This is a genomic window from Lentzea kristufekii (assembly GCF_033949925.1).
GTDB lineage: Bacteria > Actinomycetota > Actinomycetes > Mycobacteriales > Pseudonocardiaceae > Lentzea > Lentzea kristufekii.
Genome location: NZ_JAXAVV010000019.1, coordinates 1 through 112,510, shown reverse-complemented (window position 1 = coordinate 112,510; position 112,510 = coordinate 1). Strand labels below are relative to the sequence as shown.

At 69.4% G+C, this 112,510-nt stretch carries 115 protein-coding genes and 1 pseudogene (1 of these 116 cut by a window edge); 57 read left to right on the top strand and 59 right to left on the bottom strand.

The genetic code is table 11. From position 1 onward, the window contains the following. Both SK571_RS32635 and SK571_RS32630 read right to left on the bottom strand, forming a co-directional pair. A protein-coding gene (locus SK571_RS32635) for an SDR family oxidoreductase (protein WP_319987942.1) crosses the window boundary here: on the bottom strand, nt 1-574 show its 5' portion. The gene continues 134 nt to the left of window position 1, outside the view; 574 of the gene's 708 nt are visible here — the first part of the coding sequence; its start codon is at nt 572-574; its stop codon lies beyond the left edge, outside the window. Beyond that, nucleotides 571-1,389: a DMT family protein gene (locus SK571_RS32630; RefSeq protein WP_319987941.1), complete on the bottom strand. Its 819-nt coding sequence runs from the start codon at nt 1,387-1,389 to the stop codon at nt 571-573. The genes SK571_RS32635 and SK571_RS32630 overlap by 4 nt, the downstream gene beginning before the upstream one ends. A gap of 64 nt (nt 1,390-1,453) precedes the next feature. Here SK571_RS32630 and SK571_RS32625 point away from each other — a divergent pair, with 64 nt between their 5' ends. The 3 genes from SK571_RS32625 to SK571_RS32615 are packed head-to-tail and all read left to right on the top strand — an operon-like array spanning nt 1,454 to nt 3,353. Beyond that, nucleotides 1,454-1,822 carry a GntR family transcriptional regulator gene (locus SK571_RS32625; protein WP_319987940.1) on the top strand — a complete coding sequence of 123 codons (369 nt, stop codon included), beginning with the start codon at nt 1,454-1,456 and terminating at the stop codon, nt 1,820-1,822. Between the two features lie 41 nt (nt 1,823-1,863). After that, on the top strand, nt 1,864-2,697 hold the full coding sequence (locus SK571_RS32620; protein ID WP_319987939.1) for an ABC transporter ATP-binding protein: 834 nt from the start codon (nt 1,864-1,866) through the stop codon (nt 2,695-2,697). Then, entirely contained in the window at nt 2,694-3,353 is a 660-nt protein-coding gene (locus tag SK571_RS32615) for a hypothetical protein (protein ID WP_319987938.1), read from the top strand. Before SK571_RS32620 ends, SK571_RS32615 begins: the two co-directional genes overlap by 4 nt. Here SK571_RS32615 and SK571_RS32610 read toward each other — a convergent pair whose 3' ends face one another. Genes SK571_RS32610 through SK571_RS32600 form a run of 3 tightly spaced genes read right to left on the bottom strand, consistent with a single transcriptional unit; the run spans nt 3,354 to nt 5,622 of the window. After that, a complete protein-coding gene (locus SK571_RS32610) occupies nt 3,354-4,325 on the bottom strand; it encodes a LacI family DNA-binding transcriptional regulator (protein ID WP_319987937.1) in 972 nt (323 codons plus the stop codon). It abuts the gene before it with no gap. A 5-nt stretch (nt 4,326-4,330) separates the two neighbouring features. Further along, nucleotides 4,331-4,789 carry a hypothetical protein gene (locus SK571_RS32605; protein ID WP_319987936.1) on the bottom strand — a complete coding sequence of 153 codons (459 nt, stop codon included), beginning with the start codon at nt 4,787-4,789 and terminating at the stop codon, nt 4,331-4,333. Then, a complete protein-coding gene (locus SK571_RS32600) occupies nt 4,786-5,622 on the bottom strand; it encodes a DUF1996 domain-containing protein (protein WP_319987935.1) in 837 nt (278 codons plus the stop codon). Before SK571_RS32600 ends, SK571_RS32605 begins: the two co-directional genes overlap by 4 nt. 214 nt (nt 5,623-5,836) lie before the next feature. Between SK571_RS32600 and SK571_RS32595 the strand changes: the two genes are divergently transcribed. Further along, nucleotides 5,837-7,546 (top strand): discoidin domain-containing protein, encoded by a 1,710-nt coding sequence (locus SK571_RS32595; protein WP_319987934.1) that lies wholly within the window; start codon nt 5,837-5,839, stop codon nt 7,544-7,546. Here the strand turns inward: SK571_RS32595 and SK571_RS32590 are convergent. After that, nucleotides 7,530-9,455: an endo-beta-N-acetylglucosaminidase gene (locus SK571_RS32590; protein ID WP_319987933.1), complete on the bottom strand. Its 1,926-nt coding sequence runs from the start codon at nt 9,453-9,455 to the stop codon at nt 7,530-7,532. The genes SK571_RS32595 and SK571_RS32590 overlap by 17 nt on opposite strands. 241 nt (nt 9,456-9,696) lie before the next feature. Here SK571_RS32590 and SK571_RS32585 point away from each other — a divergent pair, with 241 nt between their 5' ends. Further along, on the top strand, nt 9,697-10,536 hold the full coding sequence (locus SK571_RS32585; RefSeq protein ID WP_319987932.1) for a dienelactone hydrolase family protein: 840 nt from the start codon (nt 9,697-9,699) through the stop codon (nt 10,534-10,536). Nucleotides 10,537-10,591: 55 nt separating this feature from the next. On the opposite strand, the gene SK571_RS32580 is transcribed toward SK571_RS32585, so the two are convergent. The 4 genes from SK571_RS32580 to SK571_RS32565 form a co-directional block, all read right to left on the bottom strand. Beyond that, complete coding sequence (locus tag SK571_RS32580; RefSeq protein WP_319987931.1) at nt 10,592-13,111, bottom strand: ABC transporter permease; 2,520 nt, start codon at nt 13,109-13,111, stop codon at nt 10,592-10,594. Beyond that, nucleotides 13,104-13,913, bottom strand: a complete 810-nt coding sequence (locus tag SK571_RS32575; RefSeq protein WP_319988007.1) for an ABC transporter ATP-binding protein — start codon at nt 13,911-13,913, stop codon at nt 13,104-13,106. Before SK571_RS32575 ends, SK571_RS32580 begins: the two co-directional genes overlap by 8 nt. A gap of 182 nt (nt 13,914-14,095) precedes the next feature. Further along, nucleotides 14,096-14,581 carry a hypothetical protein gene (locus tag SK571_RS32570; RefSeq protein ID WP_319987930.1) on the bottom strand — a complete coding sequence of 162 codons (486 nt, stop codon included), beginning with the start codon at nt 14,579-14,581 and terminating at the stop codon, nt 14,096-14,098. A gap of 46 nt (nt 14,582-14,627) precedes the next feature. Continuing rightward, nucleotides 14,628-15,614, bottom strand: a complete 987-nt coding sequence (locus SK571_RS32565; RefSeq protein ID WP_319987929.1) for an LLM class flavin-dependent oxidoreductase — start codon at nt 15,612-15,614, stop codon at nt 14,628-14,630. A gap of 29 nt (nt 15,615-15,643) precedes the next feature. Between SK571_RS32565 and SK571_RS32560 the strand changes: the two genes are divergently transcribed. The 5 genes from SK571_RS32560 to SK571_RS32540 are packed head-to-tail and all read left to right on the top strand — an operon-like array spanning nt 15,644 to nt 18,308. After that, nucleotides 15,644-15,913: a GNAT family N-acetyltransferase gene (locus SK571_RS32560; RefSeq protein ID WP_319987928.1), complete on the top strand. Its 270-nt coding sequence runs from the start codon at nt 15,644-15,646 to the stop codon at nt 15,911-15,913. Nucleotides 15,914-15,949: 36 nt separating this feature from the next. Next, on the top strand, nt 15,950-16,939 hold the full coding sequence (locus SK571_RS32555) for an MBL fold metallo-hydrolase (protein WP_319987927.1): 990 nt from the start codon (nt 15,950-15,952) through the stop codon (nt 16,937-16,939). Further along, a complete protein-coding gene (locus tag SK571_RS32550) occupies nt 16,936-17,661 on the top strand; it encodes a lysophospholipid acyltransferase family protein (RefSeq protein WP_319987926.1) in 726 nt (241 codons plus the stop codon). Before SK571_RS32555 ends, SK571_RS32550 begins: the two co-directional genes overlap by 4 nt. Then, nucleotides 17,658-17,807 carry a hypothetical protein gene (locus SK571_RS32545; protein WP_319987925.1) on the top strand — a complete coding sequence of 50 codons (150 nt, stop codon included), beginning with the start codon at nt 17,658-17,660 and terminating at the stop codon, nt 17,805-17,807. Before SK571_RS32550 ends, SK571_RS32545 begins: the two co-directional genes overlap by 4 nt. A gap of 60 nt (nt 17,808-17,867) precedes the next feature. Beyond that, the gene (locus SK571_RS32540; RefSeq protein ID WP_319987924.1) at nt 17,868-18,308 is read left to right on the top strand and encodes a ClpX C4-type zinc finger protein; all 441 of its coding nucleotides are present in this window, start codon (nt 17,868-17,870) and stop codon (nt 18,306-18,308) included. On the opposite strand, the gene SK571_RS32535 is transcribed toward SK571_RS32540, so the two are convergent. From SK571_RS32535 to SK571_RS32525, 3 genes are read right to left on the bottom strand one after another with little or no spacing between them, the layout of a single operon-like run. Then, a complete protein-coding gene (locus SK571_RS32535; protein ID WP_319987923.1) occupies nt 18,283-18,723 on the bottom strand; it encodes a response regulator in 441 nt (146 codons plus the stop codon). The genes SK571_RS32540 and SK571_RS32535 overlap by 26 nt on opposite strands. Continuing rightward, the gene (locus SK571_RS32530; protein WP_319987922.1) at nt 18,720-20,225 is read right to left on the bottom strand and encodes a sensor histidine kinase; all 1,506 of its coding nucleotides are present in this window, start codon (nt 20,223-20,225) and stop codon (nt 18,720-18,722) included. Before SK571_RS32530 ends, SK571_RS32535 begins: the two co-directional genes overlap by 4 nt. After that, on the bottom strand, nt 20,222-21,367 hold the full coding sequence (locus tag SK571_RS32525; RefSeq protein WP_319987921.1) for a PP2C family protein-serine/threonine phosphatase: 1,146 nt from the start codon (nt 21,365-21,367) through the stop codon (nt 20,222-20,224). The genes SK571_RS32530 and SK571_RS32525 overlap by 4 nt, the downstream gene beginning before the upstream one ends. A 66-nt stretch (nt 21,368-21,433) precedes the next feature. On the opposite strand from SK571_RS32525, the gene SK571_RS32520 reads away from it, so the two are divergent. Then, entirely contained in the window at nt 21,434-21,919 is a 486-nt protein-coding gene (locus SK571_RS32520; RefSeq protein WP_319988006.1) for a GNAT family N-acetyltransferase, read from the top strand. Here SK571_RS32520 and SK571_RS32515 read toward each other — a convergent pair. The 4 genes from SK571_RS32515 to SK571_RS32500 all read right to left on the bottom strand — a co-directional run bounded on the left by SK571_RS32515 (nt 21,854) and on the right by SK571_RS32500 (nt 24,157). Beyond that, on the bottom strand, nt 21,854-22,324 hold the full coding sequence (locus SK571_RS32515) for a YkvA family protein (RefSeq protein ID WP_319987920.1): 471 nt from the start codon (nt 22,322-22,324) through the stop codon (nt 21,854-21,856). The two genes, SK571_RS32520 and SK571_RS32515, sit on opposite strands and share 66 nt — an antisense overlap. Nucleotides 22,325-22,332: 8 nt before the next feature. Then, nucleotides 22,333-22,743 (bottom strand): hypothetical protein, encoded by a 411-nt coding sequence (locus SK571_RS32510; protein WP_319987919.1) that lies wholly within the window; start codon nt 22,741-22,743, stop codon nt 22,333-22,335. A gap of 104 nt (nt 22,744-22,847) precedes the next feature. Beyond that, a complete protein-coding gene (locus SK571_RS32505) occupies nt 22,848-23,591 on the bottom strand; it encodes an anti-sigma factor family protein (RefSeq protein ID WP_319987918.1) in 744 nt (247 codons plus the stop codon). Further along, nucleotides 23,588-24,157, bottom strand: coding sequence for a sigma-70 family RNA polymerase sigma factor (locus tag SK571_RS32500; RefSeq protein WP_030468711.1), 570 nt, complete (start codon nt 24,155-24,157; stop codon nt 23,588-23,590). Before SK571_RS32500 ends, SK571_RS32505 begins: the two co-directional genes overlap by 4 nt. Nucleotides 24,158-24,271: 114 nt before the next feature. On the opposite strand from SK571_RS32500, the gene SK571_RS32495 reads away from it, so the two are divergent. The 4 genes from SK571_RS32495 to SK571_RS32480 all read left to right on the top strand — a co-directional run bounded on the left by SK571_RS32495 (nt 24,272) and on the right by SK571_RS32480 (nt 28,006). Further along, nucleotides 24,272-24,868: a hypothetical protein gene (locus SK571_RS32495; RefSeq protein WP_319987917.1), complete on the top strand. Its 597-nt coding sequence runs from the start codon at nt 24,272-24,274 to the stop codon at nt 24,866-24,868. Between the two features lie 43 nt (nt 24,869-24,911). Next, on the top strand, nt 24,912-25,646 hold the full coding sequence (locus SK571_RS32490; protein WP_319987916.1) for a DUF4142 domain-containing protein: 735 nt from the start codon (nt 24,912-24,914) through the stop codon (nt 25,644-25,646). A 159-nt stretch (nt 25,647-25,805) separates the two neighbouring features. Next, a complete protein-coding gene (locus SK571_RS32485) occupies nt 25,806-26,633 on the top strand; it encodes a 4Fe-4S domain-containing protein (RefSeq protein WP_319987915.1) in 828 nt (275 codons plus the stop codon). After that, a complete protein-coding gene (locus tag SK571_RS32480; RefSeq protein ID WP_319987914.1) occupies nt 26,630-28,006 on the top strand; it encodes an NAD(P)/FAD-dependent oxidoreductase in 1,377 nt (458 codons plus the stop codon). The genes SK571_RS32485 and SK571_RS32480 overlap by 4 nt, the downstream gene beginning before the upstream one ends. Nucleotides 28,007-28,396: 390 nt before the next feature. Here SK571_RS32480 and SK571_RS32475 read toward each other — a convergent pair whose 3' ends face one another. Then, entirely contained in the window at nt 28,397-29,341 is a 945-nt protein-coding gene (locus SK571_RS32475) for a beta-ketoacyl-ACP synthase III (RefSeq protein WP_319987913.1), read from the bottom strand. An 81-nt stretch (nt 29,342-29,422) separates the two neighbouring features. Here SK571_RS32475 and SK571_RS32470 point away from each other — a divergent pair, with 81 nt between their 5' ends. After that, nucleotides 29,423-30,022, top strand: coding sequence for a TetR/AcrR family transcriptional regulator (locus SK571_RS32470; protein WP_319987912.1), 600 nt, complete (start codon nt 29,423-29,425; stop codon nt 30,020-30,022). On the opposite strand, the gene SK571_RS32465 is transcribed toward SK571_RS32470, so the two are convergent. Genes SK571_RS32465 through SK571_RS32455 form a run of 3 tightly spaced genes read right to left on the bottom strand, consistent with a single transcriptional unit; the run spans nt 29,992 to nt 31,800 of the window. Further along, nucleotides 29,992-30,717: an alpha/beta fold hydrolase gene (locus SK571_RS32465; protein WP_319987911.1), complete on the bottom strand. Its 726-nt coding sequence runs from the start codon at nt 30,715-30,717 to the stop codon at nt 29,992-29,994. The two genes, SK571_RS32470 and SK571_RS32465, sit on opposite strands and share 31 nt — an antisense overlap. Then, nucleotides 30,714-31,178 carry a hypothetical protein gene (locus tag SK571_RS32460; protein ID WP_319987910.1) on the bottom strand — a complete coding sequence of 155 codons (465 nt, stop codon included), beginning with the start codon at nt 31,176-31,178 and terminating at the stop codon, nt 30,714-30,716. Before SK571_RS32460 ends, SK571_RS32465 begins: the two co-directional genes overlap by 4 nt. A gap of 34 nt (nt 31,179-31,212) precedes the next feature. Further along, nucleotides 31,213-31,800: a TetR/AcrR family transcriptional regulator gene (locus SK571_RS32455; RefSeq protein ID WP_319987909.1), complete on the bottom strand. Its 588-nt coding sequence runs from the start codon at nt 31,798-31,800 to the stop codon at nt 31,213-31,215. Between the two features lie 61 nt (nt 31,801-31,861). On the opposite strand from SK571_RS32455, the gene SK571_RS32450 reads away from it, so the two are divergent. Continuing rightward, nucleotides 31,862-32,086, top strand: coding sequence for a hypothetical protein (locus SK571_RS32450; protein ID WP_319987908.1), 225 nt, complete (start codon nt 31,862-31,864; stop codon nt 32,084-32,086). Between the two features lie 22 nt (nt 32,087-32,108). Here SK571_RS32450 and SK571_RS32445 read toward each other — a convergent pair whose 3' ends face one another. Continuing rightward, nucleotides 32,109-33,731 carry a C39 family peptidase gene (locus tag SK571_RS32445; protein WP_319987907.1) on the bottom strand — a complete coding sequence of 541 codons (1,623 nt, stop codon included), beginning with the start codon at nt 33,729-33,731 and terminating at the stop codon, nt 32,109-32,111. Nucleotides 33,732-33,794: 63 nt separating this feature from the next. Here SK571_RS32445 and SK571_RS32440 point away from each other — a divergent pair, with 63 nt between their 5' ends. Next, the gene (locus SK571_RS32440; RefSeq protein ID WP_319987906.1) at nt 33,795-36,341 is read left to right on the top strand and encodes an AfsR/SARP family transcriptional regulator; all 2,547 of its coding nucleotides are present in this window, start codon (nt 33,795-33,797) and stop codon (nt 36,339-36,341) included. On the opposite strand, the gene SK571_RS32435 is transcribed toward SK571_RS32440, so the two are convergent. Then, nucleotides 36,330-37,604: an FAD-binding oxidoreductase gene (locus SK571_RS32435; RefSeq protein ID WP_319987905.1), complete on the bottom strand. Its 1,275-nt coding sequence runs from the start codon at nt 37,602-37,604 to the stop codon at nt 36,330-36,332. The genes SK571_RS32440 and SK571_RS32435 overlap by 12 nt on opposite strands. Before the next feature lie 124 nt (nt 37,605-37,728). Here SK571_RS32435 and SK571_RS32430 point away from each other — a divergent pair, with 124 nt between their 5' ends. From SK571_RS32430 to SK571_RS32400, 7 genes are all read left to right on the top strand, one after another. Beyond that, nucleotides 37,729-38,025, top strand: a complete 297-nt coding sequence (locus SK571_RS32430; protein ID WP_319987904.1) for a hypothetical protein — start codon at nt 37,729-37,731, stop codon at nt 38,023-38,025. Then, complete coding sequence (locus tag SK571_RS32425; protein ID WP_319987903.1) at nt 37,977-38,885, top strand: LysR family transcriptional regulator; 909 nt, start codon at nt 37,977-37,979, stop codon at nt 38,883-38,885. The genes SK571_RS32430 and SK571_RS32425 overlap by 49 nt, the downstream gene beginning before the upstream one ends. A 114-nt stretch (nt 38,886-38,999) precedes the next feature. Continuing rightward, nucleotides 39,000-40,163, top strand: coding sequence for a CaiB/BaiF CoA transferase family protein (locus SK571_RS32420; protein ID WP_319987902.1), 1,164 nt, complete (start codon nt 39,000-39,002; stop codon nt 40,161-40,163). Further along, the gene (locus tag SK571_RS32415; protein WP_319987901.1) at nt 40,160-40,903 is read left to right on the top strand and encodes a crotonase/enoyl-CoA hydratase family protein; all 744 of its coding nucleotides are present in this window, start codon (nt 40,160-40,162) and stop codon (nt 40,901-40,903) included. Before SK571_RS32420 ends, SK571_RS32415 begins: the two co-directional genes overlap by 4 nt. 2 nt (nt 40,904-40,905) lie before the next feature. After that, complete coding sequence (locus SK571_RS32410; protein ID WP_319987900.1) at nt 40,906-41,625, top strand: acetoacetate decarboxylase; 720 nt, start codon at nt 40,906-40,908, stop codon at nt 41,623-41,625. Then, on the top strand, nt 41,622-42,452 hold the full coding sequence (locus SK571_RS32405) for a 3-hydroxyacyl-CoA dehydrogenase NAD-binding domain-containing protein (protein ID WP_319987899.1): 831 nt from the start codon (nt 41,622-41,624) through the stop codon (nt 42,450-42,452). Before SK571_RS32410 ends, SK571_RS32405 begins: the two co-directional genes overlap by 4 nt. Continuing rightward, the gene (locus SK571_RS32400) at nt 42,452-43,642 is read left to right on the top strand and encodes an acyl-CoA dehydrogenase family protein (RefSeq protein WP_319987898.1); all 1,191 of its coding nucleotides are present in this window, start codon (nt 42,452-42,454) and stop codon (nt 43,640-43,642) included. The genes SK571_RS32405 and SK571_RS32400 overlap by 1 nt, the downstream gene beginning before the upstream one ends. Nucleotides 43,643-43,648: 6 nt before the next feature. Here the strand turns inward: SK571_RS32400 and SK571_RS32395 are convergent, their stop codons facing one another. Together SK571_RS32395 and SK571_RS32390 are read right to left on the bottom strand one after the other, a co-directional pair. Next, the gene (locus SK571_RS32395) at nt 43,649-44,047 is read right to left on the bottom strand and encodes a TOBE domain-containing protein (RefSeq protein WP_090010749.1); all 399 of its coding nucleotides are present in this window, start codon (nt 44,045-44,047) and stop codon (nt 43,649-43,651) included. A 30-nt stretch (nt 44,048-44,077) separates the two neighbouring features. After that, the gene (locus SK571_RS32390; protein WP_319987897.1) at nt 44,078-45,043 is read right to left on the bottom strand and encodes an aldo/keto reductase; all 966 of its coding nucleotides are present in this window, start codon (nt 45,041-45,043) and stop codon (nt 44,078-44,080) included. A gap of 179 nt (nt 45,044-45,222) precedes the next feature. Between SK571_RS32390 and SK571_RS32385 the strand changes: the two genes are divergently transcribed. Then, nucleotides 45,223-46,113, top strand: a complete 891-nt coding sequence (locus SK571_RS32385) for a polyprenyl synthetase family protein (protein WP_319987896.1) — start codon at nt 45,223-45,225, stop codon at nt 46,111-46,113. On the opposite strand, the pseudogene SK571_RS32380 reads toward SK571_RS32385, so the two are convergent. Further along, nucleotides 46,074-46,982, bottom strand: a pseudogene (locus SK571_RS32380) (NADP-dependent oxidoreductase). The gene SK571_RS32385 and the pseudogene SK571_RS32380 sit on opposite strands and share 40 nt — an antisense overlap. 140 nt (nt 46,983-47,122) lie before the next feature. On the opposite strand from SK571_RS32380, the gene SK571_RS32375 reads away from it, so the two are divergent. Further along, the gene (locus SK571_RS32375) at nt 47,123-48,370 is read left to right on the top strand and encodes a LuxR C-terminal-related transcriptional regulator (RefSeq protein ID WP_319987895.1); all 1,248 of its coding nucleotides are present in this window, start codon (nt 47,123-47,125) and stop codon (nt 48,368-48,370) included. A gap of 339 nt (nt 48,371-48,709) precedes the next feature. On the opposite strand, the gene SK571_RS32370 is transcribed toward SK571_RS32375, so the two are convergent. Continuing rightward, entirely contained in the window at nt 48,710-49,051 is a 342-nt protein-coding gene (locus SK571_RS32370) for an iron chaperone (RefSeq protein ID WP_319987894.1), read from the bottom strand. A gap of 136 nt (nt 49,052-49,187) precedes the next feature. Between SK571_RS32370 and icmF the strand changes: the two genes are divergently transcribed. Beyond that, nucleotides 49,188-52,394: a fused isobutyryl-CoA mutase/GTPase IcmF gene (gene icmF / locus SK571_RS32365; RefSeq protein WP_319987893.1), complete on the top strand. Its 3,207-nt coding sequence runs from the start codon at nt 49,188-49,190 to the stop codon at nt 52,392-52,394. Nucleotides 52,395-52,554: 160 nt separating this feature from the next. On the opposite strand, the gene SK571_RS32360 is transcribed toward icmF, so the two are convergent. Both SK571_RS32360 and SK571_RS32355 read right to left on the bottom strand, forming a co-directional pair. After that, the gene (locus SK571_RS32360; RefSeq protein ID WP_319988005.1) at nt 52,555-53,235 is read right to left on the bottom strand and encodes an MOSC domain-containing protein; all 681 of its coding nucleotides are present in this window, start codon (nt 53,233-53,235) and stop codon (nt 52,555-52,557) included. 5 nt (nt 53,236-53,240) lie between these two features. Next, nucleotides 53,241-53,675: a nuclear transport factor 2 family protein gene (locus tag SK571_RS32355; protein ID WP_319987892.1), complete on the bottom strand. Its 435-nt coding sequence runs from the start codon at nt 53,673-53,675 to the stop codon at nt 53,241-53,243. Between the two features lie 117 nt (nt 53,676-53,792). Here SK571_RS32355 and SK571_RS32350 point away from each other — a divergent pair, with 117 nt between their 5' ends. Together SK571_RS32350 and SK571_RS32345 are read left to right on the top strand one after the other, a co-directional pair. After that, complete coding sequence (locus SK571_RS32350) at nt 53,793-54,320, top strand: CGNR zinc finger domain-containing protein (RefSeq protein WP_319987891.1); 528 nt, start codon at nt 53,793-53,795, stop codon at nt 54,318-54,320. Between the two features lie 81 nt (nt 54,321-54,401). Further along, nucleotides 54,402-55,559, top strand: coding sequence for a hypothetical protein (locus SK571_RS32345; RefSeq protein ID WP_319987890.1), 1,158 nt, complete (start codon nt 54,402-54,404; stop codon nt 55,557-55,559). Here the strand turns inward: SK571_RS32345 and SK571_RS32340 are convergent. Then, entirely contained in the window at nt 55,556-56,206 is a 651-nt protein-coding gene (locus tag SK571_RS32340; RefSeq protein WP_319987889.1) for a hypothetical protein, read from the bottom strand. The genes SK571_RS32345 and SK571_RS32340 overlap by 4 nt on opposite strands. Nucleotides 56,207-56,363: 157 nt before the next feature. Here SK571_RS32340 and SK571_RS32335 point away from each other — a divergent pair, with 157 nt between their 5' ends. Continuing rightward, nucleotides 56,364-57,929, top strand: coding sequence for a sensor histidine kinase (locus tag SK571_RS32335; protein ID WP_319988004.1), 1,566 nt, complete (start codon nt 56,364-56,366; stop codon nt 57,927-57,929). Here the strand turns inward: SK571_RS32335 and SK571_RS32330 are convergent. The 4 genes from SK571_RS32330 to SK571_RS32315 form a co-directional block, all read right to left on the bottom strand. Then, nucleotides 57,922-58,767: a hypothetical protein gene (locus tag SK571_RS32330; RefSeq protein ID WP_319987888.1), complete on the bottom strand. Its 846-nt coding sequence runs from the start codon at nt 58,765-58,767 to the stop codon at nt 57,922-57,924. The two genes, SK571_RS32335 and SK571_RS32330, sit on opposite strands and share 8 nt — an antisense overlap. Beyond that, nucleotides 58,764-59,270 (bottom strand): RNA polymerase sigma factor, encoded by a 507-nt coding sequence (locus SK571_RS32325; RefSeq protein ID WP_319987887.1) that lies wholly within the window; start codon nt 59,268-59,270, stop codon nt 58,764-58,766. Before SK571_RS32325 ends, SK571_RS32330 begins: the two co-directional genes overlap by 4 nt. Next, nucleotides 59,263-59,412, bottom strand: coding sequence for a hypothetical protein (locus SK571_RS32320; protein WP_319987886.1), 150 nt, complete (start codon nt 59,410-59,412; stop codon nt 59,263-59,265). Before SK571_RS32320 ends, SK571_RS32325 begins: the two co-directional genes overlap by 8 nt. Before the next feature lie 63 nt (nt 59,413-59,475). Next, complete coding sequence (locus tag SK571_RS32315) at nt 59,476-60,129, bottom strand: response regulator transcription factor (protein WP_319987885.1); 654 nt, start codon at nt 60,127-60,129, stop codon at nt 59,476-59,478. Between the two features lie 85 nt (nt 60,130-60,214). Between SK571_RS32315 and SK571_RS32310 the strand changes: the two genes are divergently transcribed. Next, nucleotides 60,215-61,015 (top strand): universal stress protein, encoded by an 801-nt coding sequence (locus SK571_RS32310; RefSeq protein ID WP_319987884.1) that lies wholly within the window; start codon nt 60,215-60,217, stop codon nt 61,013-61,015. On the opposite strand, the gene SK571_RS32305 is transcribed toward SK571_RS32310, so the two are convergent. Continuing rightward, nucleotides 61,002-61,559 (bottom strand): YceI family protein, encoded by a 558-nt coding sequence (locus tag SK571_RS32305; protein WP_319987883.1) that lies wholly within the window; start codon nt 61,557-61,559, stop codon nt 61,002-61,004. The two genes, SK571_RS32310 and SK571_RS32305, sit on opposite strands and share 14 nt — an antisense overlap. A gap of 94 nt (nt 61,560-61,653) precedes the next feature. On the opposite strand from SK571_RS32305, the gene SK571_RS32300 reads away from it, so the two are divergent. After that, entirely contained in the window at nt 61,654-62,187 is a 534-nt protein-coding gene (locus SK571_RS32300; protein WP_319987882.1) for a MarR family winged helix-turn-helix transcriptional regulator, read from the top strand. Here SK571_RS32300 and SK571_RS32295 read toward each other — a convergent pair. After that, entirely contained in the window at nt 62,092-63,036 is a 945-nt protein-coding gene (locus tag SK571_RS32295) for a helix-turn-helix domain-containing protein (protein WP_319987881.1), read from the bottom strand. The two genes, SK571_RS32300 and SK571_RS32295, sit on opposite strands and share 96 nt — an antisense overlap. 71 nt (nt 63,037-63,107) lie before the next feature. Between SK571_RS32295 and SK571_RS32290 the strand changes: the two genes are divergently transcribed. Continuing rightward, complete coding sequence (locus tag SK571_RS32290) at nt 63,108-63,257, top strand: hypothetical protein (RefSeq protein ID WP_319987880.1); 150 nt, start codon at nt 63,108-63,110, stop codon at nt 63,255-63,257. On the opposite strand, the gene SK571_RS32285 is transcribed toward SK571_RS32290, so the two are convergent. Further along, on the bottom strand, nt 63,250-64,374 hold the full coding sequence (locus tag SK571_RS32285; protein WP_319987879.1) for a citrate/2-methylcitrate synthase: 1,125 nt from the start codon (nt 64,372-64,374) through the stop codon (nt 63,250-63,252). The two genes, SK571_RS32290 and SK571_RS32285, sit on opposite strands and share 8 nt — an antisense overlap. A gap of 42 nt (nt 64,375-64,416) precedes the next feature. Here SK571_RS32285 and SK571_RS32280 point away from each other — a divergent pair, with 42 nt between their 5' ends. Both SK571_RS32280 and SK571_RS32275 read left to right on the top strand, forming a co-directional pair. Then, nucleotides 64,417-65,538, top strand: coding sequence for a citrate synthase (locus SK571_RS32280; RefSeq protein ID WP_319987878.1), 1,122 nt, complete (start codon nt 64,417-64,419; stop codon nt 65,536-65,538). A gap of 123 nt (nt 65,539-65,661) precedes the next feature. Beyond that, nucleotides 65,662-66,759, top strand: a complete 1,098-nt coding sequence (locus SK571_RS32275) for an acyltransferase family protein (protein WP_319987877.1) — start codon at nt 65,662-65,664, stop codon at nt 66,757-66,759. Here the strand turns inward: SK571_RS32275 and SK571_RS32270 are convergent. From SK571_RS32270 to SK571_RS32230, 9 genes are all read right to left on the bottom strand, one after another. Next, nucleotides 66,722-68,428, bottom strand: a complete 1,707-nt coding sequence (locus tag SK571_RS32270) for a 1-deoxy-D-xylulose-5-phosphate synthase (protein WP_319987876.1) — start codon at nt 68,426-68,428, stop codon at nt 66,722-66,724. The genes SK571_RS32275 and SK571_RS32270 overlap by 38 nt on opposite strands. Then, on the bottom strand, nt 68,418-69,359 hold the full coding sequence (gene ispH / locus SK571_RS32265) for a 4-hydroxy-3-methylbut-2-enyl diphosphate reductase (protein WP_319987875.1): 942 nt from the start codon (nt 69,357-69,359) through the stop codon (nt 68,418-68,420). Before ispH ends, SK571_RS32270 begins: the two co-directional genes overlap by 11 nt. Before the next feature lie 22 nt (nt 69,360-69,381). Next, nucleotides 69,382-70,416: a family 2 encapsulin nanocompartment cargo protein polyprenyl transferase gene (locus tag SK571_RS32260; RefSeq protein ID WP_319987874.1), complete on the bottom strand. Its 1,035-nt coding sequence runs from the start codon at nt 70,414-70,416 to the stop codon at nt 69,382-69,384. A 14-nt stretch (nt 70,417-70,430) separates the two neighbouring features. Further along, entirely contained in the window at nt 70,431-71,831 is a 1,401-nt protein-coding gene (locus SK571_RS32255; protein WP_319987873.1) for a family 2B encapsulin nanocompartment shell protein, read from the bottom strand. Beyond that, nucleotides 71,828-72,868, bottom strand: coding sequence for a terpene synthase family protein (locus SK571_RS32250; protein ID WP_319987872.1), 1,041 nt, complete (start codon nt 72,866-72,868; stop codon nt 71,828-71,830). Before SK571_RS32250 ends, SK571_RS32255 begins: the two co-directional genes overlap by 4 nt. 16 nt (nt 72,869-72,884) lie before the next feature. Next, nucleotides 72,885-73,964, bottom strand: a complete 1,080-nt coding sequence (locus tag SK571_RS32245) for a terpene synthase family protein (RefSeq protein ID WP_319987871.1) — start codon at nt 73,962-73,964, stop codon at nt 72,885-72,887. A 3-nt stretch (nt 73,965-73,967) separates the two neighbouring features. Continuing rightward, the gene (locus SK571_RS32240) at nt 73,968-75,374 is read right to left on the bottom strand and encodes a family 2B encapsulin nanocompartment shell protein (protein WP_319987870.1); all 1,407 of its coding nucleotides are present in this window, start codon (nt 75,372-75,374) and stop codon (nt 73,968-73,970) included. A gap of 357 nt (nt 75,375-75,731) precedes the next feature. Further along, a complete protein-coding gene (locus SK571_RS32235) occupies nt 75,732-76,199 on the bottom strand; it encodes a heme-degrading domain-containing protein (protein WP_319987869.1) in 468 nt (155 codons plus the stop codon). Next, nucleotides 76,196-77,203, bottom strand: a complete 1,008-nt coding sequence (locus tag SK571_RS32230; protein WP_319987868.1) for a Gfo/Idh/MocA family oxidoreductase — start codon at nt 77,201-77,203, stop codon at nt 76,196-76,198. Before SK571_RS32230 ends, SK571_RS32235 begins: the two co-directional genes overlap by 4 nt. A gap of 38 nt (nt 77,204-77,241) precedes the next feature. On the opposite strand from SK571_RS32230, the gene SK571_RS32225 reads away from it, so the two are divergent. From SK571_RS32225 to SK571_RS32205, 5 genes are all read left to right on the top strand, one after another. Next, nucleotides 77,242-78,216: an ROK family transcriptional regulator gene (locus SK571_RS32225; RefSeq protein WP_319987867.1), complete on the top strand. Its 975-nt coding sequence runs from the start codon at nt 77,242-77,244 to the stop codon at nt 78,214-78,216. A gap of 9 nt (nt 78,217-78,225) precedes the next feature. After that, nucleotides 78,226-79,026, top strand: coding sequence for a helix-turn-helix domain-containing protein (locus SK571_RS32220; RefSeq protein ID WP_319987866.1), 801 nt, complete (start codon nt 78,226-78,228; stop codon nt 79,024-79,026). Then, the gene (locus SK571_RS32215) at nt 79,023-79,421 is read left to right on the top strand and encodes a VOC family protein (protein WP_319987865.1); all 399 of its coding nucleotides are present in this window, start codon (nt 79,023-79,025) and stop codon (nt 79,419-79,421) included. Before SK571_RS32220 ends, SK571_RS32215 begins: the two co-directional genes overlap by 4 nt. Nucleotides 79,422-79,485: 64 nt before the next feature. After that, nucleotides 79,486-82,884, top strand: coding sequence for a S8 family serine peptidase (locus tag SK571_RS32210; protein WP_319987864.1), 3,399 nt, complete (start codon nt 79,486-79,488; stop codon nt 82,882-82,884). A gap of 219 nt (nt 82,885-83,103) precedes the next feature. Beyond that, a complete protein-coding gene (locus SK571_RS32205) occupies nt 83,104-83,841 on the top strand; it encodes an SAM-dependent methyltransferase (RefSeq protein WP_319987863.1) in 738 nt (245 codons plus the stop codon). A 1-nt stretch (nt 83,842) separates the two neighbouring features. Here SK571_RS32205 and SK571_RS32200 read toward each other — a convergent pair whose 3' ends face one another. From SK571_RS32200 to SK571_RS32190, 3 genes are read right to left on the bottom strand one after another with little or no spacing between them, the layout of a single operon-like run. Then, nucleotides 83,843-84,220, bottom strand: coding sequence for a hypothetical protein (locus SK571_RS32200; protein ID WP_319987862.1), 378 nt, complete (start codon nt 84,218-84,220; stop codon nt 83,843-83,845). Nucleotides 84,221-84,263: 43 nt separating this feature from the next. Beyond that, a complete protein-coding gene (locus SK571_RS32195; RefSeq protein WP_319987861.1) occupies nt 84,264-85,940 on the bottom strand; it encodes a DEAD/DEAH box helicase in 1,677 nt (558 codons plus the stop codon). Between the two features lie 60 nt (nt 85,941-86,000). Next, nucleotides 86,001-88,988, bottom strand: coding sequence for a phosphodiester glycosidase family protein (locus SK571_RS32190; RefSeq protein ID WP_319987860.1), 2,988 nt, complete (start codon nt 88,986-88,988; stop codon nt 86,001-86,003). 134 nt (nt 88,989-89,122) lie between these two features. Here SK571_RS32190 and SK571_RS32185 point away from each other — a divergent pair, with 134 nt between their 5' ends. Then, nucleotides 89,123-89,965, top strand: a complete 843-nt coding sequence (locus SK571_RS32185) for a DODA-type extradiol aromatic ring-opening family dioxygenase (RefSeq protein WP_319987859.1) — start codon at nt 89,123-89,125, stop codon at nt 89,963-89,965. Here the strand turns inward: SK571_RS32185 and SK571_RS32180 are convergent. Both SK571_RS32180 and SK571_RS32175 read right to left on the bottom strand, forming a co-directional pair. Continuing rightward, a complete protein-coding gene (locus tag SK571_RS32180; protein ID WP_319987858.1) occupies nt 89,958-90,206 on the bottom strand; it encodes a hypothetical protein in 249 nt (82 codons plus the stop codon). The two genes, SK571_RS32185 and SK571_RS32180, sit on opposite strands and share 8 nt — an antisense overlap. Beyond that, a complete protein-coding gene (locus SK571_RS32175; protein WP_319987857.1) occupies nt 90,188-90,400 on the bottom strand; it encodes a zinc finger protein in 213 nt (70 codons plus the stop codon). The genes SK571_RS32180 and SK571_RS32175 overlap by 19 nt, the downstream gene beginning before the upstream one ends. 103 nt (nt 90,401-90,503) lie before the next feature. On the opposite strand from SK571_RS32175, the gene SK571_RS32170 reads away from it, so the two are divergent. From SK571_RS32170 to SK571_RS32160, 3 genes are read left to right on the top strand one after another with little or no spacing between them, the layout of a single operon-like run. Further along, nucleotides 90,504-91,334 carry a DUF5753 domain-containing protein gene (locus SK571_RS32170; RefSeq protein WP_319987856.1) on the top strand — a complete coding sequence of 277 codons (831 nt, stop codon included), beginning with the start codon at nt 90,504-90,506 and terminating at the stop codon, nt 91,332-91,334. 9 nt (nt 91,335-91,343) lie between these two features. Beyond that, complete coding sequence (locus SK571_RS32165; protein ID WP_319987855.1) at nt 91,344-91,505, top strand: DUF397 domain-containing protein; 162 nt, start codon at nt 91,344-91,346, stop codon at nt 91,503-91,505. A gap of 25 nt (nt 91,506-91,530) precedes the next feature. Beyond that, nucleotides 91,531-92,388: an ornithine cyclodeaminase family protein gene (locus tag SK571_RS32160; RefSeq protein WP_319987854.1), complete on the top strand. Its 858-nt coding sequence runs from the start codon at nt 91,531-91,533 to the stop codon at nt 92,386-92,388. A 334-nt stretch (nt 92,389-92,722) separates the two neighbouring features. On the opposite strand, the gene SK571_RS32155 is transcribed toward SK571_RS32160, so the two are convergent. Both SK571_RS32155 and SK571_RS32150 read right to left on the bottom strand, forming a co-directional pair. Beyond that, complete coding sequence (locus SK571_RS32155) at nt 92,723-93,940, bottom strand: family 16 glycosylhydrolase (RefSeq protein ID WP_406602067.1); 1,218 nt, start codon at nt 93,938-93,940, stop codon at nt 92,723-92,725. A gap of 190 nt (nt 93,941-94,130) precedes the next feature. Continuing rightward, on the bottom strand, nt 94,131-95,573 hold the full coding sequence (locus SK571_RS32150) for a trypsin-like serine protease (RefSeq protein WP_319987853.1): 1,443 nt from the start codon (nt 95,571-95,573) through the stop codon (nt 94,131-94,133). A 131-nt stretch (nt 95,574-95,704) separates the two neighbouring features. On the opposite strand from SK571_RS32150, the gene SK571_RS32145 reads away from it, so the two are divergent. After that, complete coding sequence (locus SK571_RS32145; protein WP_319987852.1) at nt 95,705-96,268, top strand: TetR/AcrR family transcriptional regulator; 564 nt, start codon at nt 95,705-95,707, stop codon at nt 96,266-96,268. Next, nucleotides 96,265-96,828 carry a hypothetical protein gene (locus SK571_RS32140; protein WP_319987851.1) on the top strand — a complete coding sequence of 188 codons (564 nt, stop codon included), beginning with the start codon at nt 96,265-96,267 and terminating at the stop codon, nt 96,826-96,828. The genes SK571_RS32145 and SK571_RS32140 overlap by 4 nt, the downstream gene beginning before the upstream one ends. Here SK571_RS32140 and SK571_RS32135 read toward each other — a convergent pair. Together SK571_RS32135 and SK571_RS32130 are read right to left on the bottom strand one after the other, a co-directional pair. Beyond that, nucleotides 96,784-97,206, bottom strand: coding sequence for a nitroreductase family deazaflavin-dependent oxidoreductase (locus SK571_RS32135; RefSeq protein ID WP_319987850.1), 423 nt, complete (start codon nt 97,204-97,206; stop codon nt 96,784-96,786). The two genes, SK571_RS32140 and SK571_RS32135, sit on opposite strands and share 45 nt — an antisense overlap. Continuing rightward, the gene (locus SK571_RS32130) at nt 97,207-97,968 is read right to left on the bottom strand and encodes a helix-turn-helix transcriptional regulator (RefSeq protein ID WP_319987849.1); all 762 of its coding nucleotides are present in this window, start codon (nt 97,966-97,968) and stop codon (nt 97,207-97,209) included. It lies immediately after the preceding gene. 94 nt (nt 97,969-98,062) lie between these two features. On the opposite strand from SK571_RS32130, the gene SK571_RS32125 reads away from it, so the two are divergent. From SK571_RS32125 to SK571_RS32115, 3 genes are all read left to right on the top strand, one after another. Then, nucleotides 98,063-99,718, top strand: coding sequence for an AMP-binding protein (locus tag SK571_RS32125; protein ID WP_319987848.1), 1,656 nt, complete (start codon nt 98,063-98,065; stop codon nt 99,716-99,718). Between the two features lie 200 nt (nt 99,719-99,918). Beyond that, nucleotides 99,919-100,734: an SDR family NAD(P)-dependent oxidoreductase gene (locus SK571_RS32120; RefSeq protein WP_319987847.1), complete on the top strand. Its 816-nt coding sequence runs from the start codon at nt 99,919-99,921 to the stop codon at nt 100,732-100,734. 15 nt (nt 100,735-100,749) lie between these two features. Next, on the top strand, nt 100,750-101,916 hold the full coding sequence (locus SK571_RS32115) for a hypothetical protein (RefSeq protein WP_319987846.1): 1,167 nt from the start codon (nt 100,750-100,752) through the stop codon (nt 101,914-101,916). Here SK571_RS32115 and SK571_RS32110 read toward each other — a convergent pair. Together SK571_RS32110 and SK571_RS32105 are read right to left on the bottom strand one after the other, a co-directional pair. Continuing rightward, nucleotides 101,894-102,757 (bottom strand): AraC family transcriptional regulator, encoded by an 864-nt coding sequence (locus SK571_RS32110; RefSeq protein ID WP_319987845.1) that lies wholly within the window; start codon nt 102,755-102,757, stop codon nt 101,894-101,896. The genes SK571_RS32115 and SK571_RS32110 overlap by 23 nt on opposite strands. Nucleotides 102,758-102,786: 29 nt before the next feature. Next, nucleotides 102,787-103,455, bottom strand: coding sequence for a nitroreductase family protein (locus SK571_RS32105; protein WP_319987844.1), 669 nt, complete (start codon nt 103,453-103,455; stop codon nt 102,787-102,789). A 58-nt stretch (nt 103,456-103,513) separates the two neighbouring features. Between SK571_RS32105 and SK571_RS32100 the strand changes: the two genes are divergently transcribed. Further along, nucleotides 103,514-104,437 (top strand): LysR family transcriptional regulator, encoded by a 924-nt coding sequence (locus SK571_RS32100; RefSeq protein WP_319988002.1) that lies wholly within the window; start codon nt 103,514-103,516, stop codon nt 104,435-104,437. A gap of 3 nt (nt 104,438-104,440) precedes the next feature. On the opposite strand, the gene SK571_RS32095 is transcribed toward SK571_RS32100, so the two are convergent. Beyond that, entirely contained in the window at nt 104,441-105,430 is a 990-nt protein-coding gene (locus SK571_RS32095) for a hypothetical protein (protein WP_319987843.1), read from the bottom strand. Between the two features lie 437 nt (nt 105,431-105,867). On the opposite strand from SK571_RS32095, the gene SK571_RS32090 reads away from it, so the two are divergent. The 5 genes from SK571_RS32090 (at nt 105,868) to SK571_RS32070 (ending at nt 109,871) form a co-directional block, all read left to right on the top strand. After that, nucleotides 105,868-106,959, top strand: a complete 1,092-nt coding sequence (locus SK571_RS32090) for a helix-turn-helix transcriptional regulator (protein ID WP_319987842.1) — start codon at nt 105,868-105,870, stop codon at nt 106,957-106,959. Beyond that, the gene (locus tag SK571_RS32085; protein WP_319987841.1) at nt 106,956-108,155 is read left to right on the top strand and encodes a response regulator transcription factor; all 1,200 of its coding nucleotides are present in this window, start codon (nt 106,956-106,958) and stop codon (nt 108,153-108,155) included. The genes SK571_RS32090 and SK571_RS32085 overlap by 4 nt, the downstream gene beginning before the upstream one ends. Before the next feature lie 30 nt (nt 108,156-108,185). Continuing rightward, nucleotides 108,186-108,926, top strand: a complete 741-nt coding sequence (locus SK571_RS32080; RefSeq protein WP_319987840.1) for a thaumatin family protein — start codon at nt 108,186-108,188, stop codon at nt 108,924-108,926. Between the two features lie 28 nt (nt 108,927-108,954). Beyond that, complete coding sequence (locus SK571_RS32075; protein ID WP_319987839.1) at nt 108,955-109,338, top strand: cysteine/serine endopeptidase inhibitor; 384 nt, start codon at nt 108,955-108,957, stop codon at nt 109,336-109,338. A gap of 62 nt (nt 109,339-109,400) precedes the next feature. Continuing rightward, nucleotides 109,401-109,871, top strand: coding sequence for a CAP domain-containing protein (locus SK571_RS32070; RefSeq protein WP_319987838.1), 471 nt, complete (start codon nt 109,401-109,403; stop codon nt 109,869-109,871). A gap of 9 nt (nt 109,872-109,880) precedes the next feature. Here the strand turns inward: SK571_RS32070 and SK571_RS32065 are convergent, their stop codons facing one another. Beyond that, nucleotides 109,881-110,405 (bottom strand): SMI1/KNR4 family protein, encoded by a 525-nt coding sequence (locus SK571_RS32065; RefSeq protein ID WP_319987837.1) that lies wholly within the window; start codon nt 110,403-110,405, stop codon nt 109,881-109,883. A gap of 87 nt (nt 110,406-110,492) precedes the next feature. Between SK571_RS32065 and paaZ the strand changes: the two genes are divergently transcribed. Continuing rightward, a partial coding sequence (gene paaZ / locus SK571_RS32060) for a phenylacetic acid degradation bifunctional protein PaaZ (RefSeq protein ID WP_319987836.1) occupies nt 110,493-112,510 on the top strand: 2,018 nt, incomplete at its 3' end.

Genomic DNA, 112,510 nt, shown 5'->3' with positions numbered 1-112,510 from the left:
TTCCAGTTGCGGCCAGGTACGTCCGGGCGAAGTCGACGGCTTCGCGGATCTCCGGCCCGCCCATCTCGGGTGCCTTGCCCGCCGGCGGCGCCTGGGCCAGCGCCGCCAGCTCCAGGCCCACCTCGGCCTCGTCGACCGGCTGGAACCGGAACCCCGGCACGGGCATCCACGGCAGCTTCGACGCGCTGTCGAACATCCTGCGCAGCAACGAGTGGAACTGCGTGGCCCGCAGGATCGTGTGCGGCACACCCGAATCGATGATCAGCCGCTCGGCGGCGAGCTTCTGCCGGTAGTAGGGGAGCGGCACCTCGTGGCAGCCGACGATCGAGATGTACACCAGGTGCGCGGGCTTCGAGGCCAGCACGGTCCGAGCCATCCGCACCTCGTGCCGGAACGACGTCGCGCAGTGCACGACCACGTCCGCTCGGAGAGCCCCCAGGCCGGTGCCGCGCAACAGATCCGTGCCGCTCGAACGCGAGACCGACCGCGCGCCCGGCAAGGCGGCGACGACGTGCCTGCCCAGCGAGCCACTGCCACCCGTGACGACGGTGTCGCATTCCTTCTCGGGGTTCATGCCGTGACTGTGACACGGTGGTAGTAGGCCAGCACGACGGTGCCCGACACCGCGGCGACCGCACTGATCACCAGGCCCGCCTGCGACAGCCCGCTCATGCCCGTGCCCTCGCCGAGCAGCTTGATGCCGATCCACGCCGCGACGATCGGGTTCACGACGGTCTGCCCGGCCACGACCAGATCCGGCGGCCCGGCGGCGTACCCGAGCTGGATGAACCACGCCCCGGTCAGGAAGGCGACGACCAACCCGCCGAGTGAGATCCACTCGATCACGGGTAGCCCGGTCGTGACGTCCCTGACCAGCACGGCGACCAGTCCGTAGGCGATCCCGGCGCCCACGGAGAGCGCCAGGGCCCGCACGGCGCCCAGTGTGAAGGTGGCGGCCACGACGCACACCAGCACGCCGGCGACGACGAGTTGCCCGGCCTGGAGCGCGACCTTCGGCGAGACCTGGGTCGGCACCGCCTCGCCCGCCGTGATGGACACGAACACGACGATGCCCGCCGTCGCGACGAGCACGGCGACGGCGAGCAGGCCGGACAGCCGTCGCGCGCGGCACACCGCGATGATCGGGATGGCCAGCGCGTTCAGCGGGGCGACCACCGAGACCGGGGCCAGCGAGAGCGCGACGACCTGCAGGACCGCGCACGCGAAGAGCACCAGGAACCCGTAGACCCAGCGGCGGGACCGCACGAGCTGGAGTGCGGAAGTCAGCTTCAGATCGCCTGTTTCGCGGACACCGGCGTGCTGCCACATCGCGCCGAGTGCGCTGCACCCGGCCGCGAGCACCGCGCACAGAATCGCGACCCCGACCACGTGGCCCATGCTACGCCGCCGCTGCTATGGTTCATTACATGAGTAACGAACCAAGGAACTAGCGATGTTCGACGACCGGAGCCCGATCTACCGGCAGATCGCCGACCGGATCAAGGCGGACGTGCTCAGCGGGGCGTTGAAGGCGGACGAGCAGGTCATGTCGACCAACCAGTACGCCGCCTACTACCGGATCAACCCGGCCACCGCGGCGAAGGCCTTTCAGCAGCTCGTCGACGAACAGGTGCTCTACAAGAAGAGGGGGATCGGGATGTTCGTGAGCGCTCAGGCTCGCGACATGCTGCGGGCACAGGGACGGGAGTCCTTCTTCGGCGAGGTCGTGGACCCGATGGTCGCGGAGGCGCTGGCCATCGGCATTCCGCTCGCCGACGTCATCCGCCGGATCGAACAGCACGAGAAGAACGGGGGCGTGTGATGCGGGTTGACGTGCAGGGCTTAACGGTTCGATACGGCGACGTGACGGCCATCGACGACATGAGCTTCTCGTTGTCCGGCAACAAGATCTACGGTCTGCTCGGCCGCAACGGCTCCGGCAAGACCAGCCTGATGTCGGCGTTGGCGGGCTACCGCAAGCCTTCAGGGTCCGTTCAGCTCGACGGCCTGCCGGTGTTCGAGAACGCCGCCGCGATGCGTCAGGTGTGCCTGGTCCGCCACACCGCCGACGCCGCGGACAAGGGCGACAAGGTCTCCTACGTGCTGGAGTACGGCGCCGCGTGGCGCGACACCTGGGACAACGACTACGCGCTGGAGCTCACCGACCTGTTCAGGATCGGCCTGAAGACCAAGGTCGGCGAACTGTCGCTGGGGCAGCGCTCGGCACTCGGCGTGGTGATCGGGCTCGCCAGCCGTTCGCCGCTGACGATGCTCGACGAGTCGCACCTCGGCATGGACACGCCGACCCGGTACGCGTTCTACGACGCGCTGCTCAACGACTTCATGGAGCACCCGCGCACGATCATCATCTCGACGCATCTGATCGAGGAGCTGGCCTCGTTGCTGGAGGAGGTGCTGATCATCGACAGCGGCCGGCTGGTGTTGCAGGAGGAGGCCGACGTGCTGCGCTCACGCGGCACCGAGGTCACCGGCAACGCCTCCGACGTCGACGAGTTCACCGCCGGACTGACCGTCCTGAGTGAGAAGTCGCTGGGGCGCACCAAGGCCGCGATGGTCTACGGCGCGCTCGACGACGAGCACCTGGTGCGCGCCCGTCAGCTCGGGCTGGAGCTCGGCCCGATCGCGTTGCAGGACCTGTTCGTCCACCTCACCGATCCGGTCGGAGGGAAGCGGTGAAGATCTTCCGTCACCTGACCATCTCGCTGCTCGTCTTCTGCGCGATGGTCGCGGCAGGTGCCTTCGCGTTCGTCCTCGTGGTCACGTTCGTGGTCTCGGCCTTCCGCGACGTCGAGATCAGCGCGTGGAACGTCGTCACGTCGCAGATCGCGCGCTGGTTCCTGTTCTGGATCGGCATCTACGTGATCCACAACCTGCTGCCGATCGCCGTCGCGCACGGTCGCACGCGCCGGGAGTTCCTCGCGGCGGGATCCGCCTTCTCCGTCGTGCTCGCGCTGCTGATGACGTTGTTCGCCTGGCTGGGATTCCTCGTCGAGGGCGGGATCTACTCGTTGATGGACTGGCGTGCGGACGAGCACGGCTTGCCGCAGGCGTACTTCCTGATGTTCCTGGTGTGGTGTGCGGTCGGCATGTTCTGCGCGGCGGCGTTCGGCAGGTTCGGCGCGGGTGGCATCTTCTCGGTGCCGATCGGCGTGGTGCTGGTCGCGGTCACGACCGCGCGGATCCCCGGCTCGGGCAACCTGCCGTTCATCCGCAACGTCCCGTCGTACCTGGGCGCAGGCTGGCACCTGATGTCGCTGGCGGCGTTCCTGGTCGCACTGGCAGCGACATGGGTGATCGCCCGGGACATGCCGGTGCGCCTGCGCACCACGTGATCAGCCGCTGTCGCGCACCACGAGTGAGGGTTCGAAGATCACCGACATGGTGGGGGAGCGCGGCTCGGTGATCTGGCGCAGCAGCTGACGCGCCATCTCCGCGGCCATGTCGGTGATCGGCTGGCGGACGGTCGTGAGCTCGGGTTCGGACGTCAGCGCGGCACTGCTGTCGTCGAACCCGACGACCGCCACGTCGTCGGGAACCTTGCGGCCACTGCGGTGCAGCACGGGGATCGCGCCGTTCGCCATCAGGTCCGACGCGATGAACACGCCGTCGACGTCCGGGCAGCAGCGGAGCAGCTTCTCCATCGCGGCCACGCCGGACTGCCGGGTGAAATCCCCGTGCACCACCACGGCGTCGGGCACCTCGGCGAGGAACCCTGCGAGCCGGTCCTGGCCCGCCGGGGTGTCCTGCGGGCCCGTGATCGTCGCGATCCTGTTGCACTGCAACGACTTGAGTCGGCGTGCGGCCAGGGCGGCACCGGCCGTCTGGTCCACGTCGACGTAGGTGATCGGCATCGGTTCGAGCGGACGGCCGGCGAGCACGACAGGAAGTCCGGCCTCGATCAGCTGACCGGGCACCGGATCCGCCGGGTCGGTGTGCACGAGGATCACGCCGTCCAGCCGGCCACACCGCAGGTCGCTCAACGCCCGCTCGCGCGTGCCCGGACCGGTCATCATCAGCACCAGGTGCACGCCCAGCGGCCGCACGACGCGGGTCACGCCGCTGACGACGCTCGCGAGGTGCGGGTCGCCGTCCATGCGGCGTTCGTCGGGCAGCAGCAACCCGATCGCGTCGGCCCGGCGCGTGACGAGCGAGCGCGCGGCGATGTTCGGCAGGTAGCCGGTGCTGGAGATGGCCCTCTGGACGGCGTGCCGGAGCGACTCGTCGACGCTGGACGCGCCGTTGACCACTCTCGACGCGGTCGCGCGCGACACTCCGGCCACGCGAGCCACCTCCTCCAGCGTCACGCGCTTCACCCGGCCGCCAGTTCCGCCGTGCGGTGGCGTTCCATCAGCTTGACCACCTCGGCGGTCGGCGGGTGGGTGATGGCCGGGCCTGCCGACTTCAGCACCTCCAGCGACTCGGTGAGGTGCGTGCGCACGAACTGCTTCAGCGCGTCCGGGCTCGTGGCCGCCAGCTGGATCTCGGCGTCCGTCGGCATGCCCGGCATGTCGTGCCCGGCGTGGTTGTTCACGTACGGCGCGTCGAGCAGCTTCCTCAGTTCGGTGAGCTCGATGTTCCGGTTCTCCTTGAGCTCGGCGGAGTCCGTGAGCTCGAGCAGCTTGAGCGCCTGCTCGTCGGTCGCGATGGCGAGCTCGACGAACGCTCGTTCCGTTGCGCCGTAACCGTTCTGGGGAGCCGGTGGGGGAGAGGGCGGGGGTGGAGCCTGCTGGCAGGCCACGAGAAGGCCTGCCAGCAGGAGCATTGTCATCCGTGGTTGCCGTTGTGGTCGCACTTGATCACCACGTTGAGACAGTTGCGGACGCGGCGCTCCATCTCCGCGCGCGGCCACACGTTGAAGAAGTCACCGTGCATCGTCTGCCCTGTGCCGGAAGCGAGTCGCAGCCCGGCCGTGCTGCCGTTGACCGGATACCGCAGCACCATGCGCAGCTTCGGCACCGAGACGGGGTGGCTCGACGGGCAGCCGCCGGCGACCGGGTACGACATGTGGGACTTGTGGTCGGCCGAGTCGAGGTTGCGGCCGTCCCAGCACTGCGGGAAGTCCAGGTAGGTCTCGAGCATCGTGCCCGCCGGGCAGGTCACGAAGTTCTTGGACGGGTTGACGTGCCCGGCGTGCAGGCAGGACCAGCGCGCGATGCTGTCGGCATCACCGGTGGCCTTCGCGTTGCCCGCCACGATCTTCAGCCCGTACGGCGTGGGCTGGATCGCCGCCGGGTTGTTCACGCCCTCACCGAGGTAGTAGAAGGTGACGCCGGTGGGGGCGATCGCGGTGTTGTCCCGGTACAACGTCGGCACCCAGTACGACGAGATGTCCGAGGCCGGGTTGCAGTTGCCCGTCTGGCCCTCCATCGACTGCAGGGTGGAACGGGCGTTCGTCGAGTGGTTGCCGAAGAAGTCGTGGAAGTGCGAGGCACCGGCCAGGTTCGGCAGGACGATCGGGTCGTCCGCCAGCCGGTGGCTGATCGGACACTCCGCGAGGAACTCGGCCACGCGGACTGGTTCTCCTTGTGCCGCAACGGGAATGCTGAGTGCGGTGGCTATCAGCCCGATGACGGCGGCGATGTGGAACAAGGGCTTCCTCATTGAAGCTTTCCTCTCCGCAGCAGGATTGGGAGAGCGCTCTCACGCCTTTCGAGCATGGCGCAGCCCGTAATCGGCCGTCAATCCGCAAGAAACGTTCAGAAGTCCCGGTTTTCTTGACAGGGCGGGCACGATGCCCTGACGCTCGGCACTGAACTCCTGTCGCAGAGAGCGCTCTCTCGCCGTCCTCGCCAGTTCTCCGGCCTCAGGAGCACCCATGTCAGGAAGGCTTCAACGCGGAAGACTCCCTCTGTTCGCCGCGGCCGTGGTCGCGACCGCTCTGCTCGTTCCGGTGCAGGCGTCCGCCGCCGGTCCGCTGATCTCGCAGAACCGCCCGGTCACCGCCTCCAGCAGCGAGAACGTCGCGTTCGGCGCCGCCGCGGCGGTGGACGGGGACCTCGGCACGCGCTGGTCCAGCTCGTTCGGTGACCCGCAGTGGATCCAGATCGACCTCGGCTCGTCCGCTCGCGTCGACCAGGTGGTGCTGGCCTGGGAGACCGCGAGCGCGCGGGCCTACACGCTCAGCATCTCCGCCGACGGCACGACCTGGCAGGAACTTCGTCGAACGACGACAGGGCCTGGCGGCACCGAGACGCTTCCGGTCACCGGCACCGGCAGGTACGTGCGCCTCGACCTCACCCAGCGGGCCACGCAGTGGGGTTACTCGCTGTGGGAGTTCCAGGTGTTCGGCACCCCGGGCACCGGAACCGCGGAAACCCTGCTCTCGTACGGCAGGTCCGGTGCCGCGTCGACGTTCCAGGACGACGCGAACTGCGGCCAGTGCACCCCGGCCAAGGCGTTCGACCGCGATCCGGCCACCCGCTGGGCGACCAGTGCCACGAACGGCTGGGTCGACCCCGGCTGGATCTCCGTCGACCTCGGCGCCACCGCCACGATCTCGAAGGTCGTGCTGCAGTGGGATCCCGCGTTCGCCACGGCGTACCGGATCGAGGTCTCCGACAACAACTCCAGCTGGCGCGAGATCTACTCGACCACGACCGGCCGCGGGTTCAAGGAGACGCTGACGGTCAGCGGCACCGGCCGTTACGTGCGCATGTACGGCACGGCCAGGTCGAACGGCTACGGCTACTCGCTGTGGGAGTTCCAGGTCCACGGCACGGGCGGCGCTCCCATCACACCGCCGCCGCTGCCGCCGAACCCGTCGTTCCCAGGCCGCCTGGTGTGGGGCGACGAGTTCAACGCTCCCGCGGGCACCGGTCCGGACGCCTCGAAGTGGCAGCCGGAGATCGGTCCCGGTGTGAACAACGAGCTGCAGTACTACACGAACAACAACAACGCCCGGCACGACGGCAACGGCAACCTGGTGTTGCAGGCCCGGCGTGAGGTCACGCCCGGCAGCGCGTGCCCGGTGGACCCGGTCAGCGGCAGCACGACCTGCCAGTACACGTCGGCGCGGCTGAACACCTATGGCAAGTTCACCTTCACCTACGGCCGGGTCGAGGCGCGCATCAAGGTGTCGTCGACCCAGGGGTTGTGGCCCGCGTTCTGGATGCTCGGCGCGGACTTCTTCGACCAGCGCAGGCCGTGGCCCGCGTGCGGCGAGATCGACATCATGGAGCACGTCGGCAAGGAACCGAACCGGGTGTACTCGACGCTGCACGCGCCCCAGTACTTCGGGGCGGGCGGGTACGGGTCACCGCTCGAACTCGGCCAGCCCGCGTCCAGCGCCTTCCGGACGTTCGCGGTCGAGTGGGACTCCAGCCACATGACGTTCAGCGTGGACGGCAACAGGTTCTTCACCGTCGACCGGGAACAGCTGGAGACCACCCGCGGGCCGTGGGTCTACGACCACCCGTTCTTCCTCATCATCAACAACGCCGTCGGCGGCGACTGGCCCGGCCCGCCGGGGGCCGGGACGCAGCTGCCGCAGGACATGGTGCTGGACTACGTCAGGGTGTACCAGTGACGGAGATCCTGGCGGGCGGCGAGACGTCGAACGCCTCGCTGACCGCCTCGACCTCGATCTGCGCGGTCTCGCCCGCGTTCAGCGGGATCGCCGGCACGAAGTACGCGTCGTTCGGCGTGCCGCCGAGGAAGATCCGCTCGGCACCGGCCGCCTTGTAGACCCGGTACTGCCGGATCGCGCCGGGTGAGCGCGTCCAGGTGAGCCGTGCCGACGCCGTGGTGGCGTTGGTGCGGCTCACCTGCTCGACCTGAACACCGGACGGCGCCGCCGGGGGAGTCATGACCGGGTTGGTGACACCGATCCGGCCGATGAACGCGGTGACCGCCGCTCCCGGCAGGACCCGCAGGGAGATCTCCGTGAGCGTCGCGCCGGAGTGCTCGCCCAGCGGGAACACGCTGCGCCGCCACGCCCCGCTGACGCCGCCGAGGTCGAGGACGCGTTCGGTCGTGCCGAACCGCAGGACCGCCTGCAGCCGCGACGGACCGGTGCCGGTGCGGTGCACGATCTCGAACTGGCTGCCGCCGGTCAGCTTCAGCGACGTCGCGAACAGCCGGACGTCGTTGGCGGACTGCGGTGTGCCGGTGATCTTCAGCGCGGTGCCGCCGTCGTACGGGTCGTCCCAGTCGAGCGACGGGGTGACCAACGTGGCGCTGCCCGTGACACTCCACCGCCAGGTCGGCAGGACGTCCTGCAGCGACAGGTTGTTCCAGGCCTGCGTCGACCGAACGGTGCCGTTGACGGCGAACTTCCTGCCGTGACCGGTGTTGAAGTTCGTGACGAACGGGAGCGTCGTGACAGGGGTCAGCTCGGTGACGTAGTGGGCGACGCCCTTCCAGTTCGCCGTCGTCGTGGTGTTCGCCGGATCACCGTTGGGGCCGACCCAGAACCTGTTGTCGCGGGCGTAGAAGTCGGCGGGGCCCGTGGCCGACTTGAACGTCCACTCCGGACGGTAGAAGCCGAGTGACGTCACGTGCGGCCTGCCCTCGGGGAAGATCGAGGCCCAGCCGACGCTCGTGTTGTAGCCGCCGGCCTCGACGTCCACCCCGGACGCCAGGTCGTACGGGCTGCGGCCCATCTGCCGGGCGAGCGAGGCGGAGTTCGCGAGTCCCTGCGTGCTCCACCAGAAGTTCAGGAACATCTCGTCGGACTGCTCGAAGAACATCCGGTTGCGCGCGGTCAGGGCGTTCTGCCAGCTGACGCTGCCGCTGTCGGTCATCGCGTCGTACCAGACGACCCGCAGCCCGGACTTCTTCATGTAGACGATGAAGTCGCGCATGTCGTTCGCGAGCTGGGTGTTGCCTCCGGCGGTCTCCTGGTTGAGGAACCAGCCGTCGAAGCCGTAGTGCCGTGCGACCTGGACCATCTTGTCCGCAACGGGGAACCTGTCGCCCTCGCGCCGGACGAAGTCGCGGACCCACTGGATCTGGCCGCCGTAGGCCGTCGGCGGGAGGAACACGTTGCCGATCACGCGCACGCCGTTGCGGTGCGCGGCGTCGGTGACGGTCGGGTTCGGCGCGAGGATCAGGCCCTCGGACGCCGACCCGCCCCAGAACACCAGTTCGTCGATGTACTGCCAGTAGTTCGTGGCGTAGTAGTTGATGTCGAGCGAGCCCTGTGCGGGGTTGCCGCTCGTCGGCGCGTAGGCCACCAGCGCCTGCACGCGGGCCTCGTTCGGGCGGGCGTGCGCGTTGGCCGGTCCGGCCGGGACGACACGTCTCGCGAGCGGCACCGTGCTGCGGTTGTACTTCGCGTCCCGGTCGGTCGACGGATCCCAGTCGAGGATCGTCGCCGGGTGCCAGTAGGACGCGTACGGCTGCGCGGTGTCGGCAGCGGACGCGGGAGTCTCGGACAGCAGACCGGTGAGTGCTGCTGTGGAGCTCAGAACGAGGAACTGTCTCCGGGTGGGCACGAGATCACCTTCGTGGGCCGTCCGAATCGCCGCATACCGCCGCTGCGGTGACCGGACAGGACGACAACGTCCCGGTCCGCTGCGGTGGGTGACGAGCCGGTACTGGGAAACATTCCGTCGAACATCGTCGAAACGTCCCCGTAACCATCCATGTGGCCGAATCCCACGGAGGCTACTGGGCGGTAGCGTGTGGCTCGCCGTCGCTTTTGGTTCCCCTGCAACCATTCGAGGTGTCTTCGTCGTGCGCATCAAAACCATGCTTGCGGCGCTGGTCCTGGCGCTCATCCCAGCCACCGCCCCCGCCGTCGCCACAGCGGCGGCCAACCCCCACGAACGCGGCCCCGCACCCACGGCCGCGTCGGTCGAGGCCTCCCGAGGCACGTTCGCCGTGACGTCCGCGGCCGTCGCCCGCCAGTCGAACTTCGGCGGCGGCACGGTCTACACCCCGACCAGTGATCTCACGTTCGGCGCTGTCGCCGTCTCACCCGGCTTCACGGCCACCCAGTCCTCGGTCGCGCACTTCGGGCCGCGACTGGCGTCCTACGGGTTCGTCGTGATCACCATCAACACGCTGTCCGGCTTCGACGACCCGGACAGCCGCGGCCGTCAGCTGCTCGCGGCACTGGACTACGTGGTCCGCACCAACCCCCGCGTCGACGCCTCGCGCCTCGCCGTGATGGGCCACTCCATGGGCGGCGGGGGAGCGTTGCGCGCCTCCGCGACCCGTCCCGCCCTGCAGGCATCGATCCCGATGGCCGGCTGGCACACCACCAAGAGCTGGTCGACGGTCCAGGTGCCGACCCTGGTGCTCGGCGGCCAGAACGACCCCACCGCGCCCAACTCCCAGCACTCCACGCCGTTCTACAACTCGATCACGGCCGCACCGGACAAGGCGTTCCTCGAACTGCGCGGCGGCGACCACTCGGCGCCTCGCAGCGACAACGTGACGGTGCGCAAGTACACGCTGTCGTGGCTCAAGCGCTTCGTGGACGACGACGTGCGCTACGACCAGTTCCTGTGCCCGGCCCCCGCGCCGAACACGCTCATCAGTGCCTACCGGGACACCTGCCCGCACGCATGAGAAAAGGGTGCTGTGCCGGCAATGCGACGGCCTGGCACAGCACCCTTCGTCCTGCTTATTCGTACGCGATCGCGTCCAGCACGTTCAGACGCGCGGCCCTGATCGCGGGCAGGATCGCCGCGATCACGCCGACGAACGCCGCCACCACCAGGTACTGGACCATGGTCATCCAGGGCAGGCCGATCTCGGAGATGCCCTGGTCCTTCAACGCCTGCACGGTCGCGATGCCCAGCGCGAGACCGACCGCGAGGCCGAGCACCGCGCCGAACACCGAGATCACCACCGACTCGACGGTGATCATCCGCATCACCTGCGCCCGCCGCATGCCGATGGCCCGCAGCAGTCCCAGTTCGCGGGTCCGCTCGATCACCGACAGCGCCAGGGTGTTGATGACGCCGAGGACGGCGATCAGGATCGCGAGCGCCAGCAGGATCTGGATCATCAGCAGGACCGTGTCGAACTGCGAGGTCGTCTGCTTCACGAACGCGCTGCGGTCCTGGACGGTGATCTCCGGGTTGTCCGCGAACAGCGGTTCGACGCGCTTCTGCACGTCCGCCGCGGACACGCCCGGCGCGACCTGCACGAACGCCTGGGCGATCTGGTCGGACCGGAAGTCCTTGCTCGCCGACTCCGGCAGCACCAGCGCGCCCTGCAACACCTGCGACTTCACCCAGATGAAGCCGACCGAGTAGGTCTTCGGCTCACCCTTGGCCAGCTGCAGCGTGACCTTGCTGCCCACCGACCAGCCCTTCTCGGCCGCCATCTCCTCCGGCAGCGCGAGCTGGTCGTCCTTCAGCGGCGCGATGACGCCGGACTTCGGCTTCAGGCCGAACATCGACGCCATCGCGGGCATGTCCGTGACGCCGACGGCGAACAGCTGGTTCTCACCCTCGAGCACGCCGTCCTGCGACCAGCCGACCGCGGACTTGACGCCGTCGGTCTTCTCGATCTTCGTCAGGACTTCCCGCCTGAACGTCGCGGGCTCGCCCTCCATCTGGCCCTCGCCGGAGACGATCAGGTCGGTCTGCAGCTGACCGGAGGCCAGCTTCTCGATCGACTTGGTCGCCGACGTCAGCACCACGCTCACGCCGGTGATCAGCGAGATGCCGACCATCAGCGCGGCCGCGGTGATCGCGGTGCGGCGCGGGTTGCGCGCGGAGTTGCGGCGGCCCAGCAGGCCGGGCATCGACCACGACAGCAACCGGCCGATCAGCGACACCATCGGCTTGGACAGGATCGGCGTCAGCAGCGCGACACCGACGAACGCCACCAGGATGCCGCCGAAGATCAACGGCAGCGAGGCCTGGTTGAAGCCGAACGCCAGCGACGTGCCACCCGCGGCGGCCACCAGGGCACCGGTGATCGTGATCTTCGTGAGCGGCCGGTCCGGCGTGGCCGCCTCGCGCATCGCCGCGACCGGCGCGATCCGCGACGCCCGCAGCGCCGGCATGACGGCCGCGACGACGGTGACGATCATGCCCACCGCGAACGACGAGATGACCGCCGACATCGGCACGCCGATGCCCGCGAGCTGCAGGCTCGAGCCGCCGAGCGAGCTGAAGATCTTCGCCAGCAGCGCGCCGATGCCGATGCCCGCCCCGAGGCCGACGATCGACGCGATCAGGCCGATCACCAGCGCCTCCAGCACCACGGACCCGATGACCTGGCCACGTGACGCGCCCATCGACCGCAGCAGCGCCAGTTCCCTGGTGCGCTGGGCGACGATGATGGAGAACGTGTTGAGGATGATGAAGATGCCGACGAACAACGCGATGCCGGCGAACCCGAGCAGCACGTAGTTGAAGAACTTCAGGCCCTCGTTGATCTGGTCGGCCTGCTCCTTCGCCAGCACCGCACCGGTCTTGACGTCGTAGCCGGAGCCCAGCTTCGCCGCGACGGCGTCGCGCAGCGCGTCGTCCGTGGTGCCCTGGGCCGCGGTGACGGTGATCCCGGAGAACACGTCCTTCTTGCCCAGCAACAACTGTTGAGCGACCGGCTCGGTGAACGCCACCGACAGCTCGCCGCCCAGCGAGTCACGGCCGCCCGCGTACTCGTAGACACCGGTGATCTTGAAGGTCTTCTTGGGCTCCAGCGTCAGCAACGCGATGTCGTCGCCCACCTTGAAACCACCGGTCGTCGCGAGGAAACCACCGACGGCGACCTCGTTCTCGCCGGCGGGGGCCTTGCCGTCGCGGATCTTCTCCTGGCCCGTGCCGGTCCAGTTGAAACCGAACCGCGGCGAGCCCGACGTGGTGATGACCTTGCCGTCCTTGCCGATCGGCCGCGCGGACCCCTGCACGTCACCGACGGCCGACGCCACCCCCGCCACCGACTTCACGTCCGAGATCGCCTGCGGCGTCAGCGGTTCGGGCTGCTTGCCCTTCTCCGCCTTCGGCGTCACCGAGACGTCCACATTGGCGAAGGCCGACGAGAACAGGTCGGTGAACGACCGCTGGAGCGTGTCGGTCAGCACGAACGAACCGGACACGAACATCACGCCCAGCACCACCGCGAGCGCGGACAGCACCAGCCGGAGCTTGCGCGACAGCAGGCTCTTCAAAGTCGCCTTAAACATGGCGCACCGTGCTGCTCTCGATCATTTCGGGAGAGTCGAGGTGCTTCATCGTGTCGAGGACCTCCTCGGCCGACGGCGACAGCAGCTCGCGGACGATGTGGCCGTCCTTGAGGAAGATGACGCGGTCGGCGTACGAAGCGGCGTTCGGGTCGTGCGTGACCATCACGATCGTCTGCCCGAACTCGCGGGCGGACCGCTGCAGGAACCCGAGCACCTCGGCACCGGACTGCGAGTCCAGGTTGCCGGTCGGCTCGTCCGCGAACACGACGTCAGGGCGCGACACCAGCGCACGCGCACAGGCGACGCGCTGCTGCTGGCCGCCCGACAGCTGCGTCGGCCGGTGGGTCAGCCTGTCCCTCAGACCCACCGTGTCGACCACGACGTCGAACCAGGCCTTGTCGACCTTCTTGCCGCCGATCGCGAGCGGCAGCGTGATGTTCTCCTCGGCGGTCAGCGTCGGCAACAGGTTGAACTGCTGGAAGATGAAGCCGACCTTGTCCCGCCGCAGCTCCGTGAGCCCGCGGTCCTTCAACCCGGTGACCTTGGTGCCACCGACCCACACCTCGCCGCTGGTGACGTCGTCGAGCCCTGCCAGGCAGTGCATCAGGGTCGACTTGCCCGACCCCGACGGGCCCATGATCGCGGTGAACCTGGACTTCTCCAGGTCGACGCTCACCCCTGCGAGCGCGGTCACGGCAGCGTCGCCGGACCCGTAAGACTTCCAAACGTCGACGGCTCTCGCCGCGACTCCATCGGACGCGCTCACTTCTCTGTCCCCTCCTATGGGCTTCGTGCGCACCATCTTCGGCGACACGGGCACACCGAAGGGTCAGGTCTTCCACTGAGATCGACCCTGAGATTAACCCCGGTGCCCCCGCCCCGAGTCGCCACGCTGAGAGAACTCTCAGCTGCACCGCGTGTGCGGATGGTCGCAGGAGGAGACGATATTTCACTGCTGCGGCAATGTCTTCAGACTTCGGAGGACTACGCCGTCAACTTCCGTCGCATGGGGACGGTCGGTTCCATCAGCCATGAAACCAATTCCACTCGGAGGCCTTCGCGCAACGCGTTCTCGGCCAGCCAGTGATCGACGTCGCCGCGGTAGGCGCTCGCGGGCCTCGGCCAGCGGGCCAGCCACTCGCCGAACGCCGCGTTGAACGCGATCGGGCCGCCCGGCGGCCGCACGCCCAGGACGAGCACGGGGTCCTCTCCGGTGGCGAGAGAGGCGGCGATGTCGTACGTGCCACCGAAGAGGATCCGATCCGCTCCCAGCTCACGGGCTTTGTCCGCCACCCCGAAGAACGCCGACCCGCGCCCGTGAGCGCGCACCACCAGCTGGTGCGCACGGAAGTCGGTGTCGAGGAACTCATCGGCGTACGTGCCGTCGTCGGCCAGCACCAGCACGTTCGTGCCGTCGGGGAGCGCCCCGACCTGCCCAGGATGCGTGATGCCGATGACGGTGATGCCCACGCCGTCCATTCTGCTCGCCGAGTGTTAACCCGTTGCGGCGCTTGCGTTAAACAAGTTTCGGAAGCACCTCGGCGCCGAACAGGCGAATCGTCTCGACGACCGATTCGTGCGGCATGCCGCCGATGTCCACCATCACCAGGTGCGTGTCGATCGACAGGTGCTCCGCCAGCTCGTTGAGCCGTGCCACCACCTCGTCCGGCGTCCCGCACACCGCCGCGCCGTCCATGATCGCGTCGACGTCGATGTCGCCGTCCCCGCGCCACGGGTCCGCGAACCGCGCGTACTCGGCGAGGTGCGGCCGCCAGCGCTCCCGCGCGTCCTCCCGCGCCACGAAGACGTGACTGGGCACGCCGACGCGTCCGGCGGGGAAGCGCTCGCGGTACCGCTGAACCACCTCGAGGTAGATCGACGGATCCCGCAACGTCGACGGCAGCATCAGCGGCATCTCCAGCTCGGCGCCCAGATCCGCCGACACCGCCGACCCCGACCCGATCCACACCGTCGGCCGCGGCGTCTGCACCGGCCGCGGCGTCGTCGTCACGTCGCTCAGCTGGCCGCGGAACCGCCCGTCCCAGCTCACCGACGGCTCCTCCAGCAGCTTGAGCAGCAACCGCAGGTGCTCCTCGAACCGCGCCCGCAGCTCGCCCGGCTGCACGCCGAACGCCGCGTCGGTCTGCTGGTCGACCCCGCGCGCCACGATGAGCTCGGCCCGCCCGTTCGACAGCACGTCCAGCGTCGCCAGCGCCTCGGCCACCAGCACCGGGTCGCGGTGGGCCAGCAGCGTCACGCCGGTCGAGAGCCGCAGTGTGCTCGTCCGCGCCGCCACCGCCGCCAGCAGCAGCTCGGGCGCGGACACGATGTAGCGGGTGAAGTGGTGCTCACCGATCGCGACGCCCGCGAAGCCCGCCTCCTCGGCCACGACCGCCTGCTCGACCATCGCCCGCAGCCGGTCGGCCTGAGGGACCTCCTGCCCGGTGCACGGGTTGGGCAGGTGGTCACCCAGGATCAGGAGGTAGACGTCCATGCGGGTCATTTTCCCTCCTCCGAGGCAAGATGGTTGACATGGTCACCAACAATGAGGCCCTGAGCCGCTACGAGATCCACGTCGACGGCGAACTCGCCGGCTTCCTGGAGTACCGCGACGTCGCCGGCGTCCTCGCGCTCGTGCACACCGAGGTCGACGAGGCGTACGCCGGTCAGGGCCTCGGCGCCCAGCTCGCGAAGTACGCCCTGGACGACGTCATGGCGCGGGATGTCAAGATCTCCCCGTTGTGCCCGTTCGTGGCGAAGTACATCGACAAGCACCCCGAATACCGGGTTACTATCCGGTAGGAATTAGTTGCTGTCGCTAACGACGAGGTGGCGAGCGTGTGGAGTGAACCGGGCGCGTTCGAGGTCGCACCAGGAGTGCACCGGATTCCGCTGCCGCTGCCGAACGACGGCCTGCGCGCGGTCAACGTCTACGCGATCGAGGACGGCGACGGCCTGGTCATGGTCGACTCGGGCTGGGCGCTGGACGAGGCGCGCGACCAGCTCGAAGCGGCGCTGGGCACCCTGAACAAGGGCTTCGAGGACATCAAGAGGTTCCTCATCACGCACGTCCACCGCGACCACTTCACGATGGCGGTGTCGCTGCGCAGGACGTTCGGCAGCAGGATCGGGCTCGGTCTCGGCGAACAGCCGTCGTTGCGGCACATGCTGCACGGCCAGGACGACCAGCACGTCGACGACCTGCGCAAGTGGGGTGCGAGCGAGCTGGCCGAGACGTGGATCAAGATCATGCACCACGTCGACCGGGGTGAGGCGCTGCGCGACTACGAGGAGCCCGACGAGTGGCTCGTCCGCAGCACCGTCGGCCTCGAGCACCGCGAGCTGGAGATCGTCCCGACGCCCGGCCACACCCGCGGTCACGTCGTGTTCGTCGACCACACCGCGAAGGTGCTGTTCTCCGGCGACCACGTGCTCCCGCACATCACGCCGTCGATCGGCTTCGAGCCGCTGCGGCCCGAGCTGCCGCTGGGCGACTACATGACGTCGCTGCGGCTCACCCGCGAGCTGCCGGACCTCAAGCTGCTGCCCGCGCACGGCCCGGTGACCGACAGCTCGCACGCCCGCGTCGACGAGCTGCTGCGGTTCCACGAGCAGCGCCTGGAGGAGATCCTCAAGGCGGTCGCGGGCAGCGCGTTCGAGACCGCCCGCAAGATCGGCTGGACCCGCCGCCAGCGCCGGTTCGACGATCTCGACATGTTCAACCAGGTGCTGGCCATCGGCGAGACGGCAGCGCACCTCGACGTTCTGGTCGAACGTGGCGAATTGACCAGAACTCTGAACGCCGGCGTGCTCGAATACCACGTGTGACACCGCTTGAGCTGGCCGCCTGGACCTGGAAGATGCCCCGCAGGGGCAGAGGCTTCTGGTTCTCGCTGGCGATCGACGTCCTGTGGCCCGTGGTCGTGCTGTTCGTGCGGCTCAGGGTGCGCGGCAAGCAGCACGTGCCGGGCAACGGCGGAGTGATCCTCGCGTTCAACCACCTGTCCAACGCGGACACGGTGGCGGCCGTGGTGTTCGCGCTGATGTCGAACCGGGTGCCGCGCGTGCTCGCGAAGGCCTCCCTGTGGCGCCTGCCGGTCATCGGCTGGGTCATGCGCTCCGGAGGTCACATCCCGGTCGAACGGGGCACGGTGAAGGCCTCAGAGGCGCTCAGGCCCGCTGTGGAGGCGTTGCGCGACGGCGAGTGCGTGATGGTGTTCCCCGAGGGCACCTTCACCGACGATCCGGAGAACTGGCCGATGAAGGGCAAGTCCGGCGTCGCGCGGATGGCGCTGGAGTCCCGCGTGCCGGTCGTCCCCGTCGCCGAGTGGGGCACGCAGGACCTGCTGCCCAGGGGCACGTTCCTGCCGAGGCTGTTGCCGCGCAAGAGGATCGAGGTGGTCGCGGGCGCTCCGGTCGACCTGTCCGACCTGTACGACCTCGAACTCACCGCCGAGGTGCTGGCCGAGGCCACCCGGCGGGTCATGGCGGCCATCACGACCATGCTGTCAGGCATACGTTCGGCTGAGGCGGGTAGCCAGAGTGCATGAGCACGCGAGAGGAATTCGAGTTACGCAGGCAGCGTCGTCCGGGTGGCACGGGGATGTGGGCGCCGGTCATCCCTGAGCCGCGCGAGCCCCAGGAATGGGTCGTGCAGGCCGATGAGGAACCCGTGATCGTGCGCAGCGTCGACTGAGCGTCTAGTTCACCTAGACGCGTCTAGGTCCGCTAGACGCGTCTAGCTAGGGTAGACGGCATGACTCTGGACGAGGAACTGCTGGTGGCGGCACGCAAGGCGGGCACCGCGTCCGTCGCTGCCCAGAACCAGGCCGACGTCGCCAAGGCCGTCTACCACCACACCGTGCTGCGGCTGCACCGCGCCGGCGGCTCGATGCGCGAGATCGCGGAGGCGCTGCAGATCAGCCACCAGCGCGTGCATCAGATCGTGGAGCAGTCCAAACGGACCGAGCGGTGCTGGTTCTGCGGGCGCGGCGCCGGTGACGTCGACAAGCTGATGGCCGGACCGGCCGCGCTGATCTGCGACCTGTGCGTCGCCGAGGCCCGGACCGGCGAGGTGGGCGACTGCTCGTTCTGCAGTGAGACCAAGCCCGTCCACGAGGGGGCCGAGGCCAAGATCTGCCGGTCCTGCCTGGACTTCAGCGCCGCCGTGATCAGCGGGGCAGCTTCACCACGGTGACGAAGAAGTCGTCGATCTGGCGGACGACCTCGATGAACCTGTCGAAGTCCACCGGCTTGGTCACGTACGCGTTGGCGTAGAGGCTGTAGCTGCGCAGGATGTCCTCCTCGGCCTCCGAGGTCGTCAGCACGACGACGGGGATCGAGCGCAGCTCGGGGTCGTTCTTCACCTCGCCCAGCACCTCGCGGCCGTCCTTGCGGGGCAGGTTGAGGTCGAGCAGGATCAGGCCCGGCCGCGGCGCGTTCTCGTACTGGCCCTCGCGGCGCAGGAACTCCAGCGCCTCCACACCGTCCTTCACCACGTGCAGGACGTTGCGGATCTTGTGGTGCTCGAACGCCTCCTGGGTCATGAGCGCGTCGCCCGGGTCGTCCTCCACGAGCAGGACGTCGATCACGTTCAGGTGTGCTTCAGTCATGCGGTTACCTCAACCAGGTCTTCTGCGGCAACGGGCAGGGTGAACTCGAACTGGGTGCCGGAGTCCACATCGGTCTTCAGCCAGATGGTGCCGCCGTGGTACTCGACGATCTTGCGGCACATCGCCAGGCCGATCCCGGTGCCCGGATAGGCGTCCTTGGGGTGCAGGCGCTGGAAGATGACGAAGATTCGATCACTGTACTCGGGCTCGATCCCGATGCCGTTGTCGCGAACGGAGAACTTCCACACCTCGCCGTCGCGCTCAGCACCGATCGTGATCTCCGGAGCCGACGATCCCCTGAACTTCAACGCATTGCTTATCAGGTTCTGGAACACCGCGCTGAGCAGAGTCGCCTCACCTCGCACGGAGGGGAGGTCACCCACCACGATGGTGGCGCCGGTCTCCTCGACGCGGTCGGAGAAGTTCTCCACCACCTGGCTGACCAGCTCGTCCAGGTCGATCATGGTGCGCTCGCGGGTGATCCGGCCCACGCGGGAGAACGCCAGCAGGTCGTTGATCAGGCCCTGCATGCGTTTCGCGCCGTCCACGGCGAAATCGATGTACTGGTCGGCGCGCTCGTCGAGCTGGCCGCCGTACCGCCGCTGCAGCAGCTGGCAGAACGACGCGACCTTGCGCAGTGGTTCCTGCAGGTCGTGCGAGGCCACGTAGGCGAACTGCTCCAGCTCGGCGTTCGAGCGCTGCAGCTCGGCCGACCTCTGGTCCAGCGCCTCGAGCTCCTGCACGATCCGGCGGCGCATGGCGTTCACGTCCTCGCCGAGCATCACGGTCTCCAGTGGACCGTCCGCGTCGATCTCGTGCTCGAAGTCGCCGGACGCAACCTGCCGGGTGTGCGCGGCGAGGTTCGCCAGCGGCGCGACCAGCAGGCGGTGCAGCAGCACCGACAGCCCGCAGATCGCCACGACCAGCAGCACGCCCATGCCGATCACCAGCCACAGCACGATCTTCGCCACTTCGTCCAGGTCCTCGCGGGCCTGCCGGGCGAACCCGCCGATGTCGGTGCGCAGCGCCGACACCTCGGCGCGGAGCTGGTCGAACAGCACCTTGCCGCGCTCGATGTCCCCCGCGGCGCCACCGCCGGACTGCTTGACCCCGGCGACCGTGGGTTCCGCGTACTCCGAGCGCCACTGCCGCGCGAGGACCTCGATGCGGCTGACCCGGCCGTTGACGTCGCCGACGAGCTCGCGCAGGCTCGCGGCCGTCTCGGTCTCGGCCTTCTGGCCGTCCAGGTACGGCGTGAGGAAGTCGTCCTGGCTGGTGAGGACGAAACCGCGCACCCCGGTCTCCTGGTCCAGCAGCGCGCGGTTCAGTTCGTTCACGCGGCGCCCGGCGGGCTCGATCTGGTCGACCGACCGCGACCGCGCGTTGCTCAGCGAGTCGAGGGCGACGACCGTGGACGAGATCGCCACCGCGGTCATGGCCAGCAGGATCGCCACGATGACGCCCAGCAGGCGGCTCGCCGGCAGCCTTTGCGGCAGGTTCACTTTCCGTCCTTCAGCAGCAGGATGGCCACGTCGTCGTCGAGCGTCCCGCCGTTGAGCTCCGTCACCTCCGCGATGACCGAGTCCATCCAGTCGGGACCGTTCCGCAGATGCCTCGCCAGGATCTCGCAGAGTCGCTCGACACCGAGCCGGTCGACGTCGTCAGGTACCCGGCCCTCGATCAGTCCATCCGTGTAGCAGGCAAGGGACCAGCCGGACGGCAGCGGCACGTCCACCCCGGTCCACGCGTAGTCGGGCAGCACGCCGAGCGGCACACCGATCTTCGACTGCGGCAGGTCCACGATCTGCCTGCCGACCATCATCAGCGGCTCGGGGTGCCCGGCGAGGAAGTAGCGCGCCGAACGGCGGTCCGGCGCCACGGTGACCATGCACGCCGTGGTGAAGATGCCCTCTCCGTGCCGTTCCGCGACCAGCACCTGGTCGAGCGTGTGCAGCACCTTCTCCGCGGGTTCGCCGGCGAGGACCAGGGCGCGCCACGCGATCCGCAGGCAGACGCCCAGCGCGGCCTCGTCCGGGCCGTGACCGCAGACGTCGCCGATGATCGCGTGCACGGTGCCGTCCGGCAGGCCGACGGCGTCGTAGAAGTCGCCGCCGAGCAGCAGCCGCTGGCCGCCGGGCTGGTAGCGGACCTCCAGGTTCACGTCCGAGTTCTGCAGCAGCGGGGGAGGGAGCAGGCCGCGTTCGAGCCTGCTCCGTTCGGCTGCCAGGAGCTTGGCCTCGCGCAGCTGGAACTGGGCGTCGTCGGCGCGGCGGCGTTCGACCGCGTACCGGACGCCGCGCAGCAGCAGTTCGCCGTCGACCTTGCCCTTGATCAGGAAGTCCTCGGCGCCGGCGGCGACCGCGGAGATGCCCTCGCGTTCGTCGTCGAGCCCGGTCAGCACCAGGATCGCCGGCGCGTTCGGCTGGGCCAGCAGCCGGTGCAGGCCGTCGAGCCCCTGCGAGTCGGGTAGTCCCAGGTCGAGCAGCACGCACTCGGCGTCGGGAAGCAGCCGTTGCGCCTCCGCGAGTGTGTGGGCGCGCGCCAGGATGAACGGGGCGCTCGCTTCCTCGAGCAGCGCCTCGACCAGGAGGGCGTCGCCATCGTCGTCCTCGACCAGGAGGACCCGCACTGTCTTCGTTCGCATCAGGAAGGAACTTTAACGTTATTCGGGTGCGCCGCTCGCGTCCGACCTACCAGGATTGCGGGCGTGTTGATCCGTCTCGCCCAACCAGCCGAACTGCCGTACCTCCAGGAGATCGAAAACGCCTCCGGAGAGCCGTTTCGCGACATCGGAATGCCCGAGATCGCCGACGACGACCCGATGTCCCTGGCAGACCTCGCGGAGCACGAGGTCTGGGTCGCCATCGGCGCCGAAGGCGTGCCCGTCGCGTTCATCGCGGTCGGTGACGTCGACGGCGCGACGCACGTCCACCAGGTCAGCGTGCACCCCTCGCACGCGCGCCAGGGCATCGGCGCCGCGCTGATCGAGCACGTCACCCGCTCCGAGCGCGCTGTGACGCTGACGACGTTCCGCGACGTGCCGTGGAACGCTCCGTACTACGAACGCCTCGGGTTCCGCGCCGTGGCGGACATCTCGCCCGGCCTGGCCGAGATCATGCGCGAGGAGGCCTCACGGGGCCTCGATCCCGCGACCCGTGTCGCGATGGCCCTTCTCCCAGCGCAGGTACGAGCCTGAGGCCACCGAAAGACTGCTGAGCAGCCACACGAGCACACCCGCGTCGTCGGTCACGCCGATCACCGGCAGGAACTCCGGCAGGACGTCGATCGGCGACACGAGGTAGACCAGCGCCACCGCCCACATCACGACCTGGCTGCGCGGCAGTTCCGGGTACTTGCCGCCGCGCCAGGTCTTCCACAGCCGCGGCAACGCCTTGAGGCGCGCGATCGGGTTCCCGACCGGGCCGGGACCGTTCTGCGCGCGCTTGCGGCGGTTGCGCAGCACGCCGAGCCCAGCGAACACCAGGCCGAGCGGGATCAGCACCCAGCCGACGACCGCCGGGCTGAGCCCGCCCATCGGGGCGTTGCGGAACAGCAGGATCAGCAGACCTGACAGCGAGATGAACGATCCGAAGACGACCATCTGGCTCCCTAGCTCGGCTCCTGGAAGAGCATCGACGGAATGGCTTTGTGCGGCTGCCTCTGCTGAGCGGGCTCGGGTTCCCTGAGCTCGATCGCACGTTCGGGTTCCTCGGCGGGAACCTCTTCAACCACGGGCTTTTTCACCGCCTTCACCGGAGGCGGGACGACCTGGTCCAGAGCGGCGCGCGCGTTGGAGATCCAGACCCTCTGCATGGCCTCGTCCTTGCTGCCGGTCGCGGTGGCCGCGAGTCCGGAGAGGACACCGCGGATGCGCGGAACCAGAGACGGATGACGCCGGATCGCCTGCCACACCGCGTGATCACCCGGTAGCCGGGCGGACACGAGCCGCGTGACCTGAGCGCGCAGCTCCTCTGTGGACAGATCGAGCCAGCGCTCGACCGCTGACGGGCCTATCGCCACGTAGCCAGCCTTCCCCGAACTTCTGCGAAATTCCTGCGAAACGACAACTGCCCCCACAGGATCTCACGGATCCCGCGGGGGCAGTGGGCTGGTGTCGCGAAACGTCAGGAAGCCACGACTTCGAGCAGCGTCTTCCCGTTCTCGTCGACGATGCGGAACGTCGCGATCTCGTGCCACCGCATGGCCACGTTCGCGGCCAGCTTGATGGTCTTCTTGTCGCCCGCCACCGGTTCCGGGGCGTACCAGGACGTGACCTGCGCGACACGGCCCGCGCGGCCCACGGCGACGAGCGAACCCCTGCTGGGGCCGGACATGCCGGTGACCTCGATGTCCATCGCGGTCCCCGACGGGGTGTCGGACGCGGTGATCTTCGTGCCGACGCCGCTGTTCGGGTCCTGGTGCTTCACCTCCATCGACGTGTCGTTGGAGTTGTTCGCCACCCTCGTCTGCGACGTCGAGGTGCCGGGGTTCTGGGGCGCTGCCTGGTTCGAACCGTCGTTGCCGCCGCGCACGACCAGGGTCGTGACCACGGCCGTCACCGCCACGACGCCGGCGGCGGCGGCCGCGACGCCCTGGGCGACGAACCACCGTCGGCGCTTCCTGCGCGCCGCGACGGCGTCGAGCATGACCCGCACCGACTTGCCGTCGGGGCGTTCCGGAGCCGTCCCGCGCAGCATCCCGCCGGCGTCGGCCTCGTCGATGAGGTCCGGCACCACCGCGAAGTCGCGCAGGTCAAGAGCACACCGCCGACACTCGGTCAGGTGGTTCTCGAACGCCTCCACCTCATCGGCATCGAGGATGCCGAGCACGTAGGCGGCTACGTCGAGGTGATCTGGTGCCGTTGTCACCGCGTCTCTCCCCGATCGTGCAACGCACGCCGCAACGCACGGAGCGCGTAGTACACCCTCGACTTGACCGTTCCCGGCGGCACACCCAGTGCAGCCGCGGCCTCACCGACAGTGCGGTCCCGCAGATATGTTTCGAGAATAGCCTCCCTGTGTTCCTCGGAGAGACCGTTCATCGCCTCCGCCACGACGATCGCCGCGAGGGTGCGATCCTCTTCGCCGCCGGAGGGCGACTCGTCCGAAGGGGTCAGTTCGAACTCCTGCGGACGGACGCTTCTCTTGCGTCTGTCGTCAATGACCAACCGCCTTGCCACCGTGAACAACCACGACCGCAAGAGCACGGGGTCACGCTCGAGTTTCTCGGCGTTGCGCCATGCCCTGACCAGGGTCTCCTGCACGATGTCCTCGGCCCACTGACGATCATGGCCCGTCAACCTCATGCAGTGTCCCAGCAGGGCACTCCCGAATTCCTCGTACAGCCGACGGATCAACTCTTCTTCGAGAGACCCCGGTCTTGGTGATTGTTCGTCTAACTCGCGTTGACGTCTATGCCGCGCCACGGGGGACATCCTTGCCTCATCAAGCGGCGGAAGTCGAGAGGCAAATATTCCTCACGAAGTTCGTGAACCGTTGCCGGATCGTGTCCGTACTCCTCGGTACCCCCGCTGAGAAAGGACCTGCCGATGCGACGTGGACCAGCCATCACCGCCCTGGCGGCACTGGCTATCTCCCTCACCGCGTGCGGCAGCACCCAGACCCCTCCCGGAGGGGAGGCCACCGGCGGCTTGCAGGCGAAACCCGCTGATCTGAGCGGTATGAACAACTACTTCATCGCGAACAACGACCAGATGGGCTGGTTCGTCACCGATGCCGATGGGCTACCGCTCTACCGGTACGACAAGGACGTCCCCAAGCCGTCCAAGTCGAACTGCGAGGGCGAGTGCGCGAAGGCCTGGAAGCCGGTCCTCGCGGACAAGACGCCGATGGCGACCGGTGTGGACCCGATCTCCATGGGTGTCCTGACCAGGCCGGACGGCACCAAGCAGCTGACCATCGCGGGCTATCCGCAGTACACGTACGCCGAGGACAAGGTCGCCGGTGACATGAAGGGCCAGGGAAAGGGCGGAGTGTGGTTCGTCACCGCCCCCAACGGCGCCAAGATCACCGGCGGAAAAGCCCAGAACAACAGCAACAAGAGCAGCAGCAAGCCGAGCACGTCCCCCACGGGCACCGGTCAGACGCCGTCGTCTGCGCCTCCGCCCGCCGCGCCCGGCTACTGAGCCCACTGCTCGGCTGTACTCATCGACCCCCTATCGACTTCCTTTGAACGACGAGGACAACAAGACGATGACCAGAGCCCTCGCCACCGTCTTTGCGATGTTGTTCCTCTTCTCCGGCCTGACCGCCACGGCTGCCGCGCAGCCCGCGGACACCGGGGGAGTGATGGACACCCCGAGCGGACCGTTGACTGCGAACGACCGCGAGCTGCTCAACAGGGTGCGCCTCGCAGGCCTGTGGGAGATGCCCATGGGCGAGCTCACGGCCACCAAGGCGTCCAACGCCAGGGTCAAGCAGATCGGTAAGATGATCATGCTCGACCACATGATGCTGGACGCGCTGACGAAGAAGACGGCAGCCGGGTTCGGGCTGACCACGCCCGACGTGCCGAACCCGACGCAGCAGTCGTGGATGGAAGAGATCAACGCGCTCGAAGGCGACGCGTTCGACCAGGCGTTCGTCGCCCGGTTGCGCGCCGCGCACGGCCAAATCTTCCCCTTCATCGCGAAGGTCCGCTCAGGAACGCGCAACGACGTGATCCGCGGCTTCGCCCAGGCCGGTATCGACGTCGTGATGAAGCACATGACGTTGCTGGAGAGCACCGGCCTCGCGGGCGACTCGTCCTTCGCGGAGCCCCAGCCCGCCGGCGGCATCATCAACGCCTCGCTGGCCTCCGGTGAGGGGCCGAACATGTGGGTGATCCTCACGGTCACCGCCGCGGGAGCCGTTCTCACCGTGCTCCTGCTCCGAGTACTCCGCCCGCGACGACCGGTGCGGTAGTTCAGCAAGACCCCGTTGCAGTACGGGAAACGGAGGTGGTGTCCCAAGGTCAGAGGCACTCCAACGCGGACCTGTTCCCACCCGCCCGGCCCTGATGTGTCCACTCCTGCACCCAGGACCGGGCGGGTTCCCGCGAGAGTTCTATCGGAGGAAGTGTTGTTGTCCAGCCAGATTCCGCTCCTGGTGGCCCAGTCGTCCGAGTTCGACTCGGGCGTCAAGAAGATGGCTCAGCTGTCTGCCAGGCTGGCTTACGTCATGATGTGCGCCACCTTGTCCTGGGGTGTGCTCATCGCGACCGGGTGGGCCGAGAAGCTCACCGGACGTGAAGGACTGAAGAACGGGCACATGGTGCTCGCCTCGTTGGCGATCGCGTTCGGCTGCATCCACGCGTTCGCCTTCACGCTGATCCAGACCGGTACGTTCAGCTTCATCAAGCTCGTCCTGCCGTTCGTCGACGGCGGTCTGTTCCGGCACGCGCTGGGCATCCTCGGCCTGGAGGTCATGCTCGCGATCGCCGTGCTCGCCTCGATGAGGCACAAAGTCTTCTACCGCAAGTGGTTGAGGTTCCATCAAACGGCGTACATCGCGGTGACGATCACCGTGGTGCACTCGTGGTTCGGCGCCATCGCCAACGGCAACCTGTCCGTTCTCTGGCTGGCCGGCCTCACCGTTCTCGTCCCCACCGCGACCCTGGCCCTGGCCCGGTTCCTCCCGCCCGAGGTGCTGATGCGCATCGGCATGCTCGACGCCGAACGCGGCAAGGAACCCGGTGTCGGCGAAGGCGACGCGATGGACGTGAGCGTCAACAACGAGAAATGCCACCGCTACGGCACCTGCCAGGCGGAGGCCCCCGATGTCTTCCAGCTGATCGAGGACAACCGCCTGACCTACAACCGCCGTCCGCCGGAGGAGCACTTCGCTCAGGCCCGGTCGGCAGCCCGCGCGTGCCCGATGCGTGCGATCGAGATCAGGGAGCGAGTGAAGTGAGCGAACGGATCGTGGTCGTCGGCGGCGGGCTCGGTGGAGTCCGTTCCGCGGAACGGCTGCGGGAGATGGGTTTCGACGGGCAGATCACCATCCTGTCCGCCGAGCGGCACCTCCCGTACCACCGCCCATGTCTGTCGAAGCAGATCATCACCGGTGAGTGGACCCCGGACGACTCGTTGCTGTCGTTCTCGGGTGACCTCGACGCCGAGTGGCGGCTGAACTCCCCGGCCCTGCACCTGGACCCCAAGAAGCAGTCCGTCTGGGTGCCCGGCGGCGAGGAGATCAAGTACGACGGCATGATCATCGCCACCGGCGTCGACGCCAGGGCGATGGGCGGCGCTCCGCGCCACGACCCGCGGGTGCACGTGCTGCGGACGCTGGACGACGCGGTCGCGATCCGCAGGAACATCCGTCAGTCGCAGGGCCTCGTCGCCGTCATCGGCGGCGGGTTCATCGGCTGCGAGCTCGCCTGTTCGGTCCGTCACATGGGCCGCGACGTCGCCCTGATCGTGCGCTCGCCCGCGTTGCTGGGCGGTGTCGTCGGCGACGACATCGGCAAGAAGATCACCGAGGCGCACGTCGAGCACGGCGTGCGCCTGGCCACCGGCGTCGGCATCAAGCACTGGGTGCGCCAGCCCGGCGGCATCGGCATCCACCTTTCGGACGGCCAGGTCTTCTTCGCCTCCTGCGTCGTGCTGGCCGTCGGCGCCTCCCCGGCCGTCGACTGGCTGCGCGGCTCCGGCCTCGACATCTCCGACGGCGTGCTGTGCGACTCCACGAACCACGTGGTCGGCGCCGAGAACCTGGTCGCCTGCGGTGACGTGGCCCGCTGGCCCAACATGCGCTTCAACGGCGTCGTGCGCCGAGTCGAGCACTGGCTCAACGCCGTCGAGGGAGGCCGCGCCGCGGCCGAGAACCTCCTGGTGGGCCGCAACCACGCCAAGACCTACACCCCGGTCCCGCGCTTCTGGACCGAGCAGTACGGCATGCGCGTGCAGGGCGCCGGCCTGCCCGTCCTGGGCACCGACACCACCGACGTGAACGGACTCACCGGCTTCATCGCCAACGGCAAGCTCGTCGGCATCGTGGGTCTGGAATCACCGGGCAAGATCATCACCGAGACCCCGGAACTCTTCCGGCAGAACACGGTCGAGACGAACGTTCCGGTGTGGACGCAGCCCGAACCCGCTGCGGCCGAGGCACCGGAAGTCCTCCCGACCGCCATGATCCCGGTTCCCGAACCGGTCGCCGCCCACGCATCATCCGTTCCCCCGTCCGTCTCGTCGTCGATGTCGCCGCCATTGCAGCGGCGGAGGCATTCGCGTTCGAGGCCGGAGATGGTGCGAGTGGGCGGAGGACGCGCGAGGCCCTAACCAGGTGGTGGAGGACAACAGGTCGTCGGTACAGGGCAAGCGGGAACGGCGAACTCCGACGTCGCCCGCGTGGCCAGGTGGCGGACCGATGACGTCACGCGGCGATGCGCTCGTTCCCGCGCCGGCGGCCTGAACCTTCCTCTCGCGCGTTACCAGCGGTGTGGCGGCTCGGAGGGCTCCCGAGTCGCCACACCGACCTATTTCTGGGGTGGTGTGGTTTTCGGCTGGGTGGTTGCTTGCCTTGCGGGTGGTCGCCTTGCGAGTGCTGGCGGGTTGGCGCCGCGCGGATCGAGTTGCGTTGGCTGGTGCCGGTTCCAGCGGGGCGTGCCGTTAGCCGCAGGGTGGCTCGCCTTCGCTTTCGCCCCTGCCGCGCCACGGCAGAAGACAGCCCTACGGGGCGGTGATCACCTGACCCGCCCACGACAGCCCGCCACCGAAGGCGAACAGCAGGACGGGCTGGCCGGACGGGAGTTCCCCGCGCTCGGCCATCTTCGACAGCGCCAGAGGTACCGAGGCGGCGGAGGTGTTGCCGGACTCCACGACGTCGCGTGCGATCACCACGTCGTCGCGCAGGCCGAGTCGCTTCGTCATCGCCTCGATGATCCGCAGGTTGGCCTGGTGCGTGACGACGGCGGCGAGGTCGGTGACCTCGATGCCCGCCTTCGCGCAGGCCTGTGCGGCGATGGCGGGGAGTTCGCTGGTGGCCCAGCGGAAGACGGCCTGGCCCTCCTGGGCGAAGCGCGGCTGCCAGTCGTCGACCAGGCGGACGGCGTTGGCCCGCGTCGGGTCCGAGCCCCAGGTCGCCGGGCCGATCTGCGCGTCCGGGGAGGCGCTGACCACGGCTGCTCCCGCGCCGTCGCCCAGCAGGATGCAGGAGGAGCGGTCGGTCCAGTCGACGAGGTCGGACATCTTTTCGGCGCCGATCACCAGGGCGTGCTGGGCGGCACCGGCCCTGATGGTGTGGTCGGCGGTGGCGAGGGCGGTGCAGAAGCCCGCGCAGGCGTTGTTCAGGTCGAAGACGACCGCGGACGGGATCGACAGGCGCGCTGCCACCTGGGCCGCGGTCGACGGGCTGCGGTCGATGGCCGAGCAGGTCGCGACGATGACCTGGCCGATGTCGGACGGGGCCAGGCCGGACGCGGCCAGGGCCTTCGCGCCCGCTACGGAGGCCATGTCGGCCACGGTTTCCGTCGGGGCCGCGATGCGGCGGGTGGAGATGCCGGTGCGCTGGCGGATCCACTCGTCGTTGGTGTCCACCATCTTTTCCAGGTCGGCGTTGGTCAGCACTCGTTCGGGCTGGTGGTGGCCGAGCGCGACGACACGGGAACCGGACAAGGTGAACTCTCCTTCGGGCAGGGCGACGCGGCGAATATAGCAACCGATCGGTCGGTAGCTAAAGAGACGTAAACTACAAAGATGAGCCCGCGCAGATCTGTCGCCGACACCCTGGAGACACGGCAGCGCATCCTCGACCGGAGCCTCGCCATCGCCTCCGCGGAGGGGCTCGAAGGGCTGACGATCGGCCGGTTGGCGACCGAACTGGGGATGAGCAAGGCCGGGCTGTTGGGGCACTTCGGCACCAAGGAGGCCCTGCAGCTCGCGGTGGTCGACCAGGCCGCGGAGGTGTTCCTGCGGGAGGTGCCGCGCAAGGTGAAGCAGATGCCGTCGGGGCTGCCGCGCCTGATCGACGTCTGCGAGGCCTGGGTGTCCTACCTCGAACGCGAGGTGCTGCCCGGCGGGTGCTTCTTCACCGCGGCCACGGCCGAGTTCGACGGGCGCAGCGGACGGGTGCGGGACGCGCTGGCCGGCATGAACGCGTTGTGGCGCAGGGATCTGCGGATCCACATCCGGCGCGCGGTGAGCGACGGCGACCTGAAGCCGGACACGGACGTCGAGCAGCTGATCTACGAGATCCTCGGGGTCATGCTGGCGCTCAACCACTTCCTGCAGCTGGAGCACGACAGCGCGGCGCCGCGCCGGGCCCGTCAGGCGCTGAAGCGACTGCTCACGAAGTGATTCACGATCTCGGCGACCTCCGCCGGTTGCTCGGACACCATGCCGTGCGTCGCGTCGATCTCGTGCACCCGCACGTTCGGAGGTAGATCGCGGCGCAGTCCCGCGCGATGAGCGTCCATCAACGGCAGGAGATCGGGCGGCACCGGCAGGTTGCGCGTGGCGAGCACCAGCAGGAAAGCGCAGGAGACCTCGGCGAAAACCGGCAGGGCGTCCAGGAACTCGGGTGACGTGCGCAGAGCGGACGTGATCGAGCGGTCCGGACGGGTGACCATCTCCAGCTGGGCGGTGAACAGGGCGTTCAGCTTCGCCAGGCCGGACGCGACCTCGTCGGCGGGCAGTCCCGCGTAGTTCTCCGGATGCGTTGTGGCGGAACGATGTCCGTCCAGGCTGACCGCCGCCGGGCACGCCGGGTGCCGCAACGCCCACAGGCCGGCGAGGATGCCGCCCAGCGAATGTCCGACGACGACGGGGTTGTCGAGTCCGAAGTGGACGGCGGTGGTGCCGAGGTCGTCGAGCACCGCCTCCCAGTCCCACGGGCCGTCACCGGACTCGCCGTGCCCGCGCAGGTCGACCGCCACCGCGCGCCCGTTCAGCCGCGGTGCGAGCGCGTCCCAGGCGGACCGGTCGCCACCCAGGCCGTGCAGGAGCAGGAACGGCTGTCCGTCGCCGCCGAAGTCAGTCGCCGCGAGCTTCACTGTTCTCTCCTCAGGCCGAGACGGGCGCGGATCGAGTCGACGGTCACGCCACCGTCCGGATGGCGCAGCAGCTTGTTGCGGTTCACGAGGTCGTGCACGCCCTGGCGGGTGATCCCGAGCATCGCCCCGGCCACCCCCAACGAGACGTGATCCCTGCTCGGATGGCCGGCGCGGCGTGCGGCGATGCGGCCCAGCGGGGTCGCCCACCAGCTCTCGGGCGGGTCGAACGGGGTGTCGCCGGGGTACAGCACCGCCATCAGGCGGATGGCCACCTGCCGGGCGAGATCGTCGTCGGGCCCGAGCAGCTGTGCCGCCCACATCTCCGCGTCGGCCTCCGCGTCGGACCGCAGGCCGGTCAGATCGGCCTGCGGCAGAAGGATCTCCAGCGGGTCGAGCAGCCGGCTCGTGACGAGCCGGATCAGGTCGTCGCGCAGGTCCACGTGTTCCGAGGTGGTCGCCACTTGACAGACGATAGCAAGTACTTGACGCTTGCTGTCAAGGAGTCGGAAGCATCTTCTCCAGCACCTGGACGAGAACGGCGTGCGCGTCGGCGCCCTTGACGACCACCCGGCGCAGGGCCAGGCCGATTCCCAGCGCTCCGAGCAGGACGACCAGTTGCGGCAACGGCATCGTGGGTTCGAGTCCCAGGCGCCGCAGGTGTTCGGCGAGCAGGGCGACGACCTGGTCGTCGTGACGCTGCTGGAGGGCGGCGACCTGGGCCGCGATCTCGGGCTGCTGCGCCGTCGCGGCGAGCACCTCGGCGGCGACCGAGGTCCACTTCGCCGCCTCCTCGTCCGTCACGCCGCTGAGGATCGCGATCACGTCGTCACGGCAGGTCGCCTGCTCGAGTGCGCTGCGCAAGCCCTGCAGATGGGTTCCCGCGTCGGCTTCGACGATCGCCAGCCACAGTCCTTCCTTGCCGCCGAAGTGCTTGTAGACAGCGCCACGGGTGTAGCCGGCCTCGGCTGCGATCTCCTCGACAGACGCCCCGAGAAAGCCCCGGCGCAGGAACACCCGGTGGCCGGCGCGCAACAGGTGCTCATGAGTGCGTACCTGCTGTTCGGCCCGTGTCAGCCTGACCATCACTCGCCCATTCAGTAACACAGCGTTTCTGGAAACGTCGTGTCACTGTACAGTCGGCCGCATGGACCTCCTGTTGGGCGTGGCCGCGGTGGCGAGCGTGCCGCTCACCTTGGCCGGGTTCACCTGGTACGCCGTGCGGGCCCGCCGCACCGGCAGTGGACAGTCGCTCATGGCGCCGTTCGAGGAGATCTGGGATCCGGTCGCGCACAGGACGAACGTCGAGGTGCACGCGCAGGCCCGGCGCACCCCGCAGGCGCCGTCGCCAGGCGACCCTCCTGCCGTGTGAGCAGGAGGGTCGCTTCAGAAGGTCAGGCGGCCCACATCTGCACGGGAGCGATGTAGTTCCAGCTGTAGAGCTGGTTCGCCCCGTCGTAGCTGCCGTCCGTGCCCGCGCCGTAGGTGTCGTGGACGTAGAACTGGCCGTTGTCGTGGTAACCGATCACGACGGACAGGTGCCCGGCGGTCGAGCCCCACGTGCCGCTCATGATCACGAACTTGCCCTGGTCGAGGAACGCGCGGACCTGCGCCGGGGTGAAGTTGCCCTGCTGGACCGCGGCGCCGTTGCGGGCCAGGAAGTCGCGCTCGGACTCCCAGGAGGCGCAGGGGCGGGCCGGGTTGCCGCCGCAGTAGTAGCCGGTGATCCAGCCGTGCGCGCCCTTCCAGCTGCCCGTGCGCGACCAGTCGTTCATCGTGCGGTTGAAGGTCGTGCCGCGGTTGCTGAACTCGTCGGTGATGTAGCGGCCCCACTTCGAGTAGTGCGAGAACGGCTGCGAGACCTGCACGCCGAACTCGGCGGGCAGCTGGTAGGTCACGAGGTCGATGACCGCGCTGGTCGGGCCGCAGGACGAGTTGCCGTTGAACTCGTTGCGCGTGTCCCACAGCTGGTGGATGTACTCGGCGCGGTTCAGCCGGCCCATCGTGGTGACCTCGCCGTCGAGCGTCGCCGCCTTCAGGCCCGTGGCCTTCACGTACCCCTTGGCGGGGCTGCCGATCACGGCCTCGGTGCCGTCGATGCCGGTCAGCGCGTAGTTGAACGACAGGCCCTCGACGACTCGCGAAGCCTTGCGCGAAGCCAGGTCCTGCACGTAGACGCCGTTGAACGCGTCGAACTGGCCGGGGCCGAGCTTCTTGTCCGCCACGCACCCCATGACCTCGTACGCCACCCGAGCACCGTCGGTGCTCCACACCGCGCTGCGGTAGTGGTGCCGGGTCTCGCCGACCAGGGACCGGATCTCGCCGTGCTCCGACGCGAGTCCCAGCCACTGCGGGTCGGCACCGCCGCAGCGGTAGATCTCGTTGTGCTTGATGAAGCTGACGTGCCGCTCGCCCTTGACGTCGACGAGCTTGAAGTCGCGGTACAGCGACGTCGAGTCGGAGGTGATCAACGGCTTGGCGGCACCGGACTTCAGGTCGAACCGCACGAGCGAGCCCACGAACGTGCTGTCGTCGGCGACGTCCGGGTGCTGCACGGCCAGCAGGCCGGTGCCGTCGGAGGTGAACCCGAGCAGCTCGGGCGCGCGGCCCTTGAGCTTGCCGGCCGGAACGCCGTCCACCACGACGTTCTCGCCGTCCACGTAGGCCAGCACCGAGCCGTGGAAGACGGCGGAGGTGATCGCCCCGCGTGCCACGGCACGGGACTTGCCGTAGCGGTCGACCGTGTGCAGGAGGCTGCCGCTCGTGCCGTCGAAGTCGGAGATCACGGCGGCCAGCGCACCGTCCGCGGACGAGGAGGACCGGATCGTGAAGGCGGGGTCGCTGACGGTGAAGGTGGCTCTCTTGGCGCCACCGACGATCACGTCGTAGCCGTTGCCCGAACGGACGGCGTGCGACCGCGACGGGCTTTCGGAGTAGGGCTCGGCGGCCTGAGCGGGGGACACGGTGGCGGCCAGGGTGCCGAGTGCCACCACCAGCGCCAGTGAGGTTTTCGTCATGGGTCGAACGTCCTGGCGCGTGGCATGTGTCCGGTATGCGGTTGGTGGTTACGATCGGGAGCTGTGGAGTTCCGGGTGCTCGGGCCGGTCGAGTGTTACGCCGACGACGGCGTGCGGCTGAGCCTCGGGCCGCCCAAACAGCGAGCGGTGCTCGCGTTGCTCCTCGCGCAGCCCGGCCGGGTGCTGTCGGTCGACCGGCTGATCAGCGTGCTGTGGGACGACTCGCCACCCAAGACGGCGTTGAAGAACCTCCAGGTCTACGTCTACCAGCTGCGCAAGATCGTCGGCTCGCGGCTGCTCTCGCGGGCGCCCGGCTACCTGATGTCGATCGACCCGGCCGAGCTCGACCTCACCCGGTTCACCGAGCTGCTCGACGCCGCCCGCAGGGAACGCACACCGCGCGGCTACCGCGAGGCGCTCGCGTTGTGGCGCGGACCCGCCCTCGCCGATCTCGCCGCGTCCGGCCTGCTGCGCGGGGTCGTCGCCCAGCTGGAGGAGCTGCGGCTGGCCGCGCGGGTCGAGTGCGCCGAGGCGGAACTCGACCTGGGCCGGCACGTCGAGGTCGTCGCGGACCTGAACGAGTGGGTGCGCGAGCACCCGTTGAACGAACGGCTGCGCGAGCAGCAGATGGTCGCGCTGCACCGCGCGGGGCGTCCGGCCGAGGCGCTGGCCGCCTACCAGGAGTGCCGCCGGGTGCTCACCGACGAGCTCGGCGTCGAGCCGGGGGAGTCGCTGAGGCGGCTGCAGGCCGAGATCCTGCGCGCGAAACCCGTTGGGGCGGCGGCGATCCGGCAGCTGCCGCCGGACGTGGTCACCTTCGCGGGCCGCGGCCGCGAGCTGAACCTGATCAAGGCGCAACCGCGGCAGGACCGGGTCGCGGTGTGCGTGATCACCGGGCAGGCGGGCATCGGCAAGTCGGCGCTCGCGGTCCGGGCGGCGCACGAGATCGCGGCGAGGTTCCCGGACGGCCAGCTCTACGCCGACCTCTCCGACGGTGCCTCGGACCGGATCCTGAGCCAGTTCCTGCGCGCGCTCGGCGAACGGCCCGGCGACGAGGAGGCTCTGCGCTACCGCTCGCTCACCGCGTCGCGCCGGCTGCTCGTGGTGCTGGACAACGTCGCCACCGCCGGCCAGGTCACCCGCCTGCTGCCGACCGGTCCCGGCTCGGCCGTGCTGATCACGTCCCGCCGCCCGCTCACCTCGCTGCACGGTGCCTCGTACGTGAAGCTCGGCGCGCTGCAGCTGGAGGACGCGTACCGGCTGCTGGAGGGTGTCGCCGGGAAGGTCGCGGACGCGGCGGAGCTCGTGCGCTGGTGCGGGGGACTGCCACTGGCCCTGCGCATCGCGGGCGCCCGCCTCGCCGCCCGTCCACAGTGGACCGCGCCGCTGCTGGCGGCGCGGCTGGCGGACGAGGCGCGCCGCCTCGACGAGCTGAGGCTCGGCGACGTCGCGGTCCGCTCGGCGTTCGAGGTCAGCTACGCAGAGCTGGGATCTCCCGACGTGGCAAGGGTCTTCCGGCTGATCGGACTCCTCGACGGCCCCGACTTCTCGGTCGCCGCGGCACGGGCGCTGACCGACGTGCCGGACGTCGAGGACCTGCTCGCCGAACTGGCCGACGCGCACCTCGTCGAGGAACCGGTGCCGGGCCGGTTCGCGTTGCACGACCTGCTGCGCCTGTTCGCGCGCGAACGCTGCCGCGCCTCGGAGTCGGCCGAGGAACGCTCACTCGCGCTGGAACGCCTGCACAAGCACTACCTGGAAGCGCTGGCGGACAACCCGACCGACCTCTGGCTGGCCGAAGAACGCGACAACCTGATCGCCGCCGCACACCAGGCCTCGCCGGCCGACGCGATCGCGTTCGCCGCAGGCCTGTCCTGGTACTTCCGCCGCCGGTCCGAGGTGGCGGACTGGGCCGCGCTGAACACGCTCGCCCTGGAGGCCGCCCGTTCCCTGGGCGACCTCCGCGCGGAAGCGCTGGCGCTGAAGGAACTCGGCGCCGCCTGCGAGCGCGGCTTCAAGTTCGGCGAGGCCCAGCGGCACTGGACGGCGGCACTGGCCCTCGCCCGCGCACTGCACGACCGCCAGCTCGAAGCCGTGACGCTCAACAACCTCGGCATCACCCACTGGCGCCGCCGAGACCTGTCCGCCGCGCTGACCTCGCTGGAGGCCTCGCTGACGTTGCGCGAGGAACTGGACGACTCGCAGGGCGCGGCCTACGTGCGCACCAACCTGGGCCTGGTGCACGCCGCGCTGGGCGACCTCCCGGCCGCGCTGGTCTGCTACGAGGAGACGCTGACGACGTTGCGCGCGTGCGGCGACAGGTCCGGCGAGCTGCACGCGCTGGCGAACATGGCCGACGCCCACCGCCAGCTCGGTTCCCTGGACCGGGCGCTGGAACTGGCGGAGGAGGCGCTGCGGCTCGCGCGATCGGTGGGGGACAGGCAGATCGAGGCGGGCGTGCTGCTGGACCGCGGCATCGTGCACGAGCTGGCCGGCCGGGGTGAGGAGGCGCGTGCCTCCTACGCCGAGGCGGTGGAGTTGTCGCGCCGCATCGGGTTCCGGTGGGGTGAGGCCGAGGCGACGCGGAAGCTGGCGGGACTACCCGGCTGAGTACCGTCCGGGCGCGAACACCCCGTCCGGATCGAGGGCCTGACCGATCCTGGCCTGCAACGCCGTCGCCGTTGCCGGCCTGTCGACATCCCGCCGGTAGGGCAGAAAACCCTGTGCCGCGAACGCTTGGTGCAACCGGTCCAGCGTCTCCCGTGCCTCCACGGCGGCCGCGGGATCGTCCGCCGGGAAGCCGATGCCGATGACGTGGTCGACGGCTTCGTTGTCGTGGACGTTCACGGTGACGACGGGAGTCGACGCGCAGCAGTCGCGGATCAGCTTCTCGGTGAGCGCGATCGCCTTCCCCGAGAACGGGACGAGCGGCAGGAACATCAGCAACCCGAGTTCGGCGTCGACCCGCTCGGCCGGACGTCCCATGGTCCTGCGCAGGAACCACGTGTCGGCCGGATCGGGATCACCCGCGTACGTCGCGCGGACCACCTCGTCCGCGGTGGAGGCCGGTGCCGCGACGAGCGGTGACTTCCTCGCGGCGCCGAGAAGAACCGAGCCGAGCGCCTCCACGACCTCTCCCGCCCCGCTGAGGCAGACGTGCGCGAGGTAGCCGTCCAGCTGAGCCGCGACCGGGTTGTAGATCTTGGTGGTCGGCGGGATCAGCCGTTGGTCCGTCCACGACCGCAGCGCGTCCACCGCGTCGGCGAGGTCGTCGGACGCGAAGGTGAACGGCAGCATCCGCACCTCCTCCGGCCTGGGCAGCAGCCGGACCACGGCGGCGGTGACGACCGCGAACGACGACTGCGTGAACAGGTGGGTGAGCGTCGGCCCGGGGCCGTGCGGGCGCGGGACGGCCGACACTCCCGGCCACCAGCCGACCTGCTCGCGCCGGCCGTCGGCGAGCACCACCTCCAGCCCGACCAGGTCCTCGGCGCGGGCGCGGTGCACGCCGACGCCGCGCTCCAGCGCGTTGCCGATGATGCTGGTGCGCAACGAGGAGGTGGTGAGGTTGAAGATCCTCGGCGTGCCGCGCAACAACTCCGCGAGCGCGCCCTGGCTCACGCCCGGTTCCACCACGGCGTAGCCGCGTTCGACGTCGAGCGCGCGAACGCGGTCCAGGCCCGACAGGTCGAGGACCGCGGCGCCGTCACCGACCGGCAGTCCCGAGCCCAGGCCCCAGTTGTAGCCCTTGCTGATCGGGTGCAGTGGTCGCCGGCCCGAGCGGACGATGTCGACGACCTCGTCCGCTGTCTTCGGACGGAGGACCTCGGTGATCGTTCGCGGGTGGAAGGCGGCTGGTTGGTCGAATGGCACGTCGCGCACGATAGGCGGACCGGGCGCCGCGAGGACCCCGTGCGCGGGAGGACTACTCGAACCGGTGACAGGTGGCGACGGAAGTCGGTAGCCGCGCCGGGGTGGCGTGGCGAGGATCGGCAGGATGACGTGGGGCGGTACCACGATGCACCCGTCTGACCGCGAACTCGCCGTCATCCCCCTCGGCGACCCGCGGAACGTCGCCACGATCACCGCCCCGATCGGTGCACCCGACGGCCTGCTCGCCTTGGGCCGCAACCGAGTGATGCTCGTCGACAACACCGCGGCCAACCGCGTCGTCGAGGCCCGCACGCGGGACCACTGGCGGCCGCAGCGACGAGTTCGTGCTCCGAAAGGCCTAATGTGGAGCGTGTGGAACTGCTGCACCTGCGCTACTTCGTCGCGGTGGCCGAGGAACTGAACTTCTCGGCGGCCGCGCGGAAGCTGCACATGGCCGCCTCCCCGCTGAGCCAGCGCATCAAGGACCTCGAACACGAACTGGGCCGTCCGCTGTTCGACCGCAGTACCCACCACGTGGCGCTGACCGATGCCGGCACCGCCCTGCTGCCGATCGCGCGGGACGTGCTCGACCGGGTCGGGTCCATCCGCTGGCGCCTCGACCAGGCCACGAAACCCGCCCGGTCGACGGTGTTCGTCGGCATGCCCGCGGGCATCCACCCGGCGCTGCGGGAACGGCTGACCCTGCTGGCGGACAGGGTCGCGGGGCGGTTCGAGGTCAAGCGCTGGCCGGGCACGACCACGGACCTCGTCGCGGCGGTCAAGGACGGCAGGCTCGCGCTCACGCTGGCGCGGCTGCCCGTGCAGGAGGCCTCCCTCGACACGCTGCACGTCATGTCGGAACGCCTCGGTGCCGTGGTGCCCGCCGACAGGTTCGAAGGCCGGAAATCGGTCAAACTGGCCGATCTCACCGATCTCGCGTACGCGAAATCGCCAGAGGAAATCACGCCTGCGTATTTCGAGCAGCTCGACCGTCAATTGCACGAGTTGGGCATCAAAAAGCGCATCCAGCTGAGCAACACCGGCTACCAGGGCACCTCGGAGATCGTCTCGGGCGGCCTCGGGTTCTCCGTCTCGATGCTCGACGAGGACAGCTCCATGCGCGGCTACCAGCTGGACAACATGGCGGTCCTGCCGTTCGAGGACTTCCGCGCCCAGCTCGACACCGGACTGCTGTGGCGTCACGACCGGGCGAGCGGTGGAGACATCGAGGAAATCGTCGTGGTCGCGAAAGAGGTGTTCGCGGAGCCGATCGTCAAATGAACAATGGTGTGACCGCTGTGGTCATACCATTGTCCGCGACATGATCGTTCCCTTTCTCCTGGTTCTTCACTAACTTCGGTGGTGCAGGAACGAACAGGTGCGAAAGGACGAACGATGAAGGACATCACCGCCGGTCCGCTGGACGGCGTGCGCGTGATCGACCTCTCGACCGTGGTGATGGGCCCGTACGCGGCCCAGATCCTCGGAGACCTCGGCGCCGACGTGATCAAGATCGAGTCGCCTGTGGACACCGTCCGCAACGGCCGCTACCGCACCACGCCGGGCATGACGCCGTTGAGCCTCAACGTCAACCGGAACAAGCGCAGCATCGCGCTGAACCTGAAGGACGAGGACGACCGCGAGACCGCCCTCAAGCTGATCGACACGGCCGACGTGCTGATCACCAACATGCGACCGGGGGCGCTGAGCAGGCTCGGCCTGAACTACGCCGACGTCGCCGAACGCAACCTGGGCCTGGTCTACGCCCACGCCCAGGGCTTCCGCGGCGACTCCGACCGCGCCGGCGTCGCCGCCTACGACGAGACCGTCCAGGGCGCGTCCGGCCTGGTCGACATCGCGAACCGCGCCCTCGGCCGGCCCGTCTACCTGCCGACGATCATCGGTGACAAGGTGTCGTCGCTGACCATCGCCTACAGCGTGCTCGCCGCGCTGGTGCACCGGAACAACACCGGGCAGGGCCAGCGCGTCGAGATCCCCATGGCCGACACGATGATCGCGTTCAACCTGGTCGAGCACCTCGCGGGCCACGCGTTCGTGCCGGAGGAGGGGCCGACGGGCTTCGGCCTGTCGATGGCCAAGGGGCACCACGCCGTGCACACCAGGGACGGCCTCGCCTGCGTCGTGCCCTACACCCCGCAGAACTTCCGCGACTTCTTCGCCGCCGCGGGCCGTCCCGACCTGGTCGAGGACCCGCGCGTCGCCGGTGAGCGGCTCGACCCCGGCGACACCGACGACCTGATGGGACTGGTCGACGAGTGCGCGCCCGCACTGTCCACTGAGGAGTGGGCGGAGGTGTGCGCCAAGCACAGCATCCCGTTCGGGCCGGTGCTGGAGCTCGACAAGGCGCACGATGACCCGTACGTCCGCGACGGCCACCTGCTCGACGTCGTGCAGCACCCGAGCGAGGGCGCGATCCGCTCGATCGGCATTCCGGTCCGGTTCTCCGCCACGCCCGCCACCGTCCGCCGTCTCGCCCCGCTGCCGGGGCAGGACACCGCTGAAGTGTTCGCCGAACTGGAAAAGGGAGTGCTGGCATGAGTGAGGTTCGCACCGAACGCGTCGGTTCGGCACTGCTGATCACGATCGACCGGCCGGAGGCCCGCAACGCGGTGAACGCGGCCGTCGCGACGAAGCTCGCCGCCGCGCTCGACGAACTGGAGGCCACGCCGGAACTGCGCGTGGGCGTGCTCACCGGAGCAGGCGGCTCGTTCAGCGCGGGCATGGACCTCAAGGCCGCGCTGAAGGGCGAGTCGCCGGTGGTCGGCGACCGCGGCCTCGGAGGCCTCACCGAAGCCGAGCTGACCAAGCCGTTGATCGCCGCGGTCGAGGGCTTCGCGCTCGGCGGCGGGTTCGAGATGGCACTGGGCTGCGACCTGATCGTCGCCGCCGAGGACGCCAGGTTCGGCCTGCCCGAGGTGAAGCGCGGCCTGATCGCCGCGGCCGGGGGAGTCGTCCGCCTGCCGCAACGGATCCCGCACCACCTCGCCATGGAGATCCTGCTGACCGGCGAACCGATCGACGGCCGCCGCGCGGGCACGCTCGGCATCGCCAACCGGGTCGTGCCGAACGGCGAGGCCGCCGCGATCGCACTCCAGCTGGCGGAACAGATCGCCCTGAACGCCCCGCTGGCGCTCGCCGCCGTCAAGAAGGTCGTGCGGTCCGCCGATCCCTGGGCCGCGCAACGCACCGAGAGCGCGAAGCTGATGACCACGGCCGACGTCCGCGAGGGCATGACCGCGTTCGCCGAGCGCCGCGCTCCGCGGTGGACAGGACGCTGATCATGCTGGGCATCACACCTCTGACCGCTCCGGCGTTTCCCGCCGTGCAGCCCCGTTTCTTCGACCGCGAGTACCTGAACATCGTGTACCGGACCGACCCGGAGGCGTTGCGGGCCGTCGTTCCGGCGCCACTGGAGATCGACGAGCCGCTCGTCCGGTTCGAGGTGATGAAGATGAACGACGTCACCGGCTACGGCCCGTACACCGAGGCCGGCCAGGCGATCCAGATCGTCTTCGACGGCGAACGCGGCGAGTACCTGCACGCGATGTACCTCGACAGCTTCGCCGCCACGGCGTCCGGCCGCGAGGTCAGCGCCTACCCGAAGGTCATGGCCGCGCCGAACCTCTACGCCGACAACGGCGCGCTGGTCGGCACGCTCGACTACGGCACGCTGCGGGTGGCCACCGCGACCATGGGCTACAAGCACCACGAACTGGACCGCCGCACGGCTGAGGCGGAGATCACGGTTCCGACCTTCATGCTGAAGACCATCCCTGACTATGACGGAACGCCGCGGGTGCAGGAGCTCGTGCGCACGGAGATCACCGACGTCGTGGTCAAGGCCGCGTACACCGGCCCGGCGCGCCTGCAGCTGTTCCAGCACGTCCTCGCGCCGCTCGCCGACCTGCCCGTGCTGGAGGTCGTCTCCGCCAGCCACGTCATCACCGACCTGACGCTCGCTCCCGCCAAGCCGGTTCACAACTACTTGGAGGAAGCATGAAAACCGTCGCAGTGATCGGGGCAGGTGTCATCGGCCTCTCGTGGGCGCGCTTGTTCGCGGACCACGGCCTGACCGTTCGCGTCGTGGATCCCCGTCCCGACCTGGTCGTTCCCGACGGCGTGCAGATCGCGCGGAACGTCGCGGAAGCCGTGCGGGACGCGGACTTCGTGCAGGAGAACGGCCCGGAGGACCTGGAGTTCAAGAAGACCCTGTTCGCCGAGCTGGTCAGGGAGGCGCCGGAGCACGCGCTGCTGCTCAGCTCGTCGTCCGCGATCCCCTCGACCGCGTTCACCGAGGGCATCGACGGTTCGCGCGTCCTCATCGGACACCCGTTCAACCCGCCGCACGTGATCCCGCTGGTCGAGGTCGTGCCGGGGGAGCAGACGAGCGAGGAGTCCGTGACCAGGGCGGTGGAGTTCTACCGCTCGCTCGGCCGCACGCCGGTCGTGGAACGCAAGGAGATCCCCGGCTTCGTCGGCAACCGGCTGCAGGCCGCGCTCTCCCGCGAAGCCGCCTACCTGGTCGAACAGGGCGTCGTGACGCCCGCAGACCTCGACACCGTCGTCACGAACTCGCTCGGCCTGCGCTGGGCGACCGTCGGCCCGTTTCTCGGCGCCCACCTCGGTGGTGGTCCCGGCGGCTACCGGCACCTCGCCGAGCACATCGGCAAGTCCATGCAGGGGCTGTCCCTGGGCACCCCGTCGCAAGATCCCGAACGGCTGATCCAAGCCGTCGAAGACGCTTACGGCTCCTCCACGTACTCGGCGCTCGCCGAGACGCGCGACCGCAAGCAGCTCGCCGTTCTGACGGCATTGGAGGAGAACTGATGAACCGCCTGGAAGACCAGCTGACCGCCGACTTCTACAACTACGAGGCGCTGCTGAGCGACGAGGAGCGCAAGATCCTGCTGAGCGCCCGCGAGTTCATGACCACCGAGATCAAGCCCCTCGTGAACGAGTACTGGGCCAAGGGCGAGTTCCCGCGGGAGCTGATCGGCAAGTTCCGCGGCGCCGGTCTCACCGCGCTGTCGTACGAGGGCTACGGCGAGCACCCCGCCGCCGTCAGCAACCTGCTCACCGGCATGCTGGCGATGGAGATGACCCGCACCGACGCGTCGGTCGCCACGTTCTTCGGCGTCCACAACGGACTCGCGATGTACTCGATCTACGCGGGCGGTTCGCAGGAACAGCGCGACCGCTGGCTGCCCGCCATGGCCGCGATGGACAAGATCGGCGCGTTCGCGATGACCGAACCGCTCGGCGGCTCCGACGTGGCGGGCGGCATGCGCACCACCGCCGAGCGCGACGGCGACACGTGGGTGCTGAACGGCGCCAAGAAGTGGATCGGCAACGCGACCTTCGCCGACCACGTGATCGTGTGGGCCCGCGACCTCGCCGACAACCAGGTCAAGGGTTTCGTCGTGGAGAAGGGCACGCCCGGCTTCGTCGCCGAGAAGATCGAGGGCAAGATCGCGTTCCGGATCGTCGAGAACGCCGAGATCACCCTCACCGGCGTCCGCGTGCCGGAGGCGAACCGGTTGCAGCGCATCGACTCGTTCCGCGACGTCGCGGAGATCCTGCGCGCCACCCGCGGCGGCGTCGCCTGGCAGGCGCTCGGCGTCATGATCGGCGCCTACGAGGCCGCCCTCGCCTACTCGAAGGAGCGCGAGCAGTTCGGCCGCCCGATCGCCCGTTTCCAGATGGTGCAGGACAAGCTGGTGCAGTCGCTCGGCAACATCACCGCGTCGTGGGGCATGCTCGTGCAGCTCGCGAAGCTGCAGGACGCGGGCATCTTCCAGGACGAGCACTCGTCGCTCGCGAAGGCGTTCGTCACCTCCCGGATGCGCGAGGTCGTCGCCTGGTCGCGGGAGATCTTCGGCGGCAACGGCATCGTGCTCGGCTACGACGTGGCGCGCTTCTTCGCCGACGCCGAGGCGATCTACTCGTTCGAGGGCACGCGCGAGATGAACACGCTGATCGTCGGCAAGGCGATCACCGGGCAGAGCGCCTTCGTGTGAGAGCGCTCAGGCCTCGGGAATCTCGACGACCACGTGCGTCGACTTGATCGAGGCCACGGCGACGCTGCCGACCTCCAGGCCGAGCTCGTCCGCGGACTCACGGCTCATCAGAGACGTGATGCGGAAGGGCCCGGCCTGCATGTCGACCTGGGCCATCACGCCGTCCTTGACGACGCGCGTGACGATGCCCTTCATGCGGTTGCGCGCCGAGGCCGCCACGGTCGCACCGGGCTCGGCCACGTCGGTCATCTTCTGCGCGAACGCGGCGAGCTCGGTCCCGCTGACGCCCTTGCGCCCGTTGTCCAGGACGACGGACGCGAGGCGGCCCTGGTCGATCCACCGGCGCAGGGTGTCGTCACTGACACCGAGCAGCGCGGCGGCCTCGCTGATCCGCAAGTTCGGCACGGGCGGAAGTGTATATCCGCGTTCGCGGAGTCAGGAGTGCCCGGCGATGCGGTGCGGCTGGTAACCCGACTCCAGTTGCGCGGCCTCGTCGTCGGTCAGCTCGAAGTCCAGCGCCGCCACCGCGTCGTCGAGCTGCGCGGGCTTGGTGATGCCGACGATCGGTGCCGTGACAACGGGATTGCGCCGCAACCAGGCCAGCGCGACCTGCGCCCGCGACACCCCGCGGGCGGCGGCGGTGGCGGCGACCTGGTCGACGATCGCGCGGTCCGACTCCAGGTACAGGGTGGACCCGAACTCGTCGGTCTCGGTGCGCGCGGTCGTCGCGTCCCAGTCGCGGACCAGGCGTCCGCGGGCCAGCGGGCTCCACGGGATCACGGCGATGCCCTGGTCCGCGCACAACGGCAGCATCTCGCGCTCCTCCTCGCGGTAGAGGAGGTTGTAGTGGTTCTGCATCGACACGAACTTCGTCCAGCCGTTCTCGCGTTGCGTGAACAACGCCTTGGCGAACTGCCACGCGTACATGGACGACGCACCGATGTAACGGGCCTTGCCGGACTTCACGACGTCGTGCAGCGCTTCCAGTGTCTCTTCGAGAGGGACGGTGCTGTCGAAGCGGTGGATCTGGTACAGGTCCACGTAGTCCGTGCCGAGCCTGCGCAACGAGTTGTCGATCTCGGCGAAGATCGACTTCCGCGACAGCCCGAAACCGTTGGGGCCTTCGTGCATCCGGTGGTGCACCTTGGTGGCCAGCACGATCTCCTCGCGCCGGGCGAAGTCGCGCAGCGCGGCGCCGGTGATCTCCTCCGAGGAACCGGCCGAGTACATGTTCGCGGTGTCGAAGAAGTTGATGCCGGCGTCGAGCGCGGCCTTGATGAACGGCCGGGACTCCTCCTCCGGCAACGACCACGGGTGGCCGCCCCGCTTCGGATCTCCGTAGCTCATCATGCCGAGACAGATCTCGGACACGTCCATGCCGGCGAGCTTGGTGTAGCGCATGGTCAGCCCCTCAGTAAAACGATGATCACGGTCGGGTGATGGTGACGACAACCCGTTCAACATCAACGTAGTCCGGATCGCTGGATCGTGCCTCTGTTCGACACGTCAGTGGCTACTGGGCCTGATTCTCTGACCAGCGGGTTTAGCGTCGTTTTCCCGGGGTCTGAGAGGAAAGCGCCATGACGAGCATCGACCTGGTCGCGCCACCGCGGCACGTGCTGGAGCGCACCCGTTGCGCGGTCGGGACGTTGCTGCCGGCGGCGTTGGCGGAACTTCCGGACGAAACGCGCGAGGTGGTCGAGTTCGGTCTTGCACGGCAGGACTTCTCGACGGCCGCGCTCGTGCTGCTGTCCGCCGAGGCGTTCGGTGACGCGGACGCGACCGGGGTGGCCCTCGCGCTGGAGTTCGCGCACCTGCACGAACAACTGCACGCGGACCTCATGATCCGCAGGGGCGCGTGGGAGGTGTTCGGTGCGGACAGGGTCGTCTCGGCGGCCGACGCTCTTCTCTCACTCGCCGTCGCGCGGCTCGGCAAGCCCGGGGTGATGATCCTCAACGTCGCGTTGATGTCCGTTGTGGACGGTTACGTCCAGGAGATCGGCATGGACGAGGAGGACGGCACCGACATGGCCCAGCACCTCGGTGTGGCGGCGGCGAAGCACAGCTCGTTGCCGGCGGCGGCGTGCGAGCTCGGCGCGCTGGCCGCCGGTGCGAGCGCGAGCCAGGCAGGCCACCTCAGGCAGTTCGGTGACGACATGGGCCTGGCGTGCAAGCACGTCGACGACGTCCTGACTCTGCAGGACGACCTCGCACACGGCCGCCGCACGCTCCCGGTCGTGGCGGCGGCCATAGCCGGCATGACGGTCGACGGCGGGCGGAAGTGGTGCGAACAGCAGGCGGAACTGCTGCTCGCCCGCGCCCTGAACCACCTGCGGCGGTGTGGTCCGAGGGCGCGGGCGGCGGAGGAGCTGTCCTCGCTCGCCAGGGAGGTCACGACCGCCCGGTGCGCCCCGGCGCCGGCCGTGCCCGCTCAGCCGGCGGGCCGCAGCACGACCTTGCCCGGTGCGTGACCGGTCGCGACCAGTTCCTGCGCCTGGGCCGCGTCGGCCAGCGGCAGGCTCTGCGCGACTCGCACGGTGAGCTTGCCGTCCACCGCGAGCCGGGCGTACTCGCCGAGCCGCGCGCCGAACGGGCCGCCACCACCGGAGAACGTGACACCGAGCTCGGCGGCCTGGGGGTCGGCGATGGTGACGATCCGGTCGGTGCCGCCGCGCAGCTCGATCGACAGCGGCAGGTCGCCGTGCCCCGCGGCGTCGTACACGGCGTCGACGCCCTGCGGCGCGGCGGCGCGGATCCGGTCGGCGAGCCCCTCGCCGTGAGCGACCGGGGTGGCGCCGAGCGACCGCACGTAGTCGTGGTTGCCGGGGGAGGCCGTGCCGATGACCGTGGCACCGCGGGCCACCGCGAGCTGGACGCCGACGGCGCCGACCACGCCCGAGGCTCCGTGGATCAGCAGCGTCTCGCCCTCGCCGACCTTCAGCTCGTCGAGCACGCGGACCGACGTCTCCACGGCCACGGGCAGCGCGGCTGCCGTGTCCCAGTCGAGGTCGGCGGGCTTGAGGGCGAACTCGGAGGCCAGCGCGTACTCGGCGTAGGCGCCGGTGACGGTCCAGCCCAGGACCGCGTCGCCCACCTCGACGCCAGTGACGCCCTCGCCGACCTCGTCGACGATGCCGGCCGCCTCCAGGCCGGGCGTCACCGGGAACGGGGGCGTCATCTATGGTGGCATCCACCCGTTGCGGATCTTGTGGTCCAGCGGGTTGACTGCCGCCGCGACGACTTTCAACCGGACCTGTCCCGGTCCGGCGTGCGGCTGCTCGACCTCGGTCAGGCTCAGCACTTCCGGGCCGCCGAACGTGGTGTAGGTGATCGCCTTCATCTCTGTCTCCTGGTGCCGGTCGTTTGGTTGACATGTCAACACTAGCGACGGCGGCGCTCTTCCTGCCCCATCACTTCGGCTAGTCCCACCTAGTCGAAAGACCAGCCGAGTGCTCGTCTGGGCGGACTACGCTGAAAACCATGGACCTGCAGGCTGCCTCCGACGTGATCCGGGCACCGCTGAGCGAAACGCTGTCGCGGCTGTCGGCGGCGATCGCCGGCGCCATTCCGCACCAGGCCGTGGCCGAGCTGTCCAACTGCTCGTTCGCACCGTTCAAGCTCCGCGGCGAGGCGCCGGTGACGATCACCGACATCGCCGCGCTGCGTCCACTGCTGCCGGACAGCGGAGCCTGGCAGGGGCGGGCGGTCATGGCCGGTGCCGACGTGCCGGTCGTCGTGCTCGTGAGCGACGTGTCCGAACCGAGCGCGCTGCTCGTGCTCCTGCGCACCGACGACACCCCGGTGGCCGAGGAGGTGCTGGCGCCCGCCGTCGCGCTGTGGAACGTGGTGACGGCGTACATGGAGGGCATGCGCAACGAGGCGGTGCCCGCGACGCTCGCGGTGTCCCGGGCGGCCGCCGCGGCGCGTGCCGTCGCCATCTCCGACCTCGGTGACGCGTACGGCGCCTCGCTGGCCGCGCTGCTCGGCGTGCTGCGCGACCACGGCGTGGACGACGCGACCGCCCGCTCGCGGTCCGTCGACCTCGCCGTCACCGCACTGGTCGAACTGAGGTCGAGGGCCGAGCTGGACCGGGCGCAGACCGAGGAACGGGTGGGGGAGGCCTTCGAACGGCTCGCCGAGTCGTTGCGCCGGGTGATGCGCGGCCGCGACGTGCGCCTGGACCTCGGCACGCCCGGCGCGGAGGAGGGCGCGGACCGGATCGTGCCGACCGGGATCTCCGCCACGGCCGCCGCGGTGGTCAGGTCGGCCGTGCACGCGATGCTGGACGACCAGGGCGGGGTCGGCCGCGTCCACATCGGCTGGAGGATCGTCGGGGCGGTGCTGCGCGCGACCGTGCGGGACGACGGTCCCGGCACCCTGTCCTGCGCCGGCCTCGACCGGCGCCGGGTGCCGGAACGCCTCGGGCCGCTCGGCGGGAAGGTCGAGGTCGACGCGGTGCCGGGCTGGGGCGCGACCGTGACGATCGAGGTGCCGCTCGGGCCGCCGGAGAGCCCGCGCGAGGACCCGCTGACCGTGCTGGGCGCGCGGGAGCTCGAGGTGCTGGGCCGCCTCGCCCGCGGGCGGCGCAACCGCGACATCGCCGGTGAGCTGCACATCAGCGAGTCCACGGTGAAGTTCCACGTGGCGAAGATCCTGGAGAAGCTGGGCGTCGGCTCACGCGGTGAGGCCGCTGCCCTGGCGCACGAGTGGGGCGCCACCACGCGCTAGCCCGTGTCCTGTGAGCCTCGACCGTGACTCTCATCGAACAGACTCACAGGACACGGCCTAGTAGAGCGTCGCGGTTAAGTTGTGCTCCGTTGAGCAGGGCAGAGGGCTGGGCGGTGTGGTCGCTCGTTACCCGAAAGCCCCGGATGGTCGCGCTCTCACGCACATTTGTCGCCGAGTTGGCGGTAGAAAACTACCGGCGCAATCGTTTGCTGATCACCTCAAGTACCGCCAACTGTGCAGGTGACAGCCATGAGAGCGCGATCTTCATGATCGAAGCCCGGCCACCTGCCGACGTCCCTCCCACTCGTCACTAATCCAAGAGATAGCTGCGACATACCGCTAGCCGATCTCACCCATCCGCTGCCGCACGAGGTCGCGCACCACGTCGTCGGGCAGCGGCATGTCGGTCGTGAACCGGACAGTCCCCTTGGACAGCGAGAAACCGGCCAGCCGGTCGCGCACCACGTCGACGGCCGCGGGGCTGAACGGGAACACGGCCAGGTGGTCCTTCGCCGCCTTGAACCCGAGCAGCGGCTTGCCCTTGAGCCTCAGCGCGGCCAGGCCGTAGCTCAGGCCCTGCTCGGCCGCCGGGGCGAGTTCCTCGGCCAGTGCGCGGATGCGCGCGAACGCGTCGCGTGCCGGAGCGTCGAGGCTCGCGAAGTAGTCGTCAACGTCGGCCATGGCGGCACGCTACTCGCGCGAAGTGCTCCGCGAGCGAACCTGTGGCAGGCGGCGGGACGATGTGCCTTCCTTCTCGATACAGAGACCTGGACCACCCTCGGTTGCACGTCCGATAGTAGGAAGTCAAACTATTCTCATGGCGACCACTCTGCACAAGCCGGTGAACCCGGTGCGCTTTGTGACCGCGTCCAGCCTGTTCGACGGCCACGACGCGGCTATCAACATCATGCGGAGGATCCTGCAGTCGCAGGGTGCGGAGGTCATCCACCTCGGCCACAACAGGTCGGTGGCGGAGGTCGTCGACGCGGCGATCCAGGAGGACGCGCAGGGCATCGCCATCAGCGCGTACCAGGGCGGGCACGTCGAGTACTTCTCGTACCTGGTCGAGCTGCTCAACGAGCGCGGCGCCGGGCACATCCGGGTCTACGGCGGTGGTGGCGGCGTCATCGTCCCCGAGGAGATCGAGCTGCTGCACTCGCGCGGGGTCGCGCGGATCTTCTCGCCGCAGGACGGGCAGACGCTCGGCCTCGCCCGGATGATCAACCTGATGATCGAGGAGTGCGACCACGCGCTGACGGAGCCGTTCAGCCACGACGCGCTGCTGACGGGGGCGGACGAGGCCCTGGCGCGCGCGATCACGCACATCGAGGCCGGGACCGCGGAGCCCCTGACGACCACGCGCAAGGTGCCGGTCCTCGGCATCACCGGCACCGGTGGCTCGGGCAAGTCGTCGCTCACCGACGAGCTGGTGCGCCGCTTCCGGCTCGACCAGCAGGACAAGCTGCGCATCGCCGTGCTCGCCGTCGACCCGACGCGCCGGCGTGGTGGTGGCGCGCTGCTCGGCGACCGCATCCGGATGAACTGCCTCGACGGCGACCGCGTGTTCTTCCGTTCGCTGGCCACGCGCCGTGCGGGCAGCGAGATCCCGGACGGCCTGGAGCAGGCCATCGTGGCGTGCAAGGCGTCCGGTGCGGATCTCGTCATCGTCGAGACGCCCGGTATCGGTCAGGGTGACGCGGCCATCGTGCCGTTCGTCGACTTCTCGCTGTACGTGATGACGCCGGAGTTCGGTGCCGCGTCGCAGCTCGAGAAGATCGACATGCTCGACTACGCGGACGCCGTGGCGATCAACAAGTTCGAGCGCCGAGGTGCCGAGGACGCTCGCAGGGACGTCGCACGGCAGATGGTGCGCAACCGCGAGGCGTTCGGCGTCAAGTGGGAGGACATGCCGGTCTACGGCACGTCCGCCGCGACGTTCAACGACGACGGCGTGACGGCGCTCTACCAGTTCCTGCGCGACGGCCTGGTGGAGCACGGTCTCGCGGTCGAGGAGGGCGCTCTTCCCGTCGTCTCCGGCAAGACGTCGACCTCCGCGTCCACGGTCGTGCCCGCCGCCCGCGCGCGCTACCTCTCCGACATCTCCGACACGGTGCGCGGCTACCACCGCAGGACCGAGGAGCAGGTCGAGGCGATCCGCAGGCACACCCAGCTCTCCGGTGCGCAGAAGGCGCTGGAGGCAGCGGGCAAGGGCGTCTCGGACATCGCCGAACTGGCGGCGGAGGCCGGGCGCAAGGTCGACCGCGAGACGGCGGACCTGCTGCAGGCGTGGCCGGCGACCGTCGAGCAGTACTCCGGCGACGAGCTCGTGTTCAAGGTGCGGGACAAGGAGATCCGCACCAGGCTCACGCGCGAGACGTTGTCCGGCAACCAGGTCCGCCGGGTCAGCCTGCCCCGCTACGACGACGAGGGCTCGCTGCTGCGGTTCCTGCGCAAGGAGAACCTGCCGGGCTTCTTCCCCTACACCGCAGGGGTCTTCCCGTTCAAGCGCGAGGGTGAGGACCCGGCGCGCATGTTCGCGGGCGAGGGCGACGCGTTCCGCACCAACCGCCGCTTCAAGTACCTGTCGCAGGGCAACCCGGCCACGCGCCTGTCCACGGCGTTCGACTCGGTGACGCTCTACGGCCGCGACCCCGACACCCCGCCGGACGTCTACGGCAAGATCGGCACCTCCGGCGTCTCGATCGCGTCGCTGGACGACATGAAGGCCCTGTACGACGGCTTCGACCTGGTCGCGCCGACGACGTCGGTGTCGATGACGATCAACGGCCCGGCGCCGACGATCCTCGCGTACTTCCTCAACACGGTGATCGACCAGCAGGTCGAGAAGTTCAAGGCGGACAACGACCGCGAGCCCGACGCCGACGAGTACGCGAGGCTCAGGGCGTTCGCGCTGGCGAACGTCCGCGGCACCGTTCAGGCCGACATCCTCAAGGAGGACCAGGGCCAGAACACCTGCATCTTCTCCACGGAGTTCTCGCTGCGCATGATGGCGGACATCCAGGAGTGGTTCATCCAGCAGCAGGTCCGCAACTTCTACTCGGTGTCGATCTCGGGCTACCACATCGCCGAGGCCGGGGCGAACCCCATCAGCCAGCTCGCCTTCACGCTCGCCAACGGCTTCACCTACGTCGAGTCGTACCTGGCGCGCGGCATGAACATCGACGACTTCGCACCGAACCTGTCGTTCTTCTTCTCCAACGGCATGGACGCCGAGTACAGCGTCATCGGCCGCGTGGCGCGCCGCATCTGGGCCGTGGCCATGCGCGACCGCTACGGCGCCGCGGAGCGTTCGCAGAAGTTCAAGTACCACGTGCAGACGTCGGGCCGTTCGCTGCACGCGCAGGAGATGGACTTCAACGACATCCGCACGACGCTGCAGGCTCTCTGCGCGCTGTACGACAACTGCAACTCCTTGCACACCAACGCCTACGACGAGGCGATCACCACTCCCACGGAGTCGTCCGTCCGCCGCGCGATGGCCATCCAGATGATCATCAACAAGGAGTGGGGCCTCTCCGCGAACGAGAACCCGCTGCAGGGCTCGTTCGTCATCGACGAGCTGACGGACCTCGTCGAAGAGGCCGTGCTGATGGAGTTCGACCGCATCTCCGAACGCGGCGGCGTGCTCGGCGCGATGGAGACCGGCTACCAGCGCGGCCGCATCCAGGACGAGTCGATGCTCTACGAACAGCGCAAGCACGACGGCTCGCTGCCGTTGATCGGCGTCAACACCTTCCTGCCCGAGGGCGGCGAGCGCGAGGTCGTGAAGATCGAGCTCGCGCGCGCCACCGAGGAGGAGAAAAAGTCGCAGGTAGAGCGCACCCGCGCCTACCAGGCCGCGCACCGCGACGAGGCGCAGAAGGCGCTGGCGCGGCTGCGTGAGGTGGCGCAGACGAACGAGAACGTGTTCGCGGTGCTGATGGACGCGGCCCGCGTGTGCACGCTCGGCCAGATCACCGAGGCGTTCTTCGAGGTGGGCGGCCAGTACCGCCGCAACATATAGGGCCTGTATCGGAGTCTGATCCGCGACAGCCGGGCCCGAGGCGGCCCCTGGCGGCACGGCCGGACGACCCACGTACAACACCGGTATGCGGGCCGTTCGGCCGCACCACCAGGAACCACCTCAAGCGCGACTCTCATCGCACCAGACTCCGATACAGACCCTAGACCGCATAGGGCCGGCCGACGATCCACCCGCCGATGTGGCCGGGGAGCTCGTCGGTCGGCACCAGCTCCACCGGGTCACCGACGTTCACCACCCCCGGCTGGACCACCCAGCTGTCCAGGCACAGCACGCCGCCGAACTCGTGCCGGATGCGCCGGTGCACGTCGAGGTCCTGCGCGCCGGTGTCGGGGTCGATCGTCGTGACCACGCACCGGGCGCGCTTCTTGTACATCCCGATCACGACGTCACCGACGACCAGCGCGTGCCCCGGCCACGAGTCCTCCTCGCCGGCCTCGACGCCGCCGATGAGGATGTTGGGCCGCAGCCGCCGCACGTCGACGCCCGCGGCCTCGACCTGGCCGTCCGTCGCCACCAGGACGTTCAGCACGTCGAAGCGCTCCGGACCGGTGTAGCGGGTCAGCCTGCCGCCGAACGGGAGCACCCGCTCGTGGGCCTGCCAGCTGTCCCAGGGATGTCCGTCCACCAGCGGGCCGTCCGGGCCGGTGGTCGCGGGGATGGTGAGCAGGCCGTACCGGGTGCGTCCGGTCAGCACGCCGTGCGGGCCCCGCACGTGCACCAGCCGGTCGCCCTCGACGCCGTCCGGGGTGAACGTGGCCTGCTGCAGTTCCTCGCCGCCCAGTGACTTCACCGGGTAGCGCCACAACGCCTTGACGTGCATGGTCCTCACTCCGCAGGGATCTCGTAGGTGGAGTCCGGGTCGATGCGGCGCTCGGACTCGGCGATCTTCACGTCGTTGATGCTCGCCTCGCGCCTGCGCATCAGGCCGGACGCGGCGAACTCCCAGTTCTCGTTGCCGTAGCTGCGCCACCACTGGCCCTCGTCGTCGTGCCACTCGTACTGGAAGCGCACGGCGATGCGGTCGTCGCCGAAGGCCCACAACGACTTGCGCAGCACGTACTCGTGCTCGCGCTCCCACTTCCTCGTCAGGAACGCGACGATCTCGCCGGTGCCGTGGACGAACTCGGACCTGTTGCGCCACACCGAATCCGGCGTGTACGCGCCGGCGACGCGCACCGGGTCCTTGGTGTTCCAGGCGTCCTGGGCCGCCTGGACCTTGAGGCGGGCGGTCTCGGCGTCGAACGGAGGCACGAGTCTCACGACGATCCTTCCAACGGTTGGGCGACGCTGCAAACGTTAGAACGGTTTTCTAACGGATGCAAGCCTGTGTTACCGTTAGGCGTGCTGACGCCCGACGAGCCCCGTCCGGTCCTGCTGATGAACACCATCTGGGCCAATCGGTCGCAGGTCCACGACGACCTGACGACTGTCGGTGGGCTCCGCGACTTCCTCGGCGTTCCGGTGGACGAAGCCGATCTCGACGCGTTCCGCTCGTTGCGGCAGGCACTGCGAGACCTCGCGGGCGTGCTGACCGAGGACACGCGTGCGGTCGCGCGGGATCGTGACCTGGAGCGGGCCGTGGCCGAGGTCAACCGTGCGGCGCGCAGTGCGCAGAGGTGGCCGCAGCTGACCGTGCGGGACGGCGAACTGCTGCGGCACAACGAAAGCGACGGATCGCTGGCGGATCGTGAGCGCGCCTCGATCGCGGCGGAGGCCGTGGACCTGTTCACCGGCGAGGACGGGGTTCTGTTGCGCGCCTGTTATGCGCCGGGCTGCGTGCTCTACTTCGTGAAGGACCACCCGCGTCGTGAATGGTGCTCGCCGTCGTGCGGCAACAGGGTCCGCGCGGCTCGCCACTACCGGCGCAATCGGGGTGAATCCCCTGGTCCGAACGGGTTTTCCTGATCAGCGGGGGTAAACATGGGCCGCTCCGATTCCGATTAAACGGACAACAGTGGGGCGCGTTCTGTGTGGTGGTGATCCGCGATGTCCCGAGAATCCGTGCCAGGTCACGACATCAGCTATCACCTCGTCTGCTTCGACGAGACCGGCAACGAGCGGGGGCGGGACAGCGCGGACGTGCTGTACGACGCCCGCCAAGGCGTCACGGACGTCTTCTTCTTCATCCACGGGTGGAACGGCGACGTGCCGGCCGCCCGCGAGCAGTACGGGCGGTGGGTCGCGACGATGGCCGGCTGCCGTGCCGAACGTGAAGCGGCACACCGGCTTCCGGGCGGTTTCAAGTCCCTGCTCGTCGGCCTGCACTGGCCGTCGAAGGCGTGGGGCGACGAGGACGTGCGGTCGGACGAGTTCATCAAGGCACAGGCCAACCGTCTCGGCGGTGGCGCCGGACGCACGGCCGCCGTGCGCACGATCGTCCAGGCCGCCCGGCAGCACCCCTGCCGGATGTCGGCAGGAGTCAAACAGGCTTACGACTACCTGGAGAGCTCGGTCCCGGACCTGCCGGGAGAGGACGGGATGGCGTTCGACGCCGAGCAGCTCTACCGGGCGTGCCTGGAGGATCCGGCGCTGGGCGGCATCCTGTCGCCGTTGCGGATCCTGACGTTCTGGAAGATGAAGCGGCGCGCCAAGGTGTTCGGCGAGAGCGGCGCGGCCAGGATCGCCCGCGAGGTCGCCCAGGCCGCCCCGGCCGCGCGCATCCACCTGATGGGCCACAGCTTCGGCTGCATCACCGCCACCGCGATGGCGAACGTGGTGCCCGCCGCGACGCTGACCCTCGTGCAGGCCGCGATGTCGCTGTGGTCGTTCGCGGAACGGCTGCCCGGCGAACCCGGCTCCGGCTACTTCCGCGGCGTGCTCGGCCGCGTGCCCGGCCCGATCATCGTCACCACGTCGTCGAACGACTACGCCATCGGCCGGTTCTACCCGCTGGCCGCGCGATCGGGCCGGCAGGTCGACCTCGACGAGTACCCGAAGTACGGCGGCCTCGGCTCGCACGGTGTGCAGGGCACTTACGCGCACGGCCACAACATCGGCTCTCCCGGCGAGCTCCTGCGGGGGCAGGTGCACAACGTCGACTGCACGTCCGTGATCCGCCGGATCGACGGGATCGCGGGCGCTCACAACGACATCTGCCACCCGGAGCTGGCACGTCTGCTGTGGAAGGCGGTGATGGCGCGCTAAACACTGCCCAGGCGCAGCACGATCTGGGGCACCAGAGTGCTGCCCAGACAGGGGCGCAGGTCCGCGCGCAACGCGGACAGGCTCATCGGGTCGTGGGCGGGGGAGACGGTGAACCCGGCCGTTCCCGCGGTCAGCACGACGCGCTGCATCGCCTGCCCCGCGCGGATTTCCGCCGCGGCACCCTGGGTGAACGTGCACAGCACCAGCTCGGTGCCGCTGCGCACGTGCAGCCAGGCACGCTCCACTTCGGCCGCCCGCGACAGCAGGCCGCGCCAGGCGGCGAGTTCGGGGAACGTCGTCCACGTGCGACGGTTCGCGCCCAGCGACCGCAGCAGCGCCAGCACGTCCGAGTTCGGCTCCTGGTAGCCGCCGAGCCTGATGGCCGCCGCTGCGTCGTGTGCGCTCGGTCCGGGCAGCAGCGTCACCAGTGGACGGATGCCGTGTCCCTGCAGTGCCAGCCGGGCAATGAGCAGCGCCGCCCCGCAGGCCAGCCGCGTCTCCCGGCTGTGCGGCCCGGTGGTGTGCAGCTCGATCTGTTCGGGACGCACCGCGAACCGCACGTCGGGAGCGGAGGCCCTGGCCAGGGAGAGGACGCCGCGCACTTCCTCACTCGCTAGTCCGAGTGAGCCTGGCACGGTGACGGTCATGGTCATACTGTCGGGCCGGAACGACGGCCGAGCCACGGTCGAAGGTCCTCATTTCCTAGGGCCGTGAGTTGGTCGAAAGTGTGCGAATCTAGGCGGCGTGCCTGACGTGCCTGGTCGCCGCGATCTCGACGAGCTGCTCGACGAGGTCCGGGACCGCATGGACGAGATCGTGACCACCCGCGACCACATGCAGGAACTGCTGGGGGCGGTGCTCGCCGTCGCGTCCGGTCTGGAACTCGAGCCGACACTGCTGCGCATCGTCCAGGCGGCCGTGGACCTGGTCGGTGCCCGCTACGGCGCGCTGGGCGTGCTCGGCACCCGCGACGACCTCTCGCAGTTCCTCCACGTCGGCGTGGACGAGGTCACCCGCCGGTCCATGGGTCACCTGCCCGAGGGCAAGGGCCTGCTCGGGCTGCTCATCAAGGACCCGACGCCGCTGCGCCTGCGCGACCTCGCGCGCCACGAGATGTCGGTCGGTTTCCCGCCCAACCACCCGCCGATGCACAGCTTCCTGGGCGTGCCCGTGCGCGTGCGCGACGAGGTGTTCGGCAACCTCTACATGACCGAGAAGATCGACGCCGCCGAGTTCACCGCCGACGACGAGGCCGTGCTGCTGGCCCTGGCCGCCGCCGCGGGCATCGCGATCGAGAACGCCCGCCTGTTCGAACGCTCCCGGATGCGCGAGCGGTGGCTGGAGGCGATCGGCGAGGTCAACTCCGAACTGCTGGGCGGCGCCTCCGGCGAGTACGCGCTGCGCCTCATCACCCAGCGCACCGTCGAACTCGCCGGCGCCGACTCGGCCCTCGTCGTCCTGGGCGACGGCCGGCAGACACCGCTCTCCGTCGCCGCGAGCGCGGGAGTGAAGATCGACGACTTCGACGCCGCCGACCACGCCGTCGACGAGGTGATCCGCTCCGGCGTGCCGCTCCTGGTGGACGACCTCGGCTCGGCCTCCGGCCCGGCCCTGGCCGTCCCGCTGCGTTCGGAGATGGGCGTGACAGGCGCTCTCGTCGTGCTGCGCCAGGGCGGCGGGACCCGCTTCCTGCCCGACCAGGTCCCGATGCTCGCGTCGTTCGCCGACCAGGCGGCCGTCGCCCTGGAGTTCGCCGAGCAGCAACGCTCGCAACGCCTGCTCGACGTGCTGGAGGACCGCGACCGCATCGCCCGCGACCTGCACGACCACGTCATCCAGCGCCTGTTCGTCACCGGCCTCACCCTGCAGGCCACCCTGCGCCGCATCACCGACCCCGAGGTGGCCGCCCGCCTGCGCACCGCCGTCGAGCAGCTCGACGAGACGGTCCGCGAGATCCGCACGTCCATCTTCGACCTGCACTCGAACGACAACACCTCGCTGCGCCGCCGCCTGCTCGACCTCGTCGCGGGCCTGACCGAGGCGACGCACCTCAAGCCGTCCATCCGCATGTCCGGCACCGTGGACAACTCGGTGCCCCCCGAACTCGCCGAGCACGTCGAGGCCGTCGTGCGCGAGGCCGTCACGAACTGCGTGCGGCACGCGGAGGCCACCGAGCTGACGGTGCTGATCGACGCCGGTGAGGACGTCGTGATCACCGTGCAGGACAACGGCGTCGGCCTCCCTGCCGAGGCTGCGCGCAGCGGCCTGCGCAACCTGGCGCACCGCGCGTCGAAGTTCGGGGGGTCGCTGGCGGTGACGACGCCGGAGGGCGGCGGCGCGTGTGTCGTCTGGCGGGTCCCGCTCATGTAGTCACGCGGCTGCCGGTGCCGCCCTCGCGGACCTCGTAGAGGCCGGGGGAGACCTGGACCGAGTTCTCCGCGATCCAGGCCTGCCAGTCCCACGGCCAGCGCGTCTCCGGCGACCAGCGCACGCCGGCAAGAGGGATGCAGGTGAGGTCGGCCGAGGTGAGGTCGGCGCCGGCCATGCCGGTCAGGGCGGCCATCACCCTGCTCAGCGGCACGACGACCGCGGCAGCGAGGGCGACCTCGAAGTGGCCCTCCGCGAGGTCCGGGGCGTTGCTGATCCGGGTGAGCACCGAGAAGAGCCTGTCGCGGCAGAGCTGGGCGAGATGGCGTGCGTGGTAACGCGCCCAGTGAAGCTTCTCTTCGGTCAACCACCGCAGCGAGTCCACGAGCCGCTCCGCCACGACGCGGATGTCGGCGTTGGCGCGGGGGATCTCGCGGAGGAGGACCTGAACCTCCAGGCGAGCGGCCGCACCGATCTCGGCGCGGGTGAGGCGGCCGGCCTTCCCGAGCTCGTCCGAGACGGGGTGGATGCGCGGCAGGAAGCCGGCGAGCACCAGCGCCTCGGCGATCAGGCCGACCGGCAGCCAGGTCCGCGCGGCGAGCCGTTCGGCCGGTGGCATGCGGGCGAGAGTGTCCGCGAGGTCGACCAGACTCGTGAACGGGCCCGGAGCGGACTCGCGCAGCACCTCCGCGAGTCCCGCGTCGAGATCCAACGCGTCGCCGAGCCGGTTCGTCAGCGTGTCGTGGTCGCGGGACAGCATCGCGTCCGCGAGCCCGCGCTCCAGGTCGATCACGCCGTCGAGCGCGGTGTGCAGCGAGTCGATCCACCGGTCGGCGGTCATCGCGCACCTCGCGCGCTCAACGCCCGGCGTGCCTTCACCAGGCTGGACCGCACCGCCTCCGGCGTGATGCCCAGTTCCCCGGCGATCTCCGCCGGCCGGAACTCCGACAGGGCCCAGGCCATGACCTGACGCTGCCGCAAGGGCAGCTCACCCAGCACGACGAGCAGGTCGTGCCGCTGCTCCCAGTTCTCGATGTCGGTGCCGCACAGCGGTGGCGCCGGTTCCGGCGGCTCGGCGACCAGGTCCTCCGCGAACCTCCTGCGGCCGAAGGACCTCGACGTCACCCGGTACGCCCACGCCCTGGGGTGGTCGATGCGGTCCCACGTCCGATAGGCCTCGATCATCGCGTCCTGGACGATGTCGGCGGCCTCGGCCAGCGTCGCGCCGTGCATCAGCACGAACGCCGTCAGGGGTTTGAAGTGCGCCCGGTAGAAGTCGGCGAACTCCGCGTCAGCGGCACTGGTCCTCGCGGGGCCGGTCCGCGCCGGCAGCTCTTCAGACATCGCCGTCCCGCGTGATGCGCAGCCGGATCTCCTGCCTGCGCCGCATTCGCCTCGTCTGGTGCGACAACCGCAACGCCAACGCCACCACCGCGAGCACCTGCGTGCCCAGCCCGCCCATCAACACGATCACCGTGGGGTCCATGGGAAGTAGGGGCGCCGCAACGACGCGGCGTGAACTTCCCCGGCCTGGGTTCACTCGATCGCACTAGTGCAGGGGCTTGTCGCCGTCCTTGCGGAACTGCGACGCGAACACGGCGGCCTGCGTGCGGCGTTGCATGCCGAGCTTCGCCAGCAGGTGCGAGACGTAGTTCTTGACGGTCTTCTCGGCGAGGAACATGCGCTCGGCGATCTGCCGGTTGGTCAGGCCCTCGCCGATCAGGTCGAGCACCGTGCGCTCCTGCTCGCTGAGCACGCGCAGCGGGTCGCCCTCCTCGCGCTCGCGGCGGATCCGGTTGAGCAGCGCGGAGGTCGTACGGGCGTCCAGAAGGGACTGTCCTGCCGCGACGGTGCGGACGGCGTTGACCAGGTCCGCGCCGAGGATCTGCTTCAGCACGAAGCCGGAGGCGCCTGCCATGATCGCGTCGAACAGGGCCTCGTCGTCCGCGAAGCTCGTCAGCATCAGGCACTGCAGGCCGGGGATGCGGCTGCGCAGGTCACGGCACAGCTCGATGCCGTTGCCGTCGGGGAGCCTGATGTCGAGCACCGCCACGTCGGCCTGCGCGCCCGGCACCTTGGCCAGGGCCTCCGCCACCGATGCGGCGTCACCGACCACCTCGAGATCGGACTCCTCGCCGAGCAGGTCCGCTATGCCGCGGCGGACGATCTCGTGGTCGTCGACGAGGAAAACACGCGTCGCCATGAAGGCCACGGTAGCCCAAAGACTCTGACACGAAGGGCCTAAAGGCACGCGGCGCACTACGACGATCGGGCCTACTTTTGGGATCATGAGCGGACTTCCCGTTGTCGTCGGAGTCGACGGTTCCTCTTCCGCGCTCGCCGCGGTGGCGTGGGCTGCGAGGGCGTGCGCGCTGCACGGTGCGCCGTTGCGGCTGGTGCACGCCTACACGTTGCCGACGCGCGGGTATCCGGAGGTCATCTCATCAGCGAGTGACCTGCGGTCGGCCATGTACGACCAAGGGCGGATGTGGCTCTCTCAGGCCGTTGCCGTCGCACGGGCCGAGGCGCCTGATGTGCCCGTGGAGCACGACCTGCGGATGGAACATCCCACGCCCGTGTTGCTCGCGGAGTCTGCACGCGCACGAGAGGTGGTGGTGGGGTCGCACGGGCTGGGCGGGTTCACCGGAGCGTTGGTCGGCTCAACGGCTGTGGCGCTGTCGATTCACGGTGAGTGTCCCGTGGTGGTGGTCCGCGGAAACCAACGGCAAGGGCCCGTGGTGGTGGGCGTCGACCTCTCGCCCGAATCGGACCCGGCCATCGGCTTCGGGTTCGAGGAGGCGGCGGCGTCCGGCACGCCGTTGGTCGCGGCGATGGCGCACGACGACGAGCAGTCGCCGGCCCTGAACACGCGAATGTCCGGGTGGCTGGAGAAGTACCCGGACGTCGCGGTGGAACTGGTGGTGGGGGAGCGGCCGATCCCGTTGCTGCTGGAGCTCGGGCAACGGGCCGGGCTGCTCGTGGTCGGGTCGCGGGGGCGTGGCGGATTCGCCGGGATGCTGCTCGGGTCTACCTCGCAGGCCCTGATCTACCACGCCCCGTGCCCGGTGGCCGTCGTCAGGCCTGCTTGATCGCGGAGATCTCGAACTCGAGCACGATCTTCTCGCCGACCAGGACGCCGCCGGTCTCGAGAGGGGCGTTCCAGGTCACGCCGTAGTCCTTGCGGTTGATCGTGTGCGAGCCCTCGAAGCCGACGCGGGTCTGGTTGTACGGGTCGACGGCCACGCCCTCGAAGGCGAACGGGATGGTGATGTTCTTCGTGACACCCTTGATGGTGAGGTCACCCGAGATCTCGAAGTTGTCCTCGTCGACCTGCTTCGCGGAGGTCGAGACGAACGTGATCTCCGGGTGGTTCTCGGCGTCGAGGAAGTCGTTGGTGGCCAGGTGGCCGTCGCGCTGCGCGTTGCGGGTGTCGATGCTCGCGACCTTGAGACTCACCGAGGCGGTGGTGTTCTCCGGCTTGTCACCGTCGATGGAGATCTTGCCGTCGAACTCGTTGAACGCACCACGAACCTTGGTGACCATCGCGTGGCGCGCGACGAAGCCGATGCGGGAGTGCGAGGCGTCGATGACGTAGTCGCCGGTCAGTTCGGAGAGGTTGGTGGCGGTGGTCATGGTGTCAAGTCCTTCGGTTGCTCGATTTGGTTGAAGCGTCACTCACCCTGCCGGAACGTGGGTGATGTGTCAACTATTCCCGTATGCTGAAGCGGTGACACGATGGTTGGATCCTGAGCAGCAGCGGGCGTGGCGTGCCTACGTCCGCATGCAGGGGGAGCTCAATGCGCATCTGAGCAGGCGAATGTCGGTTGATTCGGACATCTCGATGGCTGACTTCGCCGTGCTGGTGCAGCTCACCGACACGCCTGATGAACGCGTGCGCGTGTTGGAGCTTGCACGGTCCTTGCACTGGGAGAAGAGCCGCATCTCACATCACGTCGCACGGATGGAGAAGCGCGGCCTGGTGCGCAGGGAGAACTGCAGCAGCGACGGGCGCGGGTCGTTCGTCGTGCTGACGGACCAGGGCCGGTCCGCGATCGAGGAGGCGGCGCCGGCGCACGCCGAGACGGTGCACGAGCTGGTGTTCGACCTGCTCACCGACGCCGAGGTCGAGGCGCTGGGGTCGATCTCCGAGAAGATCTTCACCCGCCTAACGACAGGAGAATGTGCGGCGGTAGTCGCTCGGTGCGATGCCGACGACGCGATGGAAGTGGTGCCGGAGGAGGGCGGCTGTCCCGAAGCCTGATCTGGTCGCGACCGTGTCGACGTCCAGGTCGGTCTCTTCGAGCAACCTGCGCGCGTGCAGTACCCGCTGGAGTGACAGCCACTTGTTCGGGGTGGTGCCGGTCTCCGCGGCGAACCTGCGCGCGAAAGTCCGTTCGGACATGACGGCGAGCTTCGCCATCGTCGCCACCGTGTGGTTGTCCGCGATCGTGTCGAGCACCTGCTCCAGCACCGGTTCGAGGCTGTCCGAGCTGCACTCCGGGATCGGGAGCTCCACGAACTGCCGCTGACCGCCGTCGCGCTGCGGGGCCACGACCATCCGGCGCGCGATCGTGTTGGCGATCTTGGTGCCGAGTTCGCGCCGGACCAGGTGCAGGCAGGCGTCGATGCCCGCCGCCGTGCCGGCGCTGGTGATGATGTTCCCGTCGTCCACGAACAGCACGCTGGCGTCGAGCCGCGCCTTCGGGAACCGCGCCTGGAACTGCCCGGCCTCACGCCAGTGCGTCGTGCAGTTCCGGTCGTCGAGCAGACCGGCCGCGCCGAGGATGAACGCCCCGCTGCACACGCTGAGCAGCGTCGCGTCGGTCTCGCGGAGCGCCTTGACCAGCTTCTCCGGGTACTCGTCGCGGACGCGCGCGGCGGGCAGTGCGACGAGGTCGACGCTCTGCAGCGCGTCGAACCCGTGCTCCGGCGTGATGCTCACGCCGCGGATGCTCGTCGGCACCGGCTGGTTCGGGATCTCCCCGCACACCCGGAAGTCGACCAGCGGCACGCCCTCCTCGGTCCGGTCGATGCCGAACACCTCGCAGAGCAGGCCGAACTCGAACGGCGCGACGCCGTCGATGAGAGGAACCGCCACCGATCGAAGCATGGCAGGATATTAGCGCGCAGCGTCAGATCTGCCACTGTTGGCGGGATATTGCTGACCGCAAACTTACTGACATGACTCTTGCAGCGATCGTCCTCGCAGTAGCCGCCCTCTCCGTCTGGCTCGACCGGCACCGCGACCGCACCGCCGGTCTGGCAGGCTCGACCGACGTCAACGACCGCGACCGCGTCCGCGTGCACGACGAACTCCGGTATCTCACCTGATCCCGGGGTGCGCGATCGTCGGCCGGGGTCCCGTGTAGCGGGCGACCGGACGGATGATCTTCGTGTCCTCGGACTGCTCGAGCGCGTTGGCACACCATCCGACCACCCGGCTGCACGCGAACGTCGGCGTGAACATCTCGCGCGGGATGCCGCACTGCTCCATCAGCACGCCGGCGTAGAACTCCACGTTCGCGTACAGCTGCCGGCCGGGCTTGAGCTCGGCCAGCAGCTCCGTGACCCTGCGCTCGACGGTGACCGCGAACTCGGTGAGACGGGTCGGCTGTTCCTGGGCGATCCCCTTGAGCAGGCGCGCCCGCGGGTCCTCCGTCTTGTAGACGGCGTGCCCGAAACCCATGATCCGGTCGCCCTGTTCGATGCGCTCCCGCACCCAGGCGTCGATGTTGTCCGGCGTCCCGATGAGGTCGAGCGCCTCCAGCGCCCGGTCCGGCGCGCCACCGTGCAGCGGACCCGAGAACGTGCCGATAGCCGCGGTCACCGCGGACACGACGTCCGCTCCCGCGCTCGCGACCACGCGTGCGGTGAACGTCGAGGCGTTGAAACCGTGGTCGATCGTGGCGATCAGGTACTGCTCGACGGCACGGCTCGCCCACGTTGACGGCTCCTGTCCAGTCAACATGTACAACCAGTTCGCCGACGTGGACAGATCAACCCTGGGGTTGACGGGATCAAGTCCGAGCTTGAGCCGGTGCAGCGCCGCCAGGATCGTCGGCGTCATCGCGCTGACCTTGAGCGCGTCCGCCTTCCGCTGGCTCATCGGCGCGTCCCACATCGGCTGCGACGGCAGCATCGAGAGCGCGGTCCGCAGCCCGGCCAGCGCCGTGCAGCCCGACCGCGCGATCGCGGGCAGCACCTCGCTGACGGTCGCCGGCAGCGCTCGCAACGCGGCGGTCTGCGCGGCGAAGAGAGCGGCTTCGTCCCGGTCCGGCAGCCGGCCCTCGGCGAAGAGGAACCACACGTCCTCGAACGACCGGGTCCTGGCCAGTTCGATCGCGTCGTGCTCGCGGTAGTGGTAGTAGCCCGCGGCACCGTTCACGTCCCCGATCAGGGTCGTGGTGACGACGACGTCTTTAAGCCCTTTGGGTGCATCAATCAACATGGATGAAAGGCTCCGTCAACATGTCTTGTACAGTCAACGTTGATGGAATCAATGTTGACGACGAATCAAGCAGCCCGCCGACTCGGCGTGAAACCGGCGACGGTCTACTCGTACGTCAGCCGCAAACTCCTGACCAGCAATAAGGTCAACCGCCAGAGCATGTTCGACGTCGCCGAGGTCGAAGCCCTGGCGCAACGCACCGGTGCCCGCGGCGCAGTGGCCGCTGTGACGGATCGCATCCGCACCCGCATCTCCTTGCTGGAGAAGGACAGCCTCCACTACCGGGGCCGCTCCGTCCCCGAACTTGCGAGCACCAAGCGCTTCGAGGACGTCGCGCACTGGCTGTGGACGGGAGTCGACTCGGAGGGCGTGCAGTTCCCCGAGGGCCAGGAGATCTGGATGGCCCTCCCGGAGAGCGCCACCCTGACCGACCGGATCCGGGTGGCCGTGGTCCTCGCGAGCGCGGGCGACCCGCTGAGGTTCGACCTCGACCGGGCCATCACCACGGCCATGGCCCTGATCGCCGACGTCGTCGAGTCCCTGCCGCTGCTGGGCAGGCCCGCGGGCACCGACATCGCCGACCGGCTCTGGGCCCGCCTCTCCCCGGAACCCCCGCGGACCGACCTGCTCAACGCCGCCCTGATCCTCCTGGCGGACCACGACCTGGCCATCTCGACCATGGCCGCCCGAGTCGCCGCGTCAGCTCACGCCCACCCGTACGCCGTCGTCTCCGCGGGCCTGGGCGCGATGGAGGGCCAGCGGCACGGCGCCGCCGCGACGATCGCGCACCGCTTCCTCACCCGGGCCGCGGCCGACCCGATGGGCACCGTCGCGGAGCACCTGCGGGCGGGCCAGCCGATCCCCGGCTTCGGGCACCGCATCTACCAGTCCCGCGACCCGCGCGCCGACCACTTCCTCGCGATGCTGCGCGGCCACGGCGACCTGGTGGCGGACAAGGTGATCGCCACCCAGCCCAAGACGTTCCCGAACATGGACCTGGCGCTGGCGCAGTTCGGGCTGACGTTCTCGATGCCGCCGACGGCGGGGGAGGCCATCTTCTCGATCGCGCGGATCGCGGGATGGATCGCGCACGCGATGGAGGAGTACAAGGAGCCGGGCCTGCGGTTCCGGACGATGGGTGTCTACACGGGCGACAGGCCGTAGCCGGTCGCGTGATCGGTGCTGCCGGCGACCGCGTCGGCCACCGGCACATCCCTGCCGTGCGTTGCCCGGGTCCGCCCTCCTGACTGCTGGCGTGATCGCGCCCGGAAGCGGACCATCGAAACCATGAGATTGTCCGCAGTGGACAACCTGAAGGTGATCCTGGTGGCGTGGGTCATCGGCGGCCACGCGCTGCTGGGCTACGCCGCGATCGGCGGCTGGCCGTACGACGAGGTCAACGAGGTCACGTTCCACCCCGGTGTCGAGACGGTGCTGGCGGCGTTGGTCGGGCCGTCCGGCCTGTTCTTCATGGGCACCTTCTACTTCATGGCCGGGATCTTCACGCCGGACTCGATCGAGCGCAAAGGCCGGCGGCGGTTCATCGCCGACCGGCTCGTCCGGCTCGGCACGCCCTGGGTGGTCAGCGCCGTCGTCGTCTGGCCGACGTTCGTGTGGATCGCCTACAACGGGGCCGGCCGGGACGTCTCGTGGTGGCAGGCGTTCACGGACCGGCGGCCGTTCCTGGACAGCGGGTCGCTGTGGTTCGTCGGCGTTCTGCTGATCTTCAGCATCGCGATCGCGCTGGCGCCACCCGTCAAGGAACGCGCCATCACACCGCGGACCGTGGTGGGCATGGCGATGATGGTCGCCGGCACGACGTTCCTGACGCGGCTGGTGTTCCCGGCGCGCAGCGGGCAGGTCGGGGACCTGCACCTGTGGTGGTGGCCGCAGTGTCTCGGGATGTTGCTGCTCGGGGCGATCGGCGGGCGCAAGCTCGCGGAACGGGTGCCGGACGAGATCTACCGCATGACCCGCAACGTCGTCATCGGCACGATCGCCGTGCTGCCCGTGGCGGCGGCGCTCATGGGAGTGCTGGACCTGGCCGAGAATGCGGAACCGTTCCTCGGCGGCTGGCGGTGGCAGGCCGCCGCCCTCGCGGTCGTCGAGGGAGTCCTCGTGGTGGCGGGGAGTCTGTGGCTCGTCGGGCTGGCGCAGCGGAGGCTGACGCGCCAGGGGCCCTTCGCGGAGGGGCTGGCGCGGTCCGCCTACGTCGCGTTCGTCGTGCAGGGGCCGATCCTGCTCGCGCTCGCGACCGGCCTGCGCCCACTGGACCTTCCCGCGGAGGTGAAGGCACCGCTGGTGGGTGCGGGGGCGATCGCGTTGTCCTTCTGGATCGGCTGGTACGTCACTTCACGCCGAGGCGCTTCAGCACGCTCGTCGTGATGCCTGCGGCGTCCAGACCGTGCGCGCGCAGGATGCGTGCTCGGGAGTCGTGCGGCAGGAAGCGCGGCGGCAGGGCGAAGGTCGCCACGCAGGTCGGGGAACCGGTCAGGGCCTGGCCCAGACGTGCGCCGAGGGCTCCGGTGGACGTCGTGTCCTCCACGGCGAGGACCAGGCGGTGCCGGCCGCTGTACTTGACGAGGTGCGGGTCCAGGGGAGCCGTCCAGCGCGGGTCCACGACGTTGACGCGGACGTCGTGCGAGGCGAGTTCCTCCGCCGCCGCCAGGCAGGGGCCGGCCAGCGGGCCCACCGAGACCAGGAGCACCTCGGCGTCCGGGACCTCGCGCAGGACGTCGAAGTGGCTCACGCGGCGCATCGCGGGCACGTCCGGGCCGATGGCGGCCTTCGGGTAGCGCACCACCGTGGGACCGTCCGAGACCTCGACGGCCTCGCGCAGCAGGGCCGCCAGCGAAGCCGGATCGCGTGGGGCGGCCAACCTCAGGCCGGGGACCACGGGCAGCACCGAGGCGTCCCACATGCCGTGGTGCGACGCGCCGTCCGGGCCGGTCACGCCGGCTCGGTCCAGCACGAACGTCACCGGGAGCCGGTGCAGGGCCACGTCCATCAGCAGCTGGTCGAAGGCGCGGGACAGGAACGTCGCGTAGACGGCGACGACCGGGTGCAGGCCGCCCATCGCCATGCCCGCGGCGGACGTCACGGCGTGCTGCTCGGCGATGCCGACGTCGAAGACGCGCGCCGGGAAGCGCTCGGAGAAGGGCCGCAGCCCCACCGGTTCCAGCATCGCGGCGGTCAGGCAGACGACGTCCGGGCGGTCCGCGCCGATGGACACGATCTCGTCGGAGAACGCGTCGGTCCACGTCCGCCCGCCGGCGGCACCGGACGCGCCGACGGCGTGCAAGCGGTCGGCCTCGTCGGTCTCGGCGGCGGTGTACCCCTTGCCCTTCACGGTCTTGCAGTGCACGACGACCGGACGGCCGAGCGCTTTGGCCTCCCACAGGGCGTTCTCGACCGCGTGCACGTCGTGGCCGTCGACCTCGCCGATGTACGCGAGACCCAGCGCCTCGAACAGCCCGCGAGCGGAGCCGTTCAGCAACGACGCGGCGAAGCCGCCCGCCGTCGGGTCGTAGGAGCGGCCGTTGTCGTTGAGCAGCACCACGACCGGGCGCGACGAGCCGCCGATGTTGTTCAGCGCCTCCCAGCACATCCCGCCGGTCAGCGCGCCGTCACCGACGATGGCGACGACCCGGCGGTCGGCGCCGCCGAGTTCGAACGCCTTGGCCAGACCGTCCGCATAGGACAGTGCGGTGGAGGCGTGTGAGTTCTCGATGACGTCGTGCGCCGACTCGGCCGCGGACGGGTAGCCGGACATGCCGCCGGCCTGCCGCAACGAGTCGAAGTCCGAGCAACGGCCGGTCAGCATCTTGTGCACGTACGACTGGTGACCGGTGTCGAACAGCACCACGTCGACCGGGGAGTCGAAGACCCGGTGCACCCCGATCGTCAGCTCGACGGCACCCAGGTTCGGGCCGAGGTGGCCGCCGGTCCGGTGCACCTTGGAGATCAGGAACGACCGGATCTCCGCGGCCAGCGAGTCGAGTTCGGAGGACGAGAGCGCCCGGACGTCCGCGGGCGAGGTGATGTCAGCCAGCACGGCGCACCGCCAGCGGGAGGGTGAAGGCGATCGTCTCCGTCGCGGTCGTGTGCGTCGACACCGAGACGGTGCCCAGCGCCTCCAGGGCCGCCACGACCTCGTCCACCAGCTCGGGAGGCGCCGACGCGCCCGCGGACAGGCCCACCGAGGTCACTCCGTCCAACCACGCCGGATCGATCTCCGAGGCGTCGTCGATCAGGTGGGCGGGCGTGCCGCCGCGTGCCGCGAGCTCGACCATCCGCACCGAGTTGGACGAGTTCTTCGACCCCACCACCAGCACCAGGTCCGACCGCGCGGCGACCTCGCGGATGGCGATCTGCCGATTCGTGGTGGCGTAGCAGATGTCGTCGGAACCGGGCCCGCGCACCTGCGGGAACTTCCGCTCCAGCGCCTCGATGACCTCGGCCGTCTCGTCGACGGCCAGCGTCGTCTGCGTCAGGTAGGACACCGGGCCGGTGATCTCCAGCGCCTCGACGTCCGCCGCGGTCTCCACCAGCACCATCTGGCCGGGCGCCTCGCCCAGCGTGCCCTCGACCTCCTCGTGCCCGGCGTGCCCGATCAGCACGATGGTGTCGCCGCGTTCGGCGAAGCGCCGTGCCTCGGCGTGCACCTTCGTCACCAGGGGGCACGTCGCGTCGAGCACGTCCAACGACCGTGCCTGGGCCTCCGCGCGCACGGCGGGGGAGACGCCGTGCGCGGAGAAGACCGCCGTGGCACCGAAAGGCACCTCGGACAGCTCCTCCACGAACACGGCGCCCCGGGCTTCCAGCGCGCGCACGACGTGGACGTTGTGCACGATCTGCTTGCGCACGTAGATGGGGCCGCCGCGTTGGTCGAGCAGTCGTTCCACGATCTCGATGGCACGCTCCACCCCGGCGCAGAACGACCGGGGTGAGGCGAGCAGCACCGAGCGCGGCGGATGTTCCGTCATCGAGCGCCTTCCCAAAGGTGATTCAGTGATCTCGGTGGGTGACGAGCTGGGCGAGCGTGCCGAGTTCCACTGCTGCACGCGCGGTCGGTGAGGCCTCGCCGAGATGAACCAGCGCCTGGGTGTGGAGTTCGTCGGCCTGCGTCTGGCTCCAGGCACGTCCACCCGCCTCGTCGACCAGATGTGCGGCCCGCGCAAGCGTTTCCGCGTTCATCTCCTGCGATCCGAAGTACAACGACGCCAGCTCGGCGGAGGCGGGGACCCCGGCGGTCAGGGCACGCACGACGGGCAGCGACTTCTTGCGGTTCACCAGGTCCGAGTGCCCGGCCTTGCCCGTCACCGCCGGGTCGCCCCAGATGCCGAGCAGGTCGTCCACGTGCTGGAACGCGAGGCCCAGTTCGGTTCCGTACCCGCGCATCGCCTCGACCTGTGCGTCGGACCCGCCGCCGTACAGCGCGCCCAAGGCCGTGGAAGCGCCCAGCAGCGCACCCGTCTTGCCGCGTGCCATCCGCTCGACCTCGAACACCTCGACGTCGGACCGGGTCTCGAAGTCCAGGTCGTAGGCCTGCCCTTCGAGCAACGCCACGGTGGCGTCACCCAGCGTCCGGATCGCCTCCATCGCACGTGGATGTCCTGATCCCGCGAGGACGTCCACGGCGAGGGCCTGCAGCGCGTCACCGGCCAGGATCGCCGAGTTGACGCCGAACACGGTCCACGCCGTCGCCCGGTGGCGCCGGGTCGTGTCGCGGTCCATCACGTCGTCGTGCAGCAGCGAGAAGTTGTGGATCAGCTCCACCGCGACCGCCGCCGGTACCGCGTCGGCGGCGGTGCCGCCGACGGCCTCGGCCGCCAGCAGCACCAGCGCGGGACGGATCGCCTTGCCGCCGTTCTCCAGCACCGGGTTGCCGTACTCGTCGCGCCACCCGTGGTGGTACTCCGCGATCGTGCGCATCGACGGCGGCAGCTGGTCGACTGCCTTGCGCAGAGCCGGGAGCACGAAGCTCCGGCTCCACGCGAGCACCTCGCCGGACGGTCGCCCGGCGGCGAGAGGTTCGGTCATCTCGGCTGTCATCTCTAGAGACCGATCTCCACGTTCTCCAGCACGCCCAGCGCGTCCGGCACCAGCACCGCGGCCGAGTAGTACGTCGACACGAGGTACTTGAGCATCGCGTGCTCGTCGATGCCCATGAACCGCACGTTCAGGCCGGGCTCGTACTCGTCCGGGAGGCCGGTCTGGCGCAGGCCGACGACGCCCTGCTTCTCCTCGCCGAGCCGCATCGCGATGATCGACGTGGTGCCGTTCTTGTTGACCGGGATCTTGTCGCAAGGCGCGATCGGGACGCCGCGCCACGACTGCAGCTGCTTGCCCTCGACCTCGACGGTCGGCACGTACAGGCCGCGGTTGTTGAGCTGCCGGCCGAACGCCGCGATCGCCTTGGGGTGGGCCAGGATCAGCCTGGTGTTGCGGCGCCGCGAGATCAGCTCGTCCATGTCGTCCGGCGTCACCGGGCCGGAGGAGGTGCTGACCCGCTGCTTGAGGTCGGCGTTGGCGAGCAGGCCGAACTCCTTGTTGTTGATGAGCTCGGACTCCTGCCGCTCGCGCAGGGCCTCGATGGTCAGCCGCAACTGGTGCTCGACCTGGTCCATCGGCTGGCTGTAGAGGTCAGCCACACGCGTGTGGACGCGCACGATCGTCTGCGCCACCGAGAGCTCGTACTCGCGGGGCCGCAGCTCGTAGTCGACGAACGTGCCGGGCAGCGTCGGCTCGCCGTCGTGGCCGGACGAGATGTCGATCTCGGCCTCGCCGTGCTTGTTCGACGCGCTCGTCGGGTTCGCCAGCTGCTGCGCGATGTGCTCGCGCAACGGTTCGATCTGACCGTTGAGCTGCGCGAAGGCGGCCCGCGTCAGCACCACGGCCGTCGTCGGCGTCAGCGCACGCGCGGTGAAGCTCCAGTTCTTGTCGGAACCGGACAGCACCGGCTCGTCGCCGAGGTACTCGCCGTCCGCGATCGTGCCCAGCGCCACGTCGTCGCCGTACTCGCCGAGCCCGGTCTTGGTGACCTTGCCGTGCGCGATGACGATGATCTCGTCGACGGACTCGCCGCGGTGCGCGATCACCTCACCCGGCAGGTACTCGCGCTGCTCGAAGCGGTTCGCGACGGCGGTCAGCGCCGCCTCGTCGTCGAACCCGCGCAGCAGCACGAACTCCGCCAGCTCCTGCGGCACGATCCGCACCTCGGAACCCACGGAGGTGAAGGTGACCCGGCCGTCGCCGATCGCGAAGGTGAGCCGGCGGTTGACGCGGAACGCACCACCCTTGGCCTCGACCCAGGGCAGCATGCGCAGCAGCCACCGGGGTGAGATCCCCTGCATCTGCGGTGCGGACTTGGTGGTCGACGAGAGGTTGCGGGCGGCCTTCGTCGAAAGGCTCAGCTGCCCGCCCTCGACCCCAAGGCCCGGATCGGTAACAGTCACTGGAAGTCCTGCCAATCTGTTGGTGCTGAGATGGAACTAGCGAACGAGCACTGCGGTTTGACGAAGAGCGACTGCGTGCCGAGGCCTGATGGGGCGTGGAACGACTTCCGGGTGGGAACCGGGGAGAAGCCATATCTGCCGGTGCGCTGCGTCCACAGCAGCTCCCCGGCCAGCCAGGACTTCAGGGCCTCGACGTACCGGTGCAGCCCGGCCTTGGCCTCCGCGTCGAGGCCGTACTCGTCGGCGATGGACGGCAGCTCGCCGATGATCGCGCCGATCTGCCGCAGCCGGGCGGCGATCAGGTCGGCCACGACCGAGACGGCCTGCTGGAGGTCGCAGTCGAAGAACTGCCGCACGGCGAGCACCGCGCTGGTCGTGCTGCCGCCGGTGGCGTAGGAGTGGTCGAAGCCGACGATCTCCTGGCGCAGCGCGGGAACGTCGCCGAACGAGTCGACGAGCGCCCGCATCGTGCTGTTGCGCAACAACTCCGCCGGCAGCTCGGCACCGACGGACTTGCGCGCGAGCTTCGCGGACAGTTCCGCGGCGATCGACCGGCGCCGCATCTCCACGAGGTCGATCGGGTCGGGCACCCGGCCCTGTGCCGTGTTGTGGAGCTCCCACAGCAACGCGTCGAAGAACTCGGCCAGGTGCTCCCGGTCCTCGTCGTCCAGGGTGGACCGCGAGACCAGGTCGGCCAGGCCCCTCTCCGCCGGGTTCGGCGAGGGCGCCGAGCCGTTCAGCACCGACTTCAACGCCGCCACGAACGCCCTGCCGCCCGCGACGTTGCGCGGCCGGAGGAAGCCGTCCCGGAACGCGTCGCTCACGTAGAAGCCCCACGTGTGCCAGTCGTTGATGTGCTTGAGGTCGTCCAGGGAGGCTGTCGGGTGGGTCAGCGAGCCGAAGCCGCCGTAGTCCGCGGCGTCGTAGAACGCCTCGGTCCACGGCACGCCGCCGAGCATGCCCATGTCCCGCACCCACGTCCTGGTGTGCCGGCGGACGCGGTCGACGTGCGGTGAAAGCCTTGCGGAGAAGGGCATGTCGAACGAGGGGACCTCAACCACGGGACGCCCCCAGCCACGCCGCGGAGGTGCCCAGGCCGGTCGGCCCCCGCAGGACCGTGCGGAAGAACGCCGAGTTGCCGGCTCCTCCGTCGACCTTGGTGTAGCGGCCCGCGTGCAGGTGCCACTCGTGGCCGCCGGACTGCCAGTCCTGCAGGCCCTTCACGTACTTGAGCACGCGGGCCTGGTCCTCCGGGCTCAGGGCGTTCTCGGCGAACAGCTGCGGCAGCTCGGTGAAGACCGTGTTCTCGAACTGGTGCAGCCGTGAGGTCAGCAGGGTGTTCACCGCCTCGACGGCGGTCTGCGTGTCGTGGCCGAAGAACTTCTCGAACACGAGCACCCCGTTGGAGTTCTCGCCCTCCCGCAGCACTTCCCGCTCGTACGAGAAGATGTCGTTGCGCAGGTGGATCGCGTCGGAGAACGTGTCGGACAGGACCCGCAGCGGCCGGGTGCCCGCGACGGACGCGGGCACCTCGGCTGCCTCGGAGACCTCCACCAGGTTCGCCGACCACGGTGCGCCGCCGACCTTGCGGCGCATCTCGATGTACTCGATCGGGTTGGCGACCGTGCCGCTCTCGATGTTCTTGATCTCCCACATGCACTCGAGCAGCAGGTTGTGGGTGCTCGTGGTGAAGCGGCGCCGCCAGTCCTGCGACATCAGCGGAATGGTCCGCTGCCACAGGTCGACGAGACCGCGTTCGGTCGGGTTCTGAGGCTCCGGCCACGGGTCCGTGCCGTTGAGGGGCATGAACGCCGGCAACCGGTCGAGATACGCCTTCGCCCCCGACACGTCCTTGCTCTGCTTGAACTCCGCGAAGAACTCGTCGTCGAAGTAGAAAACCCAGACGTACCAGTCCGTGATGAGGTCGAGGATCTCCGCGGGCGCGTCCGGATGGGTCCACGCGCACATGTGCCCGTAGTCGTCGCCCGCGAGGATCTCGTCGGTCCACACCCCGGTGCCGAGCATCCCCATGTCCCGCGCCCACTGCGTCGAGTGGGCGCGGGCGCGTTCGAGGTGCGGGTTCATCCGCGCCGGGTGAGGCACGTAGAACTCCGGCATGGTGAAGGAGGCCAAGACCTATCCCTCGCGGCCGAGCTCGACGTGCTCCAGCACACCGATCGCGTCCGGCACCATGATGGCGGCCGAGTAGTAGGCGCTGACCAGGTAGTTGATGATCGCCTGGTCGTTGATGCCCATGAACCGCACCGACAGGCCCGGCTGGTACTCGTCCGGGATGCCGGTCTGGTGCAGGCCGATGACGCCCTGGTTCTGCTCGCCGGTGCGGATCAGCATCACCGACGACGTGCGGGTGTCGGAGACCGGGATCTTGTTGCACGGCAGCACGGGGATGCCGCGCCAGGCCGGCACCTGCTGGCCGTTGAAGTCTATGTGCTGCGGGTAGAGGCCGCGCTTGTTGAGCTCACGGCCGAACGCGGCGATCGTGCGCGGGTGGGCCAGGAAGTATCCGGGGTCCTTCCACACGATCGACAGCAACTCGTCGAAGTCGTCCGGGGTGGGCGGGCCGGTGCGGGTGTGGATGCGCTGCTTGAGGTCCGCGTTGTGCAGCAGGCCGAACGACCTGTTGTTGACGATCTCGTGCTCCTGGCGTTCGCGCAGGGCCTCGATCGTGAGCCGCAACTGCTGCTCGACCTGGTCCATCGGGTTGTTGTAGAGGTCCGCGACCCGGCTGTGGACCTGCAGCACGGTCTGGGCGACGCTCAGCTCGTACTCGCGCGGCGTGAGCTCGTAGTCGACGAACGTGCCGGGCAGGACGGGCTCGCCCTCGTGACCGGACGCCATGCCGATCTCGGCCTCGCCGTACTCGTCCTGCGGCTTGTTGCGGCTGTTGAACGTCTGCTGGATGTGTGCGCGCAGGCCGCCCGCTTCCCCGTTGAGCGCCTGGAAGTCGTTCCACGACAGCGTGAGCACGGTGACCGGCGTGACCGCCTTGGCGGTGTACTCCCACTCGCCCTGCGGCCCCGCCAGCACGGTCTCGCCGAAGTACTGGCCGTCGGCCAGGTTGCCGAGCACGGTCTCGCCGCCGTACTCACCGGTGCCGACCTTGTCCACCTTGCCGTGCGCGATCAGCACGAGGGTGTCCTTCGGGCGGCCCTTCTCGACGATGACGTCGCCGATGCCGAACTCCTGCTGCGTGAAGCGGCCGGCGAGCGCGGCGAGGACCTCCTCGTCGTCGAAGCCCTTGAGCAGCGCCAGTTCGGTGAGCTCCATCGGCACGACGCGGATCTCCGCGCCGATGTTCGTGAACGAGACGCGGCCGTCGCCCAGCGTGTAGGTGAGGCGCCGGTTGACGCGGTACGCACCACCGGAGGCCTGCACCCAGGGGAGCACCTTGAGCAGCCAGCGGGAAGTGATTCCCTGCATCTGCGGGACGGACTTGGTGGTAGTGGCCAGATTTCGTGCGGCGGCCGTGCCCAAACTCAGCTGCTGACGGCCCTCATTGAGGTCAGAATCCGTCACAGTCACAACCGGTACCCACCTATCTCAATGCGCTAATGGACCAAACCGTTAAGCCGGAATGGACGTTAGTTCGCACCGTTGATGGCTGTGAAGGGGCCAAAAAGGCGACATTCGGGTGGGTGGTTTGCTTCTGTTGATGCTACGGAGCGTACTACTTCTGTTCTACGAAACCGAGTTGTATCGGCAGGTGGGTGATCAGGACGCTATTCGAAAGAATGTGGAATAAGACACTCGTTTGGCCCAGTAGGATCACTCTTTTGTGTGCGCTGACCGGTGTTGTATGGATGTTATACGACACCACTTCGAGTGGGGAGAAATCCACTCGAAGTGGTGTGTATCAATTTGTACCAACGACTATTCGTGTCATTGCGTGTCGTGTGAGTCCAGGAACGATTCCAGCTGGGTCACGACGAATGTGTGGTCCTCCGCCTGGGGCAGGCCGGAGACGCCGACGGTGCCGACCGGACCGGTTCCGCGCAGGATGACGGGGAAGACGCCTCCGTGCGCCGCGTAGAGATCCGGGGCGAGGTGGGACTCCGCCTCGAACGACGACTCCTTCTCGCGGAACGTCGTGCCGACGTAGAACGAGCTGTGGCCGAACCGTTCGACGACCCGCGCCTTGCGCTCCAGCCACGTGTCGTTGTCCGGCGCGGTGCCGGGCAGCGAGGCGTGGAAGAGCCGGTGTCCGTTGCGCTGCACCGAGATCGCGATCGGCAGGCCCTGTTCGCGGGCGGCGTCGAGCAGGTGCAGGCCCAGTTCGATCGCGACGTCGTTGCCGAACCGGGTGAACTGCAGGCGCCGCTCCTGGGCGAGAAGCTCTTCGGAGTTCACAGCTCTACCACCTTGTTCTCGTGTGCGGAAAGGAAAGCGGCTTCGATGACCCGCAGCGCGTGCACGGCGCTCGCGGGGTCGACGGGGATCCGGCCGGCGCTCAGCTCGGCGTAGAAGTGCTGGTACGCGCCGGGCTCGACGGCGATCTCGGTGGTCTCACCGAGGATGCCGAGTCGTCCGGTGCGGTCCTCGTGTCCCCAGCCCGGATCGGTCGGGCGGCGGCCCGCGCCGAGCGCGTCCTCCTGCTCGTCCAGGCCGCTGATCTCGAACGCGCCCTCGCTGCCGAGCAGGCGGAAGCGTGGTCCGGTGTTCGCCGCGTGCGCGTTGGCCCACAGGTGGGAGCGCACACCGTTCTCGTGCGTCAGCGCCACGAACACGTCGTCGTCCACCTGTGCGCCGGGCCGCCGCCGGTCGAGTTCCGCGTAGACGCTCCTGACCGGGCCGAACAGCTGCAGCGCCTGGTCGACGAGGTGTGCGCCGAGGTCGTAGAGCAGGCCGCCCGCCTCCTCGGGGGCGCCGAGCTCGCGCCAGTTGTCCCAGATCTCCGGCACCCAGCGCTCGAAGCGGGACTCGAACCGCCGCACCTCGCCCAGTCGGCCGGCGATCTCGCGGACGGTGAGGAAGTCGCTGTCCCAGCGGCGGTTCTGGAAGACGGTGAGCGGCACTCGCGCGGTCTGCGCGGCGGCCACGAGCTCCTCGGCTTCGGCGGAGGTCGGCGCGAACGGCTTGTCGACGACGACCGCGACGCCCTTGGCGATGGCTCGCTTCGCGTACTCGACGTGCGTCCTGTTCGGCGTGGCCACGACGATCAGGTCGAGGTCCAGCTCGAACAGCTCGTCGGCGCTGACGATCTTCGCGTCCGGGTGCGCGGCACGGGCCTGTGCCTGCCGCTCCGGGTTCGCCGTGACGATCGCGACGAGGTCCATGCCCTCGGTGGAGGAGATCAGCGGGGCGTGGAAGACCCGCCCCGCGATGCCGTAGCCCAGAAGTCCGACTCGAGTCATGCTTCCGATTAAAGCAACGCTGTTGAATAATTGCGACCGTGGACCTCACCTCGCTGCGTTCGCACAACGACAGGGCAGTGCTCAGGCTCGTCCGTTCCGGGGCGCTGAGCAGGGCTTCCCTCGCCGCGGAAACCGGACTGACCCCGCAGGCGATCTCGAAGATCGTGGCGCGGCTCATGGCGGCCGGTCTGCTGGAGGAGACCGGTGCCGTCCGTGACGGCGGTCGCGGCAAGCCCCGCATGTCGTTGCGGCTCGTGCCCGGCGGGGCGTACGCGTACGGCGCCTACGTCGACCGCGACGAACTGCGGGTGGTGAGGCTGGACCTGACCGGCGAGGTGGTGTCGTCGCCGGTCGTGCCGCTGCCCCCGATGTTCACGCCCGGCGACGTGCTGGACGCCCTCGCGCCGTTGGCCGAGGCCGGGGAGGAGGTGCTGGGGCTCGGCATCGGCATCGCCGGTCCGCTGGAGCACCGCGACGGGGTGGTGTCGCCGAACGGGCTTCCGGGCTGGTCCTCGGTGCCGTTGAAGGCGCTGGCCGAGGAACGGCTCGGGCTGCCGGTCGTCGTGGACAAGGACACCAACGCCGCCGTGCTCGCCGAGGCGTGGCGAAGACCGCTGCGGGACGCGGCGCTCGTGTTCGTAGGCACCGGTCTGGGCGTGGGGCTGCTCCTCGGAGGAGAGGTGCATCGCGGCGCACGGTCGGGCGCGGGCGAGTTCGGGCACACGACGATCCAGCTCGACGGACCGCTGTGCGTCTGCGGACGGCGCGGGTGCGTCGAGGCGGTGCACGCGGCCAGCACGGGCGTGGAGGCGGCGCGGGTGCTCGCCGCCGCGGTGACGAACCTCGTGCAGCTGCTGGACCTCGACCAGATCGTCCTGAGTGGACGGAAGGTGCTGGAGTCGCCCGAGCTCTACCTGCGGGCGATGCCGGACGTGGACGTCAGCGTCACGTCGTACGGTCCCGACCTGGTGCCCGTGGGTGCTGGGCTGCTGGTTCTGGGCGAGTTGTTTTAGCATCAGGGTGTGGACGTCGAGCACGTCGTCGGCCTGCCGCACCCGCGGCTGCGGCCGTTCGTGACGCGGTACTCCGGGTATCGGATGCGCACCGAGCCCGGCGTCCACCGCGGCCTGCCGTCGCGCTCGCTGACCCTCGTGGTCACGATGGACGGCACGGTCGACCTGTCCGAGGGCCGCTTCGCCACGCTGTGCGGCGGGTTGCACGACGAGGCCGTGCTCATCACGCACGACGGGTTCCAGCACGGCGTCCAGTGCGACCTCACGCCGCTGGGGATGCGGGCGTTCTTCGGCATGCCGGCGGGTGAGCTGGCGGCGACCACGGTGGAGCTCGACTCGCTCGACGCTCCTGCCGCCGAGCTGCGTGAACGGCTGCGGGACGCGCCGACGTGGACGGATCGGTTCGCGCGCCTGGACGAGGTGCTCGGCAGGCTGGTCAGGCCGGTGCGGCAGCAGGTCGAGCTGGCGTGGGCGTGGCAGCGGCTCGCGGCGGGGGTGCCGGTGGCCGAGATCGCCGCCGAGGTCGGGTGGAGCCGGCAGCACCTGAGCGCGCGGTTCGCGGCCGAGTACGGGCTCACGCCCAAAGTCATGGGCCGGGTGATGCGGTTCGAGCGGGCGAACCGGATGCTGCGCGGCGAGCGGCGGCCCACGCTGACCGAGGTGGCCGCGGCCTGCGGCTACACCGACCAGGCGCACTTCAACCGCGACTGGCGCGCGTTGTGCGGGGCGACCCCGACCGAGTGGATCGCGGCCGAGCTTCCATTCGTACAAGGCAGCGAGCACGGTCAGGGCGCAGAGTTGCCGTCATGAGCACACCCACACCTACCTGCTGGCCCTGTCTGTCCTATCAGGATGCTCCCGCCGCCATCCGCTTTCTGGTGGAGGCGTTCGGGTTCTCCGAACATCTCGTCGTGCCTGGAGAGGCCGACGGCGAGGTCGTGCACTGCGAGATGGTCTGGCCCGAGGGCGGCGGGGTCATGCTGGGGTCCGCCGTGCGGTCGGTCGGCGAGGTCGAGGCGACCAAGGCCGGCGCCGGATCGATCTACGTGGTGACCGACCGGCCCGACGAGATCTACAAGCAGTCACTGGCCTGCGGGGCCACCGAGATCCGCGGCCTGCGCGACGAGGACTACGGTTCGCGCGGCTTCACGGTCGCCGACCCCGAGGGCAATCGCTGGAGCTTCGGCACGTATCGCGGAGCGTGAGGCAACCCGCACGCACCGTTTGGAGTCTTCCTGGGTGGAGAGGTTCACACCTAGGGGAGGACACGTGCGCTTGGCACGATGTTTGGTGATCACCGCTCTCGCCGCCGGGCTGCTCAGCCCGGCGACGACGGCACAGGCGGAACCGTCGAGAGCGCAGAGGACCTCGACCATCACGCTGATCAGCGGTGACAAGGTCGTCGTCACCGAGCGCGGGGAACTCGTCCGGGTCGAGGGGCGGCCCGGCGTGCAGTTCGCCCAGTACGTGCAGAACGACCATCAGTACGTGGTGCCGGCGGACGCCATCGACGCGGTGGGGCAGGATCGCGTCGACAAGCGCTTCTTCGACATCACCTCGTTGCACGCCTACGGGTACACCGACGACAAGATCGACCGGATTCCGTTGCTGAACAACGGTTTCCGCGCGGCGGGTGCGGTGCCCAAGAAGGACGCGGCCCAGCAGTGGACGGCGCGGCGCACGAGCGCGTTGCGCGCCGAGAAGCTGTGGCTCGACGGCAAGTCGCAGATCTCGCTGACCGAGAGCGTTCCGATGGTGGGCGCGCCGGCCGCGTGGCAGGCCGGGTTCGACGGCACCGGCGTCACGGTCGCCGTGCTCGACACCGGGTACGACCGGAACCACCCGGAACTCGCGGGCGTCGTCTCCGTGTCGAAGGACTTCACGCCGTCCGGCATCCAGGACGACATCGGCCACGGCACGCACGTCGCGGCCACGATCGCCGGTCGCGGCAGCCGGTACGTCGGCGTCGCCAAAGGTGCTTCCCTTGCCGTGGGCCGGGTCTGCGAGGCCTCGTACTGCTTCGACAGCGCGGTGATCGCCGGCATGGAGTGGGCGGCGCGTGAGGTCAGGGCCGAGGTCGTCAACATGTCGCTGGGCGGTGACCAGTCCGACGGCTCTGATCCGTTGTCCCGCAAGGTCGAGGAGCTCACCGCCGAGACCGGCGCGCTCTTCGTGGTCGCGGCGGGCAACTCGGGAACGTTCCGCAAGGTGTCCTCGCCGGCCGTGGCGGACTCGGCGCTGGCCGTGGCCAACCTGACCAAGCAGGGCGCGGTGGAGGAGATGTCGTCGCGCGGCCCGCGGCTCGGCGACCACGCGGTCAAGCCGGACATCGCGGCGCCGGGCACGGACATCGTGGCCGCCCGTGCCGAGAACACGCTGTGGGAACACGTCGTCGACGACCTGCACGCGCGGCTGACCGGCACGTCGATGGCCGCGCCGCACGTCGCGGGCGCGGCGGCGGTGCTGGCGCAACGCAACCCGTCCTGGACCGCGGCCGAGCTCAAGGCACACCTGATGGCGACGGTGAAACCGGTCGCGGACTCTCCGACGAGCGTCGGCACCGGCCTGCTCGACGTCGGCCGCGCGGTGACCCAGCAGGTGCGTGCCTCCACCGGAAGCCTGTCGTTCGGGCTGCTGGAATGGCCGCACACGAGGACGTTCACGAAGACGATCACCTACTCCAACGCGGCTGCTGATCCGGTTTCGCTGACGTTGCGGCACGACCTCGGCGCGGACTTCTCCGTGCCGTCGTCGGTGACCGTGCCGGCGCGGGGCAGCGTCGCGGTCGACGTCGTCCTGGACCCGCGCAAGGGCAACGGCACGTTCTTCGGGCACGTCAAGGCATCCGGGGCCGGCGTCGAACTGACGACCTCCGTCGGCGCGTACGTGCAGGAGGAACGGCACGCGCTGACGTTGTCGATGATCGGCCGCGACGGCAAGCCCGTCCCGGACGAGTTCGCCGTCGTGGTCAACATGACGACGAAGGAGGCGTCGGTGCTCAGCATCGGGCTGGACGGCACCGGCTCGGCGCGGCTGCCCGTCGCGGACTACGCGGTGCTGAGCCGCATCGACGAGCGGACGCCGAACTACGACTGGTTCGCGCCGATCGCCGCGACCGAGGTGGCCGGCCGCGTCTCGCTGGCGGCGGACGTGTCCGTGACGCTGGACGCCAGGCAGGGCAAGCAGATCGGCGTCGAACTGCCCGAGCGAGACTCGGTGGTCTGGTACCGCGACGCCCAGCTGCGCGTGCCGTTCGCGCCCGGCAAGATCAGCGGTGTCGCGAGCATCATCGACGGCAGGGTTCCGTTGTACGGCCTGTCGTTCGGCGCGCCGCTGCCCGAGCTGACCTACGACTCCGGGCTCAAGGGCGGGCAGCCGCTGGTCTCGGTCCCCGGCGGATTCCCGGTGCGGTACTACGAGAGCAGCAAGTACCTGCCGCCCGGCGAGCACCGGCTCGACGTGGCCGAACGCGGTTCCGACGTGCGCGGCAAGCTCGCTCTCGTCAGGACCGCCGGCGAGGACGTCTACCCGGTCGCGCAGGCGATGAAGGACGCCGGTGCCGTCGCGGTGCTGTGGGCGGGGCCGGTGCCGTTCGGGTACGAGGAGCAGACGGCGATCCCGGTGATCGCCGCGGCGGAGCACCACGTGGCCGTCACACCGGCGACGCTCACGTTGCGGGCCATCGCGGGTTCGCCGGTCTCGTACACGCTGTTCCTGCAGCACAAGGGCTCACTTCCGTTCGGTGTCAAGAAGTTCCGGCACTCGGAGCTCGCGCAGGTCAAGGCGCGCTACCACACGTCCGGCGGGGACGGCTCGGTCAACCAGCGGAACAACCCGGTCGTCAACGGCGCCATCGGCGTGACGCTGGACGAACGGCTCGCCGCTCCGGTGGAGCGCACCGAGTACTTCACCCCGGGCACCTGGTTCCAGGAGGGCTTCGACGGGCGCGCGTCCGGAGCCGGCGACGACCCGATGACGACCTCGTGGGCGCACGTGGACCCGGTGACCTTCCAGCCGGGCGGCAGGTACGAGCGCACGAACCTGCGTGCCGTCACCTCGCCCCGGCTCGGCGGCGCGTCGCTCGTGCCGTGGGCCGACGGCGGTGGCGTCGAACGGGCGGGTGATCTCATCACCACGCGGATCTCGCCGTTCGGCGGGTCCGGCTGGGTGGAGAACTGGCGGCAGACCGGAGGCGGCTACGTGGAGCTGTTCCGCGATGGGACGTCGCTGGGCTTCTCCGACGTGAGGCGGGGCTCGTTCCACGCTCCCGCCCGCGACGGCCGGTACGAGCTGGTGCTGGACGCGTCCCGCGACTCGCTCGCGTTGTCCACCAACGTGAAAACGTCGTGGGAGTTCTCAGCTTCCGCCGACGGCAAGCTGCCGTTGCTGGAGGTCGGCTACTCGGTGCCGCTCGACCTGCGCAACAGCTGGAAGGCAGGGGTGCCGATGCCGGTGAAGTTCACCGCGACGCGTCAGGCGGGGAAGGCGACCGTGCGTTCACTGCAGGCCTACGCGTCGTTCGACGACGGCGTGACCTGGGCTCCGGTGAAGTCGATCGTTCCTCCCGGCGGGAAGGCGGGCGGGTTCGTGTCGCTGCGCGTGGTGGCGGCCGACGCGGACGGCAACACGGTCGACCAGACGGTGCTGAGGGCCTACCGGCTGCGCTGACCGTTCCCTCCACTGAGTGATGTTGTTGTACTGGGCCGAACGGTCGTGCTTCTGTTACGTCTTAGGGCGTAACCGCGCGGCCGTTCGGTCGTTGTAACCCCCTGCGGCACCTGCCCCGCCGTGCGCGAGACGAACCAGGGACGCGGCGTCTCTGCGCCCAGGGCAGGTGCCGCCATTCTCGCTGGCCGGATCGGCGCGTCTGTGGTGGCATTCCCGGTCATGGGGACGTTCGAAGAGCTGGTGGCCGAGGGCGCGGCCGTGCCGCTGGAGGGCTGGGACTTCTCGTGGTTCGAGGGCCGGGCCACCGAGGAACGCCCACCGTGGGGCTACGCGTCCCAGATCGCCGCACGGCTGGGAGCGGTCTCATCGGCGCTCGACCTGCAGACCGGCGGGGGAGAGGTGACGGCGTCGGCTCCGGTGTTGCCGCCGCTGATGGCCGCCACCGAGTCGTGGCCACCCAACGCCCTGGTCGCCGCGAAGAACCTGCCGTTCGTGGTGCGGGCTCCGGACGACGGGCCGCTGCCGTTCCGCTCGTCGACGTTCGACCTGGTGATCTCGCGGCATCCCGTGGTGACGCCGTGGGGCGAGATCGCGCGGGTGCTGCGGTCTGGTGGGACCTACTTCTCGCAGCAGATCGGGGCCGGGACGAACCGGGAGCTGACCGACTTCATGATGGGGCCGCAGCCGGTGAGTCCGGCTCGGAGTACCGCGGCCGCTCGTGCTTCGGCCGAGGCTGCCGGGCTGGAAGTGGTGCGGCTGGAGTCTGTCGCGCTGCGGGTGGCGTTCTTCGACGTCGGTGCGGTGGTGCACTTCCTGCGCAAGGTGCTGTGGACCGTGCCGGGGTTCACCGTCGAGGGGTATCGGGACCGGCTTCTGGCCATGCACGAGCACATTCAGGAGCACGGGGAGTTCGTCTGCACGTCGAGGCGGTTCCTGGTCGAGGCCCGAAAGCCCTGACTCACCCGATGAGCCGCAGGGCGGTTTCCTCGGTGATCGGCACCAGTTCGCCGCGTTCGCGGCCGTCGAGCATGTCGCTCTGGATGTGGCTCAACTTCGAGGCATAGCTGGGGCCACCTGCGTACTGCTGCTCGTTGTGGTGGCCGCTCGGGGCGATCCACGTGCGGACCACCGACGTCGGTCCACCGGCGCACGACCCCGCCGGGGCGTCGAGTTCAGGGTGGAGGTCGGTCAGCAGGGCGTAGTAGTCGTAGCGCGGGCTCAAGCCGGTCCTCGTTCCGCTGGGGCCGACGCCCGGCTCGGCCGCGGCCAGTTCGGTCGTGGGAGCCCAGCCGGGTTCGGTGATGCGGACCTCGTCGTGCGTCTCCGAACATGACACAGCCCCCGCCGGGTCGTGGCGGGAGCTGTGTCATGTTCGAGGCCTAGCGGGGCTGGCGCTCGCGGCGGATCGTCACGCGCTTGCCCTTGATCGTCGCGTCGCGCAGCTGCTCGATCACGTCGTTCGCGGACGTGCCGGGCACCTCCACCAGCGAGAACCTGTCGGCGATCTCGATCGCGCCGATGTCGCGGCCCTTCAGGCCCGTCTCGCCGGTGATCGCGCCGACGATGTCCTGCGGGCGGATGCCGGACGAGCGACCGGCACCCAGGAACAGCCTGGTCATGCCCTCGGACGGGCCACGGCGCTCGCGGCGCGGGCCGGCCGGGACACCGTCGCGGCGCGGGCGGTCCTCGCGCGGGCGCACCTCGGGGATCTCCTCCTCGTCGGCGGCGGCACCCGAGGCCTCGTGCGCGAGCTTGACCGCGGCGAGCGCGATCTCCATGACGTCAAACTCGTCGGCCAGGGTCTCGACCACGACGCGGAACCGCGACAGGTCGTCCTCCAGCAGCGACTCGTGCAGCGACGAGCGGGTCAGCTCCAGCTGACGGGCGCGCAGGTCGGCGACCGTCGGCACCTTCTCGACCGGGATCTTGGTCTTGGTGACGCGCTCGATCGTCTTGAGCATCGAGTTCTCGCGCGGCTCGACCAGGGTGATCGCGACGCCCTCGCGGCCGGCGCGGCCCACGCGGCCGATGCGGTGCGTGTACGCCTCGGGCGCGGACGGCACGTTGTAGTTCACGACGTGCGTGAGCTGCTCGATGTCGAGGCCGCGGGCGGCGACGTCGGTGGCCACCAGCAGGTCGGCCGTGCCCGAACGCAGGCGCGACATGACGCGGTCGCGCTGCTCCTGGCTGATGCCGCCGTGCAGCGACTCGGCGCGGTAGCCTCGGCCGTTCAGCGTCTCGGTGAGCTGGTCGACCTCGTCGCGGGTGCGGCAGAAGACGACGGCGGCGGTCGGCGACTCGACGTCCAGCACGCGGCCGAGGGCGGCGGGCTTGTGCTCGCGGCGCACCAGGTACGCGGTCTGCCGGACGCGCGGGGCCTCGCCCGGCTCGGTCTTCTCGCGCTCGATCTGGATCAGCACCGGCTCGCGCAGGTGGCTCTTGGCCATGCGGTCGATGCGCGGCGGCATCGTGGCCGAGAACAGCACGGTCTGCCGTTCGGCGGGCGTCTCGCTGAGGATCGCGTCGATGTCCTCCGCGAAGCCCATGTCGAGCATCTCGTCGGCCTCGTCGAGCACGACGACCTGCAGGTCGCCCAGCTGCAACGTGCCGCGCTGGAGGTGGTCGATCGCGCGGCCCGGGGTGGCGACCACCACGTCGACGCCGCGGGACAGCTCACGGAGCTGGCGGCCGATCGGCTGGCCGCCGTAGATGGGGAGCACGCGGGCGCCCATGTGGCGGCCGTAGCGGTGGACCGCCTCCGACACCTGCACGGCCAGCTCACGGGTGGGCGCGAGGACGAGTGCCAGCGGCTTCTCGCCCTTGCCGATCCTGTCGGCGATGCGCTCGAGCAGCGGCAGCGCGAACGCCGCCGTCTTGCCCGTGCCCGTGGCCGCCTGGCCCAGCAGGTCGTTGCCCGCGAGCAACGGCGGGATCGCTTCACTCTGGATCGGCGTCGGCTCCTCGTAGCCCAGAGCGTTGAGGGCGTTGAGGAGGTCGGGCCGCAGCCCCAGGTCGGCGAAACCGTTGTCGGCGGAACCGTTGTCGGCGGTGGTCATGGGGAGTATCTTCCCCCACCGCCTCACACCGCACTCACTCAGACCAGGTCAAGACGCCTCTTACGGGCTCACCCGCACGTCCGCGCTGCTCATCACGCCGTTCACCGTGACCGTGATCTTGACCTGACCAGGCCTTATGCCCGTGAGGACGCCGGTGTCCGGTTCGAGCCAGGCGACGTGCCACGGCCTGATCCCGGCCTTGGCGCCCACGTGCAGCCCACGTGACCCTTCCCACACCACGCCCATCGGATAACGCACCTGCACGGACCGGGGTCCCTGTTTCACCGTCGCCGCAACTGTTTCCACGGCCCCGGTGGGCAGGGTGGACGGAGCGTGCAGCTGAAGTGCGTCCACGTGCGGCCGGATCTCGGCTTTGACGCCGTGCTCGCCGACCCCGACCAGCGTCCGGCCGGTGAACCCGCCCGGTTCCGCGGGTGCCTTGCCGGAGTTGCCGTTGATCACATGTGGGACCCCGTCCACAGTGGACGCGAAGAACCCGCCGACGTGCCCGCCGACGAACGCCGTGGGTTTGTCGCGTTCGGACAGCAGTCGCTCGAAGTAGGACGCTTCCAGCCGGTCGGCGAGCTGGCTCGTGCGCGCGGGCGTCGGGTCGCGCGGCGGGTGGTGCATCAGCACGACGGCTTGGCCTTCGGCGGTGTGCAACGCGTTCCGGAGCATCTCCATCTGCTCGAAGCCGCCGCCCCTGATCGTGCCGGTCGAGGAGTCGAGCAGCACGAACCTGGTGCCCCTGTGGTCGAACGTGCGGCTGGTGACGCCGAACTCGCGGCGGAAGTTCTCGATCGTGCCCGGGCCCATGATCTCGTGGTTGCCGGGCACGTAGTACCAGGGGAAGTCGCCGAGCTCCTCGGTCAGCACCCGGCGGGCGAGCGCCAGGTCCTCCGGTGACGCCTCGTCCACGAGGTCGCCGTTGACCACGACGAACTCGGCGCCGGACGCCCTGATCTCCCGGAGGGTGCGGCGGGCGGACCTGACCAGGTCGCTGTCCGGGGCACGCGCCACGAACTGGGCGTCGGACATGACCGCGAACGTCCAGCCCCGCGCCGGGCCGACCACCTCCTCGCGCACGTCCGGGGCGGGCGGCAGGGTGACCGCCGGCGGCACTCTCGCGACGACGTCGTCGAGGATCACCTCGCCTCGGTAGGCGCGGTCGGCCCTGGTCTCGATCGTGGTGAACCTGGTGACCTGGACCGGGAACTCGAGTTCTGGCGGCACCGCGACCTCGATCTGCTGCCAGCCGTGCCAGGTGACGTGGGGGCCGTAGAGCGACCGCGACTGGCCCGTCGAGTCCGTGACGGTGAAGGCCGTCCACTCGCCCTGGCCGCTGCCGTGGACCTGGGCGGCGAGCGACAGGGGTTGCCCGTCGACCCGGAGCGGCTTCGGCGGGACGGCGTGGGCGGTGCGCGTGCCGGTCGACCGCGTGAAGTCGTAGCTGAGCTTCAGGCCCGCGCCGGTGTGGCCGTCCGGTTCCGGTGCCACCTCCCCGGTCGCGCGGGCGGAACCGAACGTCCACTGTGGAGCGTCGTCGAACGTGGCGAGCGGCTGGTCGGTCACCCCGACCGTGACCGCCGTGTGCGTCTCCTTGCCCTGAGCGCGTGCCCTGATCGTGGTCGCGCCGGTGCGCAGCGCCTTGACCTGGAGGTCCGGGGTGACCTCGATGATCTTGCGGTCGTAGCTGAGGTCGAGGTCGGCGCGTTCGATCGGCGCACTGAAGCCCTCGGCGTCGAAACCGTTGATCCGCAACGGCTTGCGCTCGTTCCCGGTCAGGCTGATCCGCGCTTCGGCCGGGGCGATCCTGGCGAGCCGGCCCAGCACGGTGAGTCGCGTGGTCTTGGACGTGAGGCCCTTGAAGGCGGTGAAGCTCGCGGGCCCCGAGCGCGGCGAGGCGTGGAAGGTGTCACCGATGGCCCATCCGCCCGTCGCGCGAGAGACGTGCTCGTCGTTCGCCGGTCCGAACGTCTCGTCGTGGCCGCGCACCGTCATCCTGCGGGTCGTGCCGGGGAAGACGCGGGTGCTCGCCGTCTGGACGTCGAAGCCGGTCAGCTCGCCGGTGCCGGTGGGGGAGTAGAGCGCGAGGCCGTTCGGAACTGGGCGCTCGCCGCCGTCCGACGGTGTGTTGACGACCTTCAGCTCGGTCGTGCCGGGTTCGCGGGCGAGCATGGTCGACGAACCGCCACCGTCGAGGTTGAGCGCGTTGTGCGCGCCCAGCTCGATCATCGCGTCGGCGAGGTCGTCCAGTTCCAGGCCCTGCAGGTGGGCGCCCTGCCGTCCGTCGACGGTGAGCATGTACATCTTCTTGCCGTCCTGCGAGAACCCGACCGCGGTGCGCGGGTGCGGCGGGTCCGCCGGGGCGACGTTCCTGCCGTTCCGGACCAGCAGCTGTCGTCCGCCGATGGCCGTCTTCGGAGTGCTGCCGTCGCTGGTGCGGTTCCGGTAGCTGATCTCCGCTCTGTCGCCCGGCTTCAGAGCCTTGAGGACGTCGGCGCCCTTGTCGCGGCCGACCAGCGCGTACCCTTGGACGGGCTGGTCGCCCGGGCTGCCGACGGACTGCACGACATCGTCCTTGACGATCACTTCGGCCGTGTTGGCCGCGCCCTGCGTCGCGCGCGCTCTGCTGTACGTGCCCCACAACGAGTTGAAGACGCCGATGCCATCAACGTCGATCTGCGCGCTGTTGAGCTGCGTCAGCTCGTGCGTGCCGTTGAGCGTGCCCTCGAAGAACGTCTCCATGACGCTCCCGACACCGGCCGCGTCGATGCCGATCGCCCGGCCCTCGCCGGACTTCCTCAGGTGGCCGTCCTGGATGCCGACGCCTTCCGGCGCGTTGGAGTCGTCGATGTCGAAGAAGTCGCCGTTGATCGCCGCGACGGCTCTGCCCGTCTGCTGCGAGAGCGGAGCGGCCTGGGAGACGGCGCCGGGGTCGACGTACCCGGCCTGGGCTTTCGTGAGGTCGACGGCCAGCGCGTCCCCGCGGACCCAGCCGTCGCGCCGGTACCAGTCGAAGGAGCTGAGCGTGACGCCGGGAGCCACCGGTCTCTCGATCCGTTCGGTCTCGATGCGTCTGACGGAGTCGGCGTGGGCGGGGGAAACGGGCGCAAGGAGGGCCGCGGCGATGGTTACCGCAAGTGCACGTCTCGTCACATCCCGGAACCTAGACTGGTCCGGTGAAGAACCGCCTAACGGTCTGCGCCTCGCACCTGATCACCCTGCCCAGCGCGCCTTTCGGCCCGGTCCGCGAGGCGATCGGCGCCGCACGGGACGCCGTGACGGCGTTCGACCCGGAACTCGTCGTCTTCTTCGGCACCGACCACCGCCGCGCCTTCCGCTCCGTGGTCCCGACCTTCGCCGTCGTCCTGGAGGCCACCGCCCAGGGTGACGTCGCCGGCCCCGTCGGTTCCTACGACGTGCCTTCCGAGCTGGGACGTGCGCTGGTGGCCGACCTCGTGGCGCACGAGTTCGACATCGCCACGGCCTACAGCGCCGCGCTGGACCACGCGTTCGGCCACACGACCCGCGACCTGCTGGGGTCGATCGACGCCAAGCCGGTGCTGCCGATCTTCGTCAACTGCGCCTCCCCGCCGCACGCGACCTTCCGCCGCGCGGCCTCCCTAGGACGCCGCGTCGGAGAGTTCTTCGCCGACCGGCGCGTGCTCTACGTCGGCTCCGGCGGGCTGGCACACGACCTGCCGGGCTTCCGCGAGCCCGAGACCGGCGTGGCGCTGACGGAGGAGGAGCGGCAGGCGTGGATCAAGGACGTCAACGAGAGGGCTCGATCCGAAGGCACGATCCGTGAGCTTGTGCGCACCTGGGACGAGACCTTCCTGGCCGGGGTCGGCGGGACGTCGTGGGAGTGGCTCGACTCGATCGGCGCCGACCTGGTCGAGCGCGGTGGGAACGGCGCCGCCGAGTGCCTGACGTGGACTGCCGCGTGGGCCGCGGGTGGGCAGCCGCTCAGGACGCTGGCGCACGAGTTCGACACCAGCGGCCGCGCCGTGGTGATCAGCTAGCGGGAGACTCCACCGTCGAGAGCATGTCGGCCTCCGCCAGGTAAAGACGGCCGAGGTCGATGAGCAACGTGCCCAGATCGCGATAGTGCTCGGCGCGTTCCAGGTCGGGAATCAGGCCGCACGTGCGCAGCATGTTTTGTGCGAGCAGCTCGCCGAACTGTGGATAAGTCTTCACCACCTCACGCGAGAGGCGTTGAAGAGATATGCGCAGCAGGTCTTCGGTCAGGATTTCCGCGGCCATGGCAGGATCCCCTCGCTCTCTCGCCAGATGCCGTCGCAGTCCCAGCACGTCGGCCACACGTTCTTGTTGGTCCACAGGTCTGGCTCCTGTGGCACAAAGGGATTACCGCACAGGGTCTCGACGAGCCGCCCCCTGGCAGGCTCGTCGGAGATGGCGTGTCGCCGCCCTTCGTGGGGCGTCCATCGAAATCTCACAGGATTATTCTGCAGCTTGGAGGAGCTCCAAGCTAACGCCCTTTTGGGTTGTGTTGGCTTCTAATGTTCTGGAGTCCCCGGGAATGGGGATACGGTCCTCGTCATGCCGAAAAGATTCTCCACTGTGAGAGGCCGTGAGTTCGGGGACGGCCTCCGTGCGGCCGTCGCCGCCACGGGAATGACGTCGCGTCAGGTCGCCGCACTCGTCGGCTGGCAAGAAGCCAAGCTCTCCGACCTGATCAACGGCAAAGGCGGTGCCACCGAACTGGAACTCGCGCTGTTGCTGGGCGTGTGCCGGACGCCGACGGGGGAGCGGGATCACCTGCTCTCGCTGTTCACCGGCACGGGCGTCAAGGGGTGGTGGCAGGAGCACGGCGCCTGCGCGCCGATCAGTCCGCGGACGTTGGTCGAGCACGAGCGCCTCGCGAAGAAGTTGTTCAGCTGGCAGACGATGCTGTTGCACGGCACGCTGCAGACTCCGGGTTACACGCGTGCGGTGATCACCGCCTGTGTGAATGTGCCCAGGGACGAGGTGGAGGCCCGGGTCGAGGCGAGGGTGCAGCGGCAGGAGGCCCTGCGCGGCGGGGTGAAGGCGGCCTACTTCGTTCCCGAGTCGGTGTTGCTGGACGAGGTCGGCGGCCCCGGGGTCATGCAGGAGCAGTTGCGTCACCTGGACAAGCTGGCTGCGCGGCCGAGCATCGTGATCCGGATCGTGCCGCTCGGCGTCGGTGCACACGCGGGCATGGCCGGGTCATTCGACATGTTGACGTTCGACAGGTACGAGGACGTCGTCTTTCTGGAGAGCGAGAACTCCAGCCTGATCATCGAGGCGCCGGACGCCGTCAAGGCATATGGGCGGATCGTCGAAGGGCTCGAACTCGTCGCCTTGGATGCGGAACAATCGAGGGAGCTGATCAAGAAGTTGCTGACATGAGGAGACTCGATGGCCGAATGGCGCAAGAGCACCCACAGTGCGAACGCGAGTGCCTGTGTTGAGGTCGCAGTCGGCATCGGCATCCGGGACAGCAAGGCGCCCGCCGCCCACGTCGAGGTGGGCACCGCCGCGTGGACCGCGTTCCTCGCGGGCGTCACGCGGGAGGGCTGAACGGCCGGTCGTTACCATCCGAACCATGACGATGCCCGCAGCGATCGAGGCCGTGCGAGAAGCGTTCGTCGGGCTGGCCGCGGAGGAGTTCGACCTGCCGCCGCGGCAGGCGTTCGGCGACAGCCGGTCGCTCGTCATGGCCGTGCACCACCGGCCCACGGGGTCGACGGCGGTCAAGGTGATCAGCATCGAGGTCGAACGGGATCCGATGATCACGGGCACGGTCGTGTACTCGCATCCGGACGGGCAGTTCGTCACGGACGCGGTGGCGCTCACGACCCTGCGCACGGGCGCTGTCGTCGGTGTGGCAACGGATCTGCTGGCCGACGAGGACGCGTCGCACCTGGCGTTGCTGGGAGCCGGGGCGCAGGCCGCGGATCAGGTCAGGGCCGTGCACGCGGTGCGGCCGTTGAAGAAGCTCGTCGTGTTCAACCGGAACGCCAAGAAGGCCGAGGCGTTGCTGGAGAGCCTCAAGGACGAGCTGCCGGACACGGTCATGGACGTGGCGACGCAGGCCGAGGAAGCCGTGCGGGACGCCGACGTCGTGTGCTGTGCGACGGCGTCGACCGTGCCGCTGTTCCGGTGCGACGCCCTCAAGGAACGTGTGCACGTCAACGCCATCGGGTCGTACCGGCCGGTGATGCGCGAGCTGCCCGAGGACCTGCTGGCGACCGCAGGGGTCGTGGTGGTGGACCAGGTCGAGGCGGCGCTGAGCGAGGCCGGCGAGATCATCCGCGCGGTGCAGAGCGGCGTCCTCAGGCTGGAGTCGCTCGTCGAACTCGGTGCGGCACTGGGGAATCCGCCGCTGCGGGAAGGCCGGACGGTGTTCAAGTCGGTCGGCGTCGCGGTGCAGGACTGGGCCGTCGCAAGGCTTCTGGCCTAGCCGCACTGCCGGTCGTCAGGCACCAAAGCTGGTCAGGCGCTTCGCCGCAGACTTGAGGCAGAGCGGCGGTGTCTGACCGCACTGCGGTCGGCGCGGACACCGTGTACCGGCCGTGGTAGCGCTTTCAAAGCTGTGAGCAGCCCGGTTGGTAGTAGTTATGCGCTCGATGATCATGAGATGGTGGTACTTGCACACGCCCCAACCTGCCTAACCAACCGGTCTTGGCGTAACGCGTAGAAAAAGCGCTGGACGTGAACCCATCCGCCGCGGGGGTTCACGTCCAGCGCACTTGCATCTCCCCGTCAGGCCATGCGCAACCCGACGGGGAGAGACCTCAGACCTGCCACTTCTGGCTGGCGACGCCGAGGCAGTCCCAGATGTGGGTTCTCGTACCGTCGGCCGAGGAACCTCCGACGGTGTCCAGGCACTTGTTGGCCTGCGGGTTCACGATGTCCTGTGCCCCGCTGACGGCCCATTGCTGGGCAGCCGAGCCGTTGCAGTCCCAAAGCTGGACCACTGTGCCGTTCGCGGTACCGCCACCGCTGACGTCGAGGCACTTGCCCAGCGCGCGGATGGTGCCGTCACCGGGACGGCTCCACTTCTGGGCGGCGTTGCCGTTGCAGCCGACGATCTGGATGGGCGTGCCGTTGGCGGTGTTCGCCCAGGGCACGTCGAGGCACTTGCCGCCGATGCCGCGGATCTCCGAGCCGCCACCGCTGGGGGTGTCGTTCGAGGCGCGGACCCAGTCGATCACGAGCTGCTGCGGGAACGTCGTGCTGGCGTCCGGGTAGCCCGGCCACTCGCCGCCGACCGCGAGGTTGATGATGATGAAGAACGGCTTGTTGAACACCCACGGGTTGCCGTTGACGTCCGTCGGCGTGTTGCGGGCGTAGACGTTGCCGTCCACCGACCACGTGATCTCGCCGGGCTTCCAGTCCACCGCGAAGGTGTGGAAACCGTCGGAGAAGTTCGGGCCGTTGTAGGCGTGGGACTTGCCGCCGGCGCCGGAGTAACCGGGGCCGTGGATCGTGCCGTACACGGTGTTCGTCTGGTGTCCCAGGAACTCCATGATGTCGATCTCACCGGAACCCGGCCACGGGTTACCGGTGTTGATGTCCGCGCCGAGCATCCAGAACGCGGGCCAGATTCCCTTGCCGCGCGGCATCTTCATGCGCGCTTCGAACCGGCCGTAGGTCTGGGTGAACTTGTTCGCGGTGTTGATGCGCGCGGACGTGTACTGACACCGCCCGTACCAGCAGTTGTAGTTGCCGGGGTTCTCGCGCTTGGCCGTGATGACCAGGTTGCCCTGGCCGTCGTGCGCCGCGTTCGAGGTACCCGACTGGTACCACTGGTGTTCCTTGTTGTTGCCGTTGTTGTTGCCCACTTCCATGTTCCACTTGCTGCCGTCGACACCGGTGCCGGCGGGAGCGTTGAACTCGTCGGCCCAGGTCACCGCCGCGTTGGCAGGGGGAGCTTGGCTGGTGGTGGCGACGGTGATCCCTGCGGCCACCATCAAGGCGGCGGCAAGGGCCGTCCCGATGCGTCGCTGCATCGAACCGACCTTTCCGGGTGTTGAGTTGTGCGCCCAGTGGTTCGGAAGTGTTGTCGTGCCGTGACTCTCGGTCAACGTGTAAAGGTTTTCACGAATTTGTCAGATGAGAGCGCTCTCAGGGGATCAAGCCCTCTGCCAGCGGCGTTGTCCCTGGAAGACCGGAAAACCGGTCTTCCAGGGACAGGTGAGGTCAGCCCTGCGGGGTGGTGATGACGTTGAAGACCGACCCGCCGCTCGCCTGGCGGGCGCTGAGGTCATCGAGGATCGTCGAGAGCGGAGAGTAGTTGTTCAGCTCGCCCAGCTGGCAGGCGCCGCTGCGCGACTGCTGGCTGCCGTTGAGGATGCCGAGCCCGGCCTTGGTGACCTGGCTGAACAGCGGGCTGCCGCTGTCACCGTTGCGCGCGCACAGGTCGGTGTTGATGCCGACGTCGGTCGAGAGGACGCGGCCGCACCGGGTGCCGACGAGGTAGCCCTCACCGGCGCCGCTGTCGAAGGAGTCCGGGTAGTTCACCGCGCTCGACCCGGAGCCGGTGGCGCAGACGATCGCGCCGGTCAGGATCCTGGACAGCGGGGTGACCGAGGTGATCTCCTGGTTCTGCGACGTCGCCTGCGGACCGCACGGGGTGTCGCCGTTGCTGTCCAGACCGCCGTTGCGGCAGTACTTGAGCACGGTGTTGCGGTTGGTCTGGCTCTCCAGCCACCTGGTGGCGGTGGCCGCGTCGACGTACCGCACGGCGGCGTAGTCGTACGGGTAGGAGTTCTTCTCGATGCCGTGCTGGTTCAGGATCACCTGGCGGTTGTGCTCGGTCGGCACGTTGTTCGTCTTGGTGGCCATGCAGTGGCCCGCCGTCAGCACCCACGGCACACCGGGGAACGCGCCGCCGGTCGTGCGCAGGTTGTAGCCGCTCGTGCAGCCGCCGGTGGTGCCGTTGTCACGCCTCATGTCCAGGCGCAGGCCGCCGCGCATGGGGCCGTAGTTCGTGCAGTAGAGCGGGTGGCAGAAGCCCCAGTCGACCGGGTCGGCCGAGTACGGCGTCGGCTTCGGCAGAACGCGGGCCGACACCATGCCGGGGTCGGCGTCGAAGGTGCGGATCTCCGCCTGGGCGGCCGTCCCGACCTTGTTCTCCCTGAGCCACGCGCGTTCCCAGACGACGACGCGGTTCTCGGTCGTGCTGATGGCCGGCAGGTACACCGACTCGGCACCGGCACCGACCTGCCTACTGATCCGGTCGTGCGCCGACTGCAGCGAGGCCAGGGAGTTCTTGACCGTGCGGACCTTGACCTTGGCGCGGTCGGGCATGGCGGCGATCTGCCGCTGGGCGGCGGCGGGCTTCGTCATCGCGACGACGAGCTCGCCGGTCTGCTGGTCCAGCCACATGCCGCCGTACTCAGCGGCGGCCTCCTTGCGCAGCGTCGCTTCGAGCTCGGTCGCGTCGTTCTGGAGCTCGAGTCTCCGCAACGCTTCGCGTTCGGTGACGCGGTAGGTCTGCACCAGGTAGTCGATCGACTCCTTCACGGAGCTCGGGTCGATCGCGGTCTGCGACGTCGGACCGGCGGTGGCCGAGATAGCCGTGACGGTCGACGCGAACAGCAGGCCCGCGGTGACCGCCCCCAGGATCTTGGCTGATCGCAATGGTTTCTCCTTGCCGATGTGAGTGACCTGCCATTCATATCGGCGCGGTGGCCATGATCGCCGGAATCCGCAAGATCTTCACAAAATCTCCGCGCTTGACGTTGGCGGCTAATGGCGTTAGCTTTTGGGCTATGGCAGTTCGCTCACGTCTCACCACCGCCAAGGTCGTCGACGCCGCACTGGAGCTGGTCGACGAGCAGGGCATCGACGCACTGACGCTCGCCGCCGTCGCCGCACGGACCGGTGTCGCCACGCCGTCGCTGTACAAGCACGTCGCGAGCCTCGGCGACCTCCGGGCCCACGTCGGCCTGAGGGTGATGGAGCACATGACCGCCTGGCTCACCGAAACCGTGGTGGGCCGGTCGGGCGACGAGGCCGTCAGCGCGCTCGTGCACGCGTACCGCGCGTACGTCCAGAAGCACCCGAAGCGCTATGCGGCCGCGCCGATGGACCCGCTGCACGACGAACTGCAGCGGGCGGCCGGCCTGAAGTTCATGGAACTGGTCCTCGCGACGCTGCGGAGCTACGGCCTGGAGGGCTCGGACGCCGTCCACGCCGCGCGGCGGCTGCGGGTGATCGTGCACGGTTTCGCGTCCATCGAGTCCAGTGGCGGGTTCGGCCTGCCGGAAGACCTCGACGAGACCTACGACCAGCTCGTCCGGATGTATCTCGATGATCTCAGGGGGCAATCGTGAAGTGGACGCTTTCGGCCGCAGGCCTGCTCTTCCTGCTGTATCCCGCGTCAAGACCGTGGCACGACGAAACGACGGCGGCGGGCGCCGCGGCCTCGATGGGGTCGACCGCGTGGGTGCTGTCGCACCTGTTCGCCATGATCGGCTTCATCCTCGTGCCGATCGCGCTGCTGCAGATCCACCGCACGGCCGCGATCACGTTCTGGGTCGGCGCGGGTCTCACGCTGCCGTACTACGGCGCCGAGGACTTCGGTCTGCACGCCGTCGCACAGCAGCCGAACATCCTCGAACTGGCCGAGTCCGTGCGCTACAACCCCGTTGCCGTCACGACTTTCGCGCTCGGCCTCGTCACCATGGGGGTCGCGGCGGTCATGGTCGCGCTGAAGCTCCGCACCACTGCGGCGATCGTCTTCGCCGCCGGGTTCGCGTTGTTCCTGCCGCAGTTCTTCACGCCACCGGTGGTGCGGATCGCCCACGGCGTGCTCATGGTCGTGGGCTGCGTGTGGCTGGCGTGGGACTCAGCGCGCAGTGAGGCGGAAGACCCGCAGTTCGCGGCCGCCTGAGCGCTCCACGTAGTCCTGGAACGCGGGCCAGGCCGCCACCATGCGGGTCCAGGCGGCCTCCCGCTCGGCCCCTTCGAGCAGCGTGCCCCGCACGTCGCGGACGTCACCGCGCACGTTGACCTGGATGTCCGGGTTCTTCAGCAGGTTCGTGGTCCACGCGGGGTGGTGGGGCTTGCCCCAGTTGGAACCCACCACCAGCATCGAGTCGCCGTCGGCCACGTACTGGACCTGGTTCTCCCGCCGCTCACCGGACTTGGCGCCGACGGTGATGAGCGTCAGGCCCGTCTGCCTCGACAGCGAGACGAGGGTGAACTTGCCGCCGGTCAGCTTGTAGAGCAGGCGATCGGTGCCGATCACGGCCTTCTCCAGCAACGACATTCAGAATGCTCCCGTCGACCTCGCCGCGTGGACGGCGGCGGTTCTGTTGTGCACCCCCAGCTTGCGCATCGCGCCCCGGAGGTAGGCCTTGACGGTTTCGGTGCTCAACCCGAGCTCGGCGGCGATCTCCCGGTTGGACGCACCGACCGCGGCCAGCCGCAGCGTATCGAGTTCCCGCGGGGTCAGTCCGGTGGGGACGCTGACGGGCGCTTCGCCGCCGAGGTTCTGGTGCACCTTGCGGAGTCGTTCGCGCAGCACGGGATCGCCGACGAGCTTGGCGACCTCGGCGAGCTCGCGGAGTGCGGCCTGGGTGTGAATGGAAGGCATGTCCAGGTCCTGTGCGAATCCCTGTGCGATGGCGCCGGCCATCCTGATCGCCCGGTCACCCACTGTCGCCTGCCCGCGCACGGCCCCGTAGAGGACGCCGTGCACCGTGCCGCGCACCGTCACCGGGTAGGCGAACACCGAGGTCAGACGTTCGTCCACGACCACCATCTGATCGAACTCGTGGGTGATCGCCCTGGTCGAGGCGTAGTCGTTGACGCGGACCGCGGTGCCCATCGCGATCGCCGTGCCGCCCAGGCCCCGGCCGGTGCCGACGCGCAGTCCGTGCAACGACGTGCCGCGCGTGCCCTGGAAGCTGCTCAGCAGCAGGTCGCGGCCGGGCGTGACCGCGCCACCGAACACGACCGGCAGCCCGGTGGCCCGGCGGAGCATGTCCAGACGCTGCGGCAGCAATGCCTGGAGACGGTCTGGCAGCACGTCCAGCAGTCTCGCTGACGGCCGCACCCTCGAAAAGGGGTACACCCCCGTCCGGGGGTATACCTGCGGCCCCGGTGCTCCCACCCTCTGCGACATGTCCAGTCACGACATCTACCGCGCGGCCCGCGACTCGATGCTCGCGGACCCCGGCGCGTTCACCTGGCCCAGCTTCGACGGCGGCTTCAACTGGGCGCACGACTGGTTCGACGTCATCGCGCAGGGCAACACCACCACGGCGTTGCACATCGTCGAGGAGGACGGCTCCGAGCGCGCCTGCTCGTTCGACGAGCTGCGCCGCCGGTCGAACGGCGTCGCGCACTGGCTCGCGTCGCACGGCGTCGGCCGGGGCGACAGCGTGATGATCATGCTGGGCAACCAGGCCGAGCTGTGGGAGTCGATGCTCGCGGTGATGAAGCTCGGCGCGGTGATCATGCCGACCACCACCGCACTCGGGCCTGCCGACCTCGCCGACCGGCTGCGGCGGGGTTCGGTGCGGCACGTCATCGCGCGGGCCGAGGACGCCGGCAAGTTCGAGGACGGTCCGGTGCTGATCTCGGTCGGTGGCGCGCCGGCGGGATGGCTCGACTACGCGGAAACGGCCGAGGCGCCGGACGACCCGTTGCCCCACCCGGAGACCAAGGCCGACGACCGGCTGCTGCTCTACTTCACCTCCGGCACGACCAGCCGTCCCAAGCTCGTCGAGCACACCCAGGTCTCCTACCCGGCCGGCCATCTCACGACCATGCACTGGATCGGTGTGAAGCCCGGCGACGTGCACCTGAACATCAGCTCGCCCGGCTGGGCCAAGCACGCTTGGAGCTGCTTCTTCGCGCCGTGGATCGCCGAGGCGACGATCTTCGTCTACAACTACGCCCGGTTCGACGCGGCCGCGCTGCTCGGCCAGATCCGCGCGAAGGGCGTCACCACGTTCTGCGCGCCGCCGACCGTGTGGCGGATGCTGATCAAGGCCGACCTCGGCGGCGGCCCCGGCGCGCTGCGGGAGGTCGTCGCCGCCGGGGAGCCGCTGAACCCCGAGGTGGTCGAGCAGGTCCAGCAGCAGTGGGGCCTCACGATCCGCGACGGCTTCGGCCAGACCGAGACGACGCTGTCGGTCGGCAACGTGCCGGGCGCGCCCGTGAAGCCCGGTTCGATGGGACGGCCGTTGCAGGGCGTCCCGGTCGTGCTCGTCGACCCGATCACCGGCGAGCAGGCCGACGAGGGCGAGATCTGCATCGACCTCAGCCGGCGGCCGATGTCGTTGATGGTCGGCTACCACGGCGACGAGCAACGCAACGCCGAGGCGATGGCCGGCGGTTACTACCACACGGGCGACATCGCGAGCCGGGACGAAGACGGCTACCTCTTCTACATCGGGCGCACGGACGACGTGTTCAAGGCGTCGGACTACAAGATCTCGCCGTTCGAACTGGAGAGCGTGCTGATCGAGCACCCGGCGGTCACCGAGGCGGCCGTGGTCCCTGCGCCCGATCCGGTCAGGCTCGCGGTGCCCAAGGCCTACGTGGCGCTGAGCGCGGGATGGGAGCCCGACCGCGAGACGGCGCTGCAGATCCTGCGGCACGCGCGCGAGAACCTGGCGCCGTTCCAGCGGATCCGGCGTCTTGAGTTCTACGAGCTGCCCAAGACCGTGTCCGGCAAGATCCGGCGCGTCGATCTGCGGGAACGGGAGGAGAAGGGCGTCGCCGGAACAGGGGAGTGGCGGGACGACCAGTTCCCCGAGCTGCGCCGCTAACGTGGAGCTCCGCCGTCCTAGGGCCTGTATCGAAGTCTGATCCGCGACAGCCGGGCCCGAGGCGGCCCCTGGTGGCACGGCCGGATGGCCCACATACAACACCGGTATGCGGGCCGTCCGGCCGCACCACCAGAAACCACCTCAAGCGCAGCTCTCATCGAACCAGACTTCGATACAGGCCCTACACGACAGGAGCAGACATGGTCCGCAAGATCTCAGGACGTCCGGCCGTGATCACCGGGGCGGCCTCGGGAATCGGCCGCAGCCTCGCGCAGAGGTTGTCGCGGCACGGTTCCCCGGTGGTCATCGCCGACGTCAACGAGATCGAGCTGGAGAAGACCGCCGCCTCGCTCAGCGGACCCGTGCTCAGCCGGGTGCTCGACGTGCGTGACGCCGACGACGTGAAGCTGTTCGCGGAAGAGGTGCGGGCCTGGCTGGACCTGCCGCTCGCGGCGGTGTTCAACAACGCGGGCGTCGCCACGTCGACGAGCGTGCTGAACTCCGTGGCGGAGGACGACTCCTGGCTGTTCGACATCAACTACTGGGGTGTCGTGAACGGCACGCGGGCGTTCCTGCCGTTGCTGCTCAAGCAGAACTACGGCGTCGTCGTGAACACCTCCAGCGTGTTCGGGCTGTGCGGCATGCCGAACCAGAGCGCCTACTGCGCCGCGAAGTTCGCCGTCCGCGGTTTCACCGACTCGCTGCGCCAGGAACTGCGCGGCACCGGCGTCTCGGCGGTCGCGGTGCACCCCGGCGGCATCAAGACCAACATCGTCCGCAACGGGCGCATCCACACCGAGCTCGACGAGCAGGGCCGGTCGCTCGACCAGATCGCCGCGGACTTCGACAAGATCGCGCTGACCACCCCGGACAAGGCCGCCGAGGTCATCCACCGCGGTGTCGAACGCGGCAAGGCACGCGTGCTGGTCGGGCCGGACGCCTACGTGTTCGACGCACTCGCCCGCATCACCCCGACGCATTACTACTCCATCATGGCGCGCCTGTTCGAGCGGTGAGGCATGATCCTCGCCGTGGCTTCGGAGACGGTCGTGCGGCGGACCGAGCAGTGGTTCGTCCGGCAGGGCGCGCCGACGATGATCGAGGGCTACGGGTTCCGGTCGCACGTGCTGCCGCGGATGATGCCGGCGCTGACGTTCGTCGCGGTCGGCAGCCTCGCGTGGCTGGTGCTGCTCAAGTCCACCGGCCTGTCGAAGTGGGTGCTGCTCGGCGTGATCGTCGCGGTGATGGTGTCCGCGTGGATCCTGTTGTCGCTGTTCGTGCGGCGGCTGCCGAGCTTCTCCCCGCGCACGACCGTGGTGGTGCTGGTGGCGTACGCGGCGATGCCGGTCATCGTGCCGTTGCTGCAGCTCGCCATCAACGACAAGGTCACCACGCCTGGAGCCGACGACCCCGAGACGGAGTGGTGGGTCACCGCGCTGTGGTTCGTCGTTTTCTTCGGTGTGGCCTTCGTGGCGACGATGCTGGCCACCACCTACGGGCTGGGGGCACTGCTCAAGGCCGCCATCCGGCACGTGATCGCCGACCTGAGCAACAGCGTGCACCTGCTCGGCCGGGCGTTGCCGCCGATGCTGTTCGTGACGCTGTTCCTGTTCTTCACCGGTGAGCTGTGGCAGGCGATGAACCAGCTGCTGTGGCCGCGGGTCAGCCTGGTCGTGCTGCTGTTCGCCTCGATCACCGTGCTCGCGGCCGCCGCCCGGCTGCGCGACGAGATCGGCCGCGTGGAACAGGACCTGCGGCCGGAGGTGTTGAAGACCGCCTGCAAGGGCACGCCGCTGTCCGGAGTGGACATCACCGAGCCGTTGCCGGCCAAGCGGTTGAACGGCCGTCAGACGCGCAACCTGCTGGTGATGCTCGCGATCCGGCAACTCGTGCAGGCAGCCGTGATCGGGCTCGCGCTGTTCGCGTTCTTCGTCGTGCTGGGCCTGATCGTCGTGACGCCCGCGATCGCCGAGCTGTGGATCGGACAGCGGCCGGAGATGTCGTGGCCGGGTGTGCCGTCGGCGATGCTGCGCAACGCCACGCTGTTCGCCGCGTTCGGCAGCATGTACTTCTCGGTGACCTCGATGAGCGACGCCGAGCACCGGCGCCAGTTCTTCGCGCCCGTGATCGAGAAGGTCGAGCGGACGCTGGAGGTCCGCGCGGTGTACCTGGACGTCAGAGAGCGGGCTGCAGCCTGAGCTTCGCGTCCCTGCTGGGCGGCGCGCCGAACTGGCGCCGGTACTCGCGGCTGAACTGCGACGGGCTGTCGTAGCCGACCCGGTGGCTGACGCTCGTCACGTCGGAGTTCGTCGCGAGCAGCAACCTGGCCTCCTGCAACCGGATCTGCTTCTGGAACTGGATCGGGCTCATCGCCGTGACGGCCTGGAAGTTGCGGTAGAACGCCGACTCGCTCATGCCCGCGATCCGCGCGACGTTCTCGACCTTGAACGACTCGGCGTAGTTCTCCCGGATCCACCGGACCGCCCTGGCGATGTGGCTCAGGCTGCTGTCCTGCGCGCCCAGCTGGCGGACGACCGCGCCCTGTTCGCCGGTCATGACGCGCCAGAGGATCTCCCGCTTGATCAGCGGGGCGAGCGCCCGCGCGTCCCTCGGCTGGTCGAGGAGGCGGGCGAGCCTGGTCACGGCGTCGATCAGCTCGGGGGAGGCGTCGCTGACGGCCAGGCCCTCCGGAGTGCCCGCGGCCTTCGGGAGGTCGCCCGTCAGCAGCAGTTCGGCGACCAGCTCCGGCTTGAGGACCAGGCCGAGGCCGAGCGCGGGTTCGGACGGGCTGATGCCGACGTAGTTGCCGGTGATCGGCATGTCGATCGAGGCCACCAGGTACTGGCCCGCCCGGTAGTCGTAGACGCGCTCGCCCAGTGCGATGCGTTTGCGGCCTTGGGCGACGAACGCGAGGATCGTGCCGGACATCGACGGCGCGGGCGGGCCTCCGGCCGTCGTCCTCGACACCAGGACGTCGTCGATGATCGTGGTCATGTCCGGCCGGGCATGTCTGGCGATCAGCGCGCGTAGCTCGTCCACGTCCCCGATGGTCCACGGTGGTGGGACGATCAGGCAAGTCCGCCGGCGAACGTCAGCGCCTCTTCGAGCGGTTTGCGGCGCAGGTCCGGCACCTCGCAGTCGTCCGCCGGGTAGCCGACCGGGAAGAGGATGTACGGCCGCTCGCCCTCGCGTCCGAGCAGGTCGGTCAGGAACGTCATCGGGTTCGGCGTGTGCGTCAGCGTCGCCAGGCCCATCGAGTGCAGTGCCGCGATGAAGAGCCCGCACGCGATGCCGACGCTTTCGTTGGTGTAGTAGGTCTTCCTGCCGTCCTGCTGCTTCTGGGCGAACGAGACCACCAGCCACGGCGCGATCTCCAGGAACTCCTTGTTCGCGTCGGTCTCCAGGTGTGCCAGCGCCGCATGCCATTCCGGCAGCTCGCGCTCGTGGTAGAAGCGGCGTTCCTCCTCTTCGGCCGCTGTACGGATGCGGCGCTTGAGATCCGGGTTCCGGGTCGCGACGAACCGCCACGGCTGCTGGTGCGCGCCGCTCGGGGCGGTGTTCGCGGCCAGGACCGCGAGCTCGATCGCCTCGGCCGGCACGGGATCCGGGGAGAACCAGCGCACGGACCGGCGCGCGTCGAGCAGCCGGTGGAAGGCCCTGCCGCGGTCGAGTCCTTCCTCGATCGGCAGCCGGGGCGGGGTGAACGGGATGAACGGGTGGGTGTGCGGTCGGGTCACGGTCCGGACGATGCCCGTGCCGCACTCTTTTGACCAGTTCACATTTCTCCGGTCAGTCATAAGCTCAGCTCATGAATTTGCCCAACGTGACGCGCGGCAGCTCGAGTACCTGATCGCGGTGGCCGAGACGGGCTCGCTGACCGCGGCCGCCGCGCGGTGTCACGTGTCGCAGGGCGCGATCTCACTGGCGCTGAGCGAGCTGGAACGGGTGCTGGACCTGCGCCTGGTCGTCCGGTCGCCGCGCAGGGGAGCGGCGCTGACGGCGGCGGGTGTGCGGGTGCTCGCGGACGCCCGCCGCGTGGTCGGGGCGATGGGCGACCTGGGAGCCGAGGCACGGGGGTTGAGCCGGCAGGTCAGCGGTGTGCTGACGGTCGGTTGCTACGCGCCGATCGCGCCGTTCCACCTGCCTGCGGCGATCGCGACGTTCGAACGCGCACACCCGGAGGTGTCCGTGCGGTTCGTGGAGGGGAGCCTGCCGGAGATCGGCGAGGACCTGATCACCGGGCGGTGCGAGATCGCGTTCCTCTACGACCAGGACCTGGTGCCCGGCATCGCCACCCGGACGTTGTACGACCAGTCGCCCAAGGTGCTGCTGCCCGCCGGGCATCGCCTGCGCCGGCGTCGTGCGGTGGCTCTGCGCGAACTCGCGGACGATCCGTTCGTGCTGCTGGACGTCCCGCCGAGCGAGCGCTACTTCCGTTCGTTGTTCACGGCGGCCGGCGCCGAGATGGTCGTGACGCATCGGGCGCGCAGCTTCGAACTGGCGCGCTCGCTGGTGGCCAGGGGCATCGGCTACTCGATCACCGTCCAGCAGCCCGCGCTGACCACGTCCTACGAAGGGCTGGAGGTGGTGGCGGTGGCGTTGCGCGACGAGGTGCCCACGACACCCGTGGTGCTCGGCTGGGCGGCCGGCGGACCGCTCACGCGTCGCGCGCAAGCGTTCGCCGACCACTGCGCCGCGCTGTTCGCCCGGAACCGGTGACCGTCAGATCGCTTGCGCGATCGCGATGTTGCCGGCCAGCCGGTCCCCGGCCTCGTAGATCATGTACTCCCGGCCCTGGTACGTGCCGAAGGACGGCGCGGCAGACCTGCCGTTGTCCGGTGCGCCGGACAACGAGTCGTGGAAGACGCCGAGGTGGTTGCGCTTGCTGAAGTCGAGGCCCACCTCGGTGATCAGGATGTTGCCGCCGCTGCCGATGTCGGTGTTGTAGACGACGTAGACGCTGTTGTTGCGGAACAACAGGTGCGGGCCGCCGACGTTGACCGCGCCCACGTCCTGGTGCCGCACGAGCGGGGTCTGCGAGAACGTCCAGTCGCGGGCGTTCGCCGACCAGCCCCACCCGATGTCCCGCCGGTTCGTCGTGTTGTTGAGCATGAACACCATCACGTAGCGGGCGTTGCGCGACGGCAGGTCGTGCCGGAACACCCTGGCGTAGGAGGTCTCCGTGGTCCCCGCGGGCAACAGGCGCGTGGACAGGACCTCCTTCTCGTAGGAGAAGTGGATGCCGTCGGCGGAGCTGGCCAGCCGCGTCACGGTGTTCTCGCCGTGGAAGTACAGGTACATGCGCTTGACGTCGTCGTTCCACATCGCGTGCGGCGACGACACGTGCGACACGGTGTACTCGCCGGGCCAGCTCCGCGTGATGATCGGGTTGCCGGCGTACTCGGTGAACTCCTCGTCCAGCGTGTTCGCGTACGCCAGGCAGATGCCGCCGGGGGCGTCGTGCGGTGCGTAGTAGAGGTAGTACGCGGCGAGCGCGCCGGGGATCCGGTCCCTCGTGCCGCGGATGGTGGGGAAGATCAGTTCGCCGGTGGGGTTGTAGCGGAGCTTGCTCTTGACCAGGGCGAGCCTGCGGTACCGGTAGTCCGGGAACCCCGCGGGTGCGGCGACGGCCTGGGGCGCTGCCCCCGCGCTCGCTGCCAGCACGGCCGCGCCCGCTGTCCCGAGCAGCAGTTGTCGGCGGTTCGGTGCCATGGGAACGCTCCTTTGCGTCGAGGACTCCGAGGTTCCGGACGGTAGGGGGTGACGATGCGACGAAACAAGGCTGTAATACGAATTATCAGCTGGGACCGCATGATCGCCGGGTCCGGCCGGCAATTCCCCGATGTGCCCGGCTGTGGTAGTCGAAGACGCGGTGGAGCCCTTGAATACTCCTGTTGATCCGATTTGCCAAGTGAAGAAGAAAGAAGAAATTCCGGTTCTGTCGAGATGTGATCGGCGGTATGGTCCAGACCAGGTGGACGTCCAATCGAGACGGTGTGCGGAGGAGTCGGCCATGCCGTGTTTCTGCTGCTCAGGTGCATTGATCAAATCGGTGTTCCAAACGGGAACAATGGTGGGAGAAAGTCGCACCGCGTATCAATTGGCCGACTGCGATCTGGTGTGATCCGGGCAGGGAAGGACGCCGTCGAATGACGAACAACGACCCGCTCCGATTCGAATTGGTCCAGAACGGACGGTGGAATGAGCCGGGTGTCCTCATCTGCCGGACGGAGGCGGTCGCCGCCGCACGGCAGGCGCTGACGGCGGAGCCGGCGGACGACGACACGTTCTGGCAGGCGGTGCTGGTCCTGACCCGCGCCGACGAGCTCGATCTGGCCCACCGGCACTGGATCGCCGCCACCGGCGTCAGCCGGGACGTCCACGGCCTGCTCGGTGGCCGGATCATGCTGCTGCGCGGCGACCCTCGCGCGGCGGTCCGGCTGCTCGACCGGAGTGTCCGCCCCCGGTTGCGCGTCGTCGCGACCGCGTGGCTGGTCCTCGCGCTCACCGAGACCGGAGAACTCGGCAGGGCACGCGCCGTGCTGGAGGCGGAACGTGCCCCGGACAGCGCCGAACTGCACTTCGCCCGCGGCCGGCTCCTGCTGGCGGAGGGGCAGAGCGCCGCGGCGCTGGACGAGTTCCTCGAATGCGGGCGGCTCCTCGCGGCGTCGGGTGTCGTGAATCCAGCGGTGCTGCCATGGCGGTCGTGGGCCGCGCTGGCCGCCGTGGACCAGGGAGACCTCGTGCTCGCGCGGATCTGTGCCGACAAGGACCTGGTCGCGGCGAGACGCTGGGGCGCGCCACGGGGCATCGGACTCGCGCTGCACGCCTCGGCGCTGGCGCGCGGCGGTGACGACGTCCTGCTCGAAGAAGCGATCACCTACCTGGGGCGGACCTCCGAGGCTTTCCGCGCGCGGCACGACCTGGCGCAGCTCCTGCTCGCGCGCGGCGAGGTCGAGCGCGCCCGCAAGCACGCACGGCACCTGCGTTCTTGTCCACAATGGACTAAAGCGGCGGAGGCGCTGACGTCGCGGCTGTTGCGCAAAGACGGCGAGTCCGCGTTGAGCGCCCAGGAACGCAGGATCGCCCTGCTGGCCAGGGCGGGGAGGTCGAACCGCGAGATCGCCGCCGAGCTGGGCCTGACGTTGCGCACCGTCGAGTTCCACCTCACCCGCGTCTACCGCAAGATGGGCGTGGCGGGCAGGCCGGGGCTGCGCCGGGCGTTCGTCCCGACGGCGTGAACGCGCCGACGCCGGTCTGCCGGTCGGGCCACGAGTGCCCGGCGGCCGTCGCGGCGGATCTGCTGGAGGCGGGGGAGAACTGGACCGACGCCGTCCAGGCGGCCGAGCAGGCGCTGGAATCCACTGCCTGCAGGGCGAACGCGCAGTGCGTGTCGCGTGCTTTGGGCACGCTGGTCTGCGCGGGCGAGCTCGGCGCCGCCGACGCGCACAGCCTCGCCCTGCTCGAAGAGAGACCCGGCGACCAGGTGCTGGCGGAGCACGTGGTGCTCGCCCAGGCCTGCGTCGCGCGCCGCACCGGTGACCTCGCGAGGTGCTCGTCGCTGCTCGCTCTGCTGCGGCACAACGGCATCGCGGCCGAGATCCGCCCGGTCGTGCTGCTCTCGACGGTGGAACTGCTCGTGGCCCGAGGGGAGCTCCAGGAGGCCGAAGCCGCGCTGCTCGGCCACGACGCCGATGGTCCGCTGCGCCTCGCGGCCGAGGCGGTGGTGGCGATGGCGCAGGGCCGTCCGCGGGACGCCCTGGACGGCTGTCTCGCGTGCGGCCGGGAGGCCGGCGCCGGCAATCCCGCTGTGCTGCCGTGGCGTTCTCTGGCGGCACGCGCCGCGCTGGCGTGCGGGGACACCGGGGAAGCCCTGCGGCTGGCGTTGGAGGAGCACACCGCCGCGGCGCGCTGGGGTGAGCCCAGAGCGCTCGGCTGGAGCCTGTCGGCGGTCGCGGCGGCGAGTCCTCCCGACGGCGAGGACCTGGTGGCCTACGAACGTGCGATCCGCTTGCTGGACATGGCACACGCCCGGATGGAGCTCGCGGAAGTGCTGTGCGACTACGGCGATCGCCTCGTCGTGCACGGCAAACAGGCGGCGGCGCGCGAGATCTACACGCGTGCCCGTGGCACGGCACTGGACGTCGGCGACACCGTTCTGCTGCGGCGGGTCGACGAAGCCGCGCGCGGTGTCGCGGCGCCGGAGCTGACCCCCGTCGAAGCCGAGGTCGCCCGGTTCGTGTGCGCCGGCCTGAACAACAAGGAGATCGCGTCCCGGCTCGCGATGGCGACGCGGACCGTCGAACTGCACCTGACCAGGGTCTACCGCAAGCTCGGGCTGTCGGGCCGCCGGGAGTTGCGGGCCACCCGGTGGGCCTGGCTCCACGAAAGAACTTTGCGGACCGACCGTGGTGCTGCGGAAGGTCCCCGCGGGTGATCGTGGAGCCCTGAGGGAGGGAGCCCGCAGATGCTCACACGACTACTCGCGGCCTTGTTCGCACTCACCTTCGCCGTCGCCGGCGTGCCGACCGCGAACGCGGCGATCGACCACACGGTCACCCTGGTCAACAACACCGGTCAGACGATCTGGGTCGGCAGCACCGTCAACGCGGACGGCTCCAAGGCGCTGACGAACCTGCCCACGCTGCGCCACGGCCAGTCCGCGACCATCACGATCCCCGAGACCGCCTCGCCGGGCCACTGGCGCGGCACGTTCTTCGCCCGGCAGGGCTGCACCGGGACCTCCGGCGCGGACTTCCGTTGCGCGGTGGGGGACTGCGGTGTCCAGGCCGCCCGGTGCGTCACCGGTGAACAGCCGGCCAGCCTCGCCGAGTTCAACTTCGACACCCGCGACCGGCTCGCCCCCTGGTACAACGTCAGCTACGTCAACGCCTTCTCCGTGCCGGTGACCATCACCCCGGTGAACGCCTCGATACCACCGGGTTCCACCTCGTGCGGCACCGCCGGTTGCCCCGAGAACCTGTTGCCCTTCTGCAACCCCGCGTACGTCAAGTACGGCGCCAACGGTCAGCGCATCAACTGCGTCAACCCCAACCGCGACGCCCAGACCGACTACAGCTCCACCATCAAGTCCCGTTGCCCCAAGGCCTACGCGTGGTCCAAGCAGGACACCGAGCCCGGCAACCAGACCGTGTACCAGTGCGCGAACTGCAGCGGTTTCAAGGTCACGTTCAACTCCGTGGCCTGAAACGATCTCCACCCCTGAAAGGAAAACGATGAAGCCCACCGCCAAGGTGCTCGGCGCCGTCGCGACGGCCGCGGCCCTGTCGTTCGTCTTCTCCGGCACGGCCTCCGCCGTCAGCGGCACCGCCAGCTACTACAACGACGCCGGCTACGGCGCCTGCGGCACCAGGATCAACGCGGCGACCGAGCTGCTGGTGGCGGCACCCGCCGCGCTGTGGACCACGCCCAACCCGAACAACGACCCGCTGTGCCGCAAGTCCATCCGGGTCACGCACAACGGCCGCACCATCACAGTGCCCATCAAGGACAAGTGCCCCAGCTGCGCGAGCAACAAGATCGATCTCAGCCAGCCCGCGTTCTCCCGGCTGGCCGACACGTCGCTCGGGATCATCTCCGTGAACTGGGAAATCGTCTGACGCCGTTCAAACCAAGGGGGAGCCAGGGGTCCTGGCTCCCCCTTCTCCACAGGAGATCGACCATGTTCGCGTTGCGCACTTCCCTGCTCGCCGCCGCGACCCTGGCACTGGCGGCCACCCTCACACCTCATGCCACGGCGGCCACCGTGCAGGAGGACGTCATCGCCCTCACGAACGCCGAACGCGCCAAAGCGGGATGTCCGGCTCTGCGGCAGAACGCGGCGCTGAGCACCGCGGCCCAGCGGCACTCGGCCGACATGGCCACGCACAACTTCGTGGGCCACACGGGCTCGGACGGCAGCAGCATGGTCACCCGGATCGAACGGGCGGGCTACACCCGCTGGACCAGGGCCGCCGAGAACGTCGCCGCCGGGAACCAGACGGCCGCCGACGTCGTGCGGGGCTGGATGAACAGCTCCGGCCACCGCGCCAACATCCTGAACTGCGCCCTGCGTGACATCGGTGTCGGCCACCAGTACCGGCAGAACACCAAGTACGGCCACTACTGGACGCAGAACTTCGGAACGCGCTGAGGCGCTCCGTCAGGAGAACGGATAGCGCTGGTCGTACCTCGACATGTGATCGACCGGCAGATCGTCGCGCACGCGGGCCACGAGGTCGGCGACCATGGCGCGGGGTGACTCCGCCACGACGTGGACGAACTCGCCGGCCTCGGCGAACGCCATGAACACGCGGAAAGCGGACGCGGGGGTGTGGTCGACCACCAGGAGGCCGCCGCACCCGTCCGAGCCGAGCGGCACCCACTCCGGCCGCCACGGCGCGTACGGGTACTCCTCCCGCATCGCCTGCTGCTGGTCCCACGTCCGCGTGGCCATGTCGACGCTCATGAACGCGCAGGACGACGCGATCTCGAACGGCGACGGCTCACCGTGGTCGGCGCCGTCGTGCCACTCCCACAACGTCACGAGGTCGGGGTGAAGCGGGACGAGCAGCCTCGCGGTCAGCGGAGCGAAGGCCGCGGCGGAGGCCCCCGGCAGCAACGTCGAGCGTGCCCGCGGGTCCTTCCGCGCGAGCAGTTCGCCGAGTTCGGTGAGCAGAGCCTGCACGCCCGCGACGCTACCCGGCGGCTGATACGTTGCCTGGTGGACGGGTCGATGAGGATCCATCGGCCCCTCGTGAGAAGGGTTGGCTCGATGAGCTTGCTGCGCAGCTACGTGTCGGGTGGATGGCACACGCCTTCGGTGGAGGGCGCGCCGTTGCACGACGCCGTGACGGGCGAGGAGATCGCCCGGATCTCGTCGGCGGGCGTCGACATGGGGGCGGCGCTGCGGTACGGGCGAGAGGTCGGCGGGCCCGCGTTGCGCGAGCTCACGTTCCACCAGCGCGCGCAGCTGCTGAAGGCCCTCGGGCTCTACCTCAAGGAGCACAAGGCCGAGCTGTACGCGCTGTCCGCCCGCAGCGGCGCGACGAGGTCCGACTCGTGGATCGACGTCGACGGCGGCTTCGGCGTGCTGCTCGGGTACGCGTCCAAGGCCAAGCGCGAGCTGCCCAACGACAAGGTCTACGTCGACGGGCCCGTCGAGCCGCTCGGGCGGGGCGGCACGTTCGTCGGCCAGCACATCTGCACGCCCCTGCACGGCGTCGCGGTGCAGATCAACGCCTACAACTTCCCCATGTGGGGGCCGCTGGAGAAGTTCGCGCCCGCGTTCATCGCCGGGGTGCCGTCGCTGATCAAGCCCGCGTCCCAGACGGCGTACGTGACCGAGAAGCTGGTCGAGCTGATGCTCGCCTCCGGTCTGCTGCCCGAGGGGTCGTTGCAGCTGGTCTGCGGTTCGGCCGGCGACCTGCTCGACCACCTCACCCCGCAGGACCTGGTCGGGTTCACCGGGTCCGCGTCCACCGCCCAGCACCTGCGCACGCACCAGGCCGTGATCCGGTCGTCGGTGCGGTTCAACGCCGAGGCCGACTCGCTGAACTGCTCGATCCTCGGCCCGGACGCCGTCCCCGGCACGCCCGAGTTCGACCTGTTCGTCGGCCAGCTGGTGACCGAGATGACGACCAAGGCGGGCCAGAAGTGCACGGCGATCCGGCGCGCGCTGGTGCCCGAGCCGCTGATGGACGCCGTGGCCGAGGCGACCGCCGCGAAGCTGGCCGAGGTGGTCATCGGCAACCCGGCCGACAAGTCGGTGAAGATGGGCGCGCTGGCCGGTCTGGAGCAGCGCGAGGAGGTCCGCCGGTCGCTGAAGGCGTTGCGGGAGAACGCCTCGGTCGTCTACGGCGACGGCGCTCTGTCTCTTGTGGACGCTGACGCCGAGCGCGGCGCGTTCATGTCGCCGATGCTGCTGCGCGCCGCCGCCGACGCCGTGCAGCCCCACGAGGTCGAGGCGTTCGGGCCGGTGTCGACGCTGATGCCCTACACCTCCGTGGACGACGCCGTGGCGCTGGCCGCGCGCGGTGCGGGTTCGCTGGTGGGCTCCATCGTCTCGGCCGACACGGACTTCGTGCGCGAGGTCGTGATCGGCGCGGCACCGTGGCACGGCCGGTTGCTGGTGCTCGACCGCGAGGACGCCGGCGAGTCGACCGGGCACGGCTCACCGCTGCCGATGCTCGTGCACGGCGGCCCCGGCCGGGCCGGTGGCGGTGAGGAGATGGGCGGTATGCGCGGCGTGCTGCACCACATGCAGCGCACGGCCGTGCAGGGAAGCCCGCGCGCGTTGAGCGCCATCACGAACCGCTGGGTGACGGGCGCGCCTCGCCGCGAGGACGCGGTGCACCCGTTCCGCAAGACGCTGGCCGAGCTGCGCCTGGGCGACACGGTCGTCGCCGGTCCGCGTGAGGTGACACTGGAGGACATCGAGCACTTCGCGACGTTCACCGGCGACACGTTCTACGCGCACATGGACGAGGAGGCCGCCGCCGCGAACCCGTTCTTCGGCGGCCGGGTCGCCCACGGCTACCTGGTGGTCTCGTTCGCGGCGGGGCTCTTCGTCTCGCCCGAGCCCGGACCGGTGCTGGCGAACTACGGGCTGGAGAACCTGCGGTTCGTCACCCCGACGTTCCCCGGCGACCAGCTCACGGTGGCCCTGACGGTCAAGCAGATCACGCCGCGCGAGGACCAGGAGTACGGCGAGGTGCGCTGGGACGCCGACGTGACGAACCAGAAGGGCGAGTCGGTCGCGAAGTACGACGTGCTCACGCTCGTGGCCAAGAG

Bases quoted from the DNA above. Each gene is read 5' to 3' on its own strand.
- SK571_RS32430 (WP_319987904.1), top strand. From the start codon at position 37,729: ATGACGTGGGGCGGTACCACGATGCACCCGTCTGACCGCGAACTCGCC.
- SK571_RS32500 (WP_030468711.1), bottom strand. From the start codon at position 24,157: ATGTCCCCCGTGGCGCGGCATAGACGTCAACGCGAGTTAGACGAACAA.
- SK571_RS32455 (WP_319987909.1), bottom strand. From the start codon at position 31,800: ATGGTCAGGCTGACACGGGCCGAACAGCAGGTACGCACTCATGAGCAC.
- SK571_RS32345 (WP_319987890.1), top strand. From the start codon at position 54,402: ATGTCCCGAGAATCCGTGCCAGGTCACGACATCAGCTATCACCTCGTC.
- SK571_RS32160 (WP_319987854.1), top strand. From the start codon at position 91,531: ATGACGATGCCCGCAGCGATCGAGGCCGTGCGAGAAGCGTTCGTCGGG.
- SK571_RS32450 (WP_319987908.1), top strand. From the start codon at position 31,862: ATGGACCTCCTGTTGGGCGTGGCCGCGGTGGCGAGCGTGCCGCTCACC.
- SK571_RS32310 (WP_319987884.1), top strand. From the start codon at position 60,215: ATGAGCGGACTTCCCGTTGTCGTCGGAGTCGACGGTTCCTCTTCCGCG.
- SK571_RS32335 (WP_319988004.1), top strand. From the start codon at position 56,364: ATGGACGAGATCGTGACCACCCGCGACCACATGCAGGAACTGCTGGGG.
- SK571_RS32305 (WP_319987883.1), bottom strand. From the start codon at position 61,559: ATGACCACCGCCACCAACCTCTCCGAACTGACCGGCGACTACGTCATC.
- SK571_RS32120 (WP_319987847.1), top strand. From the start codon at position 99,919: ATGGTCCGCAAGATCTCAGGACGTCCGGCCGTGATCACCGGGGCGGCC.
- SK571_RS32285 (WP_319987879.1), bottom strand. From the start codon at position 64,374: ATGTTGATTGATGCACCCAAAGGGCTTAAAGACGTCGTCGTCACCACG.
- SK571_RS32540 (WP_319987924.1), top strand. From the start codon at position 17,868: ATGACTCTGGACGAGGAACTGCTGGTGGCGGCACGCAAGGCGGGCACC.
- SK571_RS32625 (WP_319987940.1), top strand. From the start codon at position 1,454: ATGTTCGACGACCGGAGCCCGATCTACCGGCAGATCGCCGACCGGATC.
- SK571_RS32090 (WP_319987842.1), top strand. From the start codon at position 105,868: ATGACGAACAACGACCCGCTCCGATTCGAATTGGTCCAGAACGGACGG.
- SK571_RS32420 (WP_319987902.1), top strand. From the start codon at position 39,000: ATGAAGGACATCACCGCCGGTCCGCTGGACGGCGTGCGCGTGATCGAC.
- SK571_RS32560 (WP_319987928.1), top strand. From the start codon at position 15,644: ATGGTCACCAACAATGAGGCCCTGAGCCGCTACGAGATCCACGTCGAC.
- SK571_RS32595 (WP_319987934.1), top strand. From the start codon at position 5,837: ATGTCAGGAAGGCTTCAACGCGGAAGACTCCCTCTGTTCGCCGCGGCC.
- SK571_RS32070 (WP_319987838.1), top strand. From the start codon at position 109,401: ATGTTCGCGTTGCGCACTTCCCTGCTCGCCGCCGCGACCCTGGCACTG.
- SK571_RS32080 (WP_319987840.1), top strand. From the start codon at position 108,186: ATGCTCACACGACTACTCGCGGCCTTGTTCGCACTCACCTTCGCCGTC.
- SK571_RS32125 (WP_319987848.1), top strand. From the start codon at position 98,063: ATGTCCAGTCACGACATCTACCGCGCGGCCCGCGACTCGATGCTCGCG.
- SK571_RS32495 (WP_319987917.1), top strand. From the start codon at position 24,272: ATGCGACGTGGACCAGCCATCACCGCCCTGGCGGCACTGGCTATCTCC.
- SK571_RS32215 (WP_319987865.1), top strand. From the start codon at position 79,023: ATGAGCACACCCACACCTACCTGCTGGCCCTGTCTGTCCTATCAGGAT.
- SK571_RS32135 (WP_319987850.1), bottom strand. From the start codon at position 97,206: ATGTCGTTGCTGGAGAAGGCCGTGATCGGCACCGATCGCCTGCTCTAC.
- SK571_RS32605 (WP_319987936.1), bottom strand. From the start codon at position 4,789: ATGACAATGCTCCTGCTGGCAGGCCTTCTCGTGGCCTGCCAGCAGGCT.
- SK571_RS32515 (WP_319987920.1), bottom strand. From the start codon at position 22,324: ATGGTCGTCTTCGGATCGTTCATCTCGCTGTCAGGTCTGCTGATCCTG.
- SK571_RS32385 (WP_319987896.1), top strand. From the start codon at position 45,223: ATGACGAGCATCGACCTGGTCGCGCCACCGCGGCACGTGCTGGAGCGC.
- SK571_RS32275 (WP_319987877.1), top strand. From the start codon at position 65,662: ATGAGATTGTCCGCAGTGGACAACCTGAAGGTGATCCTGGTGGCGTGG.
- SK571_RS32230 (WP_319987868.1), bottom strand. From the start codon at position 77,203: ATGACTCGAGTCGGACTTCTGGGCTACGGCATCGCGGGGCGGGTCTTC.
- SK571_RS32545 (WP_319987925.1), top strand. From the start codon at position 17,658: ATGAGCACGCGAGAGGAATTCGAGTTACGCAGGCAGCGTCGTCCGGGT.
- SK571_RS32295 (WP_319987881.1), bottom strand. From the start codon at position 63,036: ATGCTTCGATCGGTGGCGGTTCCTCTCATCGACGGCGTCGCGCCGTTC.
- SK571_RS32535 (WP_319987923.1), bottom strand. From the start codon at position 18,723: ATGACTGAAGCACACCTGAACGTGATCGACGTCCTGCTCGTGGAGGAC.
- icmF (WP_319987893.1), top strand. From the start codon at position 49,188: ATGGCGACCACTCTGCACAAGCCGGTGAACCCGGTGCGCTTTGTGACC.
- SK571_RS32315 (WP_319987885.1), bottom strand. From the start codon at position 60,129: ATGGCGACGCGTGTTTTCCTCGTCGACGACCACGAGATCGTCCGCCGC.
- SK571_RS32280 (WP_319987878.1), top strand. From the start codon at position 64,417: ATGGAATCAATGTTGACGACGAATCAAGCAGCCCGCCGACTCGGCGTG.
- ispH (WP_319987875.1), bottom strand. From the start codon at position 69,359: ATGACGGAACATCCGCCGCGCTCGGTGCTGCTCGCCTCACCCCGGTCG.
- SK571_RS32580 (WP_319987931.1), bottom strand. From the start codon at position 13,111: ATGTTTAAGGCGACTTTGAAGAGCCTGCTGTCGCGCAAGCTCCGGCTG.
- SK571_RS32390 (WP_319987897.1), bottom strand. From the start codon at position 45,043: ATGCGCTACACCAAGCTCGCCGGCATGGACGTGTCCGAGATCTGTCTC.
- SK571_RS32350 (WP_319987891.1), top strand. From the start codon at position 53,793: ATGAACACCATCTGGGCCAATCGGTCGCAGGTCCACGACGACCTGACG.
- SK571_RS32260 (WP_319987874.1), bottom strand. From the start codon at position 70,416: ATGACCGAACCTCTCGCCGCCGGGCGACCGTCCGGCGAGGTGCTCGCG.
- SK571_RS32075 (WP_319987839.1), top strand. From the start codon at position 108,955: ATGAAGCCCACCGCCAAGGTGCTCGGCGCCGTCGCGACGGCCGCGGCC.
- SK571_RS32565 (WP_319987929.1), bottom strand. From the start codon at position 15,614: ATGACCCGCATGGACGTCTACCTCCTGATCCTGGGTGACCACCTGCCC.
- SK571_RS32180 (WP_319987858.1), bottom strand. From the start codon at position 90,206: ATGGCCGCGGAAATCCTGACCGAAGACCTGCTGCGCATATCTCTTCAA.
- SK571_RS32575 (WP_319988007.1), bottom strand. From the start codon at position 13,913: ATGGTGCGCACGAAGCCCATAGGAGGGGACAGAGAAGTGAGCGCGTCC.
- SK571_RS32405 (WP_319987899.1), top strand. From the start codon at position 41,622: ATGAAAACCGTCGCAGTGATCGGGGCAGGTGTCATCGGCCTCTCGTGG.
- SK571_RS32170 (WP_319987856.1), top strand. From the start codon at position 90,504: ATGCCGAAAAGATTCTCCACTGTGAGAGGCCGTGAGTTCGGGGACGGC.
- SK571_RS32470 (WP_319987912.1), top strand. From the start codon at position 29,423: ATGAGCCCGCGCAGATCTGTCGCCGACACCCTGGAGACACGGCAGCGC.
- SK571_RS32330 (WP_319987888.1), bottom strand. From the start codon at position 58,767: ATGACCGCCGACCGGTGGATCGACTCGCTGCACACCGCGCTCGACGGC.
- SK571_RS32165 (WP_319987855.1), top strand. From the start codon at position 91,344: ATGGCCGAATGGCGCAAGAGCACCCACAGTGCGAACGCGAGTGCCTGT.
- SK571_RS32340 (WP_319987889.1), bottom strand. From the start codon at position 56,206: ATGACCGTCACCGTGCCAGGCTCACTCGGACTAGCGAGTGAGGAAGTG.
- SK571_RS32375 (WP_319987895.1), top strand. From the start codon at position 47,123: ATGGACCTGCAGGCTGCCTCCGACGTGATCCGGGCACCGCTGAGCGAA.
- SK571_RS32410 (WP_319987900.1), top strand. From the start codon at position 40,906: ATGCTGGGCATCACACCTCTGACCGCTCCGGCGTTTCCCGCCGTGCAG.
- SK571_RS32205 (WP_319987863.1), top strand. From the start codon at position 83,104: ATGGGGACGTTCGAAGAGCTGGTGGCCGAGGGCGCGGCCGTGCCGCTG.
- SK571_RS32290 (WP_319987880.1), top strand. From the start codon at position 63,108: ATGACTCTTGCAGCGATCGTCCTCGCAGTAGCCGCCCTCTCCGTCTGG.
- SK571_RS32095 (WP_319987843.1), bottom strand. From the start codon at position 105,430: ATGGCACCGAACCGCCGACAACTGCTGCTCGGGACAGCGGGCGCGGCC.
- SK571_RS32155 (WP_406602067.1), bottom strand. From the start codon at position 93,940: ATGCAGCGACGCATCGGGACGGCCCTTGCCGCCGCCTTGATGGTGGCC.
- SK571_RS32370 (WP_319987894.1), bottom strand. From the start codon at position 49,051: ATGGCCGACGTTGACGACTACTTCGCGAGCCTCGACGCTCCGGCACGC.
- SK571_RS32400 (WP_319987898.1), top strand. From the start codon at position 42,452: ATGAACCGCCTGGAAGACCAGCTGACCGCCGACTTCTACAACTACGAG.
- SK571_RS32445 (WP_319987907.1), bottom strand. From the start codon at position 33,731: ATGACGAAAACCTCACTGGCGCTGGTGGTGGCACTCGGCACCCTGGCC.
- SK571_RS32360 (WP_319988005.1), bottom strand. From the start codon at position 53,235: ATGCACGTCAAGGCGTTGTGGCGCTACCCGGTGAAGTCACTGGGCGGC.
- SK571_RS32195 (WP_319987861.1), bottom strand. From the start codon at position 85,940: ATGACCACCGCCGACAACGGTTCCGCCGACAACGGTTTCGCCGACCTG.
- SK571_RS32600 (WP_319987935.1), bottom strand. From the start codon at position 5,622: ATGAGGAAGCCCTTGTTCCACATCGCCGCCGTCATCGGGCTGATAGCC.
- SK571_RS32525 (WP_319987921.1), bottom strand. From the start codon at position 21,367: ATGCGAACGAAGACAGTGCGGGTCCTCCTGGTCGAGGACGACGATGGC.
- SK571_RS32325 (WP_319987887.1), bottom strand. From the start codon at position 59,270: ATGTCTGAAGAGCTGCCGGCGCGGACCGGCCCCGCGAGGACCAGTGCC.
- SK571_RS32320 (WP_319987886.1), bottom strand. From the start codon at position 59,412: ATGGACCCCACGGTGATCGTGTTGATGGGCGGGCTGGGCACGCAGGTG.
- SK571_RS32415 (WP_319987901.1), top strand. From the start codon at position 40,160: ATGAGTGAGGTTCGCACCGAACGCGTCGGTTCGGCACTGCTGATCACG.
- SK571_RS32250 (WP_319987872.1), bottom strand. From the start codon at position 72,868: ATGCCCTTCTCCGCAAGGCTTTCACCGCACGTCGACCGCGTCCGCCGG.
- SK571_RS32145 (WP_319987852.1), top strand. From the start codon at position 95,705: ATGGCAGTTCGCTCACGTCTCACCACCGCCAAGGTCGTCGACGCCGCA.